General features: G+C 71.6%; 83 protein-coding genes and 1 pseudogene. 44 read left to right on the top strand and 40 right to left on the bottom strand.

Annotation, left to right across the window (positions count from 1 at the left end):
- Positions 1–293 precede the first annotated feature (293 nt).
- Positions 294–671, top strand: coding sequence for a DUF6876 family protein (locus HEQ75_RS14370; protein ID WP_168031705.1), 378 nt, complete (start codon positions 294–296; stop codon positions 669–671).
- A 459-nt stretch (positions 672–1,130) separates the two neighbouring features.
- On the opposite strand, the gene HEQ75_RS14365 is transcribed toward HEQ75_RS14370, so the two are convergent.
- Positions 1,131–1,928, bottom strand: a complete 798-nt coding sequence (locus tag HEQ75_RS14365; RefSeq protein ID WP_168031703.1) for an ATP-binding protein — start codon at positions 1,926–1,928, stop codon at positions 1,131–1,133.
- An 80-nt stretch (positions 1,929–2,008) separates the two neighbouring features.
- Complete coding sequence (locus tag HEQ75_RS14360) at positions 2,009–2,800, bottom strand: hypothetical protein (RefSeq protein ID WP_168031701.1); 792 nt, start codon at positions 2,798–2,800, stop codon at positions 2,009–2,011.
- 278 nt (positions 2,801–3,078) lie between these two features.
- Between HEQ75_RS14360 and HEQ75_RS14355 the strand changes: the two genes are divergently transcribed.
- The 3 genes from HEQ75_RS14355 to HEQ75_RS14345 all read left to right on the top strand — a co-directional run bounded on the left by HEQ75_RS14355 (position 3,079) and on the right by HEQ75_RS14345 (position 6,574).
- A complete protein-coding gene (locus HEQ75_RS14355) occupies positions 3,079–3,693 on the top strand; it encodes a hypothetical protein (protein WP_168031699.1) in 615 nt (204 codons plus the stop codon).
- Between the two features lie 684 nt (positions 3,694–4,377).
- Complete coding sequence (locus HEQ75_RS14350) at positions 4,378–4,815, top strand: DUF6641 family protein (protein WP_168031697.1); 438 nt, start codon at positions 4,378–4,380, stop codon at positions 4,813–4,815.
- A 1,189-nt stretch (positions 4,816–6,004) separates the two neighbouring features.
- Positions 6,005–6,574 (top strand): tyrosine-type recombinase/integrase, encoded by a 570-nt coding sequence (locus HEQ75_RS14345; protein WP_168031696.1) that lies wholly within the window; start codon positions 6,005–6,007, stop codon positions 6,572–6,574.
- Between the two features lie 212 nt (positions 6,575–6,786).
- Here HEQ75_RS14345 and arsK read toward each other — a convergent pair whose 3' ends face one another.
- The 4 genes from arsK to HEQ75_RS14325 form a co-directional block, all read right to left on the bottom strand.
- Complete coding sequence (arsK, locus tag HEQ75_RS14340) at positions 6,787–8,037, bottom strand: arsenite efflux MFS transporter ArsK (protein WP_168031694.1); 1,251 nt, start codon at positions 8,035–8,037, stop codon at positions 6,787–6,789.
- 127 nt (positions 8,038–8,164) lie between these two features.
- On the bottom strand, positions 8,165–8,995 hold the full coding sequence (locus tag HEQ75_RS14335) for a substrate-binding domain-containing protein (RefSeq protein WP_168031692.1): 831 nt from the start codon (positions 8,993–8,995) through the stop codon (positions 8,165–8,167).
- 23 nt (positions 8,996–9,018) lie between these two features.
- Positions 9,019–9,741 (bottom strand): ATP-binding cassette domain-containing protein, encoded by a 723-nt coding sequence (locus HEQ75_RS14330; RefSeq protein WP_168031690.1) that lies wholly within the window; start codon positions 9,739–9,741, stop codon positions 9,019–9,021.
- On the bottom strand, positions 9,741–10,445 hold the full coding sequence (locus HEQ75_RS14325; protein ID WP_168031688.1) for an ABC transporter permease: 705 nt from the start codon (positions 10,443–10,445) through the stop codon (positions 9,741–9,743). Before HEQ75_RS14325 ends, HEQ75_RS14330 begins: the two co-directional genes overlap by 1 nt.
- A gap of 87 nt (positions 10,446–10,532) precedes the next feature.
- On the opposite strand from HEQ75_RS14325, the gene HEQ75_RS14320 reads away from it, so the two are divergent.
- The gene (locus HEQ75_RS14320) at positions 10,533–11,423 is read left to right on the top strand and encodes a helix-turn-helix transcriptional regulator (RefSeq protein ID WP_168031686.1); all 891 of its coding nucleotides are present in this window, start codon (positions 10,533–10,535) and stop codon (positions 11,421–11,423) included.
- On the opposite strand, the gene HEQ75_RS14315 is transcribed toward HEQ75_RS14320, so the two are convergent.
- Positions 11,413–12,612 (bottom strand): MFS transporter, encoded by a 1,200-nt coding sequence (locus HEQ75_RS14315; protein WP_168031684.1) that lies wholly within the window; start codon positions 12,610–12,612, stop codon positions 11,413–11,415. The genes HEQ75_RS14320 and HEQ75_RS14315 overlap by 11 nt on opposite strands.
- 356 nt (positions 12,613–12,968) lie before the next feature.
- Between HEQ75_RS14315 and HEQ75_RS14310 the strand changes: the two genes are divergently transcribed.
- Positions 12,969–13,946: a YeiH family protein gene (locus HEQ75_RS14310; protein ID WP_209318552.1), complete on the top strand. Its 978-nt coding sequence runs from the start codon at positions 12,969–12,971 to the stop codon at positions 13,944–13,946.
- A 44-nt stretch (positions 13,947–13,990) separates the two neighbouring features.
- On the opposite strand, the gene HEQ75_RS14305 is transcribed toward HEQ75_RS14310, so the two are convergent.
- From HEQ75_RS14305 to HEQ75_RS14275, 7 genes are read right to left on the bottom strand one after another with little or no spacing between them, the layout of a single operon-like run.
- Entirely contained in the window at positions 13,991–14,980 is a 990-nt protein-coding gene (locus HEQ75_RS14305) for an ABC transporter substrate-binding protein (protein ID WP_168031680.1), read from the bottom strand.
- Positions 14,981–14,987: 7 nt separating this feature from the next.
- Positions 14,988–15,977, bottom strand: a complete 990-nt coding sequence (locus HEQ75_RS14300) for a tripartite tricarboxylate transporter substrate-binding protein (protein ID WP_168031678.1) — start codon at positions 15,975–15,977, stop codon at positions 14,988–14,990.
- A gap of 36 nt (positions 15,978–16,013) precedes the next feature.
- Entirely contained in the window at positions 16,014–16,760 is a 747-nt protein-coding gene (locus HEQ75_RS14295) for an SDR family NAD(P)-dependent oxidoreductase (RefSeq protein ID WP_168031676.1), read from the bottom strand.
- Entirely contained in the window at positions 16,757–17,647 is an 891-nt protein-coding gene (locus HEQ75_RS14290; RefSeq protein WP_168031674.1) for a BKACE family enzyme, read from the bottom strand. The genes HEQ75_RS14295 and HEQ75_RS14290 overlap by 4 nt, the downstream gene beginning before the upstream one ends.
- Positions 17,648–17,651: 4 nt before the next feature.
- Positions 17,652–17,987, bottom strand: a complete 336-nt coding sequence (locus HEQ75_RS14285) for a YciI family protein (protein ID WP_168031671.1) — start codon at positions 17,985–17,987, stop codon at positions 17,652–17,654.
- Entirely contained in the window at positions 17,987–18,835 is an 849-nt protein-coding gene (locus tag HEQ75_RS14280) for a dioxygenase family protein (RefSeq protein ID WP_168031669.1), read from the bottom strand. Before HEQ75_RS14280 ends, HEQ75_RS14285 begins: the two co-directional genes overlap by 1 nt.
- Before the next feature lie 17 nt (positions 18,836–18,852).
- On the bottom strand, positions 18,853–19,878 hold the full coding sequence (locus HEQ75_RS14275; RefSeq protein ID WP_168031667.1) for a quinone oxidoreductase family protein: 1,026 nt from the start codon (positions 19,876–19,878) through the stop codon (positions 18,853–18,855).
- 171 nt (positions 19,879–20,049) lie between these two features.
- Between HEQ75_RS14275 and HEQ75_RS14270 the strand changes: the two genes are divergently transcribed.
- From HEQ75_RS14270 to HEQ75_RS14260, 3 genes are all read left to right on the top strand, one after another.
- Complete coding sequence (locus HEQ75_RS14270; protein WP_168031665.1) at positions 20,050–21,129, top strand: LacI family DNA-binding transcriptional regulator; 1,080 nt, start codon at positions 20,050–20,052, stop codon at positions 21,127–21,129.
- Positions 21,120–21,965 (top strand): metallophosphoesterase family protein, encoded by an 846-nt coding sequence (locus tag HEQ75_RS14265; protein WP_168031663.1) that lies wholly within the window; start codon positions 21,120–21,122, stop codon positions 21,963–21,965. The genes HEQ75_RS14270 and HEQ75_RS14265 overlap by 10 nt, the downstream gene beginning before the upstream one ends.
- 95 nt (positions 21,966–22,060) lie before the next feature.
- A complete protein-coding gene (locus tag HEQ75_RS14260; protein ID WP_168031661.1) occupies positions 22,061–22,360 on the top strand; it encodes a hypothetical protein in 300 nt (99 codons plus the stop codon).
- Here HEQ75_RS14260 and ltnD read toward each other — a convergent pair whose 3' ends face one another.
- A complete protein-coding gene (gene ltnD / locus HEQ75_RS14255) occupies positions 22,361–23,251 on the bottom strand; it encodes an L-threonate dehydrogenase (RefSeq protein ID WP_168031659.1) in 891 nt (296 codons plus the stop codon). It abuts the gene before it with no gap.
- A 203-nt stretch (positions 23,252–23,454) separates the two neighbouring features.
- Complete coding sequence (locus HEQ75_RS14250; protein WP_209318551.1) at positions 23,455–23,874, bottom strand: MarR family winged helix-turn-helix transcriptional regulator; 420 nt, start codon at positions 23,872–23,874, stop codon at positions 23,455–23,457.
- A gap of 71 nt (positions 23,875–23,945) precedes the next feature.
- Here HEQ75_RS14250 and HEQ75_RS14245 point away from each other — a divergent pair, with 71 nt between their 5' ends.
- The 4 genes from HEQ75_RS14245 to HEQ75_RS14230 all read left to right on the top strand — a co-directional run bounded on the left by HEQ75_RS14245 (position 23,946) and on the right by HEQ75_RS14230 (position 28,552).
- Positions 23,946–24,980, top strand: a complete 1,035-nt coding sequence (locus HEQ75_RS14245) for a M29 family metallopeptidase (protein WP_168031657.1) — start codon at positions 23,946–23,948, stop codon at positions 24,978–24,980.
- Entirely contained in the window at positions 24,977–25,693 is a 717-nt protein-coding gene (locus tag HEQ75_RS14240; RefSeq protein WP_168031655.1) for an alpha/beta fold hydrolase, read from the top strand. The genes HEQ75_RS14245 and HEQ75_RS14240 overlap by 4 nt, the downstream gene beginning before the upstream one ends.
- A 2-nt stretch (positions 25,694–25,695) precedes the next feature.
- Complete coding sequence (locus HEQ75_RS14235; protein ID WP_168031653.1) at positions 25,696–26,964, top strand: acyl-CoA dehydrogenase family protein; 1,269 nt, start codon at positions 25,696–25,698, stop codon at positions 26,962–26,964.
- A 145-nt stretch (positions 26,965–27,109) separates the two neighbouring features.
- Positions 27,110–28,552 (top strand): AMP-binding protein, encoded by a 1,443-nt coding sequence (locus tag HEQ75_RS14230; RefSeq protein ID WP_168031651.1) that lies wholly within the window; start codon positions 27,110–27,112, stop codon positions 28,550–28,552.
- Here HEQ75_RS14230 and HEQ75_RS14225 read toward each other — a convergent pair.
- The 3 genes from HEQ75_RS14225 to HEQ75_RS14215 are packed head-to-tail and all read right to left on the bottom strand — an operon-like array spanning position 28,519 to position 31,477.
- The gene (locus tag HEQ75_RS14225; RefSeq protein WP_168031649.1) at positions 28,519–30,018 is read right to left on the bottom strand and encodes a tripartite tricarboxylate transporter permease; all 1,500 of its coding nucleotides are present in this window, start codon (positions 30,016–30,018) and stop codon (positions 28,519–28,521) included. The two genes, HEQ75_RS14230 and HEQ75_RS14225, sit on opposite strands and share 34 nt — an antisense overlap.
- A complete protein-coding gene (locus HEQ75_RS14220; protein WP_168031647.1) occupies positions 30,018–30,509 on the bottom strand; it encodes a tripartite tricarboxylate transporter TctB family protein in 492 nt (163 codons plus the stop codon). Before HEQ75_RS14220 ends, HEQ75_RS14225 begins: the two co-directional genes overlap by 1 nt.
- A complete protein-coding gene (locus HEQ75_RS14215; protein WP_168031645.1) occupies positions 30,509–31,477 on the bottom strand; it encodes a Bug family tripartite tricarboxylate transporter substrate binding protein in 969 nt (322 codons plus the stop codon). The genes HEQ75_RS14220 and HEQ75_RS14215 overlap by 1 nt, the downstream gene beginning before the upstream one ends.
- A gap of 142 nt (positions 31,478–31,619) precedes the next feature.
- Between HEQ75_RS14215 and HEQ75_RS14210 the strand changes: the two genes are divergently transcribed.
- The 3 genes from HEQ75_RS14210 to HEQ75_RS14200 all read left to right on the top strand — a co-directional run bounded on the left by HEQ75_RS14210 (position 31,620) and on the right by HEQ75_RS14200 (position 35,102).
- Positions 31,620–32,969: an APC family permease gene (locus HEQ75_RS14210; protein ID WP_168031643.1), complete on the top strand. Its 1,350-nt coding sequence runs from the start codon at positions 31,620–31,622 to the stop codon at positions 32,967–32,969.
- A 76-nt stretch (positions 32,970–33,045) separates the two neighbouring features.
- Entirely contained in the window at positions 33,046–34,251 is a 1,206-nt protein-coding gene (locus HEQ75_RS14205) for a hypothetical protein (RefSeq protein ID WP_168031641.1), read from the top strand.
- Positions 34,248–35,102, top strand: a complete 855-nt coding sequence (locus HEQ75_RS14200) for a hypothetical protein (RefSeq protein WP_168031639.1) — start codon at positions 34,248–34,250, stop codon at positions 35,100–35,102. The genes HEQ75_RS14205 and HEQ75_RS14200 overlap by 4 nt, the downstream gene beginning before the upstream one ends.
- A 9-nt stretch (positions 35,103–35,111) precedes the next feature.
- Here the strand turns inward: HEQ75_RS14200 and HEQ75_RS27870 are convergent, their stop codons facing one another.
- A complete protein-coding gene (locus HEQ75_RS27870) occupies positions 35,112–40,226 on the bottom strand; it encodes a two-partner secretion domain-containing protein (RefSeq protein WP_209318550.1) in 5,115 nt (1,704 codons plus the stop codon).
- 126 nt (positions 40,227–40,352) lie between these two features.
- Here HEQ75_RS27870 and HEQ75_RS14190 point away from each other — a divergent pair, with 126 nt between their 5' ends.
- The 5 genes from HEQ75_RS14190 (at position 40,353) to HEQ75_RS14170 (ending at position 43,537) form a co-directional block, all read left to right on the top strand.
- Positions 40,353–41,051 (top strand): nitroreductase, encoded by a 699-nt coding sequence (locus HEQ75_RS14190; protein ID WP_168031637.1) that lies wholly within the window; start codon positions 40,353–40,355, stop codon positions 41,049–41,051.
- Positions 41,048–42,262 (top strand): MFS transporter, encoded by a 1,215-nt coding sequence (locus HEQ75_RS14185; protein ID WP_168031635.1) that lies wholly within the window; start codon positions 41,048–41,050, stop codon positions 42,260–42,262. The genes HEQ75_RS14190 and HEQ75_RS14185 overlap by 4 nt, the downstream gene beginning before the upstream one ends.
- A gap of 159 nt (positions 42,263–42,421) precedes the next feature.
- Complete coding sequence (locus HEQ75_RS14180; RefSeq protein WP_168031633.1) at positions 42,422–42,640, top strand: YgaP family membrane protein; 219 nt, start codon at positions 42,422–42,424, stop codon at positions 42,638–42,640.
- A 1-nt stretch (position 42,641) separates the two neighbouring features.
- Positions 42,642–43,070, top strand: a complete 429-nt coding sequence (locus tag HEQ75_RS14175; protein WP_168031631.1) for a YeeE/YedE family protein — start codon at positions 42,642–42,644, stop codon at positions 43,068–43,070.
- Positions 43,071–43,078: 8 nt separating this feature from the next.
- Positions 43,079–43,537 carry a DUF6691 family protein gene (locus HEQ75_RS14170; RefSeq protein WP_168031630.1) on the top strand — a complete coding sequence of 153 codons (459 nt, stop codon included), beginning with the start codon at positions 43,079–43,081 and terminating at the stop codon, positions 43,535–43,537.
- 24 nt (positions 43,538–43,561) lie between these two features.
- Here HEQ75_RS14170 and HEQ75_RS14165 read toward each other — a convergent pair whose 3' ends face one another.
- The 3 genes from HEQ75_RS14165 to HEQ75_RS14155 form a co-directional block, all read right to left on the bottom strand.
- The gene (locus HEQ75_RS14165) at positions 43,562–44,809 is read right to left on the bottom strand and encodes an MFS transporter (RefSeq protein ID WP_168031628.1); all 1,248 of its coding nucleotides are present in this window, start codon (positions 44,807–44,809) and stop codon (positions 43,562–43,564) included.
- Between the two features lie 90 nt (positions 44,810–44,899).
- Positions 44,900–45,760 carry an isocitrate lyase/PEP mutase family protein gene (locus HEQ75_RS14160; RefSeq protein ID WP_168031626.1) on the bottom strand — a complete coding sequence of 287 codons (861 nt, stop codon included), beginning with the start codon at positions 45,758–45,760 and terminating at the stop codon, positions 44,900–44,902.
- Between the two features lie 202 nt (positions 45,761–45,962).
- Positions 45,963–47,471 (bottom strand): DegQ family serine endoprotease, encoded by a 1,509-nt coding sequence (locus HEQ75_RS14155; protein ID WP_168031624.1) that lies wholly within the window; start codon positions 47,469–47,471, stop codon positions 45,963–45,965.
- Between the two features lie 116 nt (positions 47,472–47,587).
- Between HEQ75_RS14155 and HEQ75_RS14150 the strand changes: the two genes are divergently transcribed.
- Together HEQ75_RS14150 and HEQ75_RS14145 are read left to right on the top strand one after the other, a co-directional pair.
- Positions 47,588–48,259, top strand: coding sequence for a winged helix-turn-helix domain-containing protein (locus HEQ75_RS14150; RefSeq protein WP_168031621.1), 672 nt, complete (start codon positions 47,588–47,590; stop codon positions 48,257–48,259).
- Positions 48,252–49,592, top strand: a complete 1,341-nt coding sequence (locus HEQ75_RS14145) for a sensor histidine kinase (protein ID WP_168031619.1) — start codon at positions 48,252–48,254, stop codon at positions 49,590–49,592. Before HEQ75_RS14150 ends, HEQ75_RS14145 begins: the two co-directional genes overlap by 8 nt.
- 13 nt (positions 49,593–49,605) lie before the next feature.
- On the opposite strand, the gene HEQ75_RS14140 is transcribed toward HEQ75_RS14145, so the two are convergent.
- Positions 49,606–50,475 carry a branched-chain amino acid aminotransferase gene (locus HEQ75_RS14140; protein ID WP_168031617.1) on the bottom strand — a complete coding sequence of 290 codons (870 nt, stop codon included), beginning with the start codon at positions 50,473–50,475 and terminating at the stop codon, positions 49,606–49,608.
- 130 nt (positions 50,476–50,605) lie between these two features.
- Here HEQ75_RS14140 and HEQ75_RS14135 point away from each other — a divergent pair, with 130 nt between their 5' ends.
- The 4 genes from HEQ75_RS14135 (at position 50,606) to HEQ75_RS14120 (ending at position 54,412) form a co-directional block, all read left to right on the top strand.
- On the top strand, positions 50,606–50,890 hold the full coding sequence (locus HEQ75_RS14135) for a UxaA family hydrolase (RefSeq protein WP_168031615.1): 285 nt from the start codon (positions 50,606–50,608) through the stop codon (positions 50,888–50,890).
- A 13-nt stretch (positions 50,891–50,903) separates the two neighbouring features.
- Entirely contained in the window at positions 50,904–52,079 is a 1,176-nt protein-coding gene (locus tag HEQ75_RS14130) for a UxaA family hydrolase (protein WP_168031613.1), read from the top strand.
- Positions 52,080–52,133: 54 nt separating this feature from the next.
- Positions 52,134–52,718: an HD domain-containing protein gene (locus HEQ75_RS14125; RefSeq protein ID WP_168031611.1), complete on the top strand. Its 585-nt coding sequence runs from the start codon at positions 52,134–52,136 to the stop codon at positions 52,716–52,718.
- A 71-nt stretch (positions 52,719–52,789) separates the two neighbouring features.
- Positions 52,790–54,412 (top strand): ABC-F family ATP-binding cassette domain-containing protein, encoded by a 1,623-nt coding sequence (locus HEQ75_RS14120; protein ID WP_168031609.1) that lies wholly within the window; start codon positions 52,790–52,792, stop codon positions 54,410–54,412.
- 6 nt (positions 54,413–54,418) lie between these two features.
- On the opposite strand, the gene treY is transcribed toward HEQ75_RS14120, so the two are convergent.
- Complete coding sequence (treY, locus tag HEQ75_RS14115; protein WP_168031607.1) at positions 54,419–57,070, bottom strand: malto-oligosyltrehalose synthase; 2,652 nt, start codon at positions 57,068–57,070, stop codon at positions 54,419–54,421.
- A complete protein-coding gene (gene treZ / locus HEQ75_RS14110) occupies positions 57,067–58,866 on the bottom strand; it encodes a malto-oligosyltrehalose trehalohydrolase (RefSeq protein WP_168031606.1) in 1,800 nt (599 codons plus the stop codon). The genes treY and treZ overlap by 4 nt, the downstream gene beginning before the upstream one ends.
- A gap of 197 nt (positions 58,867–59,063) precedes the next feature.
- Between treZ and glgX the strand changes: the two genes are divergently transcribed.
- The 5 genes from glgX (at position 59,064) to HEQ75_RS14085 (ending at position 64,341) form a co-directional block, all read left to right on the top strand.
- Positions 59,064–61,259 (top strand): glycogen debranching protein GlgX, encoded by a 2,196-nt coding sequence (glgX, locus tag HEQ75_RS14105; RefSeq protein WP_168031604.1) that lies wholly within the window; start codon positions 59,064–59,066, stop codon positions 61,257–61,259.
- Between the two features lie 327 nt (positions 61,260–61,586).
- Positions 61,587–62,585 carry a Bug family tripartite tricarboxylate transporter substrate binding protein gene (locus HEQ75_RS14100; protein WP_168031602.1) on the top strand — a complete coding sequence of 333 codons (999 nt, stop codon included), beginning with the start codon at positions 61,587–61,589 and terminating at the stop codon, positions 62,583–62,585.
- An 8-nt stretch (positions 62,586–62,593) separates the two neighbouring features.
- A complete protein-coding gene (locus HEQ75_RS14095) occupies positions 62,594–63,220 on the top strand; it encodes a DedA family protein (RefSeq protein ID WP_168031600.1) in 627 nt (208 codons plus the stop codon).
- 144 nt (positions 63,221–63,364) lie between these two features.
- The gene (locus tag HEQ75_RS27865) at positions 63,365–63,862 is read left to right on the top strand and encodes a hypothetical protein (protein WP_209318547.1); all 498 of its coding nucleotides are present in this window, start codon (positions 63,365–63,367) and stop codon (positions 63,860–63,862) included.
- The gene (locus tag HEQ75_RS14085; protein ID WP_168031598.1) at positions 63,862–64,341 is read left to right on the top strand and encodes a hypothetical protein; all 480 of its coding nucleotides are present in this window, start codon (positions 63,862–63,864) and stop codon (positions 64,339–64,341) included. The genes HEQ75_RS27865 and HEQ75_RS14085 overlap by 1 nt, the downstream gene beginning before the upstream one ends.
- Here HEQ75_RS14085 and HEQ75_RS14080 read toward each other — a convergent pair.
- Genes HEQ75_RS14080 through HEQ75_RS14065 form a run of 4 tightly spaced genes read right to left on the bottom strand, consistent with a single transcriptional unit; the run spans position 64,313 to position 70,639 of the window.
- The gene (locus HEQ75_RS14080) at positions 64,313–65,977 is read right to left on the bottom strand and encodes a thiamine pyrophosphate-dependent enzyme (protein WP_168031596.1); all 1,665 of its coding nucleotides are present in this window, start codon (positions 65,975–65,977) and stop codon (positions 64,313–64,315) included. The two genes, HEQ75_RS14085 and HEQ75_RS14080, sit on opposite strands and share 29 nt — an antisense overlap.
- Complete coding sequence (locus tag HEQ75_RS14075; protein WP_168031594.1) at positions 65,974–66,930, bottom strand: branched-chain amino acid transaminase; 957 nt, start codon at positions 66,928–66,930, stop codon at positions 65,974–65,976. Before HEQ75_RS14075 ends, HEQ75_RS14080 begins: the two co-directional genes overlap by 4 nt.
- A complete protein-coding gene (locus HEQ75_RS14070) occupies positions 66,927–69,005 on the bottom strand; it encodes a hydantoinase/oxoprolinase family protein (RefSeq protein WP_168031592.1) in 2,079 nt (692 codons plus the stop codon). Before HEQ75_RS14070 ends, HEQ75_RS14075 begins: the two co-directional genes overlap by 4 nt.
- Complete coding sequence (locus HEQ75_RS14065) at positions 69,002–70,639, bottom strand: hydantoinase B/oxoprolinase family protein (RefSeq protein ID WP_168031590.1); 1,638 nt, start codon at positions 70,637–70,639, stop codon at positions 69,002–69,004. The genes HEQ75_RS14070 and HEQ75_RS14065 overlap by 4 nt, the downstream gene beginning before the upstream one ends.
- Before the next feature lie 81 nt (positions 70,640–70,720).
- Here HEQ75_RS14065 and HEQ75_RS14060 point away from each other — a divergent pair, with 81 nt between their 5' ends.
- Both HEQ75_RS14060 and HEQ75_RS14055 read left to right on the top strand, forming a co-directional pair.
- Positions 70,721–71,704 (top strand): LysR substrate-binding domain-containing protein, encoded by a 984-nt coding sequence (locus tag HEQ75_RS14060; protein ID WP_168031588.1) that lies wholly within the window; start codon positions 70,721–70,723, stop codon positions 71,702–71,704.
- Positions 71,661–72,086, top strand: a complete 426-nt coding sequence (locus tag HEQ75_RS14055) for a response regulator (protein WP_168031586.1) — start codon at positions 71,661–71,663, stop codon at positions 72,084–72,086. Before HEQ75_RS14060 ends, HEQ75_RS14055 begins: the two co-directional genes overlap by 44 nt.
- Positions 72,087–72,237: 151 nt before the next feature.
- On the opposite strand, the gene HEQ75_RS14050 is transcribed toward HEQ75_RS14055, so the two are convergent.
- From HEQ75_RS14050 to hemF, 3 genes are all read right to left on the bottom strand, one after another.
- The gene (locus HEQ75_RS14050; protein WP_209318546.1) at positions 72,238–74,481 is read right to left on the bottom strand and encodes a xanthine dehydrogenase family protein molybdopterin-binding subunit; all 2,244 of its coding nucleotides are present in this window, start codon (positions 74,479–74,481) and stop codon (positions 72,238–72,240) included.
- Between the two features lie 14 nt (positions 74,482–74,495).
- Positions 74,496–74,948, bottom strand: a complete 453-nt coding sequence (locus HEQ75_RS14045) for a (2Fe-2S)-binding protein (protein ID WP_168031582.1) — start codon at positions 74,946–74,948, stop codon at positions 74,496–74,498.
- Between the two features lie 110 nt (positions 74,949–75,058).
- Positions 75,059–75,916, bottom strand: coding sequence for an oxygen-dependent coproporphyrinogen oxidase (gene hemF, locus HEQ75_RS14040; protein WP_235961637.1), 858 nt, complete (start codon positions 75,914–75,916; stop codon positions 75,059–75,061).
- Between the two features lie 434 nt (positions 75,917–76,350).
- On the opposite strand from hemF, the gene petA reads away from it, so the two are divergent.
- The 6 genes from petA (at position 76,351) to HEQ75_RS14010 (ending at position 82,193) form a co-directional block, all read left to right on the top strand.
- On the top strand, positions 76,351–76,926 hold the full coding sequence (petA, locus tag HEQ75_RS14035) for a ubiquinol-cytochrome c reductase iron-sulfur subunit (RefSeq protein ID WP_168031579.1): 576 nt from the start codon (positions 76,351–76,353) through the stop codon (positions 76,924–76,926).
- A gap of 49 nt (positions 76,927–76,975) precedes the next feature.
- Positions 76,976–78,247, top strand: a complete 1,272-nt coding sequence (locus HEQ75_RS14030; protein WP_168031577.1) for a cytochrome b — start codon at positions 76,976–76,978, stop codon at positions 78,245–78,247.
- The gene (locus tag HEQ75_RS14025; RefSeq protein ID WP_168031575.1) at positions 78,247–79,035 is read left to right on the top strand and encodes a cytochrome c1; all 789 of its coding nucleotides are present in this window, start codon (positions 78,247–78,249) and stop codon (positions 79,033–79,035) included. Before HEQ75_RS14030 ends, HEQ75_RS14025 begins: the two co-directional genes overlap by 1 nt.
- 118 nt (positions 79,036–79,153) lie before the next feature.
- On the top strand, positions 79,154–80,287 hold the full coding sequence (locus HEQ75_RS14020; RefSeq protein WP_168031574.1) for an FAD-dependent oxidoreductase: 1,134 nt from the start codon (positions 79,154–79,156) through the stop codon (positions 80,285–80,287).
- A 63-nt stretch (positions 80,288–80,350) separates the two neighbouring features.
- Complete coding sequence (locus tag HEQ75_RS14015; RefSeq protein ID WP_168031572.1) at positions 80,351–81,241, top strand: S-methyl-5'-thioadenosine phosphorylase; 891 nt, start codon at positions 80,351–80,353, stop codon at positions 81,239–81,241.
- 181 nt (positions 81,242–81,422) lie between these two features.
- Entirely contained in the window at positions 81,423–82,193 is a 771-nt protein-coding gene (locus HEQ75_RS14010) for a YoaK family protein (RefSeq protein ID WP_235961634.1), read from the top strand.
- Positions 82,194–82,247: 54 nt separating this feature from the next.
- Here HEQ75_RS14010 and HEQ75_RS14005 read toward each other — a convergent pair whose 3' ends face one another.
- A complete protein-coding gene (locus HEQ75_RS14005) occupies positions 82,248–82,466 on the bottom strand; it encodes a hypothetical protein (protein ID WP_168031570.1) in 219 nt (72 codons plus the stop codon).
- A 4-nt stretch (positions 82,467–82,470) separates the two neighbouring features.
- The gene (locus HEQ75_RS14000) at positions 82,471–83,136 is read right to left on the bottom strand and encodes a dienelactone hydrolase family protein (RefSeq protein WP_168031568.1); all 666 of its coding nucleotides are present in this window, start codon (positions 83,134–83,136) and stop codon (positions 82,471–82,473) included.
- Positions 83,137–83,175: 39 nt separating this feature from the next.
- On the opposite strand from HEQ75_RS14000, the gene HEQ75_RS13995 reads away from it, so the two are divergent.
- The 3 genes from HEQ75_RS13995 to HEQ75_RS13985 all read left to right on the top strand — a co-directional run bounded on the left by HEQ75_RS13995 (position 83,176) and on the right by HEQ75_RS13985 (position 84,614).
- Positions 83,176–83,382 (top strand): DUF4169 family protein, encoded by a 207-nt coding sequence (locus HEQ75_RS13995; protein WP_168031566.1) that lies wholly within the window; start codon positions 83,176–83,178, stop codon positions 83,380–83,382.
- 9 nt (positions 83,383–83,391) lie between these two features.
- Entirely contained in the window at positions 83,392–83,805 is a 414-nt protein-coding gene (locus tag HEQ75_RS13990; protein WP_168031564.1) for a PaaI family thioesterase, read from the top strand.
- 98 nt (positions 83,806–83,903) lie between these two features.
- On the top strand, positions 83,904–84,614 hold the full coding sequence (locus tag HEQ75_RS13985) for a metal-dependent hydrolase (protein WP_168031562.1): 711 nt from the start codon (positions 83,904–83,906) through the stop codon (positions 84,612–84,614).
- Here HEQ75_RS13985 and HEQ75_RS13980 read toward each other — a convergent pair.
- Positions 84,604–85,704 (bottom strand): NAD(P)/FAD-dependent oxidoreductase, encoded by a 1,101-nt coding sequence (locus HEQ75_RS13980; protein ID WP_168031561.1) that lies wholly within the window; start codon positions 85,702–85,704, stop codon positions 84,604–84,606. The genes HEQ75_RS13985 and HEQ75_RS13980 overlap by 11 nt on opposite strands.
- 73 nt (positions 85,705–85,777) lie before the next feature.
- Positions 85,778–85,975 carry a hypothetical protein gene (locus HEQ75_RS13975; RefSeq protein ID WP_168031559.1) on the bottom strand — a complete coding sequence of 66 codons (198 nt, stop codon included), beginning with the start codon at positions 85,973–85,975 and terminating at the stop codon, positions 85,778–85,780.
- Between the two features lie 98 nt (positions 85,976–86,073).
- Here HEQ75_RS13975 and HEQ75_RS13970 point away from each other — a divergent pair, with 98 nt between their 5' ends.
- Positions 86,074–86,736 carry a tyrosine-protein phosphatase gene (locus HEQ75_RS13970; protein ID WP_168031556.1) on the top strand — a complete coding sequence of 221 codons (663 nt, stop codon included), beginning with the start codon at positions 86,074–86,076 and terminating at the stop codon, positions 86,734–86,736.
- A 193-nt stretch (positions 86,737–86,929) separates the two neighbouring features.
- Here the strand turns inward: HEQ75_RS13970 and HEQ75_RS13965 are convergent, their stop codons facing one another.
- The 3 genes and pseudogenes from HEQ75_RS13965 to HEQ75_RS13955 all read right to left on the bottom strand — a co-directional run.
- Complete coding sequence (locus HEQ75_RS13965) at positions 86,930–87,613, bottom strand: CatB-related O-acetyltransferase (protein ID WP_235961631.1); 684 nt, start codon at positions 87,611–87,613, stop codon at positions 86,930–86,932.
- Between the two features lie 25 nt (positions 87,614–87,638).
- Positions 87,639–89,393: an ABC transporter ATP-binding protein gene (locus HEQ75_RS13960; RefSeq protein WP_168031554.1), complete on the bottom strand. Its 1,755-nt coding sequence runs from the start codon at positions 89,391–89,393 to the stop codon at positions 87,639–87,641.
- Positions 89,394–89,407: 14 nt separating this feature from the next.
- Positions 89,408–89,689 (bottom strand): annotated as a pseudogene (locus tag HEQ75_RS13955) (hypothetical protein); the annotation flags it as partial.

The raw sequence follows: 89,689 nt of genomic DNA, 5'->3' as shown, positions 1-89,689 counted from the left end.
ATCCACCCGCACTCCGGCTTGCGCATGCGCTCGCCCCGTGAGTTCATCGCCCTGCAGTCAGCCAACCATGCCGCGTGTCCGGTTTGATGGGGGCCACTCCAGATTGCGCCAGGGCAGCATAGTGGGCTTGCGATTTTGGTGTGTGGATAATTGTGGATATTTTGCGCGGCTGTCTGAGCGTTGCGTGGCTGGCTTGGTGGCTGGAGATATTTAGTTTTGTCTGATGGAAAACTGCCGACCTAATCTGCGAGGCGTGCTCGATAGTGGTGAGCCGCTGAAAGGAGGCAGCCCACATGGATGCAAACACCCTACGAGCACAGCTTGCGCAATTCACAGGCAGTGACACATTCACACACCGCCAACTGCTGCGCCGCATGATCATGACCCAGGGCGTAATCTGGCTAGCGGATCAAGCGCAAGCCCACTGGCTGACTGATGTTATCGCCAGCTATCAGCACGAACCTCACATCAGCTCTGAGCATTTCCAGACGTGGCGTCTCAATGTGGATGAGATCACACGCACAGCCGTGATCACCATGACGGACGGCAATTCAGACACCCCGCTGGTTCAGCAGGTGATCGCCTACACCGATTTCTGCCTTGACGAGATCACACTCTGGCTGATCGCGCAGGGCGATCATCTCGTGCTCATGCTGCCCAGCGAGTATTGACGGGTGTTGTACGCCTAAATAGCGGCACCATGAGAGCACACGAATTCATCCCCCACCACCTGCTGTTGGAAACACAGCTCACTGTGGACCAGGTTCGCGCACGGCAACGGGCTTGGCTGTGGGCAGAACTGCAGAACGTCATGCAACTGGCACGTAAGGGAGCGGAGCAGAGCAAACCCAAGTCCAAGACGCATAAGTGGGCATGGAAAAAGCCCGCCAAGCCCCGCAAGCCCAAAGCGACCACACCCAGGCGCCGCAAGCCCAGAAGCGGTCCCATAGCTCCCGCCAAGCCCCAGGTGTTGGCTGATCCTGCGAGAGCCCAGCGACGTGTGGCAGCGCTGTTCCGCAGATGAACCAAGTTGCTTGGTGTAACACCAACCAACTCGCAGGTCCCAGATAGCACAAAGCCGTCCAGGTCAGGGACCATGGACGGCTTGGTGTGAGGTGACGGCAGTCAGATCAGGGCGTGTTCAATCCGTTCTGCGTGACGGTGTTCGGCACCATGCTCACCACCGGTGCCACCGTGCTTGCCACAGCCGCGATGGGCATCACGGGCGTGACGGTGATCGGCACCATGCTCACCACAGGTGCCACCACAGCCTGCGCCTGCTTCTGCCGTGCGCGGATCACGATCTCTTCCAGCTTGCGCATGAGTTCGCGTGCATCCTGCGACAGACCCAGCACTGCCAGCAGCGCAGCATCAGCCACCACCACATTCTCCGCAGCCAAGATCTGCTGCGCCCTGGACAGCCAATCCTGCGCGGCAGGGGGCATCACGCTCACGCAGTCGGAACGGCTGCGCAGCCCCCCATCCACGTCATGCAGGTGATTGGTGGTGCCGATCAGCTTGACCACTGTGTAGGTGTCCAGCACCGCACGCAGCTGCTTCTGCTCCGCAGCAGTCAGCTGGTCGATCTCATCCACGACCAGATAGGGATGGTGATCAGCCCAGTTGGTAGTCAGCAACAGATTGATGTGGTTTTCCACCTGCTTCACGTTGCTCTTGATGTCCAGCGCATGAACCTGCGCCAGATTGCCGTCAGGAATGCCGCACGCGATCAGCCGCTCGCGCACGATCACCTGTGCCGTCACGCTCTTGGCAGTGCCGTAGGGACCATGCAGCAGCAGGTTCCCGTGCATCTGATACTGCGCATAGAGCGCCAACTTCTGCCTCACCGCATCATGTGCGAACACCAGATCGGTGGAGCGCTGCGGCTTGTGCTGTTCCTCGAACAACGAGGTGGTAGTCATGCTCATGTGTTGTATCCTTTATGTTTGAGCATTTGGTGTACGTGACGCGGCATACGCAGCATGCCGCGCCTCACGCTTCTGCCTGATCAGGCAGCCTGCTGCTGCGAAGGCATGTTGCCGTTCACTGCGTTCTCGATCGTCTGCTGGCTGTGTTCGAGCGCAGCCTCTGCGTCCTGCGCTGCCTTGGCGTCACCGTGCTTGGCGATCACATCCTTGCCCACAGCATCCAACACAAGGCGCACCACCGAAGCGGTGTTGCTGCCCCACACCACCTCCAGCTTCTTTGTCTTGGCATTCATGCGCACCAAAGCCACGCTGAGTTCGTGCTCCTCGCTGTTGCTGGGCACCAGCGACTGCGGCACTTCCTTGAGCACCGCTTCGGCAGTGACCTGAGCCAGCGTGTCCTGCGCCCGCTTGCCCAGCTCGCGTGCCACCTTGGCGGGGCTGGTCTTGTCCGCGCTGTGACGACGCACGGCTTCGATGCCACCCTGTGCGGTGACCCAGGCAGACAGCTTCTCAGCTTCCACCTTGTTGCTGATGGCAGCACGCAACACCCGTGCATAGGCAGTGGTGCGTGCGTTCTTCATACGGAACACGTAGTGCACGATCTTGGTGCTCAGGTGCACGCCTTCCTTGTAAGTGAGCCCTTCCTTCGCGAGCTTGGCAGTGAACGCCTTGCGCTTGCTCACACCCGCAGCGGTCAGCGCGTCATGCACAGCGTGACAGTCTGCCAGCATCGACAGCAGCCGCGCATTCGTGCCCTGGAACATCTTCTCGTTCCATTCGTCCTGCGCGACACGCACGCGGTCGATGAAGGCGAGCGGATCCAGGTTCGACTGGTTCGCCTTGGCAGCCTTGGTGATGTTGGTCTTGGTCATGGTGGTTGTTCCTTCGTTCGATGGTCATGATGTCAGGGCGACAATCGCTGCTGACAGGATGAAAAGTACCACCCAATTGCAGAAGCACGACCGAACCAGTAAAGAAGCAATTCGATTAGTGCATGAGAGGCGTAGGTCGCATGCCAAGGACAACGAGCACAACTGCCGCACTCACACAGCGGGTGTTCCTGCACACCCCACCTGTGTCACGCCGCGGTCGTGAAGAGCCCAAGCGTGTGCAGCCACCCTACCCAGGCGCGCCCAGGCATGAGTGCTCGGTGTATTTCTTCTGGTGGGAGTTTCTGCGCTGTGATCTGGGCTACCAGGAATTCTGCGCGCGGGGCGGCAAGGGACGCGGCTCCAGGAAGTATGCCAAGCTGTATGCGGACTTCGGCGATGTGCATGCCACCAGCTTTCTCACCTGGTGGCATGCACGCGGTATGGAGTTGTTCGCAGAGCCTGCGGAGCGAGTGGTGCGTCGGCTCACACCGGGCGAAGCTGGCACCTATGATCCGGACATCGCGGTGGTGGCGATCCCGCTGTCGCTTTCGCTGCGCAAGATCAACAACCGCGTGAAGCACCTGCTGCGTGAAGAGGTGCAACGTGTGAAGCAGCACAAGCGCAGCCAAGCGCGATACCCTGTGGCATCACGTCCTGTGCTCAGCTCGCTGCACAAGACGCTCAGCGTGTATCGGGCTCGCGCTCAGCATGACGATCTCTACCTGTATGAGATCGCGGAGCAGGTGGGTGTGCGCAATGCCGCCTTGCAACATGATAGGCATGCACTGCGACGTTGGCAGACCAATGAAGTGGCGCGGCACCTGCGTGTGGCTCAGCGCCTGATTGAGCATGTGGTGCAGGGCAAGTTCCCTGTGACCAAGGTGTGCAGTTGAGTGGTGTTACACCACCCAACTTCATGTCGAAGCGGGAACGAGAACTAAACCTGCCGCACTGGTGTGTTACAGCCGAGATGGATCATTGGGGCGTCTTGTTGCGGCGCCTATGCATAGCACGATGCGTGCATTCGTGGCGCAGATGCGCAATCATCACCCTCAGTCGTTCTCGCGCCAGATCATCAGTTTCCTGCGCAGCTCTTTTCTCCATGTGCCACACGAGTGCGAGAACGGCACTGGCAGGCATATTGCGTCCTTGGCATCGGGTGCTGCTGAACCAGCCAAGCGAACGACCACATAATTCGCTCACATGATATTGGCTGCGTGCTACTCCCAGTTCGCGCAGCCAGTGGTAGATGGTTTGATCGGTGATTGATGGCATTCGCTATTTAGCGTGGCAGCAGCAGCGCAGTCACGCAGCCCAAGACGAGAGCGCTACAGCGTGCTCGGTGCAGAATTTGGTATTCAGGTAGCGCAGCCCATCACAGCGTGCTGTCGCGCTCTGCGAGGGCTTTCTCGTGCACGCAGCAACCTTCTCGCTTTTGAATGCAGGATCACGCAAGAAAATTAGGTGATGCATATCGGTTTCTATCTGAGCAGATAATCAGAACCAGCGACGTGTTTCCCACTCGACCCTTTTTGGTGATCACAGCAGACGAGGTGCGCCCACAAGGAGCACAGATGATGAGCCATCTCGCCAAGCTGATGATCACGCAAATGAAGCGCCAGAGTGCGCTGAGCCCACAGGAGGCACGACGCACCAAGCTCATCACCAAGTTGGAAGAGCAGCTCAAGCTGGCGGAGGCACTTGCCAAGGGCGAGCGCTATCTGGTCATCAAGCCCAGCTGGAGCCGTGATGCAGACGGCAATCGGGTGCGGGTGCAGCGCGAGCGGCAGGTGCGCCCCTGGTGGTGGCAGGAAGGTGAGGGGGTTGCCATGCTGGTCAGGTATGGGGCTCGATCGCTGGAACTCCACAAGGGCAAGCGTGCGGTCAGCATCCCAAATGCAGCCATGCTGCCTGGTGCCATCCACACGCTGATCGCAGCTGTGCGGGCAGGTGAGCTGGACGCAGCCATGGATGCAGCCATCACGGAGACCAAGCGGAAGTCAGGCAAGGGGTAACCCTCGCGTTCTGTCCAAATTGATCCCAGGCGCTGTGTGAGTGATCGCACGGCGCCTTTCTGTCTCTGGGCGATCTGGCTGCGGATTTCTGCATGAGGTCTAGTCTAGACCTATTCCCGGCACACATGTGATCTGTGCGCGGCATTTGTGATGGATATGGCTGATTGATCTATCGGTGTGATTGCATTCGCCCTTGTCAGGCACCTGCTACGCAGGATGCCCGTTGGCATCAGACAGCTTCACGCTGTCGCGTTCGCTGTCCTCGCCAATGACTTCACATCACGCTTTGAGTTCAGCATCTGGAAGCATCATGCATGGTCATGACTGATTGGCATCAGCATGTGTGGTCTGAGGCATTCGTTAGATTTCCGCTCACACGACGACTGTCCGCACAGTCGTCGTGTGAATTGAACCCTCGGATTCGTTGAGTTTCCAACCCAGCCCGTCTATTCGCAACCCGCTCATGCGGGACAGGTGCTGTTACGATTGCCTACCTTTACGCTAAATGCCTGCTCATCTGATCGCGCAGCTCACGGAGCTTACCACCGCGCGATGTCATGGATGTGAGATTACCGTCGTCATATCTCAAGTGCCCCTTGCGGGACTTGGTGATCATTCTCCGTCCTTCTGCACCACCAACGGCTACGCTTGCGCGGCAGTATTTGCGCAGGCACGCATCTGGGCGTGCTGACGACCAACTCGGTCGAATGTTCACATCGCTATTTAACTTGATGGCATGGCAGATTGCGATATTAGTCAGGGACTTTCTGCATGGCTGCCAAATGGGAACATGAGTGCTGTGGCGTGGTTCTCGTGCGTGGCATAAATAGCGATATGAGAACTTATGATGTGCCCACCCATGCCAGCGCCCCAGAGCGACACGCAGCCATCCAAGCCATTTGCGCAGCAATCATGGTGGTGCTCGCACGCACGCAGCGCCCAGCCAGCTGATCGGGTCATATACAAACTTTGTATATGGGGATTTGAGCCAGCTCTCAGCCCAAGGGTATATTCTCTACCCTGCGCTGAATGGTCTTGATTCCAAGACAAAGACCACATGAAATACTGAAACGATTAGGTTTTGCCCGAAGCCATTGAGGTCGTTGGATTTATGTGCGTTCTGGTTCTGGTCGCGCGCCCACAACCTATTAGTTTATACGAACAGAACGAAATCATTAGGTTTTGCGCGATGAGCCAAGCCCGCACACTGAACGCCAAGGAATTGCGCAAGGCGCTGGACCATGTGGCGTCTCGTCCGCACTCAGCACGCAATCGCATCTCGCTGCTGCTCACGCACTGGGCTGGCATGCGGGTGGGGGAAGTGGCGTCACTGCGCTGGTCAGACGTGATCGCGCAGGATGGGCACGTGAAGGCAGAAATCCGGCTTTCAGCTGCGCAGACCAAGGGGCAGCAGCCACGCACCGTGTTTGTGAGCGACAGGCTCAGGAAGGAGCTCATGACGTATCAGCGCAGCCAGGGCATCATCGTCCCGGACAGACCGCTGCTGCGCACCCAAAAGCGCGATGGGTTCTCAGCCAACACCCTCGCCCAGACCATCAACACCATCTATCGCAGGGCAGGGATGGACGGAGCCAGCAGCCATTCGGGACGCAGAAGCTTCATCACCACACTGGCACACAAGGGCGTGGGCGTGAGGGTGTTGGCAAGCCTGGCTGGGCATCGCAGCATCAGCACCACCCAGCGCTACATCGACGTCAATGACGATCAGAAGCGTGCTGCTGTGGAACTCATGGGCTGATCGCGCAGATCTTATGCCTGTGAATAAATACACAGCCGCCCAGATCATTGCGCAGCACCATCAGATGCGCAGCCGTAGCGAGTTAGGCAGACGTTAGGCTTAAGCGATCAGGGCAGATGTTCATCAGCGAAAACAACGCGGTAAGTGACATGCGAACAAGTACAAGCACTGCCACGGCAAGGGCTGAGACCGTCCCCGTTCGCCGGTCCCGCTCAGCCGGAGGTTGCGGGCGTCAGGCGCGGCTGCGGCGCCGCGCTGGCGGATAGCCTGGCCAGCGCGATGAGGGCCACCACCCCGGCCAGCCCGATCAGGACAAGCCCTGATAGCGCCCAGGCCGGGCCAAGCCGGGCGAGCAGGACGGCAAGGGCAAAGGGCGCCGCCGCCGTCGTCACCACCCGGATCGCGGTCAGGCGGCCCAGCCGCGCGCCGTAATCCGCGGTGCCGAACAGCATCAGCGGCACGGTGCCGCGGACGATGCTGATCAGTCCGGAGCCCATGCCGAACAACAGGGCAAAGGCCAGCGCACCCGGCAGGGCCGGCGCGCTGACCAGCAGCAGGGCCAGGCCGCAGGGCAGCAGGGCGGTGGACAGCACCGCCAGCCAGGTTGCCGCCAGCCGGCCGCCGAACAGCATGTTCACCAGCCGCGCCACCACCTGCGCCGGGCCGAACAGGGACCCGACCAGCGCGGCCGCGGCGCCGAGGCCCAGCGTGGCCAGCATCGGCACCACATGCATCAGGACGGCCGACAGGACGAAGCCGCCACAGGAAAACCCGGCTGCCATCCACAGAAAGGCCCGCGGGCGCGCGGCCGGGCTCAGCGAACCGGCATGGTGCGTGGCCGGCGCGGATCCGCCGGCCAGGGCCAGCGCCGACGCCTTGCGCCAATCGAGGGACCGGGCCAGCAGCAGGTGCAGCGGCGCGCAGATCCCCAGATGCAGCAGGGCGAAGGCCAGGAAGATCTCCCGCCAGGTGAGGTGCTCCAGCAGCAGCGCCGTCAGGGGCCAGAAGGCGGTCGAGGCGAAGCCGCCGATCAGGGTCAACTGCGTGATCCGCTGCTTCGCGGCGGAGCCCGCCGCCTGCGCCAGCGCGGCGAAGGCGGCATCGTAGAGCACCAGGGTCGCCGCCAGCTCGATCGCGACGATGCTGAACACGAAGCCCACCCGCCCCGGCGCCATGGCCGCGCAGGCCAGGGCCAGCGCCGAGAGCAGCGAGCCGACCACCATCACCCGCCCGGCACCGAGGCGGTCCATCTGCCGCCCGGCAAGCGGCGCCGCCAGCCCGCCGAGCAGGAGGGCGGCGGAGAACACGCCGAACACCCACTCCTGCGGCCAGTCCAGGTCGTGCGCCATCGGCGCGGCCAGGATGCCGAAGGCGTAGTAAAGCGTGCCATAGCCGATGACCTGCGTGGTCCCGAGCGCCCATACCAGGATGGTCAGCCGGGATTGGGTGCTGGAGAGCGACATGGCGAGCCTCGGAAGCGGTTCTGAGGCATAGTGCTTCGATGCATAGACCGTCAATGCCTCGACATGGCCGGCGCCAGCCGCGCCGGCGCCGCCGTGCAGCCGACCCGCCGGTGTTCTCAAGCGGCTCTCAAATCCCCGGTTCGGCCTGGGCTGCGTTCGGGAAGAACAGCGGCTCGCCATTGATCTTGTAGCCGGCGATCGCCGCCTGCCCGGCCGGGGAGACCAGCCAGTCGATGAAGCGCTGGCCATCGGCGCGCTTCACATGCGCATGGCGTTCCGGATTCACCAGCATGACGCCGTACTGGTTGAACAGCCGGGCATCGCCCTCCACCAAGATCCGCAGGTCCTGGCGGTTGCGGAAACTGAGCCAGGTGGCGCGGTCCGTCAGGATGTAGCCGCCCTGGGCGGCGGCGGTGTTCAGCGCCGGGCCCATGCCCTGCCCGACCTCCCGGTACCAGGCGCCGCGGCCGGAAGCGGGGTCCACCCCGGCCTGCCGCCACAGCCGCAGCTCCGCCGCATGGGTGCCGGAACGGTCGCCGCGGGAGATGAAGGGCGCCCGCGCCTGCGCGAGGCGCGTCAGCGCCGCGGCGGTGTCCCGCAGGCCGGCGATGCCGGCGGGGTCGGCGGCGGGGCCGACGATGACGAAGTCGTTGAACATCACATGCTGGCGGCGCACGCCATGGCCTTCCTGCACGAAGCGAAGCTCCGCCATCCGATCGTGCACGAAGACCACGTCGGCATCGCCGCGGCGGCCGACATCCAGCGCCTGGCCGGTGCCGAGCGCCACCACGCGCACGGCGATCCCCGTCTCCCGCGTGAAAAGCGGCAGGATGTGGCCGAACAGGCCGGATTGCTCCGTGCTGGTGGTGCTGGCGACGGTGATGCTGCGGTCCTGCGCCAGGGCAGGCAGGGCGAGGCCGAGGGCCAGGCCGGCCGTGAGCAATAGGCGGCGGAACATGACGTTTCTCCCCTTGTCGTGGATCACCACAGCAGCGCGCCGCGCAGGAAGGCGGCGGCCTCGGCGCTGGGTGGGTGGTCGAAGAAGCGGGCGGCGGATGCCTGCGCCTGCAGCCGGCCGCGGTGCAGGAAGACGATGTCGCCGGCCAGCCGGCGGGCCTGGGCCAGGTCGTGCGTGGTCATGACGATCTTGCAGCCCCGCCCGGCCAGGGTGGCGATGATCGCCTCCACCGCCGCGGTGGCGGTGGGGTCCAGGCTGGCGCAGGGCTCGTCGAGGAACAGCACCTCCGGCCGCAGCGCCGCGGCGCGGGCCAGCGCCAGGCGCTGCTGCTCCCCGCCCGAGAGCCGCCGGGCCGGGCGGTCCGCCAGCGCCGCCAGCCCGACCAGCGCCAGCGCCTCCGCCGCCCGCCGCGCCTGTTCGGCGGCTGGCAGGCCGGCCAAGGCCAGCGGGTAGCGGCAATTCGCCAGCACGGAGCGGCGCAGCAGCACCGGGCGCTGGAACACCATGGCCTGGTGCCGCCCCGGGTGCCGCGCCGGCCCCTCCCAGGTCACGCGCCCGGCGCTGGGCGGCAGCAGCCCGTGCAGCAGGCGCAGCAGCACGCTTTTCCCGGCGCCGTTCGGCCCGATCACCAGCGTGGGCGGCCCGGCCTCCAGCGCCAGGGTCACATCCTGCAGGATGGCGACGCCATTGGCGGTGAAGCCCAGCCCCTCCGCCCGCAGCGGCAGGATGGCGTCCGGCGCGCGCATCAGCCCAGGCTCCGCTGCGCCGCATCGCGCAGCCCCTGCGCCAGGGCGTTCACCCCCAGCACGATGGCCATCAGCACCAGCCCCAGCGCCAGCGCCAGCGGCAGGTCGCCCTTGCTGGTCTCCAGCGCGATGGCGGTGGTCATCAGGCGGGTGAAGCCCTCGATGTTGCCGCCGACGATCATCACCGCGCCGACCTCCGCGCTCGCCCGGCCGAAGCCGGCCAGCAGCACGGTCAGCAGGGCGAAGCGGCCATCCCACAGCAGCGTCGGCACGGCGCGCCAGGGGCCGGCGCCGAAGCTGCGGAGCTGTTCGGCATATTCCTCCCACATCGCTTCCAGCACCTGGCGCGACAGCGCGGCCAGGATCGGGGCGATCAACAGCGCCTGGGCGATGACCATGGCCGTCGGCGTGAACAGCAGGCCGAGCGACCCCAGCGGGCCGGAGCGGGAGAGAAGGACATAGATCAGCAGCCCGGCGACCACCGGCGGCAGCCCCATCAGCGCGTTCAGCGCGACGATCACGGCGCGGCGGCCGGGAAACCGGGCGACCGCCAGCAGCGCGCCCAGCGGCAGGCCGACCAGCGCCGCCACCGCCACCGCCGCCAGGCTGACGCGCAGCGACAGCAGCACGATGCCGGCCACCGCCGGGTCCGCGGTTGCCACCAGCCCCACGGCCTGGACAAAGGCGCCTTGCAGGTCATTCATCCCGGCGGAGGCTGTGGGTGGCGGCGCTTGACGTCAACCGCGATCCGTTCCTTGCTGCCGCCATCATCTGCCGAAGGGTGCCGTTGTTTGCCTTATCTGCCGGAGGTGCTGACGCTGAAGGAGGCCGCAGCCTGGCTGCGCCTCTCCGAACGGGCGCTGTACGACCTGGCGCGCGGCCGCCGGCTGCCGGCGGCGCAGCTGGGCGGCAAGTGGCTGTTCCCGCGCCGGGCGCTGGATCGCTGGCTCGCGGCGCAGGCCGAGGCCGGGCAGGACGCGCTGCGGCCCGACCCGCCGCCGATCCTGGCCGGCAGCCACGACCCGCTGCTGGACTGGGCGGTGCGGCAATCCGGCTGCGGCCTGGCGCTGGCCGCTGGCGGCAGCCAGGACGGGCTGGCGGCACTCGCCGCCGGCCAGGCCCTGGCGGCGGCGACCCATCTGCTGGACGCCGATACCGGCGCCTTCAACGAACCCGCGGTGCGGGAGGCGCTTTCGGGCCGCGGCGTGGTGGGGCTGGTCTGGGCCTGGCGCGAGCAGGGGCTTCTGGTGCCGCCGGGCAATCCGCTGGGCATCGCCGCAATCGGCGACCTGGCGCGGCCGGGGCTGCGGGTGATCGGGCGGCAGCGCCGCGCCGGCAGCCATGTGCTGCTCATGCACCTGCTGGCCGAGGCCGGCCTGCGGCTGGAGGCGGTGGGCTTCCTGCCGGAGCCCGCCCTGGCGGAGGATGAGGTGGCCTCCGCGGTGGCGGAGCGCCGCGCCGATGCCGGCTTCGGCATCCGGGCGGAGGCGGCGACGCGCGCCCTGGACTTCGTGCCCCTGGTGCGGGAGCGGTTCGACCTGGTGATGCCGCGCCGGCACTATTTCGGCCCGCCGATGCAGGCGCTGTTCGGCTTCGCCCGCGGCCCCGCCTTCGCCGCCCGGGCGGCACGGATGGGCGGCTACGACATCGCCGCCACCGGGACGGTGGCCTTCAACCTGTAGGCTGTGGTGCTTCCCGCCGCAGCCAGGCCAGCGGCGCCAGGCCGAAGAGGGCCAGCAGCACCAGCCCGGCAACGGGGCCGCCAGTCGCGGCCAGGGCCGCGCCGAACAGCGCCGGGCCGAGGCAGGCACCGGCATAGACCATCATCATGGTGCCGGAGGTCGCCGCCGCCACGCGCCCGGGCGGCGCCAGCCGTGCCGTCTCCGCCAGGCAGATGCCGTTCCAGCCGAAGGCGGCGAAACCCAGCACCCCGGCCACCAGCAGCGCCAGCCAGGAAGGCGTCCCCGGCCCCAGCCCCATCCCGGCCAGGCAGGCCGCCGCCATCACCACGCCCAGCGCGCCCAGCACCAGGGGCGGCGCCACCCGGTCCGCCACCCAGCCCAGCACCAGCCGCGCCGCGACGGAGACCGCGAGCCCCACCGTCAGCACCAGCCCGGCGCCGGCGAGGCTCCAGCCGGCAACGCTCACCAGCAGCGTCGGCACGAAGGCGGAATAGGTGAACTGCACGCAGGCGAAGCTCAGCGCCGTGGCGCCCAGCCGCAGCGCCGGCCCGCCCTCCCGCAGCACGGCGAAGGGCAGCCACAGCGGCTGCGCCGGCCCACCCGGTTGCAGGAACCCCGCATCCAGCTTCCGGCGCCAGGGCGCGATGGCCAGCATCGCCGCCAGCAGCACGCCGCCGAGCAGCGCCAGCGCCGCCTGCCAGCCGAGGCCCGCGGCCAGCGCCGGCAGCAGCAGCCCGGCGGTGGCGCCGCCCAGCGGCACGGCGATCTGCTTGATGGAGAAGACCCGGTTGCGCAGATGCGGCGGTGAAAGCCGGGCCAGCAGGGCCGAACTCGCCGGGTTGGCCGGGCCATAGGCCAGCCCGATCAGCAGCGCGCTGGCCGCCAGCGCCGCCACATGGCCGAGCGCCAGGGCAAGGAGGCCGAGCCCGGCCAGCAGCAGCATCGCCTGGTGCAGCCGCACCGGCCCCAGCCCGGCGACGAGTTGCGGCGTCACCAGGGTGGCAGCGGCGCTGGCGACGAACAGCGCCGCCGCATACCAGCCGACCGCCGCCTTCGGCAGGCCCAGCGCCGGCAGCACCAGCGCCGCCGTCACCGACAGCGCCAGCGAGGCGAGCACCACCAGCGCCTGCGCGCCCAGCGTCACCCCCACGGCGGCAGGCAGCAAGGCGGGGGCGGGGGCAGGCGTCATGTCCGGGCGATCCTCGCGGTCTGGCAGGCCCTGCATGGCGCCGCTTCAGGCGGGAGGCAATCCGCCCCAGGGCGCGGCGGAATCCTGCCACGCGCCACCCGAATCCGAGAATGAAGCGGCTGGTTCCGCCGCCATCGCTCCCAAAACCTTCCCCGCCCGGGGCTGGCCGCGCCGGGGCGTCGGTCCTATACCGCCCGGCAAGCCGGCGCCTGCCGGACCGACGGAACCGCCCGGCCAGACCGGTGCCAGGCCGCCATCCCCCAACGACAAGGACCCCGGCGACGTCCGGGCTGGAGTGCAGCATGGAGGGCGTTTCTTCGCGCGGGCCGGGCGGCGCCCCGGGCCCGCTGACGCGCTTGCGTCGTCTGCTGCCGGGGCTGGGCCTCTGCCTGCTGCTGGCGCTGGCATCCGTGCTGCTGCGCCGCGCCTCCGGCATCGCCGCGCTGAACCCGGTGGTGATTGCGCTGCTGGCCGGGCTGGCGCTGCGCGCGGGGCTGGGTCGCCGCGCCCCGCTGGACCCCGGCATCGCCTTCGCCATCCGCCCGATGCTGCGTTTCGCCATCGTGCTGCTCGGCCTGCAGGTGACGCTGACGGAGGTGCTGGCCCTGGGCCCGGGTGCCCTGGCCCTGGCGGTGGCCGTGGTGGCGGTGACGGTGCCGGCCGCCGCCTGGCTGGGCGCGCGGATGGGGGTGCCGCAGCCCTTGGCGCTGCTGCTGGGCATGGGCACCGGCATCTGCGGCGCCTCCGCCATCGTCGCCGCCAACCAGGTGGTACGGGCGAAGGACGAGGACGTGACCTATGCCCTGGCCGTCATCACCCTGTGCGGCACGCTGGGGCTGGTGCTGCTGCCGCTGCTGGCGGCGCCGCTCGGCCTTGATGCGCAGTCCTACGGGCTGTGGGCCGGTGCCTCGTTGCACGAGGTGGTGCAAGCGGTGGGCGCCGCCGCGGCCGGCGGGCCGGAAGCCGCGCAATCCGGCACGGTGATGAAGCTGGCGCGGGTGATGCTGCTGGCGCCGGCGATCATGGCGCTGGGCTGGTGGGTGGCGCGCCAGGGCGCCGCGGGTGGCACGGCGAAGGTGCAGGTGCCGTGGTTCGCGCTGGGCTTCCTGGGGCTGGTGCTGCTGGGTTCCACCGGGCTGGTGCCGGCGGTGGCGACCGAGGCCTCCCGCCTGCTGGTGCCGCTGCTGATGGCCGCCAGTGTCGCGGCGCTCGGCCTGGCGACCGACCTGCGGGCGCTGGGGAGGCGCGGCCTCAGGCCGCTCGGGCTGGGCGTGCTGCTTAGCCTGCTGATCGCCGGCCTGGCGCTGGCCGGCGTGCTGCTGCTGGGGCTGTAGCGGCCGCCAGGCCGGCTTCAGCCCGCTCGGCGGCAGGGGCGGTCTCAGCCCAGCGCGGCGGCGCGGATCGAGGGGTCGCTGTAGCGCGCGATGTCGGTCAGTTCCCGCTGCGGCTCGGCGTATTTGCTGCGCAGGCGCAGCACCGTCCGCAGCCCGGCCTCGTCGATCCGCAGGTCGCGGAAGATGCCGCGCTCCGCATCCAGCAGCGCGGTGGCGGCACGCGCCGCGACCGGCGGCGGCATGTTGGCGCGTGCGGTGAGGATCGCCGCCGCCGCCGCCCGGTTGGCGTCCAGCCACACCAGGCTGTCGCGGAAGCCGCGGGTGAAGCCGACCAGGGCTTCGCGCTTCGCCGCCAGCGTGCCGCGCCGGGCGGCGGCGACGATGCCCTGGTAGGCGCCCACCGCGTCGCGCCCGCGTGCGAGCCGCCGGAAGCCCCGCGCCTCCGCCGCGAGGTCGAGCGGCGTGTTCAGCAGGGTGGCCGCCTGCCTGCCTTCCAGCAGCGCCGCCAGCCGCTGCGCGCCGCCGCCCACCGCGACCCATTCCACCTGCCCGGCCAGGCCGGCCTGGCCCAGCACTTCCCGCAGCACGAAGGCGAAGCCGGTGGTCATCGCGTCCACCGACACCGCCCGGCCGCGCAGCGCCGCCAGATCCGCCACATCGGCCGCCGCCATGACGGAGAGCATGCCGTCATCGACGCCGAAAAAGGCGGCGAAGTCGGATGGCCCCGGCAGCCGCGCCTCGCCCTGCCCCTCATTGTAGGCGACGATGTTGTCCACCGAGGTCAGTGCCAGGTCGTACCTGCCCGCATAGAGGTCGGTGGCCATGGCGCGGGAATTGGGGGTCAACTCCAGCGCCACCTCTACCCCGTGCCGGGCGAAATGCCCCTGGGCCTGGCCGGCCCAGATGACGAGGTTGGAGGCGCCGGCGAAGGCCACGACGTTCAGCCTCGTGGCGCCCTGCGCCAGGGCGCCGCCGGCACCCCAGGCGGCAACGGTGGCGGCGGCCATGGCGGCCCTCCGGGTCAGGTGGGTCATGGCCGGGTCAATCCGCGAACTGGCCGGCGGCCTGCAGCACCGGGCGCCAGCGCTCGATCTCGGCGGCCAGGTGGGCGCGGTGCACCTCGCCATTCTGGCGGGCGACGGGCTCCGGCGGGCTGCCCAGGCCGGTCATGCGTTCCACCACACGGGCATCGGCCAGGGCGAAGCGCAGCGCGGCGTTCAGCCTGTCCTGCACCGGCTTCGGCGTGCCGGCCGGGGCATAGAGGCCGTGCCAGATGGCGATCTCGAAGCCCGGCAGGGACTGGCTGGCGGTGGGCACGCCGGGGATGGCCGGCAGCGGCTGCGGCGTGGTGACGGCCATCGCCTTGATCTGGCGCGCCTGGATGAAGGGAATCGCGCTGGTCGTCTGGTCGCAGTAGATATCCAGCCGGTTGCCCATCAGCTCCGGATAGATCGGCCCGGACCCGGCGAAGGACACGGTGGTGAAGCGGGTGCCGAGGCTGGCCTGCAGCAGCGTGCCGCAAAGCTGGCTGGCGGAGCCGAGGCCGGCATTGCCCAGGTTGATGCGCTCCCCGCTTTCGCGGATGCGGGCCAGCATGGCGGGGAAATCCGCCACCGGGAAGTCCGGGCGGGTCAGCCAGACCATCGGCGTGGCGGTCACCAGGCCCAGCATCTCGAAGGAGGTCAGCGGGTTGTAGGGCAGGCGGCGGTACAGCGTCGGCGCGGTGGCCATGCCGATGTTGTGCAGCAGGATGGTGTTGCCGTCCGGCCGCGCCTGGGCGACGCGGTTGACACCGATGGTGCCGCCGGCGCCGCCGACATTCTGCGCCACCACGGAAACGCTGAGGTCGCGGCTCATCGCCTCCGCCAGCATGCGGCCCACCGCATCGGTCGGGCCGCCGGGGGCGAAGGGGATCACCAGGGTGATGCTCTGGCTGGGCCAGCTGGCCTGGGCATGGGCGGTGCCGGCGAGCAGCGCCGGCGCGGCGAGCGCCGCGCCGAGCAGGCGGCGGCGGGTGGTCTGGATGGTCATTGTTCTTGGTCCTCCCTCAATCGATTGCAGAGCGCGCTAACGTCCCCCGCCGATATCCACCAGCGCCCCGGTCATGTAGGCGGCGCCGGGCGAGAGCAGGAAGGCGACCAGGCTGGCCACCTCCTCCGGCTCGCCGGGCCGCCCCAGGGCGATGGCGGCGGTCATGGTCTTCAGCCGGTCCGCCCCGGCGCGGGCCTCATGGCTTTCGGTGCGGATCACGCCTGGCCGCACGCAGCAGACGCGGATGCCGAGCTTTCCCACCTCATTGGCCAGGCCGGCGGTGAAGCCGTCCACGGCGCCCTTGGCCGCGGCATACATCACCCGCCCCGGCTGACCGCCGAGGACCGAGGCGCGCGAGCCGATATTCACGATGACGCCGCCCGCCCCGCCGCGATCGGTGGCCATGCGCTGCACGGCGGCCGAGGAACAGAAGACGGTGGTGCGCAGATTGCCGTCCATCATGCGGTCGTAGTCGGCGGCGGTGATGTCGGCGATCTTCGCCTCCGCGCTGCCGCCGGCATTGTTCACCAGGCCCTTCACCGGTCCGATGGCGTCCGCCGCGGCGAACAGCGCGGCGATGCCGGCCTCGGACTGCACATCCGCCTGCACCGCCTGCGCGCGTCCCCCGGCGCCGGTGATGGCGGCGACGGTGGCCTCGGCCGAGGCTGCGTCGCGCGCAAAATTCACGACGACGTTCCAGCCATCCGCCGCGGCCGCCTTGGCGATGGCCGCGCCGATGCCGCGGCCGGCGCCGGTGACGACCAGGACGCCGCGGTCGGTCATCGGCTCCATCCGCCGACCTGCGACAGCTCCGCGCGCGCTTCCGCCGCCGTCATCGGCTCGGCGCCCAGCTCGCGCAGGATGCGGACGGCGCGTTCGACGAGGACGGTGTTGCTGACCGCGAGCTCGCCCTTGTTGAGGTAGATGTTGTCCTCGAGGCCGACGCGCACATGGCCGCCCAGCAGCCAGGCCTGCGCCAGCATCGGGAATTCCATGCGGCCGATGGCGAAGGCCGCCCAGGGGCTGCCGGCCGGCAGGATGGACTTCGCGTAGTGCAGCGTCGCCGGGTCCCAGTCGAAGCCCCAGCGGATGCCCATGCAGACCTGGAACAGGCAGGGGCCCTTCAGCACGCCATCCGCCATCAGCTTCTTCGCCAGGCCGATATCGCCGGAATCGAAGACCTCTAGCTCCGGGATGGTGCCGACGGAATAGATCAGCTCCGCCATCCTGGTCACCGACCAGGGCGCGTTGATCACGACGGCGCTGCCGGACCACATGGTGTTCAGGTCGAGCGTCGCGATCTCCGGCTTCAGCTCCACGATATGCGCCACGCGCTGGTCCGGCGGCAGCAGGGTGCTGCCGGCGGCGGCCTCGCGCGGGTTGTCCAGCGAGGGGACGAAGCGCCCGCCCGGGCCGGTGGTCAGGTTGATCACCACATCGGTGCCGGAGGCGCGGATGCGGTCCATCACCTCCCGGTACAGGTCGATGGACATGGAGGGCCTGCCCGTCGCAGGGTCCCGCACATGGATGTGCGCCACGGCGGCGCCGGCCTTCGCGGCCTCGATCGCCGCATCGGCGATCTGCGCCGGCGTGATCGGCAGATGCGGCGTCTGTTCCGGCGTGGTGATGTTGCCGGTGACGGCGCAGGTCAGGATGTATTTGCGGCGCATGCGCTTAATCCTTGGCCGGGCCGGGGGCCGGTTCTTGTACCGGAGCCCCGAAGGCCGGCCTGCCGCGGGTGATGTCGAGGAAGCGGGTGACGAGCACGCGCTCGAACAGCCCGTTGGCGGCGAAGGGATCGGCGGCGGAGAAGGCTTCCGCCGCCGCGCGGTCCGGCACGTCGACGATGAAGACGGAGCCGATCTTCGTCTCCCCGTCGTCGGAGACCATCGGGCCGGCCAGCTTGATGTCGACGGGGCTGGCGCGGAGATAGGCGCGGTGCGCCTCGTAATGCGCGTCGCGGATGGCGTCGCCGTCGGCGACCTGGGTGCAGTGGATCAGGAACAGCATCAGGCGGCGTCCTCCCTGGGGATGCGGAAATCGTAAGTGAGCGTCGCCGGCTTGCCTTCCGCCTTGGGCGCGTCCCAGTCGGTCACCAGGCTGGCCTTCACGCCGAACACCGCATCGTCGTGCAGGTAGGGGTCGCCATCCCTGAAGATGTGGGTGATCAGGTCCCGGTAGCCGGGCTTCTTGATCCAGAAATGCACATGCGTCGGCCGCATCGGCCCGCGCCCCATGGCGGACAGCAGGCGGCCCACCGGCCCGTCATGCGGCACCGGGTAGCTGGCCGGCATCACGGTGGGGAAGGCCACCAGCCCGTCCGGCCCGGAGAGGAAGCGGCCGCGCATGTTGTGCGCATCGCCCAGCTGGCTGTCGTAGAAGCCATCCGGCGAGGTGTGCCAGACATCCACCTGCGCGCCTTCCAGCGGCGCGCCGTCCTCGTCCAGGATGCGCACCGCCACGTCCAGGCGCTCGCCCTCCACGCCGGGGGACATGTTCTGGCCGTTCTGCATCACCGGGGGATTCTCCCGGTGGAAAGGGCCGAGCACGGTGGTCTCGCTGACGCTGGCATGGGTGCGGTGGGCGATGGCGTCCACCAGCATGGAGACGCCAAGGATGTCCGACAGCAGGATCACCTCCTGCCGCTTGTCGTCGCACCAGCGGCCGAGTTCGGTCAGGAAGCCGACGCCCTCTTCCCATTCCTCCGGCGTCAGCTCCACCTCGCGGACGAAGTCGTGCACGTGGTTGACCAGGGCGGTCATGACCTGGCGCATGCGCGGGCTGGCATCCGGCGCGATGCGGGCCAGCACGGCGCCGGTCAGGTTCTCGCTGGTATAGGTGATGTGGCCTTCGGGCATGGTCGGGGTTCCCTCTCCTAGTCGCCCATGGTGAGCACGACACGGCCGCGCGTGCCACGGGCCACCGCGTCATAGGCCGCCGCCCCCTGGGCCAGCGGATGCGCCTCGGCGATGGCGGGCGGCGGGAAGGCGCCGGATTCGAAGCCCGGGCGCAGCGTTTCCATCATCGGCGCGCAGGCGCTGGCGCTGCGCTTCAGGCTGTCCACGCCCAGCAGCCGGCATTCGCGGCGGTAGAAGGGGATCAGCTCGAACTTGAGCTGCTCGCCCGGCGTGCCGGCGATGACCACCAGCCGGCCGCCGAAGCCCAGGGCCGCCAGCGCGGCTTCCGTCAGGGGCGGCTTGCCGACGCAGTCATAGACCACGTCGATGCCGCGCCCGCCGGTGGCGTCGGCGATCTGCCCGGCGAGGTCCGGCGCGGCGAGGTCCAGGAACGCCGCCGTGGCGGCGCGCGCGGCGCTGTCCGCCGGGGCCTGGCCGCGGCAGGCGGCGATCACCCGGGCGCCCCGCGCCGCGCCGATGCCGCAGGCGGCGCCGCCGACGCCGCCGGTGGCGCCCAGCACCAGCAGCGTCTCCCCGGCCTTGAGCGCGGCGTAGTCCAGGCCGATCAGCGCGGTGACGTAGTTCACCCCCACCGCGCCGGCCTGGGCGAAGCTGAGGTTGGCGGGTTTGCGCGCCAGGGCGGCGATCGGCAGGCGCAGGTATTCGGCGTGGCTGCCATCGCGGGTGAAGCCGATATCGCCGCCGGTGCCCCAGACCTCCACGCCCAGCCATTCGGCCGGACCGGCCACCACCATGCCGGCGAAATCCCGGCCCGGGGTGCGCGGCGGCACGGTCTGGCGCATCCGCCCGGCCAGGTTCTTCACGTCCGATGGATTGACCGAGGCGGCGCGCACGGCGACCAGCGCCTCCTCCGCCGCCAGGGGCGGCAGGGGCAGGGTTTCGCAGCGCAGCTGGTCCGGCCCGCCGAAGGCGGCGAAGCGAAGTGCCGAGGCCTGGCCGGGCAGGGCCGAAAGCGACCCGGCTTGGGATGGCGCATCATGCATTGCGGGCGATTTCCTCCGATGCCGGAAGGGGTAGGGGATGGCGCCGGGTGCGGTCAAGGGAAATGTGCAATCGATTGCAGAAAGCAAAACCACCCCGCCCGGGCGTCGCCGCCGCGCTGCCGGCGCATCGCCGGGCGCGCCGGCGGCGCGCTTGCGCTATAGCCGGCGGGCATGTCTTCCTCCGACTCGATCCCAGGGCTCCCGCCCGGCCCGGCGCCGCGCGCCACCATCGCCGATGTGGCGCGGGAGGCCGGGGTACACGCCTCCACCGTCTCCCGCGCCCTGAACCCCGCCACCCGGGGCATGGTGACGGAGGGCGTGGCGCAGCGCGTGGCGGAAGCGGCGGAACGGCTTGGCTGGCGCCCCTCCGCCCTGGCCGCCGGGCTGCGCACGCGGAAATCCCGCACCATCGGCATCCTGGTGCCGGACCTGGTGAACCCGATCTTCCCGCCCATCCTGCATGCGGTGGAAACCCTGCTGGCCGGGCAGGGCTACGCCACGCTGATGGCCAACACCGCCAATGACCCGGCGCGGGAGGCGCTGCTGATCGAGCGCATGGCGACGCATCTGGTGGATGGGCTGATGCTGGCCTCGGCCGCGGCCGGCACCGGGGCGCTGGACCTCTGCGCCCGCTTTGGCATCCCCGCCGTGCTGATCAACCGCCGCATGCCGGCCGGCTGCGGCGCCACCTCCGCCGTCACCAATGACGACCATGGCGGGATCGGCCTGGCGGTGGCGCATCTGTTGGCGCTCGGCCATCGTCGCATCGCGCATCTGGCGGGGCCGGAGGGCATCTCCACCGCCATGGACCGGCTTTCCGGCTTCCGCGATGCGCTGGCAGCGCAGGGGCTGGACCCCGACGCGGCGCCGATCCTGCACGCCGGTGCCTACACCGCCGCCGCCGGCCAGGCGGCAATGGCGGCGCTGCTGGCCGGGCCGCGCTTCACCGCGGTGGCGGTGGCCAACGACATGCTGTGCCTCGGCACCTATGACGCGCTGGCCGCCGCCGGGCTGCGCGTGGCGGCGGATGTCTCCGTCACCGGCTTCAACGACATGCCCTTCGTCGACCGCATCTGCCCGGCCCTGACCACGGTGCGCATCCAGCACGCCGCCATGGGCCGCCAGGCGGCGGAGATCCTGCTGGCCGAGATGGCCGACCCCGCCCTGCCGCGCCGCGACATCCGGCTGGTGCCGGAACTGGTGTGCCGTGCCTCCACCGCCCCCCCGAACCCGGACGCCCCATGCCCCTGATCGTCGCGCAGATCTCCGACGCCCATCTCGGCCCGCGCACCACCGTCTTCCAGGCCAACCTGGCGCGCATCGCCGCGGTGCTGGACGCGGCGCCGCCGGATGCGCTGGTGGCCAGCGGCGACCTGTCGCTGGACGGTGCCGGCCGCGACGCGGATCTGGCCTTCGCGGCGCAGGCGCTGCGCGGCCTGGCCGGCGCGGCGCCGCTGCTGGCCATCCCGGGCAACCACGACATCGGCAGCGATGCCCGCAGCATGCCGGACCAGCCGGTGGATGCGGCGCGGCTGGCGCGCTGGGACGCGCTGCTGGGCGCCGACCGCTTCGCCCACGACCTGGACGGGCCGGGCGGCGAGGCGTGGCGGCTGCTGGGCCTGAACACCGAGATCATGGGCACCGGCTTGGCGCGGGAGGCGGAGCAGGCGGCCTGGATCGGCCAGGCGCTGGCGGGGCTGGGGCGGCGACGCCTGGCGCTGTTCCTGCACAAGCCGGTCTTCATCCACGCGCCGGACGACCCCTTCGACTACTGGTCCGTCCCGCCGGAGGCGCGCGGCGCGCTGGCGCCGGTGCTGGACCACCCGGCGCTGCGCCTGGTCGCATCCGGCCACCTGCACCTGAACCGCCTGACCCGGCGGGGGGAGGCGAGCTATGCCTGGGCCGCCCCGGCCTCTTTCATCTGCGAGCCGGAGCTCCAGCCCGGCCTGCCCGGGGACCGCGTGACAGGCTTCCTGCGCCACACGCTGCACGCCGACCATGTGGAGACGGAACTGGTCTGCCCCGCCGGGCTGCGCGCGCCCTTCCTGGAGGAGGTGCGGGCGGAGACCTATCCAAGGCGTCGATGACGCGTGTAGAACCGCGGCTTGAGCACAACCTTCGGTTGGTTTTCTGCGAATCCAAGGAACGCTAGGTTCAACAAACTATACCTGACGGGTCGTCCATGTCGCAGGCCGATGTGTTACCAGGGCAGGCCGAACCCCCGGCCCGCCCTGGCCGTGGCGAGGGGACAAGGAACAGGGCCAACCCTGCTAAACCGAAGGGCGAGCCGGCCGAGGGCGGTTCCGAGTTCCTGGGCCTGCATGATCCCTGGGCCGATGCCCCGGCGGGCACCGAGCCCGCGCCCCGCCCCCCGGCCGGCCCGCTGGTCACCCGGGAGAAGGCCGGGGAGCTGGTGCGGGCCGGCGGGGCGCTGGCGGCGCTGTTCATCCTGATCGCGGTGGTGATCACCGCGCTGGGCTGATCATTTCCCCGGCAGCGGGATGCCGGTCAGGGCCTGCCAGACACGGATGACGAAGCCATCATCGGCGCGGCCATGGCCCATGGCGCTGGCGGCGGTGAACAATTGCTGCGCCTGGCTGGCCAGCGGCACCGGGTGGTTCAGCCCGCGCGCCATCTCCGCCACCAGGCCCAGATCCTTGACGAAGATGTCGACCGCCGAGCGCGGGGCATCGTCGCCCTCCAGCACCCGGGCCATGCGGTTCTCGAACATCCAGGAATTGCCGGCAGCGCTCGTCACCACCGCATAGAGCTGGCGCGGATCGGCGCCGGCGCGGATGCCCAGCGCCATCGCCTCCGCCGCCACGGCGATGTGCACCCCGGCCAGAAGCTGGTGCACCACCTTCACCGTGGCGCCGGCGCCCACCGCCTCCCCCAGCTCCCACACCTTGGTGGCGATGGCGTCGAGCACCGGGCGGGCCTTGGCGAAGGCGGCGGCGCTGCCGGCCGCCATCACCGTCATTGCGCCTTCCGCCGCCTTGGCGGCGCCGCCGGAGACGGGGGCATCCAGGTACAGCAGGCCCATCGCCTCCGCCCGCGCCGCCAGGCGCCGGGCATCGTCCGGGCCCATGGTGGCGGAGGCGATGATGACGGCGCCGGGTGCCAGCCGGGGCGCGCAGCCGGCGGGGCCGAACAGCGCCGCCTCCGTCTGCGCCGCGTTCACCACCAGCAGCAGCACCGCCTCCACCCCCTGCGGCAGCGCATCGGCCGCGCCGACGGCCTGGCCACCGGCCTCGATGAAGGCCTCCCGCGCAGCGGCCGCGAAATCGCAGCCCACCGTGTCCAGCCCGGCCCGCAGGCAGGACCGCGCCGCCCCCATGCCCATGGCCCCGAGGCCGATCACCGCAACCTGCATCCCGCGCATCCTTCGTTCCGTCGCCCGCAGGCTGGCCGCGCCGGCGCCGTGGCGCAAGCCGATCACCCCGGCGCGGGCGGGCGCGCGATCAGCCGAACACCAGCACCAGGATCTGCACCAGGGCGGAGACGACCAGCAGGATCAGCACGATGCGGGAAAGCTGGGAGGGCGGCGGCATTGCCGGCAGATGGGGCCTTCCTCGCTCAGCCGGAAGGGGGGATCAGCGCCCGCAGCAGCGCCTTCAGCGCCGGCGCGCCTTCCGCATGGCGGGCCAGCAGCGCCGCCTCATGCGCCCGCGCTTCCGCCACCAGCCGCGCGGCCAGGGCGGCGCCTTCCGGCGTCAGCGCGATGCGCACGGCGCGGCCCTGCCTTTCCCGCCGCACCAGCCCCTCCGCCGCCATGCGGTCCAGCAGCTTGGACATGGTGGGCTGCTGCATCAGGCAGAGCCGTGACAGCTCCCCCACCTGGCGCGGCTGGCCGCTGAGGCTGGCCAGCACCCGCCACACCGGCACCGCCACGCCCAGCGCGCGCAGCCGCGCATGGAAGCCGGCCGAGGCGGCGTGGGAGGCCCGCGCCAGCAGGGCCAGCAGGTAGTCCTCGACGAAGGCGCCCGGTTCGGTCACGGCGCCAATATATGACTTTTCATATGATCGCGTCACCACTAGGCTTCCCGCACAGGCAAGGGGGTGGGCAGGTGCGCGACGACCGGATCGAGCCGCAATGGATCGACGCCTTCGCCGAGGTGCTGCGGCTCTGCGCGCTGCAGCCCGGGGAGGCCGTGTGCCTGCTTGCCGAAAGCCAGTCCCGCCGATTGAACATCGACCTGGCGGAGCTGGCGGCGCATCGCCTGGGCGGCCGCCCCTTCCGGCTGGAGGTGCCGACGCCCCCCGCCGGGCGCCTGCCCATGCGCTCCACCGGCGCCTCCCGCGCTTTGGCCGGGCACCCGGCGGTGCTGGCGGGGCTGGGCGCCAGCGGGCTGGTGGTGGACCTGACGCTGGAAGGGCTGCTGCACGCGCCGGAGCTGAAGGGCATCCTGGCCGCCGGCGCCCGCGTGCTGATGGTCAGCGACGAGCATCCGGAGGTGCTGGAACGCCTGGTGCCGCGGGCCGGCGATGCGGCGCCGGTGAAGGCCGCGGTGAAGCGCCTGCGCGCCGCGCAGACGATGCGGGTGACGAGCGCCGCCGGCACCGACCTGACGGTGGCGATCGCCGGCGCGGCGAGTGCCGGCGTCTGGGGCTTCACGGACCGGCCCGGCACGGTGGCGCATTGGCCGGGCGGGGTGGTGGTGGCCTTCCCGCGCGCCGGCACCGTGGCCGGCACGCTGGTGCTGGCGCCGGGCGACGCCAACCTGACCTTCAAGCGCTACATCGAATCCCCCGTGCGGCTGGTGCTGCGCGACGACCATGTGGTGGCGGTGGAAGGGGAGGGGCTGGATGCGCGGATGCTGCGCGAGCACCTGGCCGCCTGGGGCGAGCCCGCGGCCTATGCCGTCAGCCATGTCGGCTGGGGCATGAACCCCCGCGCGCGGCGCGAGGCACTGCTGTTCCACGATCGCCGCGATATCAACGGCACGGAGCTGCGCGCGGCGGCGGGCAATTTCCTGTTCTCCACCGGCGCCAATGAATTCGCCGGCCGCTTCACCGAGGGGCATTTCGACATCCCCGTCTTCGGCTGCACCATCGAACTGGATGGCGAGGCCGTGGTCCGCGAAGGAGTTCTGGTGGCATGAGCATCGTCCTGCTGCACGGCATCGGCGGGCCTTCCTGGGCCCAGTCTTCCGGCGAACTCCTGGTGCCCGGCGCGCTGGACTGGCCGATGCCCGGCTTCTGCGGCACCGCGCCGCTGCCGGAAATGACCTTCCCGGCGCTGACCGCGGCGCTGTGCGCCACGCTGGATGCGCGGGGGATCGATCGCGTGACGCTGGTCGGCCATTCCATGGGCGGCATGCTGGCGCAGGACTTCGTCGCGACGCATCCCGGGCGCGTGGCGAGGCTGGTGCTGTACGGCACCACCCCGGCCTTCGGGGGCCGCGACCCGTCCTTCGCCGAGCAGTTCCTGGCCGCGCGGCTCGGCCCGCTGGAAGGCCGCAGCATGGACGAGGCGGCGCCTGACCTGCTGGACGGGATGCTGCCGGCGACGGCGCCGCCGGAGGCGATGCCGCGCGCGCTGGCCGCCATGCGCGCCATTCCGGCCGACATCTACCGCGCCACGCTGCGCTGCCTGACCACCTTCGACCGCCGCGCCGCGCTGGCGGAGATCCGCGTGCCGACGCTGCTGATCGCCGGCGAGCGCGACCAGGCGGCGCCGCTGAAGACCATGCAGCGCATGGCGGCGATGATCCCCGGCGCGCAGCTGGCCGTGATCCCCGGCGCCGGCCATCTGATCCACCTGGAAGCGCCGGACGCCTTCCGCGCCGCGCTGCTGCCCTTCCTGGAGGCGTGAGCATGGATGCGCTGCCCGCTGGCCTCGTCGCCGATGCGCCGATCTTCGAGGCACGGGCCTTCCGGCTTTCGCCCTTCGAGGCGGCGCTCACCGCCCGCGCCCGCCATTTCGGACAGCGCGTGCTGGCGCCGCGCGCCGCGCGCTGGGACCGGGAGGCGAGCTTCCCGATCGACAACTACCGCGACATGCACGCCGAGGGCCTGCTGGGCATCTGCATCCCGGCGGAGGAGGGCGGGCTCGGGGCGGATTTCCGCGCCTATTGCCTGACCGCCGCCGAACTCGGCCGCTATTGCGGCGCGACGGCGCTGACCTGGAACATGCATGTGTGCAGCACGCTGTGGACCGGCGCGCTGACCGAAGACCTGGAGATGGATTCTTCGACGCGCGCGGAACACCGCCGCCGCCGCCGGCTGCACTACGACACGATTCTGAGCCAGGGAAAAATCTTCTCGCAGCCCTTCTCGGAAGGCGGCGCGGCGGCGGCGGGTGCGGTGGCCTTCGGCACCACGGCGGAGCGCGTGGAGGGCGGCTTTCGCATCAACGGCAGGAAGATCTTTGCGAGTCTCGCCGGCCATGCCGATACCTACGGCATCCTCTGCACGGAGATGCTGCCGGGCGAGAAGGCGTCGCGGAAGAACACGCTGTATCTCGGCGTGCCGGCGGATGCGCCGGGGGTTTCCGTGACGGGGGAGTGGGACCCGCTCGGCATGCGCGGCACCGTCTCCCGCACCCTGATCTTCGAGGATGTCTTCGTGGCGGAGGATGCGGCGCTGATGCCGCCCGGCCTGTACTTCCAGGCGGCGATGCGCTGGCCGCATATGTTCCTCACGCTGAGCCCCACCTATATGGGCCTGGCGCAGGCGGCCTATGATTTCTGCGTGCGCTACCTGCGCGGCGAACAGCCGGGCACGCCGCCGGTGCAGCGCCGCATGTACCCCACCAAGCAGATCGCCGTGGCGCAGATGCGCGTGATGCTGGAACAGACCAAGGCGCTGTGGTTCCAGGCGATCACGGAAGCCGGGCCGGATCCGACCCGGGAGCAGATGCTGCGCGCCCTGGCGGCGCAACACACGGTGATGGAGAATGCACAGGCCATCGCCAGCCTCGCCATCCGCACCTGCGGTGGCCAGGCCATGCTGAAATCCCTGCCGCTGGAACGCATCTTCCGCGACAGCCGCTGCGGCGCGCTGATGCTGCCCTGGACGGCGGAGCTCTGCATCGACCGCATCGGCCGCGACGCGCTGTACGAGAAGGGCGAGACGGACCAGTGATTCGTGGCGCACAAGGGCCCGGGCTGCGGCCCGAAGGGCCGAGCGCGCGAAGGCGCGCCGCGGCCAGTGCCGCGAAGCCAAGGGCCGCGGAGGCGGCCCGCCCGGCGTCTGAGGGGCACGAAGGTGAAGCCTTCGTGCGCGGGGTATGAGGCACTGGCTTGCCGCGCATCCGCCGGATCGCCCAGCGCTGCGCTTCGGCGAGGCGGCGCTGACCTACGGCGCCCTGCACGCGCAGGCCGCGGCGATGGCCGCGGCGCTGGCGGCACAGGGCGTGGCGCGGGGCGACCGCGTCGGCTTCCTCGGCCAGAACCACCCGGCGCAGATCGTCGCGCTGTTCGCCTGCGCCCGGCTCGGCGCAATGCTGCTGCCGCTCAATTGGCGCCTGGCGCCGCCGGAGTGGCGCTTCATCCTGGAGGATTCCGGCGCCAGGCTGCTTTTGGCAACGCCGGAGATGCTTTCCGCCGCGCAATCCGTGCATGAACGGGCGCTGGACGCGACCACCCTGGCCGCGCCGGGCGAGGCACCGGATGATGGCACGCCGGACGACCCGGTGCTGCTGGTCTATACCAGCGGCACCACCGGCCGGCCGAAAGGCGCGGTGCTGGACCAGCGCGCGCTGCACGCCAATGCGCGGAACGCCCTCGCCGGCTTCGGGATCACCGAGGCCGACCGCGTGCTGACGCTGCTGCCGCTGTTCCATGTCGGCGGCCTGAACATCCAGACCACGCCGGCGCTGCTGGCCGGCGCCGAGGTGGTGCTGCTGCCGCGCTTCGACCCGGACGGCTTCTTCGACGCCGTCGCCCAGCTCCGCCCGACGCTGACGCTGCTGGTGCCGGCCATCATGCAGGCGCTGGTCGCGCATCCGCGCTGGGCCGCCGCCGACCTGTCCGGCCTGCGCGCCATCGGTGCCGGCTCCTCCGACGTGCCGGTGCCGCTGATCGAAGCCTTCCACGCGCGCGGCATCCCGGTGCAGCAGGTCTATGGCGCGACGGAAACCTGCCCCATCGCCATCCTGCAAAGCCGGGCGGAGGCGCTCGCCGCCCCGGGCTCCATCGGCCATCCGGCGCGCCATGCCGAGGCCCGGCTGGTGGATGCCGAAGGCCGCCCCGCGACGCAGGGCGAGATCCAGATCCGCGGCCCCGCCACGCTGCGCCGCTACTGGCCGGACCGGCCGGCGCTGGATGCCGAGGGCTGGTTCGCCACCGGCGATGTGGGGCGCATCGACGCCGAGGGTCGCTGGTGGTTCAGCGACCGGCTCAAGCACGTCATCATCTCGGGCGGGGAGAACATCTACCCGGCGGAGCTGGAGCGCCTGCTGCGCGGCGCCCCCGGCATCATCGAAGGTGCCATCATCGGCCGCCCCGATCCGCGCTGGGGGGAGGTGCCGGTGGCCGTGGTGGTGCCGGCAGCGGACTTCGACGCGGCGCGGCTGCTGGCGCATTTCGAAGGCCAGGTCGCCCGCTTCAAGCTGCCCCGCGCCGTGCTCACCCTGCCCGCCCTGCCGCGCACCGCGCTTGGCAAGGTGGAGGTGGCGCGGCTGCGGGCGATGCTGGATCAGGCCGAGGCGCGGCGCGCCCACACCCCATAGAGCCGCGGCCCCGCCAGGGCGGCCAGCGCCAGCAGCAGGATCACCAGGCTGATCGGCCGCGTCACGAAGACGCTCCAGTCGCCCTGGCTGATGGTCAGCGCCTGGCGCATCGCATTCTCCGCCATCGGGCCGAGGATCATGCCGATCACCACCGGCGCCACGGGGAAGTCGAAGCGGCGCATGAACATGGCGATGATGCCGATGCCGTACAGCAGCACCAGATCCACCACGGAATTGCTGATGCCGTAGGTGCCGATGGTCGCGAAGACCAGGATGCCGGCATAGAGCTGCGGCTGCGGGATCTTCAGGATGCGCGCCCACAGCCCGACCAGCGGCAGGTTCAGCACCACCAGCATGACATTGGCGATGAACAGGCTGGCGATCAGCGTCCACACCAGGTCCGCCTGGGTGGTGAACAGCAGCGGCCCGGGCTGGATGCCGTAGGATTGGAAGGCGGAAAGCATGATGGCCGCGGTCGCGCTGGTCGGCAGGCCGAGCGTCAGCATCGGCACCAGCACGCCGGCGGCCGCCGCATTGTTCGCCGCCTCCGGCCCCGCCACGCCCTCGATCGCGCCGCTGGTGCCGAATTCCTCGGCATGCTCCGGCCGCACCAGCTTCCGCTCCATGTAGTAGCTCAGCATCGTCGGCATCTCGGTGCCGCCGGCCGGCAGCACGCCGAAGGGAAAGCCGAGCCCCGCGCCGCGCATCCAGGGCCAGAAGGACCGGCGCCAATCCTGCCGCGTCATCATGATGCTGCCCACCGGCCGCACCACCGCCGGCCCTTCCACATGGCGCCAGGCGAGGTACAGCGTCTCCCCCACCGCGAACAGCGCGACGGCGACCAGCACCACATTCACCCCGTCCAGCAATTCCGGCACGCCGAAGGTCAGGCGCGGCTGGCCGGTCTGCAGATCCACCCCCACCAGCCCCAGCAGCAGGCCGAAGCCCAGGCTGGTCAGCCCGCGCAGCGCGGAGCCGCCGAGCACGGCGGAGACGGTGACGAAGCACAGCACCATCAGCATGAAGTACTCGGCCGGGCCGAGTTGGAGTGCCAGCTCCACCACGATCGGCCCGAGGAAGGCGATGCCCAGCGTGCCCACCGTGCCGGCGACGAAGCTGCCGATGGCGGACGTGGCCAGTGCCGGCCCCGCCCGGCCGCTGCGGGCCATCTTCGCCCCTTCCAGCGCGGTGATGATGGACCCTGATTCGCCCGGCGTGTTCAGCAGGATGGAGGTGGTCGAGCCGCCATACATGGCGCCGTAGAAGACGCCGCAGAACAGGATGAAGGCGCCGGTGGCGGAGACCGAGAAGGTGATGGGCAGCAGCAGCGCGATGGTCAGCGCCGGGCCGATGCCGGGCAGCACGCCGATCGCCGTGCCGAGGAAGCAGCCGAGCAGCGCCCAGCCGAGGTTGGACAGGCTCAGCGCATGGCCGAACCCGAGCATCAGCCCGTCGATCGCATTCATCACCCGGGCTCTCCGAAGACCAGCGCCTCGACCACCCCGGCGCCGATGTTGACGCCAAGGCCCTTCACGAAAAGCCCATAGGCGGACAGCGCGACGATGAAGGCGATGACCAGGTTGCGCAGCAGGGCGCGCGACCCGAAGGCCGCCGCCACCAGCACGAATTGCGCGGACGCCGCGACGGTGAAGCCCAGCGGCACGATCAGCACGAGGTTGGCCAGCAGCCCGGCCAGCAGCAGCGCCAGCGCCCGCCGGTTCAGCGGCGGCGCCTCGGCCAGTTCCTCGATGTCCTGCGACCAGCCACCGCGCAGCGCGGTGGCGGTCAGCCCGACGCCGAGCGCCAGCAGCACCGCCGTCACCAGCCAGGGCACCAGCGTCGGCCCCACCTGCGCGTAGATCGGCGAAGGCGGGATCACATGGCTCTGCCAGGCGGCCATCAGGCCGAGCCCCAGCACGAAAAGCGCCGCGCCGAGGTCGGCCCTGGCCGTGCGCATCAGCTGGCGAGGCCGATGTCGCGCAGCACCTGCTCGGTATCCGCATGGTCGCGCTGCATGAACTGCGCGAAGGCGTCGCCCACCAGGAAGGCATCGTCCCAGCCGCGCGTGGTCACGATCTCGCGCCAGGCGGGGGTGGCATGCACGGCGGTGACATAGGCCACCAGCGCCTGGCGCTGGGCGGCGCTGATGCCCGGCGCGCCGAACAGGCCGCGCCAATTGCCCATGACGATGTCGATGCCGCTTTCCTTCAGCGTCGGCACGCCCTCCAGGCTGCGGGTCTCGCCGGTGGTGGCCAGCGCGCGCATGCGGCCGGCCTTCACCTGCTCGCTGAATTCCGAGACGCCGGAAATGCCGGCCTTCACCTGCGCGCCCAGGATCGCCGCCTGGGCCGGCCCGCCGCCGGCGAACGCCACGTAGCTGGCCTCCCGCGCATTGCGGCCAAGCTGCTTCAGCATCAGGCCGAGGATGATGTGGTCGATGCCGCCGGCGCTGCCGCCGGCCACCGAGGTGGCGCCCGGATTGGCCTTCAGCGCATTGGTGAAGTCCGCCAGGGTGCGCAGGTCGCTGCTGGCCGGCACCACGATGATGCCGGGCTCGGACGTCATGCGCGCGATCGGCACCACGTCGCGGATGCTGACGGGGGTGCGGTTGGTGATGCCGGCGCCGACCATCACCGCGCCGCCGACCAGCAGCGCATTGCCGCGCCCGCGGCGCTGGCTGATGAAGCGGGGCAGGCCGACCATGCCGCCGGCGCCGCCGACATTCTCGAACTGGAAGCTGCCGACCAGGCCGGCGGTGCGCGACGCCTGCTCGATGGCGCGGCCCAGCCCGTCCCAGCCGCCGCCGGGGCCGGCGGGGACGAAGATGAACATGCTGTCGAACAATTGCTGGGCCATCGCGCGGCGGGACAGGCCCATCGCGGCGAGGCCGGCGCTGGCGGCGATCAGGGTGCGGCGGCTTGTCATGTTTCCTCCAATGGGCGCGGATGAGGCGCCACCTTAATCATGCGGCCGGCCGGCCGGAAGGCGGGGATTCGGCGCGTGCAGCGGCCGTGATGCAACCTTGCGCATTCGTCACGCGTCGAGGTGGGAAGGGGGAGTTTCGGGCATGGGCACCACGGCGCAGGAGGCGGCGGCGGAGAAGGCCGGAGAGCCGACGCTGATCCGCAGCATCGGGCCGGTGCAGCTGTTCGCCTATACGCTGGGCGGCATGCTGGGGGCGGGCATCTATGGCCTGGTCGGCCGCGCCGCCGGGCAGCTCGGCTCCGCCATCTGGCTCGGCTTCCTGGTGGCGATGGTCGCCGCCCTGCTCACCGGCCTGTCCTATGCCTCGCTCGGCAGCCGCTACCCGCAGGCCGGCGGCGCCGCCAACATCGCCCAGCGCGCCTTCGCCCGGCCGCTGCTGACCTGGGTGGTGGGGCTGGCCGTGATGGCTTCCGGCCTGTCCTCCGTCGCCACCCAGTCCCGCGTGGTGGCGGAGAACCTGCTGCGCCTGGCGGGGCTGGAGGAGGTGCCGGCCATCGCGATCTCGCTCGGCTTCCTGCTGCTGGTGGCCGGCGTGGTGGCGCGCGGCATCCGGGAAAGCATGTGGATGAACATCGTCTGCACCGCGGTGGAGGCCGCGGGCCTGCTGCTGGTGATCGCGGTGGGCATCCCCTATTGGGGCGGGGCGGACCTGCTGGAGACCCCGGGCGGGGAAGGCATCGGCCTGTCCTTCCTGATGACCGGCGCCATCCTGACCTTCTTCGCCTTCATCGGGTTCGAGGACACGATCAACGTGGCGGAGGAAGCGCGCGACCCGCGCCGGACCCTGCCCTTCGGCATCATCGCCGCCATGCTGGCGGCCACCGCGCTGTACATCGCCGTCGCCGTCACCGCCGTCTCCGTCGTGCCGTGGCAGGAGCTGGCGGCGGCGCCGGGGCCGCTGGCGGAGGTGATGGCCCGCGCCGCGCCCTGGCTGCCGGGCTGGTCCTATGTGGCCATCACCGTCTTCGCGGTGGCGAACACCGCGCTGCTGAACTACGTCACGGCCTCCCGCCTGCTGTATGGCATGGCGCGGCAGGGGCTGATGCCGGCGGCGCTGGCGCGCGTTCATCCCGGGCGGCGCACCCCGCATATCGCCGTGCTGGCGCTGCTGCCGGTGCTGGCGGCGCTGGTCCTGGCCGGCGACATCGGCCAGCTGGCCTCGGCCACCGTGCTGCTGCTGCTGGCGGTCTTCACCGTGGTGAACGTGGCGCTGCTGGTGCTGCAGCGCCGGCCGGGGGAAAAGCCGGGCGGCTTCGAGGTGCCCTGGCCGGTGCCGGCCGCCGGCGCGCTGGTCTGCGGCGCATTGCTGCTGAACCGCCTGGCCAGCGACGACTGGCGCGCCCCCGCCCTGGCCGGCGGGCTGGTGGCGGCGATCCTGCTTGCCTATGCGCTGCTGCGGCCGAAGGTGAGCCAGGCCACGTTGCCCGGGTGAAACAGCCGACATCGCGGCGCGCTTGCGCGGCGTGCGCGGTCTCAGCATGCTCCCCCCCGATCCGGGGAACCATGCCATGCGTCATCAACCGGCCCGCCCCTGGCGGGCGGTCCTGCCTGTCCTGCTCGCCCTGCTGCTGGCGCTGGCCGGCGGCGGGGCCATGGCGCAGCAATCCACCCATCGCCAGGTCACGGTGCAGAACGAGACCGACCTGGTGCTGAACTTCCTGTACCTCTTCGCCCCCGGCACCGAGGATCGCGGCCCGGACCGCCTGGGCAATGAGGTGGTCAGCCCCTCCACCACCTTCCGCTTCCGCATGCCGCGCAGCCTGGGCTGCAATTTCGACGTGGTGGCGATCTGGCAGGATGGGACGGAGGAGGCGCGCAGCGGCGTGAACATCTGCCGCACCCCGCGCCTGGTCTTCGGCGACCCGGCCATGCCGACGCTGGAAGCGGCCATCGCCAACCGGTCGGACGTCGTGCTGCGGGAACTCTATGCCTCCACCAACGGGGCGGAGAATTGGGGGCCGGACCGGCTGGGCAGCGAGGTGGTGGAGGCCGGTGGCGGCTTCCGCCTGCGCCTGCGCACCCGCGACTGCACCTTCGACCTGCGCGCCGTCTATGCCGATGACCGGGAGGAGGTGAAGACCCGCCTCGATCTCTGCGCCGAGCGGGGCGTGGCCTTCGACCGCAGCGGCATCGCCCGCCCGCCGTCGCGGACCCTGGTGCTGCTGAACCGCCACATGGCGACGGTGCAGGAGGTGTATGTCTCCGCCAGCACCGATGACGACTGGGGGCCGGAACGCCTGGGGCCGGAGACGCGGCTGGCGGTGGGGGCGGAGACGACGCTGGAGCTGGAGATCGCCTGCCAGGCGGATATCCGCATCGTCTTCCCGAATGGTGGCGCCGAGGAACGGCGCGAGGTCGACATCTGCGAGACGCCGCGCCTTGCCATCGCCCCCGGCTGGGTGCTGGGCGCCACCGCCGATGCCGCGGCGCCGACGCCGGAAGCGGCGCCCGAACGGGCGCCGGAGCCCGGCGCGCTGAAGCTGCGCAATGCCGGCCCGCTGCCGATCGTCGAGATCTATGCCGCCCCGCCGGGCGAGCCGCGCGGCGCCGACCGCCTGGGGGCGGATGTGCTGGGGGTGGACGAGGTGCTGGAGCTGGAGGCGCCCGATGCCGGCGCCTGCGCCGCCGACCTGGTCGTGGTGTTCCGTGACGGGCGGGAGGTGAGCCGCCCCGGCGTCGATCTCTGCCAGGGCGAGGAGATCGAGATCCAATGAGCCGCTTCCGCATGCGCATCGCCGCCGCCCTGCTGCTGGCCGCCGGCACCTGGCCCGCCCTGGCGCAATCCTCCCAGCCGGGGGTGCCGGAGGCGCTGCGCGGCGCCTGGTTCGCCGGCGGCTGCGCCGATCCGGAGGCGATGCTGGCGGTGACCGCCCGCGCCGCCGCGCGGCTGGAGACGGGCGGGCCCTCCCGCCTGTTCCGCTTCCGCGCCACCGCCGAGCACGGCGCCTGGACGCTGGGCACCGCCGGCGGGGCGGAAGCGCCCCGGCTGCTGCTGCGCGCGGCCGACGCCGGGCTCGAGACCGCCGAGCCCGATGCCAAGCTGCGCGACGACCGGCTGCCGGGCGACAGCATGGTGACGGCCTGGCAGCGCTGCCCGGCACCGCCGGTGGCGCTGGCCGCCCTGCATGGGGAGGGCGTGGCCTTCCTGGCGGCGCTGGAGCACCTGGAGGCCGGCTGCGGCAGCGGCACGCCCGGCGCCTGCGCCGCCGCCATCGTGGCGCAGGCCGATGTCAGCGGCGACAATGCCCTGTCCCCGGCCGAGCTGGCGCGGCTGGCGCGTGGCGCCGCCTGGGTGGCGGCGGTGCAGGAAGGTGCCACGGCGGAGGTGGTCGGCGGCGTGGCCGGCATCGGCACGCTGGGCGGCATCCTCTCCGCCCGGCTGCTGCTGGAAAGCCTGGACTATGACGGGGATGGCCGCCTGTCCCCGGCGGAGCTGGCGCAGGACCGGGTCGGCTTCGCCACGGCCGCAGGCACCACGGCGGGCAGCCCGCTGCGCATGGACGGGGTCTCGGAAGGGGCGGCGGCGCTGCGCGCGCTGATGGAGGGGCTGGCGACCCTGCGCTGAGGCGCCGGGCTATTCCGCCGCCTCCTCCTCGCGCCGCCCGGCGCGCGGGGCGGGTGCACCGAGCCGCAGATCCCATTCGGCCAGCAGCGGCGCGGCGGCCGCCGCCGGTACCAGCGCCGGCGGCGCGAGGATCGGCGGCGCCACCAGGATGGGCGGGTCCACCACTGGCGGCTCGTCGACCGGGGGCGGGACGATGGGCGGGTCCACCACGGGAGGATCCACGACCGGTGGATCCACGACCGGAGGATCCACGACCGGAGGATCCACGACCGGTGGGTCCACCACCACGCCGGAACAGGTGGTGGCGGCGATGACGCAGGTGTTGAACAGGTAGCCCGGCGCACCCGCGGCAGCGACGCTGACCGCCTGGGCCGCGGCTTCCCCGCCGACGCCGCCCAGCGTGCCAAGGATGAAGGCGGACCCACCCTGGCCGAGCAGGCCGAGCCGCCCGGCCTCCAGCGTGCCCAGCGCGGCGCCACCATCCAGCAGCAGGAAGATCGGCGACTCCCCGGCCAGCAGGTCGAAGGCCACCGGCCCGCCGGCCTGCGCCCGCACCGGGCCGAAATCCGCCAGCTGCACCGGCTGCTGCGCCGGCGCGCGGCCGGGGATGTCGGCCGCCAGCCCGGCCGGGACCGCGGCCAGCCCCCCCTGCCGGCTGTCCAGGATCAGCAGCGGCAGCGCCCCGGGATCCCGCGCCAGAAGCCGGCTGGTGGCGCCGGCGGTGATGCCGTCGGGGGCGGCCAGCAGCACGGCGCGGTCGGCTTCCAGCATGGCGCCGTCCAGCCGCAGCGCGGCCGCGCGCAGCACCACATCCTGCCCGCTGGCAGCGCCGGCCAGCGTCAGCGCGCCGTCGCTGGCCAGCAGCAGCGTGCCGCCGGCCTCGGCCGAGCGGACCAGCCCGGGCGCATTGCCCGCACCCTCCAGCGCGATGGCGCCGCTGGCGGCAAGCCGCAGCCCGCCGGCGCCCAGCGCCAGCCCGGCGCCGGATGCCGCCTGGGTGATGTCCCCCGCCCGCGCCGTCAGCGTCGCGCCGCCGGCCCGGAGCGGCGCGGCCAGGTGCAGGCTGGCGGCGGAGAGCGCCAGGCTGCCGGCAACGTCCAGCGCCTCCGGCACCGCCAGCGCGCCCTGCGCCGCCAGTGTCAGCGCCCCGAGCTGGCCGCCGAGGCGCGCCACCGCATGGCCCTCCGCCAGGCTGGCCGAACCGGGCGAGGACAGGCGCAGCAGCCCGGCGCTGAGCACCGCGCCGGGGCTGTCGGCGATGCCACCGGCGGCGCCGAGGAACAGGCTCTCCGCCGCGATGGGCGCCGTCAGGCGCAGCACGCCGGCGGCTTCCGAGGCCAGGGCGAAGGCGCCGCCGGCCTGGCCGGCGCCCAGCGCCGCCACCTGGTTGCCCTGGCCGTCCAGCAGCACCTGCCCCGTGGCGTTCGCGTGCAGCAGGCTGGCGGTGAGCCCGGCGCCGCGCAGCGTCTGGGTGATGTCGCCGCTGCTGGCGGACAGCACGGCCGCCCCGGCCGAGACCGGCGCCAGCACGCCGATGGAGGCGGCGGCAAGGTCGAGGCTGCCGGCGGACAGCGCCTCCGTCACCAGAAGCCCCTCCGCCTGGGCCAGCGCCAGGCTCCCCGCCTGGCCGGCGATTGCCGCCAGGGCATGCGCCCCGGCCTGCAGCCGCACCGGCCCGGCAGTGTCCAGCCGCAGCAGCCCGGCCCGCAGCGCGCCACCGCCGGCATCGTCCAGCCCGGATTCGGTGCGGAGGGCGAGGCTGGGCGCGGCGACGGGGCCTTCCAGCCGCAGCGCCGCGGCGCCTTGCTGCGCCAGGGCGAAGTCGCCGGCCGCGCCGCTGGCCCCCAGCGCCGCCACCGCATTGCCCGCACCCGCCAGCGCCAGGTTGCCGGCAAGCGACCGCGCCAGCAGCAGCGGGGCGGTGAGGCCCGCGCCGGTGGCCGCCTGGGTGAGGTCGCCCGCCGCCAGCAGGGTCAGGGTGCCGCCGGCCGCGACGGGGCCGAGGATCGCCAGCGCCCCGCCGGTGGTCAGGGCGAAGTGCCCGGCCGCCTGGCTGGCGCCGAGCCCGGCCACGTCATTGGCGGGCGAGTCCAGCACCACGGCCCCGGCCGTGGCGGTGGCGTGCAGCCGCGCGGTGGCCAGCCCGGCGCCGAGATCCTGGTCAATGCCGCCGGCGGCGGACAGGGCGATGTCGGGCGCCGCCAGCGGCTCGGTCAGCCGCAGGGCCGCGGTGCTGGCCAGGGTGAAGCCGCCGGGTGCCGCCACCAGCCCCAGTTCCCTCACCGCATTGGCTGCGGCCGGCAGCACCACGGCGCCGCCCGCCTGCACCGCAAGCCGCGTCGCGGACAGCCCGGCGGCGGCCTCCGCCTGGGTCAGGCTGCCGCCCACCGCCAGCGTCGCCGCCTGGGCGGCGAGCCCCGCCACCGGGTCCAGCGCCAGATCGCCGAGGCCGGTCCAGAGGAAATCCCCCTGCGCCAGCCCGCCCAGCAGGCCGGCGCGGTTGCCGGCATGGTCCAGCCGCACGGCACCGCCCGGCGCCTCCGCCCGCAGCGCCGCGGTGGTGAGCGCGGCGGATTGGGTCAGGTCGCCCAGGGTGGCGCGCAGCGTGGCGCTGCCGGCGGCGACCGGGGCGGCCAGGGCCAAGGCGGGGGCTTCAAGCCAAAGTGCGCCGCCCACCGTCAGCGCCCCCGCCAGCCGCAGGTCCAGGCTGCCGGCGAAGCGGAAATCGCCGGTGGCGCCGCCGGCTTCCAACACCGCCACGGCGCCGTCGGCCGCCACGCTGGCGCCGGACAGGGCAAGCCGTTCCGCGGTGATGCCCGGCGCGGTCAGCGCCCCGCCGGCGGCGAGGCTGACGGAGGTCGCCGAAAGCGGCCCCGTGACAGCCAGCGTGCCCGATGTCGCCAGGCTGAAGACGCTGGCGCTGCTGCCGGCTTCCAGCGCGGCCACGGCATTGTCGGCCGCGTCGAGCACCACGCTGCCGGCGGCGACCCGCAGCGCCAGCGTGGTCAGCCGCGCGCCCTGGTCCTGGGTCAGCGCGCCGCCCGCGTGCAACGCCACCGCCGGGGCGCCGAGCGGCGCGGCGAGCGACAGGTCGCCCGCCGTCACCACCACCAGGCTGGTGCCGGCCTGGCCAAAGAGCCCGGCGATGGCGTTGCCGGCGCCATCCAGCCGCACCGCGCCCTGGCTGGCCTGCACCCGCAGCGCCTCCGCCACCAGGCGCGCGCCCGCCGCCTGGGTCAGGTCGCCCTGCGCCACCTCCAGCGCCACCACGCCGCCCAGCAGCCCGCCGGCCAGCACCAGCCCGCCCTGGTTCAGCAGCGACAGGCCCTGCGGCACGAAGGCGTCGCCGAGCCGCGCAACCTGGTTTCCCGCGCCGTCCAGCCGCACCGCACCCAGCGCCGAATCCAGCCGCAGCAGCCCGGCCGAGACACCGGCGCCGGCGGGTTGCTGAACCACCCCGCGCAGTGCTTCGAGGAACAGCGTGCCGTCGGCGGAAACCGGCGCGAAGAGGTCGATGGTCCGCGGCGTGGCCAGGGCGATGTCGGCGGCGGCAAGCGGCGCATCGACGGAAAACGCCACCACGCTCGCCAGGTCGAACCGCCCGCCGGCGCTGCCGCCGGCCAGCGCCCGGATGGTGTTGCCGGCGCCGTCCAGCCGCACGAGCCCGCCGGCATGCGCCTCCAGCGTGCCGACATTCAGCCCGGCGCCGGTGGCGGATTGCGTGATGTCGCCGGCGCTGCGCAGTGCCAGGTCGCCGGCCACCGTCACCCGCCGCAGCAGGGTGATGCCGGTGGCGTCCGCCGCCGTCGTCTCCAGCGTCAGCGGGCCGGTCGGCTTGCTGATCGCGGCCTCCACCCGGATGGCGCGCTCCGCCTGCAGGGTCAGGGCGCCGGTGGTGGCGGCGATGGTCGCGGCGGTGATCTCGGCCGGTTCCGTCGCGCCGCTCAGCGTCGTCACCACGCGCAGCGTCACCGGGTCCACCAGGATGGTGCCGGCTTCCAGCCTCCCGTCCAGCGCCAGACCGCCGCGGGAGGAAACCTCAATCCGCCCGCCCGGCGCGGCAAGGCTGCCGTGCATCGCCACCTGGTCCGCGCCATGCACCAGGATGTCGCCGGCCGCCACCGTCGCGCCGCGCGCCACCACCGTGCGCCGGGCCAGCCGGGTGGGGGCGCCCGGCCGGCTGTCCGCGCCGGCGCCGAGCGTGGCGCGGCCGGCGGCGATGCGGCTGCCGGCCTCCAGCCGCAGCGTGCCGCTGGCGGTGGCTTCCAGCGTGCCGGTGGCGGCCAGGCTGCCCGTCACCCGCACCCCGCCGCCCCCTGCCGCAACCGCCACCTGTCGCGACGCCAGGCTGCCGCCGGCCAGGACCAGATCCTCCAGCACGCCGGAGGCCGCCTGGGCGCTGAGCACCACGCTGCCGCCCTCCGCCTCGATCAGCCCGGTCTGGGTGACCAGCGCGGTGGCGCCGGCGGGGGTGGCGGCGACCTGGCGGGTGACATCGAGCGCCAGCAGCCCATCGCCGGCGAGGTCGAGCGTGAAGGCCTCCCCGGCCGCCAGGGCGACGCGGCCGAGCCGGGCGCGGATGCTGCCGGCGTTCGCCACCTGGGGCGCCACCAGCGCCGCCAGCCCGCGATCGGCGACGCGGATGGTGCCGCGATTCGCCACCCGCGCGCCGGGGGCGGGGGCGCCGTCGAAGACCAGCCTTCCTTCGGTGAAGGCGCGGTTCGTGGTGTCCGAGGCCGTGGCGATCAGCGCCGCCACATCCACCTGCGCCCCCTGGTGGAACACCACCCCCGCCCGGTTCACCAGCGCCACCCCGCCATTGGAGGTGACGCGCCCGGCAATGGCGGAGGGATCGCCGCCGACCACCCGCTGCAGGGACCAGGAGGTGGCGGCCGGCTGGCGGATATCCACCTGGTGCGCCGCCCCGACATCGAAGCGCTGCCATTCCAAAATGGCGCGGTCGCTGCCCTGGGTGATCTGGGTGCGCGCCGCGGTCTGGGCGATGCGGGCCTGGCCGGCCACCACCACGCCGCCCTGCGGCCGCGCCTCCGCCGCAGGCTGCGCCCAGGCAGGGGCGGTGGCGGCGGTGGCCAGGGCGGAGGCGAGGAGCAAGGCGCGGCGCATGCTGCCGCATCCTGCGGCAAAGCCTTCCCAACCGTAAGTGGAATTATTCGCCCACCACACACGCGGCCTGACCCACCGCCGCCGCGTTGCGCCGGGCGCCGGGCTTCGCCAGGATGCGCCGCAAGAATGAGGACGCTCCAGACCATGCCGCAGGGCATTGACGTGTTCGAGGCCCTGGCCACGCGCCACAGCACGCGCGGCTTCCTGCCGGACCCGGTGCCGCGCGCGGCGATCGAGACCATCCTGGCCGCCGCCGCCCGCGCTCCCTCCGGCTCCAACATCCAGCCCTGGCGGGTGCGGGTGACGCAGGGGGCGGAGAAGGGGCGGCTTTCCGCCGCCCTGCGCGCGGCGCACGATGCCGGTGCCGCCCCGGCGCGCGAATACCATTACTACCCGCGGCAATGGCGCGAGCCCTACCTTTCGCGGCGCCGCCGATCCGGCTGGGCGCTTTACGAACTGGCCGGGGTGGCGCGTGGCGACACCGCGGCCGGCCACGCCCAGCGCGCCCGCAACTTCGACTTCTTCGGCGCCCCGGTGGGCCTGTTCTTCACCATCGACCGGGATCTGGAACAGGGCTCCTGGCTGGATTTCGGGATGTTCCTGCAATCCATCATGCTCGCGGCGCGCGGCTTCGGCCTGCACAGCTGTGCCCAGGCCGCCTTCTGCGAGCATCACGACGTGGTCCGCGCCATGCTCGCCCTGCCGGCGGACCAGACCCTGGTCTGCGGCATGTCGCTCGGGTTCGAGGACCCGGCGGAGCCAGCCAACCGGCTGCGCACGGAACGCGCCCCGCTGGCCGACTTCGTCACCTTCGGCCCGGCGTGACCCCGGCCGCGGAGGCGGTGCTGGACAGCCGGCAGGCCTGGACCCGGCTGGCCGCGATCGTCGCCCTGGCGACGCTGGGCGGCGCCGGCATGTGGTCCGTGGTGGTGGCGCTGCCGCATGTGCAGGCGGAATTCGGCGCCACACGAGGCGAGGCCTCGCTACCCTATACCCTGACCATGATCGGCTTCGCCGGCGGCGGCATCCTGATGGGCCGGCTGGCGGACCGCTTCGGCATCATGGTGCCGCTGCTGGGCGGCACGGTCATGCTGGGCGGCGGCTACATCCTGGCCGCCTTCGCCCCCAGCCTGACGGTCTTCGCGCTGGTGCAGGGCGTGCTGATCGGCGCGCTGGGCTCTTCCGCCGCCTTCGGGCCGCTGATGGCCGATGCCTCGCTGTGGTTCCGCCGGCGGCGCGGCATCGCCGTGGCGCTGGCCGCCTCCGGCAACTACCTGGCCGGCACGGTCTGGCCGCCGGTGGTGCAGGCGCTGATCACGGCGCAGGGCTGGCGCACCGCCCACCTGGTGGTGGGCGTGGTGCTGCTGGTCACCATGCTGCCGCTGGCCCTGCTGCTGCGTGCCCGGCCACCGCGCGCCGCGCCGCGGCCGGCCGGCAGCCCGGCGCCGCCGGCCAGCCGCCCGCTGGGGCTGACGCCGAACGGCCTGACCGCGCTGCTCGGCCTGGCCGGGGTGGGCTGCTGCGTCGCCATGGCCATGCCGCAGGTGCACATCGTCGCCTATTGCGGCGACCTGGGCTACGGCGTGGCGCGGGGGACGGAGATGCTGTCCCTGATGCTGGCCTGCGGCATCGTCTCCCGCATCGCGTCCGGCTTCATCGCCGATCGCATCGGCGGGCTGGGCACGCTGATGCTGGGTGCCACCCTGCAGGCGGTGGCGCTGGCCTTCTACCTGTTCTTCGACAGCCTGGTGTCGCTGTACCTGATCTCCGCCCTGTTCGGCCTGTTTCAGGGCGGCATCGTGCCGAGCTACGCGGTGATCGTGCGGGAGTATTTTCCCGCCAGCCAGGCCGGCACCCGGGTGGGCATCGTGCTGATGGCGACGCTGCTGGGCATGGCGCTGGGCGGCTGGCTTTCCGGCGTGGTGTTCGACTGGACCGGGTCCTACGCCATGGCCTTCCTGAACGGCATGGCGTGGAACGCCGCCAATCTGGCGATCGTCGGCTGGCTGCTGCTGCGGGCGCGGCGGCTGCGCTAGAACCGTTCACCGCAAGCGAAGACGGTGAAACGGCTCCAGCATATTGCCCTGGCCGCCATCAGCACCGCGGGGGGTCGTCTTCATCGCCCTCGTTCATGTTGACATATTAGAAGATACGAAGATATAAATCTATTACCCATCCGCTGAAGGAATCAGATCATGGCCAATGTCGGTTCGCTCGATCGCACCCTGCGCTTTCTCCTCGGCGCCGTGCTGGTCCTTGCCCCTTTCCTGCTGGCGGAGGCCTTCGCGCCGCTGGGCGCCTGGCGCTACGCGGTGGTGGCCTGGGGCGTGGTGATGATTGGCACCGCCGCCTTCCGGTTCTGCCCGGCCTACACGCTGCTGGGTATCCGCACCTGCCCGGCCGGCAAGGCCTGACATGATCGCCACCGCCTTCACGCCAGCCGCTTCGCTGCTCGGCGGCGCCCTGATCGGCGCCGCCGCGGTGGCGCTGATGGCCGCCACCGGGCGCATCGCCGGCATCAGCGGCATCGCCGCCCGCCTGCTGCCGCCCTATGCCGATGCCGGCCTGGGCGGACGGCTCGCCTTCGTGCTCGGCATCGTCCTGGCACCGCTGGTGGCGGGGCTGGTGACGGGCACGGTGCCGGTGCCGCGGATCGAGGCCTCCCTGCCCCTCCTGGCGCTGGCCGGCCTGCTGGTGGGCTTCGGCGCGGTGTGGGGCAATGGCTGCACGTCCGGCCACGGGGTCTGTGGCCTGGCGCGGCTGTCGCGGCGCTCCCTGGTCGCCACGGCGGTGTTCATGGCGACGGCCTTCGCCACCGTCCTCGCAACCCGCCATCTGCTCTGAGGCGCACCATGCTGATCCTGCTGCACTTCGCCATCGGCCTGGTCCTCGGCCTCGGGCTCGTGATCGCCGGCATGGCGGACCCGGCGAAGGTGCTGAACTTCCTCGACCTCGCCGCCATTCCGGCCGGCGGCTGGGATCCCAGCCTGGCCTTCGTCCTGGCCGGCGCCGTTGCCGTGACCGCGCTGGGCTACCGCCTGGTGCTGCGCCGGCCGCGGCCGCTGTTCGACACGCGCTTCCACCTGCCCACAGCCACCGACCTCGACACTCGTATCCTCCTCGGGCCGGCAATCTTCGGTATCGGCTGGGGCCTGGCCGGCTTCTGCCCCGGCCCGGCGCTGACCGCGCTGACCACCGGCGGCGCCCCGGCCTGGCTGTTCCTGGCCGCCATGTTCGCCGGCATGGCCGGCGCCCGCTGGCTAGCGGCGCGCCCGGCCGCCAGCCTCGCCCCGGTTTCGCCAGGGCGCTGACGGGCGGATGAAGCGTCCGGGCCGTCACCCCGGTCGCGGCGTGTTGGCGATGGCCGTGCGCGGCCACAGGTGGCGCCGGAAAGCCAGCCCGATCGCCACCGTGCAGCCCAGGCCCAGCGCCGCATACAGCGTGGTGGCGGCGGCGAAGCCCAGCCCGGCGATGGCCGGGCCGGACAGCAGCAGGCCGATCGGCAGCCCATAGACCGCCAGCATCCGCAGCCCCATGACGCGGCCGCGGAACGGCTCCGCCGCGCAGCGCAGCAGGATGACGGACATCGGCACCATGGCGAAGGACTGCGTGAAGCCGATCAGCGCCATCAGCACCATGCCCGGCGCCGGGTCGCGGATCCAGGCGAAGACCATCAGCATGGGAAACCAAGCGAGGCAGGACAGCACCATGCTGCGCGCCGGCGCCAGCGCCGCCCCGCGGGCGATCACCACCAGCGTGCCGGCCAGTGCGCCGCCGGCGAAACAGGCGACCAGCGTGCCCAGGCCGCTGCGGTCCAGCCCGTAGATCTCCCGCGCCACGAAGGGCAGCAGGCCGCCGGTGGTGGGGAAGGCCGCCAGGTTCACCAGGAAGGCCAGCAGCATCGTGGCCAGCAGCGGCGGGTTGCCGCGCACATGGGCGATGCCGTCGCGCAATTCCCGCCAGGGGGAGGCACGGGCGAGGCGCGGCCGCGCCGGCACCGCCATGCTCAGCGTGCAGGCGAGCGAGAACAGGTACAGCCCCGTCACCACCAGGTAGGCCGCGCCCAGGCCCAGCGTCGCCACCAGCCCGGCCCCGGCCAGTGCCCCGGCGATGCGCGCGGAATCCGCCGTGCTGCGGGAGATGCCCATGGCCTGCGTCATCTGCGCCGGCGGCATGCTGGCCGCGATCAGCGCGCTGCGCAGGCCGAGGTCGGAAGGCCGCACCAGCCCCATCAGCGCCGCCACCGCCACCACCTGCCACGGCCCCAGCGTGCCGCCCAGCGCCATGGCGGCGATGGCGGCCGCCTGGCAGGCGTAGAAGCCGCGCATGGCGGCCAGCAGCCGGCGATGGCCGATGCGATCGCCCACCACGCCGAACATCGGTGCCACCAGCGTGCCCAGGAACTGCAGCGCCGCGAAGGCGGTCAGCCAGACGACGGAGCCGGTTTCGACCAGCACGAACCAGCCGAGCACCAGCGTCTCGATCTCGAAGGCCCAGGAGGTGGCGAGGTCGGCCGGGAATTGCCGGCGGAAGGCCGCCTGGCGAAACGGCGCCAGGCTCGCCAGGCGCAGCAGGGGCGTCACGCGCAGGAAGCCTCCCGCATCGTCACCTGGACCATTTCCTCCGTCGTCGCGGGCAGTATGGGCCAAGGCCCGCGCGACGGAAGGGGGGCTTCAGCCGCCCAGGAAGTCGCGGATCGCCGCGTCGTAGTGTTCCTCGCGCTGCCAGCGCTTCGTGCTGGCCGCATCCGGCAGGCCCTTGAGGTCCTTCGGGGCCGTGCCTTCCCGCAGCGCCTTCAGCGTCTCGTGCACCGCCTGCATGGCGGCGGGGAAGGTGGCGTGGCCCTGCAGCGCCACCCGCGCGCCGTGCTGCGCCAGGGTGGCGGCGCCGCCCAGCCCGGCCTTGGCGCTGCCCACCAGGATCGGCAGGCCGGTTGCCGCCCGCAGGGCATCGAGCTGGGCGGGATCCGCCAGCCCGGTGACGAAGATGCCGTCCGCCCCCGCCTGCGCATAGGCGGTGGCGCGCGCCACCGCATCCTCCACCCCCGTGACGGCCAGGGCGGAGGTGCGGGCGACGATGACCAGCGACGGGTCGGTGCGGGCGGCGAGCGCCGCGCGGATCTTGCCCAAGCCTTCCGCCAGCGGCAGCAGCGCCGTGGCCTCCGGGCCATAGGGGCGGGGCAGCAGCGTGTCCTCGATGGTCAGGGCGGCGACGCCGGCGGCCTCCAGCTCCTCCACCGTGCGCATCACGGACAGCGCATTGCCGTAGCCATGATCGGCATCGACCAGCAGCGGCGGCGCCCCGCCGCGGGTGATGCGGCGGATGAGGTCGGCGAATTCGGTCAGCGTCAGCACGATGTGGTCCGGCGCGCCGAGCACGGCCAGCGAAGCGACGGAGCCGCCCAGGATCGCCGTCTCGAAGCCGAGATCGGCGGCGATGCGGCCGGAGACGGCATCGAAGACGGAGGCGGGGTGCACGCAGCCCGGGCCGGCGAGCACGGCGCGGAAGGCCTGGCGGCGTTCGGTGGCGGTCATTCTGGGGGACGTTCCTTCGCAGGTTGGCGCGAAGGGTAGAGCATTTCCAGGTCGGGCGGAATCGCCCGGCGACTCGGGAAATGCGCAAAAACAAGAAGCTGGCACGCCGCCGGGCGGCTGAAAGCCCACCCGGCGGCGCCAGGGTCCACGCCGCCCGCCCCGCCCCCCGCAGGGGCACGAAGCCGGGCGGCGTGATGCCGCCTCAGCCCTGCTCGCGCAGCGGCACGGCGACGAAGGCGCGGCCACCCTCGCGGTCGATCTGGAAGGCCACCGCCTCCCGCCCCGCGCGGCGTGCGGCGCCCAGCGCCTCCGTCACGTCGCGCGGGTTGCGCACCTCCTGCCCGCCGATGCGCAGGATCACGTCGCCGGGGCGCAGGCCGCGGCTGGCGGCCAGGCTGCCCGGCTGCACCTCCGCCACCTGCACGCCGGCGCCTTCGCCCTTGCGCGGCATCAGCCGCAGGCCGAGCGTGGCCGGGGCGGCCTCCGCCCCAGCCTGGCCCGACCCGCCCTGCCGGGCGCCGGCCTGCTGCTGCGGCTGTTCCCGCAGGCCGATCGTCACCTGGCGCTGCACGCGTTCCCCATCCCGCAGCACGGTGATGGCGGCTTCGCTCTGCGGCTGCTGTTCGGCCACGGCGATGGCGAGGTCGCGCGGGCTGGCGATCTCCCTGTCGCCCAGGCGCACCACCACGTCGCCGGAACGCAGGCCGGCGCGGGCGGCGGGGCTGCGCGGCTCCACCCCGGCGACCAGCGCGCCCTGCTGGTTCGGCAGGTTCAGGGCGGAGGCCAGTTCGCTGTCGATCGGCTGCATCGACACGCCAAGCCAGCCGCGCGCCACCACGCCATCCCGCTGCAGATCGGCGATCACGTTGCGCGCCATGCGGGCGGGCACCGCGAAGCCGATGCCGACATTGCCGCCGGAGGGCGCGTAGATGGCGGTGTTGATGCCCACCACCTCGCCATTCGCGTTGAACAGCGGGCCGCCGGAATTGCCCGGGTTGATCGGCGCATCGGTCTGGATGAAGTCGTCATAGGGCCCGGCGCCGATCTGCCGCCCGCGGGCGGAGACGATGCCGGCGGTCACCGACCCACCAAGGCCGAAGGGGTTGCCCATGGCCACCACCCAGTCGCCGACGCGCAGCGCATCGCTGTCGCCCCAGCTGAGGCTGGGCAGGGTTCCGCCGGCTTCCACCTTCAGCACGGCGAGGTCGGTCTGCGGGTCGCGGCCGACCACCCGGGCCTCCAGCTCCCGCCCATCGGCGAGTTCGACGCGGACGGTGCTGGCTTCCCCCACCACATGGTTGTTGGTGACGATGTAGCCGGCCGGGTCGATGATGAAGCCGCTGCCCTGGCCCATGCTGCGCCGGCCCTGGGGGGGGCGCGGGCCGGGGCGCTGCTGGCCTTCGAAGCGGCGGAAGAAGTCCTCCAGCGGCGTGCCGCGCAGCTGCGGCGGCACTTCGGTCGCCGCCGCGGCCTGCGCCCGGCCGGTCACCGTCACCCGCACCACGGCGGGGGCGACGCGGGCGGCGAGGTCGCCGAAGCCCTCCGGGCCGGCCTGACGCGGCAGGGTGATGGCGGCGCCAGGGGTCGGGGAGGGCTGGGCGTTGCCGGCGAAAGGCAGGGTGGTGAGCGCGCTGGTGCCGAGCGCGAAGGCAAGCAGGCCGGCGGCGAGCAGGCCGCGGCGGCGCGGGGCGGGGGTGGGGGAGTTGCTCATGGCGTCGTCCTTCTGCTGGATGCCATCCTGGATGGCCCGACCTGCCATCTCGGGTGGCCCTCTCACCGGGGCCTCGCGGCTGTCCTACGAATTGGTAAGGTTGGAGGAGGCGGTCCTTGCGCATCCTGCTGGTGGAGGACGATGCCGGCACGGCGGCGGAGGTCTCCCGCGGCCTGACCGGGGCGGGCCACTTGGTGCACCATGTGGCGGATGGCAGGGCCGGGCTGATGGAGGCGATCGGCGGCGGCTACGACCTGCTGGTGGTGGACCGGATGCTGCCGGCGCTGGATGGCCTCGGCCTGGTCCGCGCGCTGCGCGCCGCCGGCGTGGCGACCCCCGCCCTGATGCTGACCGCCCGCGCCGGGCTGGGCGACCGGGTGGAGGGGCTGGATTCCGGCGCGGATGACTATCTCGCCAAGCCCTTCGCCTTTGCCGAGCTGCTGGCCCGGGTGCATGCGCTGGGCCGCCGCCCGGCGCTGAACGCGGAGCCCAGCACGCTGCGGGTGGCCGATCTGGAGATGGACCTGCTGCGCCGCAGCGTGAGCCGGGCGGGGCAGCGGATCGACCTGCAGCCGCGGGAGTTCCGGCTGCTGGAGGTGCTGCTGCGCCATGCCGGGCGGGTGGTGACGCGCAACATGCTGCTGGAACAGGTGTGGGAGATCCATTTCGACCCGAAGACCAGCGTGGTGGAGACGCATATCAGCCGGCTGCGCGCCAAGCTGGGGGAGCCGAGCCTGATCCACACCCTGCGCGGCGCCGGCTACGTGGCGCGCCCGTCCGATGCCTGAGATCCAGGAGGACCGGACCCAGGAGGATCGGCCGACCCGCTGGTACGCCACCACCGGCTTCCGCATCACCCTGCTGCACCTGGCGCTGACCCTGCTGGGCACGCTGCTGCTGGCCGGGATCGGCTTCTGGGCCTCCTCCCGCTTCGCGGCGCAGCAGATCCAGGCGGAGATCGAGCGCGATGTCGGCGTGCTGCTGAACGCGGCGCGGCTGGGGGGCGCGCCCTCGCTCGCCTTGTCCATCGAGGCGCGCATCGCCTCCGACCGCAGCGGCACGCAGTATTTCTTCCTGTCCGGGCCGGATGGAGGGCGGGTGGCCGGCAACCTGGCGGTGGCGCCGCGGCCGGATGGCTGGGCCACCATGCGGCTCGATTCCGCGGCGGCGGACAGCGTGCTGCTGGCCTATGGCACGGCGCTGCGCGGCGGATTCTTCCTGCTGGTCGGCCGCGACCTGGCCCCGGTGCGGGAGCTGGAGGCGCGGTTGCTGGGCGCCGCCGGCTGGGTGGGGGGTGCGGCGCTGCTGCTGGCGCTGGGCGGCGGGCTGGTGGTGGGGCGCAGCGTGGTGCGCCGCGCCGCGCAGATGGAGCGCGCCCTGGCGGAGGTGGAGGCCGGGCGGCTGGAGACGCGGCTGCCGGCGCGGCCGGGCGGCGACGAATTCGACCGGCTGGCCCGCCGCCTGAACGCCACGCTGGACCGCCTGCAGGCCACCATGGCCGCGCTGCGCCAGGTGACGGACGACATCGCGCATGACCTGCGCACGCCCCTGACCCGCCTGCGCCAGCGCCTGGAGACCCTGGAGGGGGAGGAGGCGGAGGCGGCGGTGGCCGAATGCGACCGCATCCTGGAGATCTTCGCCGCCCTGCTGCGCATCGCCCAGGTGGAAAGCGGCGCCCGCCGCGCCGGATTCCGGGCCGTGGCGCTGGCCGAGGTGGCGGAGACGGTGGCGGAACTCTACGCCGGCGCCGCCGCGGAACGTGGCCAGACCCTGGCGCTGGACCTCGCCCCCGACGTCACCCTGCAGGGGGATCGCGACCTGTTGGCGCAGATGCTGGCGAACCTGGTGGAGAACGCCATCCGGCATGGGCGGGAAGGCGGGCGGGTGACGCTGGCGCTGCGCCCGGGGCCGGAGATCACCGTGGTGGATGACGGCCCCGGCATCCCCGCCGAGGCCCGCGCCCTGGTGCTGCGCCGCTTCCACCGCCTGGATGCCAGCCGCAGCAGCGCCGGCACGGGTCTCGGCTTGGCGCTGGTCGCCGCGGTGGCGGAACTGCACGGGCTGGCCCTGGCGCTGGAGGATGCGGCGCCGGGGCTGCGCGTGCGGCTGACCGCCGCCTGATCGGCACCTCGTCTCAGGCCGCGACCTTCGGCAGCACCCGCCAGGTGGCTTCCGCCCAGTCGAAATACAGCGTCCGCGCCTTCTGCCCCAGCGGCCCCGGCTGCATGTGCCGGCCCTGCCAGTTGGAGACGGGCAGCACCTTGCCGTAATTGCCGGTGGAGAAGATCTCGTCCGCCGCGTCCAGCTCCTCCGGCCGCACGGCGCGTTCCTCCACCACCACGCCGGCTTCCCGCAGCAGGGCGATGACGCGGCCGCGGGTGATGCCGGCCAGGAAGGTGCCGTTCAGCGCCGGGGTGATGACCTTGCCATCCTTGGCCAGCATCAGGTTGGCATGGGCGAATTCCGCCACATTGCCGATCGGGTCCAGCACCACCGCCGCGTCGAAGCCGCGTTCTGCCGCGAAGGATGCGGCGCGGGAGCCGTTGGGATAGAGGCAGGCGGCCTTGGCATTGGTCGGCGCCTGGTCCGGCGCCGGGCGGCGCTGGGGCGCCAGGCAGGCGGAGAAGCCCTTGTACGCGGGCAGCGGGCTGTCGTAGATCGCCAGGACGAAATCCGTGCTGTCCGGGTCCGGCCGCGCGGCGCCGAGGCCGCGGCGGATGAAGAACATCGGGCGGATATACAATTCCGCCTCCGGCCCCATGCGGGCGATGCCTTCCCGGCACAGCGCCTCGATCTCGGCCGGCGTCAGGGTCGGCTTCATCAGCATGTTCAGGGCGGATTGCACGGCGCGGGCGCAATGCAGGTCGAGGTCCGGCGCGACGCCGCCGAAGGACCGGCCACCGTCGAAGATCACGCTGCCCAGCCAGAAGGCGTGGTCCATGGGGCCGATGATCTTCGGCTCCTCGGTCGACCAGGTGCCGGCATACCAGTAGACGCCCGCCATGGTGGCAGCCCCCTCTTGCGCTGTTGTCCCGCCCCCTGAATGGCACGTCCCCGGGGAGGGTTGAAGGGGCGGTTGAAGGGGGCGGGAAGCGGGCCTAGGGTGCGCCTCCAAGCGTTTCCGGGGGGAACAGATGACGATCCATTTCGTCGTCCATGATGAGGGCGACAGCGTGGGCGTGGTGGTGGTGGAAGGCCTGAAGGCCGGCACCAGCCTGAATGGCTGGATCATGGACCAGGACAGGATGATGGCCTTCGACGCGAAGTCGGACATTCCCATCGGCCACAAGCTGGCCATCCGGCCCATCGCCAAGGGCGACACCATCATGAAGTACGGGGTGGATATCGGCCGCGCGGTGGCCGATATCGGCGCCGGCGAGCATCTGCACGTGCACAACGTCAAGACCAAGCGCTGGTAAGGGGACGCATCCGATGGGCCTGAACCTCAGGGACGCCTCCTTCGAAGGCTGGCGGCGCGAGAACGGCCGGATGGGCGTGCGCAACCACGTCATCATCCTGCCGGTGGACGACCTCTCCAACGCCGCGGCGGAAGCCGTCGCCAACAACATCAAGGGCGCGCTGGCGATTCCGCACGCCTATGGCCGGCTGCAATTCGGCGCCGACCTGGAGCTGCACTTCCGCACGCTGATCGGCACCGGCACCAACCCGAACGTCGCCGGCGTCATCGTCATCGGCATCGAGCCGGGCTGGACCGGCCGGATCGTCGAGGGCATCGCCAAGTCGGGCAAGCCGGTCGAGGGCTTCGCCATCGAGCAGAATGGCGACATCAACACCATCGCCAGCGCGTCGCGCGCCGCCTACCGGCTGGTGAAGCATGCCTCGAAGCTGAAGAAGACCAGGGCGCCGCTGGTGGAGCTGTGGGTTTCCACGAAGTGCGGCGAGAGCGACACCACCTCCGGCCTCGCCTCCTGCCCCACCGTGGGCAATTCCTATGACAAGCTCTGGGCCAACGGCAACACGCTGGTCTTCGGCGAGACGACGGAGCTGACCGGCGGCGAGCACCTGGTGGCCGCGCGCTGCAAGACGCCGGAGATCCGGGCGCAGTTCCAGGCGATGTTCGACCGCTACCAGCGCGTGGTTGAAGCGAACAAGACCAACGACCTGTCCGACAGCCAGCCGACCAAGGGCAATATCGAGGGTGGCCTGACCACCATCGAGGAGAAGGCGCTCGGCAACATCACCAAGATCGGCAAGAAGTGCACGGTCGATGGCGTGCTGGACAAGGCCGAGGTGCCGACGCATTCCGGCCTCTGGTTCATGGACAGCTCCTCCGCCGCGGCGGAGATGGTGACGCTCTGCGCCGCCTCGGGCTTCGCGGTGCACACCTTCCCGACCGGCCAGGGCAACGTCATCGGCAACCCGATCCTGCCGGTGATCAAGCTGACGGCGAATCCGCGCACCCAGCGCACCATGTCCGAGCACATCGACGTCGATGTGACCGGCCTGCTGCAGAAGCAGATGAACATGGACGAGGCCGGGGAGGCGCTGCTGGATTGCATCCTGCGCACCGCGGAGGGGGAGCTGACGGCGGCGGAACTGCTCGGCCATCGCGAGTTCAGCCTGACGCGCCTTTACGAGAGTGCCTGACAGGGGCCGCGCCGGCGCGGCCAGCCCGCCCGGCGCTTCTCCGGACCGCCTGCCTTGACCCCCGTCATCTTCGCCGAATTGCAGCGGCGCCATGCCGAACCGCACCGCGCCCATCACGACTGGGCGCGGATCGCGGGGATGCTGGCGATGACGGAGGACATCGCCCACGCCCTGGCGGACAGGCCGGCCTTCATCCTGGCCGTGCTGTTCCACACCGCCGTCTTCGACCGCACCCGCCCGGACAGCGAGGCGCGCAGCATCGCCGTGATGCGCGACATGCTGGACCGGACCCTGCCGCGGCCGATGCTGGACCGCGCCACCGTGCTGATCCATGCCGTGCTGCGCCAGGAATTGCCGGAGACGGACGACCCCGGCCTGCGCGCCGATGCCGCGCTGATCTGCGACATGGACCATGCCGTGCTGGGTGAGCCGGCCGCGCGCTTCATGGCCTATGAGGCAGCGAACCGCCGCGAATACGCGCATCTGCCGGATGAACGCTACCGCGCCGGCCGCATCGCCGCCTACCAGATGCTGCTGTGGCGCGACCGACTCTACCTGACCGACCGCTTCCATCTGGAGCGGGAGAAGCGTGCCCGCCGCAACATCGACGCGGCGCTGGACCGACTGGAGGAGGCGTAGCCATGCCGGCCCTTGAACCGGGCCGCCCCGTGCCTTAACCCCCCGGCAAACCGCAGCCGGCCCCTTCGCACATGATCCGCCTGGACAACATCAGCAAGCAGAACGGGCGCCAGCTCCTGTTCATCGAGGCGTCCGCCGCGCTGCAGCGGGGGGAGAAGATCGGCCTGGTCGGGCCGAACGGCGCCGGCAAGACCACGCTGTTCCGCATGATCACGGGCCAGGAACCGCCGGATGAGGGCCTGGTGCTGGTGGACCGCGGCGTGACCATCGGCTTCTTCAGCCAGGATGTGGGCGAGATGTCCGGCCGCAGCGCGGTGGCGGAGGTGATGGACGGCGCCGGCGATGTCAGCACCGTGGCGGCGGAGCTGCGCGAGCTGGAATCGGCCCTCGCCGACCCCGACCGGGCGGATGAGATGGAGGCGCTGATCGAACGCTTCGGCGAGGTGCAGGCCCGCTTCGAGGAGCTGGGCGGCTATGCGCTGGACGGCCGCGCGCGGGAGGTGCTGGCCGGCCTGTCCTTCAGCCCGGAGATGATGGATGGCGATGTCGGCGCGCTGTCCGGCGGTTGGAAGATGCGCGTGGCGCTGGCGCGCATCCTGCTGATGCGCCCGGATGTCATGCTGCTGGACGAGCCGAGCAACCACCTGGACCTGGAAAGCCTGATCTGGCTGGAGAACTTCCTGCGCGGCTATGACGGCGCGCTGCTGATGACCTCCCACGACCGGGAATTCATGAACCGCATCGTGCGCAAGATCATCGAGATCGATGGCGGCGCGCTGACCAGCTATTCCGGCGACTACGGCTTCTACGAACGCCAGCGCGCCTTGGCGGAACAGCAGCAGCAGGCGCAGTTCGAGCGCCAGCAGGCGATGCTGGCGAAGGAGATCGCCTTCATCGAGCGCTTCAAGGCCCGCGCCAGCCACGCGGCCCAGGTGCAGAGCCGGGTGAAGAAGCTGGACAAGATCGACCGCGTGGAACCGCCGCGCCGCCGCCAGGTGACCAGCTTCGAATTCCTGCCGGCGCCGCGGTCCGGCGACGACGTGGCCAAGCTGCGCCAGGTGCACAAGCGCTATGGCAGCCGCGTGATCTATGAGGGGCTGGACCTGCTGGTGCGGCGGCGCGAACGCTGCTGCGTGCTGGGTGTGAACGGCGCCGGCAAATCCACCCTGCTGAAGCTGGTCACCGGCAGCACGGAACCGGACGAGGGCACGGTGACGCTCGGCGGCAGCGTGAAGCTCGGCTATTTCGCGCAGCATGCGATGGAGCTGCTGGACGGCGACCGCACCGTGTTCCAGGCGCTGGAGGATGACTTCCCGCGCGCCCCGCAGGGCTCGCTGCGCGCGCTGGCCGGCTGCTTCGGCTTCACCGGCGACGATGTGGAAAAGCGCTGCCGCGTGCTGTCGGGTGGCGAGAAGGCGCGGCTGGTGATGGCGAAGATGCTGTACGATCCGCCGAACTTCCTGGTGCTGGACGAACCGACAAACCATTTGGACATCGCGACGAAGGAGATGCTGATCGCCGCCCTGGCGCAGTATGAGGGCACCATGCTGTTCGTCTCGCATGACCGCCACTTCCTCGCCGCCCTGTCCAACCGCGTGCTGGAACTGACGCCGGAGGGGCTGCACGATTATGATGGCGGCTACACCGAATACGTGGCGCGCACCGGGCAGGAGGCACCGGGCCTGCACGCATGAACCGCGTCAGGCTGCCCGCACGAACACCGCCACCGGCAGGTCGCGCAGCGCTTCCGCCACGTCCAGCCCGCCCCGGCTCCGCAGCACCCGACCGGTCAGCAGATCCTGCCAGGCGGCGTCGGGCCAGTCGAGGCGCGTGCCGCCCCAGTCGGCCTCGCCGGGGAAGCGTGCGGCGACCACGCGCAGCGCCTGCCCGCCCCGGGCGCGGGCGAAGGCGACAAGCCGCTCCGGCGCCGCCAGCGGCGTGTAGTCGCCCTCGGCATACAGCGCCGGCTGCGCCGCACGGTGCGCCAGCAGCGTCGTCGTCAGGGCGAGTTTCAGGCGGCCATCCCGCCAATCCTCCCGCAGCGCCCGGATCGCGGCACCGCGGTCCTGCGCCATGGCGGTGGTGATGTCGGCCAGCGCCGCCTCCCGCCGCGCGTAATCCACCGGGCGGCGGTTGTCCGGATCGACCAGGCTGAATTCCCACAGCTCGGCGCCCTGGTAGGTGTCCGGCATCCCCGGCAGGGTGAGCTTCAGCGCCGTCTGCACCAGGCTGGTGTCCAGCCCCAGCCTTGCGATGCGCGCCTGGAAGGGCAGGAAGGCGCCGAGGAAGTCGCGCGAGTCCAGCGCACGATGCAGGAAGGCCAGACTCGCCTCCTCATAGGCCGCATCGGGCGCGGCCCAGTTGGAATGGCGCTTGGCTTCGCGCAGGGATTTGGTCAGCGTGCCTTCCAGCCGCGGCAGCATGGCCGCCGCATCGCCCTCCCACGCCCCGAGCATCAGCTGGTACAGCAGGTATTCGTCGTTGCGGTCCGGCGCGCCGGCGCCGTGCGTGGCGCGCAGGAGGCGTGACCACCCCTGCACCTGCGCCGCCCATTCCGCCGGCAGCGTCGCCAGCGCCGCCAGCCGCGCGCGCATGTCCTCGCCGCGCTTGGTGTCGTGGGTGCTGGTGGTGAGCATGGCGAGCGGCCAGTCGCGCGCCCTTGCGGCATTGGCCGCGTGGAATTCCGCCAGGCTGACGCCGAAATGGTCGGGATGGCCGCCCACCTCGTTCAGTGCCACCAGCCGGTTGTAGCGGTAGAAGGCGGTGTCCTCGAGGCCCTTGGCCATGATCGGGCCGCTGTATTGCTGCAGCTTCATCGCCAGGCGCTGCACCGCGTGGCGCGCGAAGCCACTGCGCGGCTGTGCCACCAGATCCGCGGTCAGCAGCCGGTGCAGGAAGTCGAAGACGCTGGGGTCGAGATCCGGTTCCTGCCGCCGCGCCGCGGCGACCGCGGTGGCGATCTCCGCCCGGTCGGCTTCGGCGGGCGGGCCGGCGGCATCGACATAGCTGCGATAGACATCGAAGCCGGCGACGATGGCGGCCAGGCCGCGGGAGAGGATGTTGCGCGTGAAATCCGCGCTGCGGGGCGTCTGCTGCGCGATGTGGGCGGCCTCACGCGCCAGCATCGCCAACTCGCCCGCCATCTCGTTGCGCATGATGCGGCGCTTGCAGTCCTGCACGATGGCGGCGAAGCCCTGCCGCTCGCCGGTGAAATCGGCATAGAGCCGCGTCAGCGGCGCCTCGCCCGCCGGGTCCAGCAGCACGCCCATCACGAGGTTGGCGAATTCATAGCCGGTGGTGCCCTGCACGGGCCAATCCGAACGCAGCGCCTCATGCCGCGCCAGGATCTTCTCCACCACCAGGTAGAAGGGCCGCGGCGCGGCCTCCCGCAACGTCAGCAGGTAGCCCTTCGGGTCCAGCAGGCCGTCCACATGGTCGATCCGCAGCCCGTCCAGCGATCCATCCGCCAGCAGCGCGAAGACCAGGCGGTGCGCATGCTCGAACAGCTCCGGCAGTTCCATCCGCAGGCCGGCGAGTTCGTTGATGTTGAAGAAGCGGCGGTAGTTGATGTCGTCCGCGGCGACGCGGAAATGCGCGGCGCGCCAGTGCTGGTCGCGGATCAGCGCATCCAGCGCCGTCTTGTCCGCATTCAGCGCCGCCACCGCGCGGTCCACGGCGGCGCGCCGCGCGGCATCGGCGGCGACGCGCGCGGCGAGCCCCGCCTGCAGATCCCGCGCCCGGGCGGCGATGCGCGGCCGCCAGTCCGGCAGGCCGGCGAAGGCATCGCCCAGGCGTTCCAGCACCGGGTCGTCCTCCCCCAGCACGCGGCCGTAATGCAGCGGGCAGATCGGCAGCCTGTGCGTGCCATAGGCCCAGATCGCGAAGCGGCCCTCCGCCGCATCGAAGCGCAGTTCAAGCTGCCCGGCTTCCAGCACCGCGCCGTACTGGTCGCCCAGGAAGGGCACCAGCAGCCGCCCGGCCTGCCAGCCGATGTCGAACCAGCCGGCGAAGTCGGACGCCTCGCCCCATTCCAGCACGTCCAGCCACCAGGGGTTGTCGGCCCCGCCGACGCCCATGTGGTTCGGCACGAAATCCAGGATCTGGCCGAGCCCGTGCGCCTTGAAGGCGGCGACCATGGCGCGGAAATCCGCCTCCGTCCCCAGTTCCGGGTTCAGCGCCGCGTGGTCGACGATGTCGTAGCCATGCGTGCTGCCCGGCCGCGCCTTCAGCCAGGGCGAGGCATAGACATGGCTGATGCCGAGCCGGGCGAGGTAGGGCGCCAGCCGCGCCGCATCGGCGAAGCGGAAGCCGGCGTGGAATTGCAGGCGGTAGGTGGCGCGCGGGGCGGTCATGCCGGCTCCTCGATCGACCAGCCTGTGCTCCAGGGGCCGAAGCCTTCGCCTTCCTGCCAGATCGTCCGGCCAGGCACCGGGAAGGCGGCGATGGGCTGGTCGGACAGGTTGGCGACCAGGTGCAGCGTGCCGCCGCCTTGCAGCGCCCAGCCCACGGCGACCGCGCCCGGCGCGAGCAGATGGAAGCGTCCACCCTGGCGGATGCCCCCCAGGCGCGGGACGATCTCCGCCCGGCGCACCGCCAGGATGGCGCGGTGCCAGGCGAGCCATTCGGCGTGCGGCGGCTGCCCGGCCTCCTCCCACCGCAGCTTCGCGGCCTGGAAGGTCGCCGGCGCCATCGGGTCCGGGATGCGGTCGCGGCTGGCCGGGTCGGCGAATTCGGGAAAGCGGGCGAATTCGGCACGGCGGCCCTGCCGCACCGCCTCCGCCAGGTCGGGGCCGAAGTCGCAGAAGAAGGGGAAGGGCTGCGCGGCGGCCCATTCCTCGCCCATGAACAGCATCGGCACCTGCGGCAGCAGCAGCAGGGTCGCGGCCGCGGCGCGCAGCGCGGCCGGCGGCGCAAGCTGCGACAGGCGCTCGCCGAAGGCGCGGTTGCCCACCTGGTCGTGGTTCTGCAGGAAGGCGATGAAGGCGGTGGGCGGCAGGCCGGCGCTGGGCTCGCCGCGCGGATGGCCGCGATAGGGCATCGCCTGGCCCTGGAAGGCGAAGCCTTCTGCCAAGGCGCGGCCCAGCGCTTCCGTGTCGCCCTGGTAGTCGGCGTAGTAGCCTTGGCGCTCCCCGGTCACCGCCACATGCAGCACATGGTGCGCGTCGTCGTTCCACTGCGCGGTGTAGCGCTGCGGCCGGCCCTGCGCATCGCGCGCCAGGCGGCGCGCCTGGTTCTCCTCATTCTCCAGCACCAGGTGCACCGGGCGGCCGGGCACCGCCGCGCGGACCCGGGCTGCCAGCTCATCCAGGAAATGGCGCGGGCTGTCGTCCAGGATCGCGTGCACGGCGTCCAGCCGCAGCCCGTCCAGGTGGAATTCCTCCAGCCAGTACAGCGCGTTGTGCAGGAAGAAGTCGCGCACCGGCCCGGAGTCCGCCCCGTCGAAATTCAGCGCGGCGCCCCAAGGCGTGCGGTGGCGGTCGGTGAAGGCTTCGGGCGCGATGGGGTGCAGCCAGGCGCCCTCGGGGCCGAAATGATTGTAGACCACATCCAGCAGCACCATCAGCCCGTGGCCATGGGCGGCCTGCACCAGCGCCTTCAGATCCTCCGGCCGGCCGTAGCTGGCATCGGGGGCGAAGGGCAGGACGCCGTCATAGCCCCAGTTCCGCGCCCCCGGGAAATCCGCCACCGGCATGATCTGCAGCGCGGTGACGCCCAGCGCCGCGAGATGCGGCAGGCGCTCGATCGCCGCACGGAAGCTGCCCTCCGGCGTGAAGGCGCCGATGTGCAGTTCATACAGCACGGCCTCGGCCCAGGGGCGGCCGTGCCAGGCGGCGTCGGTCCAGCGATGCGCCGCGGGGTCCACCACCTCGCTCGGCCCGTGCACGTCCTGCGGCTGGTGGCGCGAAGCCGGGTCCGGCACCAGCAGGCCGTCCGGCAGCCGGAAGCGATACCGCGTGCCGGCGCCGGCCGCCTCGGCCACCAGCTCATGCCAGCCCCCGGCGTCGCGCCGCATGGCCAGCGTCGGGCCGCCTTCCAGCACCAGGGCGACCTGGGCGTGGGAAGGGGCCCAGAGGCGGAAACGCACGCCGCCCCCCGGCAGCAGGGTGGCACCGAAGGGCAGGGCGTGGGCACGGGCGACAGCATCCATGCGCGGAGAACCGGGCACCGCCGGCATCGTTCCATCGCCAGGCGAAAAATTGCCGCTCCGGGCCGAAAGCGCCGTCGGCCGGGGAACGGGCGGCCGTGTCGGATGTTGCTGCGGCAGCCGGCCCGCATCTGGGCCGGCGCTGCGAGGAAAAAGAGGTCTGGATGCGGATACGGCCCGTGCTTGAATCACCGCGCGTGATGCGGCGCACCCGCATCCGCGAGGGCCTGCCCTTTCCGCTCGGCGCCAGCTGGGACGGGCTGGGGGTGAACTTCGCCCTGTTCTCCGCCCATGCCACCCGCGTGGAGCTCTGCCTCTATGACGATGCCGGCGAGACGGAGCTGGAGCGGATCGAGCTGCCCGAATACACGGACGAGGTCTGGCACGGCTACCTGCCGGATGCGCGCCCCGGCACCATCTACGGCTACCGCGTGCACGGCCCGCACGCGCCGGAAGCGGGGCACCGGTTCAACCCGCACAAGCTGCTGCTGGACCCCTATGCGCGCGCCATCGTCGGCGACCTGACCTGGGGCCCGGCCTGCTTCGGCTACCAGCTGGAGACCGGCGACGACCTGACCTTCGACACGCGCGACAGCGGCCCGCTGGTGCCGAAATGCCGCGTCATCGACCCGGCCTTCACCTGGGGGCGGGAACGCAGCCCTTCCGTCGCCTGGGACCGCACGGTGATCTACGAGACGCATGTGAAGGGCATGACCCGGCTGCACCCGGCCCTGCCGGAGGAACTGCGCGGGACCTATGCCGGCCTCGCCTCGGCCGAGGTGGTGGACTATCTGCGCGGCCTGGGCGTGACGGCGGTGGAGCTGCTGCCGGTGCACACCTTCCTCAACGACCAGTTCCTGCTGGACAAGGGGCTCAGCAACTACTGGGGCTACAACACCATCGCCTTCTTCGCGCCGGGCCGACGCTACGCCCACAACCCGGCCTTCGCCTTCTCCGAGTTCAAGCAGATGGTCGCCCGGCTGCACGATGGCGGGCTCGAGGTCATTCTCGACGTCGTCTACAACCACACGGCGGAGGGCAATGAGCGCGGGCCGATGCTGTCCTTCAAGGGCATCGACAATGCCAGCTACTACCGCCTGCTGCCGGACCAGCCGCGCTACTACATCAACGACACCGGCACCGGGAACACGCTGAACCTGTCGCACCCCCGCGTGCTGCAGATGGTCACCGACAGCCTGCGCTACTGGGCGACCGAGATGCGCGTGGACGGCTTCCGCTTCGACCTGGCGACGATATTGGGGCGCGAGGATCACGGCTTCGACGAGGGCGGCGGCTTCCTGGACAGCTGCCGGCAGGACCCGGTGCTGTCGCGCGTGAAGCTGATCGCGGAGCCCTGGGATTGCGGCCCCGGCGGCTACCAAGTGGGCGGCTTCCCGCCCGGCTGGGCGGAATGGAACGACCGCTTCCGCGACACGGTGCGCGCCTTCTGGAAGGGCGACGAGGGCCAGGCCAGCGACCTCGCCTGCCGGCTGGCGGCGTCCGGCGACATGTTCGACCGGCGCGGCCGCAAGCCCTGGTCCAGCGTGAACTTCATCACCGCGCATGACGGTTTCACGCTGCACGACCTGGTCAGCTACAACGACAAGCACAACGAGGCGAATGGCGAGGGCGGGCAGGACGGCCACGACCACAACCTGTCCTGGAACCACGGCGCGGAGGGGCCGACCGATGACCCGGCGATCATCGCGCTGCGCGAACGCCAGAAGCGCAACATGCTGGCCACCCTGCTGCTGTCCCAGGGCACGCCGATGCTGCTGGGCGGCGACGAGTTCGGCCGCAGCCAGGCCGGCAACAACAATGTCTACTGCCAGGACAACGAGACCAGCTGGGTGGACTGGGCCGGAATCAACGCGGAAGGCCGCGGGCTTGCCGCCTTCACCCGCAAGCTGATCGCGCTGCGCCAGAACTTCCCCGTGCTGCGCCGCGCCCGCTTCCTGAACGGCGCGCTGGACGAGGAGCTGGGCATCCGCGACGTGAGCTGGCTGACGCCCTCCGGCACCGAGATGGAGAACGGCCATTGGGACGACCCCAATGCGCGCTGCTTCGGCATGCTGCTGGATGGCCGCGCGCGGGCCACGCGCATCCGCCGGCCGGCCGGCGACGCGACGCTGCTGCTGGTGCTGAACGCGCATCACGACGTGGTGGAATTCGCCCTGCCGGAACCGCCCGCCGGCCAGCGCTGGCTGCTGCTGGTGGACACCAACACGCCGGAGCTGGACGAGCCGGAGCCCTTCGAATTCGGCCACCCCTATCTGGTGACGGGGCGGTCCCTGCTGCTGCTGGTGCTGCACCCCGAAGCCGGCGGCCGCGCCATCCTGACCGCGGCGCGCACCGCCCTGCTGGCCGGTACCGCGCCGCCGCCCTTCCCGGCGTGATCCCGGGCCTGGGAGCCGCCCCGCGGTCTTTCCGGCCCCGCTCTCCTCGCTGTCGCGCCAGCATGGCACCAACGCCATCCAGGGGCCGGGCCGCGCATGGTCGGATGCGGAACACGACGCGCTGGCGCCGGGGCCGAGACACCGTTCGAGACCGCCGGCGGCTGAGGGGCGGCAGGCGATTTTTCGGCCCGGCAAGGAAGCAGGGGCGGAAAGGCCGGCGCCTGAGCGATGCTCCCCGCGCCCGGGCAGGATCGCATGCGGGCGGTGGCGCAAACCGGCCGCCGCCCCTATCTTCCGGCCAAGACCAACCGGAGGACCTGTTCCACAATGACCGTTTCCCGCCGCGCCCTGCTGGGCACGACACTCGGCGCGCCCTTCGCCGCCACCCTGCCGCCGCTGGTGGCGCCCGCCCTGGCGCAGACCCCCTGGCCCGGCCGCCCGGTGCGCGTGGTGGTGCCGTGGCCGCCCGGCGGCTCCACCGACGTGCTGTGCCGGCTGCTCTGCGAGCAGCTCTCGCAGAAGACCGGCCAGCCCTTCGTGGTGGAAAACCGGCCCGGTGCCGGCGGCAACATCGGCGCCGACCAGATCGCGAAGAGCACGCCGGATGGCTACACCATGGGCCCGGTCACGGTGGGGGGCTGGTCGATCAACCAGTACCTCTATGCCCGCCTGCCCTATGACCCGGCGAAGGACATCACGCCGATCTCCATGCACTGGGAACTGCCGAACGTGCTCGCCGTGCCGGCGGCGCATGTGCCGGCGACCAACCTGCGGGACTTCGTCACCTGGGCCAAGGCGAAGCGCGGCGGGGTCAACTACGGCTCCCCGGGCGTCGGCACCACGCCGCACCTCTCGGGCGCCATGTTCACCAACCGGCTGGGGATCGAGGGCGTGCACGTGCCGTTCCGCGGCGCGGCGCAGACCATCCCGGCGCTGCTGGGCGGCGACGTGGATTTCGCCCTGGACAATCTGGCCTCCTACGTCCCGGTCATCGCCTCGGGCAGCATGCGCGCCCTGGCGGTGACCAGCGCGACGCGCTGGCCCACCCTGCCGGATGTGCCGACCATGGCAGAAGCCGGGGTGCCGGACTTCGTCGTCACCTCCTGGTGCGCCATGGCCTTCCCGGCCGGCGTGCCGGCGGCCATCATCCAGCGCGCCGCCGCCCTCATCAAGGAGGTGTCGGAGACGCAGGCGATGCAGGACCGCTTCCTGCGCACCGGCGCCCGTGCCCTGTACGGCACGCCGGAGGAAGCCGCCGCCCGCGCGTCGCGGGAGCGGCCGATGTGGCAGGAGGTGGTGCGCATCTCCGGCGCCCGCCTGGAATAGCCGGCGCCGTGGAGGCCCTCGGCGCGTCGCTGCTGGACTGGGCGCATGCCCATGCCGGCTGGGCGCCGCTGGTGGCCTTCGCCGTCGCCTTCATCGAATCCGTGCCGCTGCTGGGCATCCTGCTGCCCGGCTCGGCGCTGCTGATCGGCCTCGGCCTGCTGGCCGGGGCCGGCGCCTTTCCGCCCGGGCCGGTGCTGCTGGCCGCCATTGCCGGGGCGGTGCTGGGCGATGCGCTGGGCTTCTGGTTCGCGCGCGCGGTCGGCCCGCGCCTCGTGCGGCGTCATCTGCCGCGCGGGCAGCGACGCTTCTATGCCCGGATCGTGGTGCTCTCGCGCCGCTGGGGCGGCTGGACCATCTTCGTCGCCCGCTTCGTCAGCCCGATGCGCGCCGTGGCCCCGCTGGTGGCCGGCGCGACGCGCATGCCGCAATGGCATTTCCAGGCCGCCAATATCGGCTCCGCCCTGATCTGGGCGCCAGTGCTGCTGGTGCCCGGCGCCATCGCCGGCCACCTCGCCGCCCTGCTGGATGGCCGACCCTGGATGGTGCTGCCGCTGGGGCTTGCGCTGCTGGCCGTCTGGTTCGGGCTGCGCGCCGCCCTGCGCCGCTTCAGGCCCGGATTCGCCGCCAGGCCGTGACCCGAGGCGGCCGCAGGGCCCGGCCGCCGGCGTGAGGGCCTTGCATCGCGCATCTGCCAGGGCATAGCGTCAAGCGTTCATTCCGCCATCGTCCCGCGAAGCCATTCCCGAAGCCATTCGCCCACCAAAGAAGGTCAGCCGGCCATGACAGGCACCGCTGCGACGCACGCCGCCACCATCCTGGCGGCCTGCGAATCCGAATGGGAGGCGAACAAGGCCGATTGCAGCGGCTTCGTGCGCGCCGTCGCCCGGGTTTGCGGCCTGAGCCTGACCGGCCAGGCCAATGCGATGATCCAGCATGTGCGTGCCAACTGGCACGAGGTGACCGATGGCGCGGATGCCTGCGCCAAGGCGACGGCAGGGAATTTCGTCATCGGCGGGCTGGAGGCGACGCCGAATGGCCATGTGGTCATCGTCGTTCCAGGCCCGCTCAACCGCGGAAAATACCCCACCGCCTATTGGGGCAGCATCGCCGGCGTCGGCAAGAAGAACACCACCATCAACTGGAGCTGGGGCGCGACCGACCGCGACAAGGTGGAATACCGCTCCATCGCGCTCGCCGCCGATGGGGTCGCCGGCCGGCTGCCGATGCGGATCATCGGCTGGCGTGCGCCGAAACTGCCGAATATCGGATTTCGCTGATGCTGCGGGCCGTCGTCCCGGCCATCCTGCTGGCAGGCCTGCTGGCCGTGGCGGCCGAGGCACGGAGCGAAGCCTGCCAAGCGCTGCCGATCCGCCCGACCGCCGACCCCTCCACCTTCGCCGCGGGCGACCATCGGGTGCGGCTCGACCAGCCCGACCAGCCGACCGCCCCGACCGTGTGGGAGGGGCCGGTCATCGTCACCGGGCCGAACGCCGGGCCAGCCTGCCGGATCGACCCGCAAAGCCTGCTGCTGGCCCCGCTGGCGGCCTTCACGGGCGCGCTGCTGGTGTTGCCGAGCTTCAGCGGCAGCACCCTGCGCATCCTGACCCTGGACCTTGACTCCTGCACCATCCGCCACGCCAGCGCGCCGATGAGCGGACCGGTGACCTGGCAGGATGGCGCGATCCGCGCCGCCGGCCGCCCGGTGCCGGGGCTGCCCTGTGGCGGCGCTACCCCTTCAGGCGCCGCCAGGCCGTGACCTGCAGGGCGGAGGCGTGCACATGCACCACCGCCGGCACCTGCCGCGGCGCCAGCGCCGCATCCAGCACCGGCGCGATGTCCGCCTCGCTGCGGATGGTGAAGCCCTCGGCCCCGAAGGCCCGGCCCCAGGCCGCGAAATCCGGGTTCACCAGATCCGCCGCATCGGCATAGTTGCGGCCGGGGTAACGGTTGGCATGGTGCATGCCGATCGAGCCATAGGTCCGGTTGTCCGAGACCAGCAGCACCGGCGCGGCGCCGTGGCGCATGGCGGTGGCGAGCTCGTTGCCCGTCATCAGCGCGCCGCCATCGCCGACCACGGCGATCACCTGCCGCCCCGGATGGCGGATGCTGGCGGCCACCGCCATCGGCATCCCCGCCCCCATGCCGCCCACGGCGGAGCCCAGGAAGATCTGGCCCGGCCGGAAGGGAATGTGCCGGTGCACGAAGCTGGTGAAATTGCCGGCATCCGTGGTCAGCACCGCATCCGCTGCCAGGCGTTCCGCCACGCCGATGCAGACGGCGGAGAAATTCACCCCATCCGGCGCCGGGTCCCAGCGGGGGGCCGTCAGGTCCCGGTGCAGCCCGTGCAGCCGGGCGATCCAGCCGGCGCGCCCGGCGGGGTTGGGCGGCGGCTTGCGCGCCAGCAGGGCGGCCACCAGCTGGGCCGGGTCGCAGGCCATGGGCAGATCGGCGCGGAACACGCGGTTGAGCTCCGACGGGTCCGGCCAGACATGCACCAGCGGCATCTGCGGGTCCGGCGCGCTGGGCCAGGTGTAGGATTGGCTGACCACATCGGTCATCCGTTCCCCCAGCGCCACCAGCAGATCGGCCTCCCGCAGGGCCGACATCAGCGTCGGCTGCACGCGGTTGCCGATGTAGCCGGCGTAGTTGGGGTGGTGGCTGTCGAACAGGTGCGGGCGGCGATGGGTGGGCGCCACGGGCAGCGACCATTCCTCCGCCAGGCGCCGGAGGTCGGCCAGCCCCTGTGGCGGGCCATCCATGGCGCCGCCCACCAGCACCACAGGGCGCTGCGCGCTGGCCAGGCGCCGGGCCAGGTCCTCCACCTGCGCCGGCGCCGGGCCGGGCACGGCGCGCGGGCGCGGCTTCGCCAGAGCGATGCCGGTGGCATCCTCGTCCAGCACATCCTCCGGCAGCACCACGGCGACCGGGCCGGGCGTGCCGGATTCGGCGAGGTGGAAGGCGCGCGCGATGGCCTCGCTGGCCTGGTGCGGCATGTCCACCGGGATCACCGCCTTCACCGTATCCGCCAGGTATTTTTCGTAGACCTGCTCCTGCAGGGCGCCGCGGCCGCGGTCGCGGCGTTCCACCTGGCCGATCAGCAGCACCATCGGGATGGCGTCGTGGAAGGCCGTGTGCAGGCCGATCATGGCGTTGGACACGCCGGGGCCGCGGGAGACCATGCACACCCCCGCGCGCCCGGTCCGCATGCGGCCATCCGCCGCGGCCATGTAGGCGGCGCCGCCCTCGTGCCGGCAGACCACAAGCTTCAGCGCCGGCACATCGCCCAGCGCATCCGTCAGCCCGAGGAAGCTTTCCCCCGGCACGCAGAACAGCAGGTCCGCGCCCTGCGCGGCGAGGCTTTCCGCCACCAGCCTTCCGACGCTGCGGGTCATGCCGCCGCATCCTTCACCGCATTGCCGCGCCAGACCGGCGTGAGCCAGTGGCGATACTTCTCCAGCCGCCCGCGCACCGCATCGTTGTAGAGGCCCTGCAGCTTGCGGGTGACCTCGCCCGGCGTGCCGTCGCCGATCTCGTAATGGTCGATCGAGACCATCGGCAGCACCTCCGCGCCGCTGCCGCAGAAGAAGGCCTCGTCGGCGACATAGAGCTCGGAGCGATCGACATCGCGCTCCACCACCTCCAGGCCCAGCTCGTTGCGCGCCAGCTCCATCAGCGTTTCGCGCGTGATGGATTCGAGGATGTCGGCGGTGACCGGCGGCGTGATCAGCTTGCCGTGGCGCAGGATCATCACGCAGGCGCCGGGGCCTTCCGCCACCTTGCCGGCGGCGTTCAGCATCACCGGCGGCCCCATGCCGTTCATCCGCGCCTCGATATAGGCAAGCCGCGAGTTGTGATAGTTCGCGCCGGACTTGATGCGGGATGGCGAGGCCAGGTCGCTGTTGCGGCGCCAGGTGCTGATGGCGCTCTTCACGCCGGTCTCCTGCACCGTCTTCGACGGCATGGCGAAGGCCAGGATGAAGAAGCCGGTTCGGATTTCGCTCGGCAGGTAATGCGTCAGCTCGCCTTCCGCGAAATAGACCACGGGGCGGTAGTGGATCGTCTCCCGGTAGTTGCAGGCGCGGATCAGCTCCAGGCTCGCCGCCTCGATCTCCGCATCCGAATACGGAATCGCCATGCGCATGATTCGCGCCCCCTGGCGCAGCCGCGCGATGTGGTCGGCGTGGCGAAACGTGAAAAGCTCCTGCTGTTCCTCGTTCCAATAGGCGCGGATGCCCTCGAACACATTCTCCCCGCGCAGGACGCATTCGGTGGAGATGTGCATGGTGGCATTGGCCCAGGGCACCAGCTTGCCGTCGAGCCAGGCGTAGTCCGCCGTCTTGCTCATGGGGTTGTCTCCTCAGTTATGTCGATCAGCAGATTGCCGTGGATGTCGCGGGTGATGTGGGCGTCGGGGCCGATGACGACGGTGGATTCGCGTTCCTCCACCACCGCGGGGCCGGCGATGCGCTGGCCCACGGGCAGGCGGTAGCGGTCATAGACGGCGCAGGGGGCGAGGCCCGTGGAGGCGAACCAGACGTCGCGGTGGCCCTTCAGCGCAGGGCCTTCGCCGGGCGGCGGGGTGAAGCTGTGCGGCACCTCCGGCCGGCTGGCGCTGGCATGCAGGCGCCAGGAGAGCACCTCCATCGCCACGCCGGTGATTCGGCGGTCGAAGAGCTGGAAGTAGGTTTCGCGGAAGGCGTCTTCCACCGCCGCGGCATCGGCGACGTCCGGGATCGGCACGCTGATGTCGAAGCCCTGGCCGGCGTAGCGCATATCCGCGCTGCGGCGGAACTGCACGTCGCCGGGTGCCGCGCCGGCATCCAGCAGCATCGCCTTTGCCTCCGCCTCCATCGCCGCGAATTTCGCGGCCACGCCGTCCCAATCCACCGCCGTCAACCGCTGCACGCCGGAGCGCACCAGGTCGATGGCCGGGGCGGCGACGAGAAAGCCCAGCGCGGAGGCAACGCCCGCCCCCTGCGGCACGATGATGCGGGACAGCTTCAGCAGTTTCGCCAGGCCATAGGCATGCACAGGCCCCGCGCCGCCGAAGGCGAGCATGGCGTAGCGGCGCGGATCACGGCCCTTCTCTGCCACATACATGCGCGTCGCGGCGGCCATGTTCTCGTTGACGATGCTGTGGATGCCGGCGGCGACCTGCAGCGCCGTCATGCCCAGCTTCTCGCCCAGATGCGCCTGCATCGCGCCTTCCACCGCCGCGCGGTCCAGCGCCATCTCGCCGCCCAGGAAATACTCGGGCGAGAGATAGCCCAGCAGCAGGTCCGCATCCGTCACCGTGGGCCGCGTGCCGCCGCGCCCGTAGCAGACCGGCCCGGGCACGGAGCCCGCCGATTCCGGGCCGACATTCAGCAGCCCCATCGCATTGACATGCGCGATGGACCCGCCGCCCGCGCCGATCTCGATCAGGTCGATCACCGGCACCTTCAGCGGCAGCCCCGACCCCTTGCGGAAGCGCCGCACCCGCGCCGCCTCGAAGGTCGAGGCATGCTCCGCCTCCCCCTTCTCGATCAGGCACATCTTGGCGGTGGTGCCGCCCATGTCGAAGGAGATCATGTCCGACACGCCGGCGATGCGGCCGTAATGCATCGCGGCGGTGGCGCCGGCCGCCGGCCCGCTCTCGATCAATTGCACGGGGTTGGCGCGCGCGTAACCCACGGAGGCGATGCCGCCCGCGGAGAGCATCAGATGCAGCTTCCCACCCAGCCCGCGCCGCTGCAGCTCCGCCTCGAGGCTCGCCAGGTAGCGGTCCATCAGCGGCAGCACATAGGCATTCACGCAGGCGGTATTCGCGCGCTCATATTCGCGGATCTCCGGCGCCACGTCGGAGGAGAGCGTGACGGGCACGCCCGGCAATTCCTCCGCCAGGATGGCGCCGATACGGCGTTCATGCGCGGGGTCGAGGTAGCTGTGCAGCAGGCACACCGCCACCGCCTCCACCGCATCCGCACGCAGGGCGCGCGCGGCGTCGCGCACCTCGGATTCGACAAGCGCCACCAGCTCGCGGCCCCGCGCATCGTGCCGCTGCGTCACCGCATGGCGGCGCGGGCGCGGCACCAGCGGCTCCGGCTTGTCGAGGAACAGGTCGTAGAGGTCGTAGCGCATCTCCCGCCCCATCTCGAGGCTGTCGCGGAAGCCGCGCGTGGTGATCAGGCCGATGCGCGCGCCCTTGCGCTCGATCACCGTGTTTGTCACCAGCGTCGTGCCATGCACCACCTGGCGCACATCGCCGATGGCCGCACCCGCCTCGGACAGAATGCGGGATATGCCGTCGAGGATGGCGCGGCCGGGATCATCCGGCGTGGTCAGCCGCTTTCCGGTCAGCACGCGGCCGGTCGCGTCATCCACCAGCACGAAATCGGTGAAGGTGCCGCCGACGTCTACGCCGATGCGAAGGGGCTTCATGGCGTCACCCCATAGTCGCGTTGCGCCCCTTCGGGCGTGACGTAGCCATCCGCGATGTCGCGCTGCACCGCCGCCGGATCGCGCGCCGCCGGGTCGCCATAGCCGCCGCCCCCGCCGAGATGCATGGTCAGCCGATCCCCCGGCGCCAGCATGGTGCGCGACTTCGGATGCGGCTTGCGGCCATCCTGCAGCTGCACCAGCGCCGGCGCCCCCGCCCCCGCGCCATCCAGCCCACCCGCCGGATGCTTCATGCGGTCCGAGATCAGCGACAGGCGCACCGGCTGGTCCGTCATCACCTCCAGCTCGATCTCCTGGCCCAACCCGCCGCGGAACTGACCGGGCCCGCCGCTATCCGGCAGCAGGTCCTTGCGCCAGACCAGGATCGGCGCGGAGGCCTCGAAAGCCTCGATGGAGCCGGAGCCCGAATTGGTCGGGAAGGCCGTGGTGTTCAGCCCGTCGCGCGCCTGGGTCGCGCCCATGCCGCCGCTGCCGAACAGCACCTGGCTGAAGCGGTCGCCACGGTCATCCTGCCCCGTATAGACCGGCCGCGGCGCCGGGGAGGCGCTGTCCGCCACCACCAGCCCCGGCGCGATCTGCGCCAGGCATTTGTACAAGGCACCCGAGAGGAACAGCCCCGTCAGATGCCGCGCATTCACCGCCGCCGGCCAGCGCGGATTGAGAATGCTGCCCTCCGGCGCCGTCACGCCGATGGCGCGGTAGCTGCCCTCGTTGCGCGGGGTCAGCGGGTCCAGCGCGCATTTCAGCGGGTACACCGTGTAGGCGTAGGTGTAGTTCATCACGCTGTTCAGCCCGCGCGCGATCTGCGGCGAGGTGCCTGCGTAGTCCACGCTGAGGCTGTCGCCCGCGATGGTCAGCGCGCATTGGATGCGCGTCTCGGCTTCCTCGTAGCCATCCGCGAAGACCGTGCCATGCCAGGTGCCATCGGGCAGCGCCGCGATCGCCTGGCGCATGGCGCCATCGGCGCGCGCCTGCAGCGTGGCGGAGAGCGCGGTGAGGTCGGCCAGGCCGGTATCGGCCAGGAATTCCACCACCCGCCGCGCGCAGACGGAAATCGCCGTGATCTGCGCCTGGATGTCGCCCATCACCTGGTCCGGCACGCGGACATTGCCGCGGATGAAGCGCACCACCTCCCGGTTCTCGCGGCCTTCCACGAGGAACTTCGTCGGCGGAATCCGCAGGCCTTCCTCGAAAACCTCCGTGCAATCGGCCGACCACAGCGTGCCGCCGATATCCGGCATGTGCGAGGTGGCGCCGGCGAAGGCCACCAGCCTGCCGCCATGGAACACCGGCATCGCCGTGGTGATGTCCAGCAGATGCCCCGTCCCCATCCAGGGATCGTTGGTCATCAGCACATCGCCCGGCCGCAGCTCCTCCAGCGGATATTCCGCCAGCATGTGCTTCAGGGTGCGCGGCAGCAGGCCGACAAAACTCGGGATGCCGATGGAATTCTCCGCCAGGCTGTTGCCCTCCGCATCCATCAGCACGGTCGCGAAATCGTTGGATTCGCGGACGATGGTGGAGAAGGAGGTGCGCAGCAGCGCGGCCGCCGCCTCATCGGCGATGGAGATCAGCCGGCTCCAGAGGATCTGCAGGGTGACGGGGTCGAAATGCATCTTGATGCGCAATCTCCGGCAGGTCAGCCAGTCTGGCCTCCGCTTGGCAGCCCGGGTAGCGACCCTTTAGGCTGCCGCGCCATGAGCCTGCCTCAAGGCGTCTCCGCCCTTCCCCTCCAGGCGCTGCGCGCCTTCGATGCCGCCGCCCGCCACCTCAACATGGCCCGCGCGGCGGAGGAGCTGGGCGTGACGCAGGGCGCCATCAGCCGCCAGGTGAAATCCCTGGAAGCGCAGCTGGCGGAAACCCTGTTCCTGCGCGGCCCGCGCGGCCTGAAGCTGACCGAGGCCGGGGATCTGCTGGCGGACTACGTCCGGCGTGGCCTGGAACAGCTGGAGGCCGGGCTGTTCCGCATCGGCCAGCCGCGCAGCCGCACCACCCTGGTGGTGAATGCCGCCCGCACCTTCGCCATGCGCGTGCTGGCGCCCCGCATCGCCGGCTTCGCGCGGGAACACCCCTGGATCGCCATGCGTCTGGAGACGCATCGCTATTTCGCGCAGCTGCACGGCGCCGATGTGGATGTCGCCATCCGCGCCGGCAATGGCGACTGGCCGGGCCATGTGGTGCGCCCGCTGACGCGGGAGGTGCTGTTCCCCGTCTGCGCCCCCACCCATGCGGCGGTGGACTTGCCGGCCGAGGACGCCATCCGCCGCGGGCCGCTGCTGCACTACGCCGAACGCCCGCATTGGCGCGACTGGCTGCTGGCCGCCGGGCTCGACCCGGCGCTGGCCAGCCCCGGCCCACGCTTCGACGAGACCGCCCTGACGCTGGCCGCCGCCGAGGCCGGCCAGGGCCTGGCGGTGGGCTGGGGCGTGCTGGTGGCCGATGCGATCGCTGCCGGCCGCCTGGTGCGGCCCTTCCGCCAGGTGCTGGACGATGGCACCGGCTACCATCTGGTGATGACGGAAATGGCCGCCCGCCGGTCCACCGTTCAGGCCTTCTGCACCTGGCTGCACGGCGCGCTGGCCACGCAACCATCTGCCCCGCCCGCCGTTGAGCCAACGTCACGCGGAGGGAGCGAGGATGCAAGCCGGCCGGCCACGCAGCGTCCTGCTGGTGGAGGATGAGGATCTGGTCGCCCTGGCGGCCGAGGAAGCCTTGCAGGACCATGGTTTTCGGGTCTGCGGCACCGCTGCCACGGAAGGCGCGGCGCTGGAACTGGCGGCGCGGCATGCGCCGGATTTCGCCGTGGTGGATCTGCATCTCGGCCAGGGCGGCAGCGGGCTGAAGGTGGGGCGGGCGCTGGCGGCGGTGGGCGTGCAGGTGCTCTATGCCACCGGCCATGGCCTCGCCTGGCGGCAGGAGATGGAGGACACCGGCGCCCGCGGCTGCCTCACCAAGCCCTATCAGCCGGATGAGGTGCCAAGGGCGCTGGAGGCGCTGGGCCGGCTGCAGGATGGCGGCGCCCCCCGGCACCTGCCGCGGGAGATGCACCTGTTCGTGGATTGATCGTCAGTCCACCCGGCGCTCCCCCCGCGCGAATCGCGCAGTCACCCGGCGCCGTCCGGCGGCGCCGCCTCCGCGGGCCCCATCTTCACGGCACCGGCCGCGCGTGCGCCCGGCCCTTCGGACCGCAGGTCGGAGCCTGGTGCGCCAGGAATCAGGCTTCGCCCAGCCGGTTGCGGGCGAAGGGCAGGCTGCGCACCCGGCGGCCGGTCAGCACGGCGATGGCGTTCGCCACCGCCGGCGGCACGCCCGGCGTCCCCGGCTCCCCCACCCCGCCCATTGGCGCACCGGACTGCACGATGCGCACATGCACCTTCGGCATCTCCGCCCGGGTCAGGATGCGGTAGGTGTCGAAGTTGCGCTGCTGCGGGCGCCCGCCCTCGAAGACCACCTCCTCGAAGGCGGCGGAGGACAGGCCGATGCAGGCGGCGCTCTCCACCTGGGCGGCGATGATCGCGGGGTTGACGATGCTGCCCGGGTCGATCGCCACGAACAGGTCGTGCACCACCGCCTCCCCATCCCGCAGCGAGACCTCCGCGATGGTCGCGACCTCGGTCCCGAAGGGGGAGGCCATGGCCAGGCCGCGGGCGCGGCGCGTGCCGTCCGCTGCCGCGAAGGGCCCGCGCCGCCAGCCGCCCGCCAGGTCCACCACCGCGTCCAGCAGGGCCTGGTGCCGGGGCGAGGCTTCGAGATGCGCGCGGCGGAAGGCCAGGGGGTCCGCGCCCGCGGCTTCCGCCACCTCGTCCAGGAAGGCTTCGTAGAAGAAGTCGTTCATGGAATGGCCGACGGAGCGCCAGAAGCCGACATTCACCGGATGCGGCACATGCGCCCAGTCCACCCGCCGGTTGGGGATGGCGTAGGGCTTGAAGGCCACGCCCTCCACCGCCGAGGTATCGAGCGGCGGGTTGCCCAGCCGCGCCCCGCCGAAATGCTTGGCGACCGGGCCTTCCCCCGGCACCGTCGCATGCAGCGCCACCAGCCGGCCTTCCGAATCCAGCCCGGCGCGCAGCCGGGCGAAGCCCATGGGGCGATAGGCGTCGCGGGCGAATTCCTCTTCCCGGCTCCAGATCACCTTCACCGGCCGGTCCACCGCCCGCGCCAGGCGGATGGCCTGGTTCATCGGGTGGTACTGGCCGTAGGTGAAATGCCGGCCGAAGAAGCCGCCCATCAGCGGGGAATGGATGCGCACCCTGCCCGCATCCAGCGCCGCCTCCCGCGCCGCGATCGCCTGGAAGGCTTCCGGCGCCTGGTTCGGCGTCCAGACATCCAGCGTGCCGTCGGCGTTGAAGCGGACGGTGGCGGAAGGCGGCTCCAGCTGCGCATGGGCCAGGTAGGGCGCGTCGTAGTCCGCGGTGATGACCTTGGCGGCGCTGCGCAGCGCCGCGGGGGCGTCGCCCTGCGCGTCGCGGGCCGGGTTGCCGGGCGCATCCGCCTGGGCGCGCAGCGCCTCGCGCATCCCGTCCGAGGAGAAGTCCTCCGGCACCACCGGCTGGCCCGAAAGCGCGGTCCAGGCCACTTCCGCCGCTTCCACCGCGCGGCGGGCGCGCCAGAAGCTGTCGGCCAGCACGGCGACGGCGCCGGGCAGGCGGTGCACGGAATGCACGCCGGGCATGGCCTTCAGCGCCGCCTCGTTCAGCACCTCCCCCGGCTCCGCCCCGGCGCGGGGGGCGTGCAGGATGGCGCCCTGCAGCATGCCCTCCACCCGCATGTCGATGCCGTATTGCGCGGCGCCGGTGCTCTTCGCGCGCGTGTCGAGGCGCCTGGCCGGCGTGCCGATCAGGCGGAAGCGGGCGGGCGACTTCGGCTCGGCGTCACCGGGCACCGGCAGGGCGGCCGCGGCGGCCGCCAGGTCGCCATAGGGGATGCGCCGGGCGGAGGCGGCGTGCAGCACGAAGCCCGGCTCCGTGGTGATGTCCGCCGCCGGCACGCCGAGGCGCGCCGCCCCGGCCGTTACCAGCATGGCCCGCGCCGTGGCGCCCAGCACCCGGAAGTGCTGGAAGCTGTTGCGGATGGAGAAGCTGCCGCCGGTGACGCGGCGGGTGCCGTTGAACAGCACCTGGTAGTCCGCCCCGGCCGGCGCCGTGGTCACCTCGAAGGCGGCGAGGTCGGCGTCCAGCTCCTCCGCCACGATCTGCGCGACCGCGGTATGGATGCCCTGGCCACCCTCGGCGAAGGGGTTCAGCAGCCGGATGCGGCCATCCGGCTGGATGGTGAGGTAGGCGGAGACCTTGCGCGCATGGGCGATGCCGCCCATGGCCTGGGCGCGGGCCGGTTGCGGCGGCACGCCGATGGCCAGCAGCAGCCCGCCGCCGAAGCCGGCCAGCAGGCCGGCGCGGCGCGAGAGGTTGCGCGGGGCGATCGGCCCGAGGGTGGCGAGCGCGTCGTCGAGGCGGGTCATGGCCGGCTGCCCCCTCATGCCGCGTCCGCCGCCTGGCGGATGCCGGCGGCGATCATGTTGTAGGTGCCGCAGCGGCAGAGATTGGTCATCGCCGCGGCGATGTCGGCCTCGGCCGGCTGCGGGGTTTCCTTCAGCAGGGCGGTGGCGGCCATCAGCTGGCCGGATTGGCAGTAGCCGCATTGCGGCACGTCCAGCGCCACCCAGGCGGCGACCAGCCGGGCGCCCACCGGGTCGGCCTCGATCGCCTCGATGGTGGTGATGCGCTGGCCGGCCACGCTCTCCACCGGCAGCTGGCAGGACCGCATGGCGGCGCCTTCGATGAGCACGGTGCAGGCGCCGCATTGCGCCACGCCGCAGCCATACTTGGTCCCGGTCAGGCCCAGCGTGTCGCGCAGCACCCACAGAAGGGGGGTATCCCCCTCCACATCCACCCGGCGCGTCGCGCCATTGACGCTGATCTCAACCATCAGGGGGCCTCCTGGACGGGGCCTCCTGGTGGCCCTTCTGCGGCCGCGAGATTGCCGCCCCGGCGGCGCCCATGTCGAGCCACCGATTGCAACCTGCGGCCCGGAAACGGTTACGGCCAGCCGGTCTCCGGCGGCAGGGACATCAGGATGGCCTCCACATTGCCGCCGGTCTTCAGGCCGAAGATGGTGCCGCGGTCGTAGAGCAGGTTGAACTCCACGTAGCGGCCGCGGCGCATCAGCTGGTGCGTGCGCTCCGCCTCCGTCCAGGGCTCGTGCATGCGGCGGCGGACGATGGCGGGGTAGGCCTCCAGGAAGGCAAGGCCGACATCCCTGGTGAAGGCGAAATCCTTCTCGATGCCCTGGCCCGGCGTGCGGTCGCCAAGCCAGTCGTAGAAGATGCCGCCCAGGCCGCGCGGCTCGTTGCGGTGCGGCAGGAAGAAGTACTCGTCGCACCACTGCTTGAAGCGCGGGTAGTAGGTGGGGTCGTGGCGGTCGCAGGCGGCCTTGAAGGCGGCGTGGAAATCGGCCGCGTCGGCCAGGGAATGCGGCGCCGCATGGTCCATCGGCGTGATGTCGCCACCGCCGCCGAACCAGGCCTTGGTGGTCAGGATGAAGCGGGTGTTCATGTGCACCGCCGGCACGCGCGGGCTGCGCAGGTGCGCCACCAGGGAAATGCCGGTGGCAAGAAAGCGCGGATCCTCCGCCGCCCCGGGAATCTGCTTGCGGAAATCGGGGGAGAATTCGCCGAAGACGGTGGAGACGTTGACGCCCACCTTCTCGAACACCCGTCCCTTCATCACCGACATCACGCCGCCGCCGCCTTCCGGCCGGTCCCATGCCGTGCGCTGGAAGCGGCCGGCGGGCAGGCCGGCGTGCGGTCCTCCGGCCAGCTCGTCCTCGCAGGCCTCGAAGGCGGCGCAGATCCGGTCGCGCAGGCTCTCGAACCAGGCGCGGGCCGGGGCGACCATGGGGTGGTCCAGGGGCACGCCCTTCGCCTCGGCGCTGGCGGGGGGCTGCGGGGCGGGCGTCTCGGACATGGTGGCGGCTTCCTCCTGGATGAAACGGAGATTGGCAGCGGGTTAAGCCGAAGGCGACCCTTCCTGCGATGGCATGGCAACAGACCGCTTCCGCCGAGATTTCCGGCGCTGCAGCGGATGGACACCTGTGCAACCCACCCTTTATATGCGCCGCAGCGCCACGGCCGCGCGCCAGGATTTCGCACCCGCCCTTGCGGCGGCACGACCCTCCGGGCGACGGGACTGGCGCCGAGGTTTCGCGGCGATGCGGGTCGCCTTGCAGGCAGGGGCCGACCGGACGAACCAGGGATCGGGTTCGGCCGGTGGGCCTGCCGGGGGCGCTCCCCGGGCGGTCACGCAAGCGGCGGGCGGAAAAGGACGACGAGATGGCCGAGACAATGGTGCCTGCCGGGGCACCGCATGGCGCCGCCCACGGGCCGACGCCGGATGGCGGGACGCGGCGCGACTTCCTGGTGCTGACGACGGGCGCCTTCGCCGCGGTTGGCGTGGGCGCCGTGGTGTGGCCCTTCATCAGCTCGATGAATCCGGCGCGCGACGTGCTGGCGCTGGCCTCCACCGAGGTCGACCTGACGCCGATCGCGGTCGGCCAGGCGGTGACCGTGGTCTGGCGCGGCAAGCCGGTCTTCGTGCGGCACCGCACGGCGGAGGAAATCCAGGTGGCGCGCGCCACGCCGCTGTCCGAGCTGAAGGACCCGCAGCCGGACCAGGCGCGGGTGCAGAAGGACCAGTGGCTGGTGGTGCTGGGCGTCTGCACGCATCTGGGCTGCGTGCCGCTGGGCCAGAAGCCGACCGATGCCAAGGGCAACTACAATGGCTGGTTCTGCCCCTGCCACGGCAGCCACTACGACACCTCCGGTCGCATCCGCCAGGGGCCGGCGCCGCTGAACCTTGCGGTTCCGGCGTACAGCTTCATGTCGGATACGCAGATCCGTATCGGCTGACCCAGCCCACTCGGCGCGCCACATCCAAACCCCCCGGGGAGCCAGGCAGATGGCCATCGGCCTTCACGACAGCAGCATCAAGAACCCCGTCATCCGCTGGGTCGACCAGCGGCTGCCCGTGTTCACCATGATGCAAAAGGAATACGGGACGTTCCCGACGCCGCGGAATTTCAACTACTTCTGGAATTTCGGCGCCCTCGCCATGGTCACGCTGATGATCATGATCGCCACCGGCATCTTCCTGGCGATGAACTACACCCCGCACACCACCTACGCCTTCGACAGCGTCGAGCGCATCATGCGCGACGTGAACTATGGCTGGCTGATCCGCTACGTTCACATGAACGGCGCCAGCATGTTCTTCATCGTCGTCTACATCCACATCTGGCGCGGGCTCTACTACGGGTCCTACAAGGCGCCGCGCGAATTGCTGTGGATCCTCGGCGTCGTCATCTTCCTGCTGATGATGGCCACCGCCTTCATGGGCTACGTGCTGCCCTGGGGCCAGATGTCCTTCTGGGGCGCCACCGTCATCACCAACCTGTTCTCCGCCTTCCCGATCGTGGGCGAGCACATCGTGACCTGGCTGTGGGGCGGCTTCAGCGTGGACAACCCCACGCTCAACCGCTTCTTCAGCCTGCACTACCTGCTCCCCTTCGTGATCGCCGGCGTGGTCTTCCTGCATGTTGCGGCGCTGCACATCACGGGCTCCAACAACCCGCTGGGCATCGACCCGAAGGGCCCGCAGGACACGCTGCCCTTCCACCCCTACTACACGGCCAAGGACAGCGTCGGGCTGATCGTCTACTTCATCGTCTTCGCCTCGCTGGTGTTCTTCGCGCCGAACTACCTCGGCCACCCGGACAACTACATTCCGGCGAACCCGCTGGTGACGCCCGCGCACATCGTGCCGGAATGGTACTTCCTGCCCTTCTACGCCATCCTGCGCGCGGTGCCGGACAAGCTCGGCGGCGTGCTGCTGATGTTCGGCTCGATCGCGGTGCTGTTCATCCTGCCCTGGCTGGATACCTCCCCGGTGCGGTCGATGCGCTTCCGGCCGATCGCGAAGTGGACGCTGTTCCTGTGGCTGATCGCCTTCTTCGTCCTGATGTGGGCGGGCGGAAAGCCGGCGGAGGAGCCGTATGTGACGATCTCCCGCATCGCCACCGCCTACTACTTCGCCTACTTCCTGGTGATCCTGCCCCTGCTCGGCCGCCTGGAGCGGCCCCTGTCGCTGCCCGAGAGCATTGCCCTGCCCGTCCTGCGCGGCGGCGGACCGATGCCTGCCGGGGCCGTGGCGAAGCCGATGGAGAAGGCCTGATGCGCGACCTCAAGCGGGGCTTCCGCAACCTCGTCGGGGCGATGGCGCTTGGCGCCGCCGCCCTCGGCATGGCCACGCCGGCGCAGGCGGCCGGGGAGGCGATCGCCATCCCCAACGCCAATTTCAGCTTCGCCGGCTTCTTCGGCACCTATGACCGCGGCTCGGCGCAGCGTGGCTTGCAGGTGTACAAGGAGGTCTGCTCGGCCTGCCACGCCATGCACCTGCTCTCCTACCGCAACCTGCTGGAGATCGGGCTGAGCGAGGACCAGGTCCGCGCCCTCGCCGCCAGCTTCACGGTGACGGACGGCCCGAATGATCTGGGCGAGATGTTCGAGCGCCCGGCCCGCCTGTCCGACCGCTTCCGCCGCCCCTTCCCGAACGAACTGGCGGCGCGGGCGGCCAACAACGGCGCCTATCCGGTTGATCTGTCGGTCATCACCAAGGCCCGGGCGGACGGCGCCAACTATGTCCGCGCCCTGCTGACCGGCTATGTCGAGCCGCCGGAGGGCTTCGTGGTGGCGGAGGGCATGAACTACAACGCCTATTTCCCCGGCCACCAGATCGCCATGCCGGCGGTGCTGAACCCGGACCAGGTGGAATACGCCGACGGCACGGCCGCGACGGTGGACCAGATGGCCCGCGACGTTGCCACCTTCCTTGCCTGGGCGGCGGAGCCGGAGGCCGAGCAGCGCAAGGCCATGGGCGTGCGCATCATCCTGTTCCTGATCGTCCTCGGCGGCCTGACCTATGCGGTGAAGCGCAAGATCTGGGCCGACGTGGCGCACTGATCCCAGCGCCTCAGCACCAGGCCAGGCGAGGGCCGCCCCGGCAAGGGGCGGCCCTTTGTTTTTGCCTTCCCTGCAACCGCGCCTGTGCCAGGATCGGCGGCGGGATGGAGGTGCGGCGATGCGCGTGCTGATCGTGGGGGCCGGGCCGGCCGGCCTGGCGCTGGCGCTGGCCCTGAGCCGGCAGGGGCTGGGCTTCCGTCAGGTGGACCGCGCCGCGGCCCCGGCCGCTTATTCCCGCGCCCTTGGCATCCAGGCCCGCACGCTGGAGACGCTGGCCCCGCTGGGCGTGGCGGCGCCGATCGCGGCCGTGGCGCTGCGGCCGCTGGGCGTGGTGTTCGGCCTGGGCCCGGCGGCGCCCACCATCCGCCTGTCGCATCGCGCGCATCCCGGCTTCCCCAGCATGCTGCTGCTGCCGCAGACCGAGACGGAGCGGCTGCTGGCCGAGGCCCTGGCCGCTACCGGCGCCCCACCGCCGGAACGCGGGGTGGCGCTGGTGGCGCTGGACGCCACCACCGGCACCGCCACGCTGCGCCACCCTGACGGGCGCGAGGAGGTGGCGCAGTTCGACCATGTGATCGGCTGCGACGGCGCCCACAGCAGCGTCCGCAAGGCCGCCGGGATAGGCTTCGAGGGCGCGGCCTATGAGGAGCAATGCGTGCTGGCGGATGGGCTGATCGAGGGGCTGGAGCCCGCCCATCTGCACATCATGCCGGGGCGCGATTCCGGCAGCTTCTACTTTCCCCTGCCGGGCGGGCGCTGGCGCGGCGTCTCCATGCGCCCGCCCGGCGGTGCCCCGCCAGCGGAAGGCGACCTCGCCACGCTGCAGCATCCCGGGCTGCGCTTCGTGGCGGCGGATTGGTGGAGCGCCTTTCGCATCAGCCACCGGATCGCCACCCGCTTCCGCCAGGGCCGCGTGCTGCTGGCCGGCGATGCCGCGCATATCCACTCCCCGGCGGGCGGGCAGGGGATGAACCTCGGCATCCAGGATGCCTGCGCCCTGGCCCGGGCGCTGCCGGGCGGGGAGGCGGCGCTGGAGGCCTGGGCGGCGGAACGCCGGCGCATCGCCGCGCTCGTGGTGGGGCGGACGGATCGGCTGACCGCGCTGGTGCTGGGCCGCCGCCCCGCGATGCGGGCGTTGCGCGCCGTGGCGCTGCGCCTGCTGCCGCACCTGCCGCCGGCGCGGCAGCGCCTGGAACGCGCCCTGGCGGGCATGGATTACCCGGCGGTCGCGGTGGCGGATCAGGGCCGATAGGCGCCTGCTTCAAGTGCGGCGGCTGCCATTGTAGAAGCCGCCCGCAGCCAGGAGCCCCACCGCATGCCCGAAACCGTCACCCCCGTCATCGGCCTGATCGGCGGCTCCGGCCTCTATGACATCCCGGGGCTCGAGGATCGGCGCTGGCTGCGGGTGGAAAGCCCGTGGGGCGCGGCCTCGGACGAGATCCTGCATGGCAGCCTGGCGGGGGTGCAGGTGCGCTTCCTGCCGCGCCACGGCCGCGGCCACCCGACGCCGCCCTCCGCGCTGAACTACCGCGCCAATATCGACGCGATGAAGCGCGCCGGCTGCACCGAGATCATCTCCCTCTCCGCCGTGGGCTCGCTGAAGGAGGAACTGCCGCCGGGCCACTTCGTCATCGTCGACCAGTTCATCGACCGCACCTTTGCGCGCCAGAAGTCGTTCTTCGAGACCGGCTGCGTCGGCCATGTCTCCGTGGCCCACCCGGTCTGCCCGCGGCTGGGCGATGCGCTGCAGGCCTCGGCCGAGAAGCTCGGCCTGCCGGTGACGCGCGGCGGCACCTATCTGGTGATGGAGGGGCCGCAATTCTCCACCAAGGCGGAAAGCCTGCTGTACCGGAGCTGGGGCTGCAGCGTGATCGGCATGACCAACATGCCGGAGGCGAAACTGGCGCGGGAGGCGGAGCTTTGCTACGCGACCGTCGCCATGGTGACGGATTTCGACTGCTGGCACCCGGACCATGACGCGGTGACGGTGGACCAGGTGGTGAAGGTGCTGTTCGGCAATGCCGACAAGGCCCGCGCGCTGGTGGCCGATGTGGTGCCGGGCCTCGGCGCCCCGCGCGGCCCCTGCCCGGCGGGCTGCGACCGGGCGCTGGACCACGCGCTGATCACGGCGCCGGAGATGCGCGACCCCGCGCTGCTGGCCAAGCTGGACGCGGTGGCCGGGCGGGTGCTGAAGCCGGCCGGCTGATCGCCGCGTTGCCGCGGCCCCGACCGGGCGCTATCGTCGCGGCAGGCGAGGGGAGCACGCTGCGTTCATCGGAACGCCCAGGTCTCCAGCCCGCAGAGGCGGATCATGGCTCCGGCGTCCGATCACCCCAGCCTGTGGCTGGCCGCAAGCTGCCCCGCCCGCGACCCGGTGGCCTGACCCGTTGCGCACCCGGCTGCTGCGCCCGCTGGCGCCGACCATCATCTACGCCCACAGCCTGGTCACCGACCAGCGCAGCGAGGCCGGGGACCGCCACCTGGCCTATGCGCTGGCCTTCATCGCCGGCGCCATCAATGCCGGCGGCTTCTTCGCCGTCGGGCACTATACCTCCCACATGTCGGGCATCGTCTCCGCCGTCGCGGACAATGCGGCGCTGGGGCAATGGGCACTGGTCGCGGCGGGGCTGGCGGCGCTGCTGTGCTTCATCCTGGGGGCGGCGACCTCCGCCTGGCTGATCAACTGGGGGCGGCGGCACGACCGCGGCACGCAATACGCGCTGCCGCTGCTGCTGGAAGGCGTGCTGCTGGCCGGGCTGGGCCTGGCCGGCATGGTGTTCGGCGGTGGCCCGCTGGCGGTGGCCGTGGCGGTGCCGCTGCTGTGCTTCATCATGGGGCTGCAGAACGCCACCATCACCAAGGTGTCGGGCGCCCGGCTGCGCACCACCCACGTCACGGGGATCGTGACGGATATCGGCATCGAGCTCGGCAAGCTGGCCTATTGGAACCGCAGCCCGGGCGCGCAGGTGGTGGCGGACCGGCCGAAGCTGCGGCTGCTGGGCCGCATGCTGGCGGCCTTCGTCGGCGGCGGCACGCTCGGCGCCATCGGCTTCAGCCAGTTCGGCGCCGGCGCGGCCCTGCCGCTGGCGCTGCTGCTGGCGCTGCTCGGCACCGCGCCCGCCGCGGCGGGCGCGGTGCTGCGGCGACGGGAAGCCTGAGGGCGCCTGAGGGCCTGCGGATAAGCCGACCGCCGCGGAGGCGGCCGTTGCTCCTCAGTCCTTCACTTCCTCCAGGCGCACCGCCAGTTCGCCGGTCTGGGCGGCACCCTCCCGCTTGCGGCGCTTGAGCACCATCGGCACGACGATGACGATCACCGCCAGCAGCAGGATGACCCAGAAGGGATAGACCGGCTGGTCGCTGCCCGGGCTCCAGATCGGGATCAGCACCAGCAGCGCCAGGCAGCTGCCGGCGGTGATGTAGTAGCCGAGCATCGGCTCAGCCCCCCAGATGCTTGGCCAGGAAGGCCAGGGTGCGGCCCTGCGCCACCTCGGCATCCGCCGGCTTGTAGGAGCCACGCTCCTCGCAGCCGAAGCCGTGGCCGGCGCCGGCATAGACGAAGATCTCGACATCCGGCTGTGCCGCGCGGATCAGCTCCACATCCGCCATGGGGATGGAGGCATCCACCTCGCCGAAATGCAGCTGCACGGGACAGTTCGGCCCTTCGGTGCGGGTGCCGGCGATGCCGCCGCCATACCAGCCGCAGGCGGCCTTGAAGCTGGTGCTGCGGGTGGCGCCCCACCAGGCGATGGTGCCGCCCCAGCAATAGCCGACGATGCCGCGGGCCAGGCCCTGCGGCAGGGCGGCGGCCGCGGCCTCGATGTCCAGCATCGTGCCCGTCTCGTTCACCCGGCTGCGCAGGTCGCGGCCGCGGGCCACATCCTCCGCGGCGTAGCCCAGCTCCACCCCGCGCTCCACGCGGTCGAACAGGGCCGGCGCGATCACCGCGTAGCCTTCCGCGGCGAAGGCGTCGCAGACATGGCGCATGTGGCGGTTCACGCCGAAGATCTCCTGCACCACGACCAGCCCGCGCGTCGCATCCGCGGGTCCGGCACGGTAGGCGGCAAGGCGGTGGCCGTCGGCGGCGGTCAGCTCGGTCTGCATGGCGTTTCCCGCTGAGGATTGCGGGTCTAGTGTCCCGGCATGGGCAAGCTCGTCAACCTCAACCATGCGCGCAAGGCGCGGGATCGCCAGGCGGCGGCTGAAACGGCCGCGGCCAACCGGGTGAAGCACGGCCGCACCCGGGCGGAGAAACAGGCGGACCAGGCGGCGGAGGCGCGGCGCAACGCGCTGCTGGACGGCGCAAGGCGCCCGGAACCCCCCCTGGACGAGGGCGGCGGGAAAGGCTGATCTGCCGCCATGGACGACACCGCCCCCTACGACCCCGCCGCCGATGGCTGGCGCCTCCTCGACCCCTCCGGTCTGCCGCGGGTGGCGGACCCGCTGTGGCAGCGCGGGGAGGCCTTCGGCTTCCAGGCGCGGGAGGATCATGCCAATGCGCGCGGCGTGGTGCATGGCGGCATCCTGGCCACCTTCATGGACCACACGCTGGGGCTGATCGTGCGCCGGGCCATTGGCGGCGGGCTGAACCTCGCGACCATCCAGCTCGACCTGCACTACCTGGCCGCCGCCATGCCCGGCCAGTTCCTGATCGGCGAGGGGGAGATCACGCGCCAGACGCGCAGCGTGGTGTTCATCCGCGGCACGCTGCGCCATGGCGACACCCCGGTGATCGCGGCGACCGGCATCTGGAAGCTGCTCGCCCCCCGGTGAGGCGCCCCCGGTGACGCCGGGCCTGCGGAACAGCCCGCGGTGACGCGCGGGCGAAGCCCGGGCTAAAAGGCGCCTCCCGCACTCGGAGAGGCAAGCCCATGAAGATCACCTGGTTCGGTCATTCCGCCTATCGCCTGGAATTCGGCAGCGCCGTCGTCATGGTCGACCCCTTCCTGACCGGCAACCCGGTGTTTTCCGGCGATGCCGAGGCGGCCAGCGCCGGCGCCACCCATGTGCTGCTGACGCATGGCCACAGCGACCATGTCGGCGATGCGTTGGCGATCCACCAGCGCACCGGCGCCAAGGTGGTGGCGAATTTCGAGATCTGCATGTGGCTGGCCCGCCAGGGGCTGAAGGCCATGGACCCGATGAACACCGGCGGCACCACCGACCAGGGCGAATTCAGCGTCACCCTGACCATCGCCTTCCACTCCTCCGCCCAGATGGACGAGAACGGCGTAACGCAGGATCTGGGCCTGCCCGGCGGGCTGGTTATCACGCCCAAGGCGGCGGGCGAGCCCACGGTCTACCACATGGGCGATACGGAGGTTTTCTCCGACATGGCGCTGATCGACGAGCTGCACCGGCCGAGCGTGGCCATCGTGCCGGTCGGCGACCGCTTCACCATGGATGGAAGGCGCGGGGCCCTGGCGGTGAAGCGCTTCCTGCCCTCCGTCACCACCGCCATCCCCTGCCATTTCGGCACCTTCGGCCTGCTGGCCGCCACGCCCGCGCTGTTCGTGGCGGAGATGGAAGGCGCCAAGGCCAAGGTCCTGGTGCCGGAGAAGGGCGTGCCCTTCAGCCTGTAGCCTTCAGCACCTCCTCCGCCAAAGCGAGGGAGGCGGTCAGGCCGGGGCTCTCGATACCGAACAGGTTGACCAGCCCCGGCACGCCATGGTCAGCCGGCCCCTGGATGACGAAATCCTGCGCCGGCGCACCCTGCGGCACCGTCTTCGGGCGGATGCCGGAATAGCCCGGCGCCAGGGCGCCCTCGGGCAGGTCCGGCCACCAGCGGCGGATCGAGGCGTAGAACAGGTCGCCGCGGCGCGGATCCACATTGTAGTCGATGCGGTCGATCCACTCGACATCCGGCCCGAACCGCGCCTGGCCGCCGAGGTCGATGGTCAGGTGCGTGCCGAGCCCGCCCGGCACCGGCACCGGGTAGATCAGCCGGCCGAAGGGGTTGCGGCTGGTCAGGCTGAAATAATTGCCCTTGGCGAAGAAGGCCGGCGGCACCAGCGCCTCCGGCATCCCGGCGAGCGACCGCGCGAGGCGCGGCGCGTGCAGGCCGGCGGCATTGACCAGCAGGCGGCAGGACAGCGCCATCGGCTCCGCCCCGCCGACCTCGATCTCCACCCCCGTGCCGGTGACGGCGCCGCGCAGCACCGGGGCGTGGAAGGCGAACAGGGCCCCCGCATCCTCGGCATCGCCCTGCAGGGCCAGCATGTAGGCGTGGCTGTCGATGATGCCGGTGGAGGGGGAGACCAGCGCCGCGGTGCAATGCAGCGCCGGCTCGATGGCGCGCGCCTCCGCGCCGGTGATGAAGCGGAGGTCGTCCACGCCATTGGCCGCCGCCCGCTGGCGGATGCCCTCCAGCTGCGCGGCCTCCGCCTCGCTGGTCGCGACGATCAGCTTGCCGCAGTTGCGCGCCGGCACGCCGTGGCTGGCGCAGTATTCGTAGAGCTTCCATTTGCCGTCGACGCAGCTGCGCGCCATCAGGCTGCCGGCGCGGTAGTAGATGCCGGCGTGGATGACCTCCGAATTGCGGGAGGAGGTCTCGGTGCCGATGCCCTCCGCGGCATCGAGCACCAGAACCTCCCGCCCCGCCTGGGCCAGGGCGCGGGCCACCGCCAGCCCGACGACGCCCGCCCCCACCACCACGCAATCGACCTGGTCCATGCGCTCCCCCATTCCCTGCCCCATGGGTATGGCAAAACGGCGCCAAGCGGGAGGGGGGCGGGCGGCGGCGGGTTCAGCGGTCCTGCTGGTGGCCCTGGTGGTGGGTGTTCTGCCAGGTGTTGCCCTGGCGACCCTGCTGTTCCGGGTCCCGGCTTCGGGATTCAATGTTCTCCTGCGCCGCCGGCTTGCTGATCGGGCTGCCGCCGGGGTTGGACTGGCCGGCCGGGCTCTGGTTGGCGGGCGGCACGGGGGGAAGCTTGGCCTTGGACATGCGCTTGCTCCTTCGCGGTCTGCCATGCCAACGCCCCGGGCGCGCGGGCGTTCGCCGGTGGCTGGCCATCGGCGTTCGGGCGGGCCATATCGAGGGCCGTGAACCTTTCCTCCCCCGCCGGCCGCCGGGCCGCCTGGCTGAACAGCCTGCTGGTCGACCACGCCGCGCTGCGCATTTCCTGGCGCAACTGGGGGGTGGTGGAATCCGGGCGGCTGTACCGCTCCAACCACCCGCTGCCCTGGCAATTGGCCACGGCGCAGCGGCGCTTCGGCCTGCGCAGCGTGATCAACCTGCGCGGCCACCGGCAGGATTGCGGGTCCGATGCGCTGGGCCGGGCGCGGGCCGAGGTGCTGGGGCTGGTGCATGTGGATGCGCCCTTCGAAAGCCGTGGTGCGCCGCACAAGGACCGCATCCTGCGCCTGGTGGGGCTGCTGGCGGAGCTGCCGGAGCCGATCCTGATCCACTGCAAATCCGGCGCCGACCGCACCGGGCTGATCGCCGGCGTGTGGCTGCTGCTGCAGGGCCGCCCGGTGGAGGCGGCGCTGGACCAGCTGCACTGGCGCTTCGGCCATGTTGCTGCGAGCCGCACCGGCATCCTGGACGCGTTCTTCCGCGACTATGCCGGCTTCCAGGCGCAGTACGGCGCGAAGCCGTTCCTGGACTGGCTGCGCCAGGATTACGACGAGGCCGCGCTGCGCGCCGCCTTCCGCAGCCGGCCCTGGGCCGACCGGCTGGTGGATGGGGTGCTGCGGCGGGAGTAGCGCCTTACCGAATCCCGGTGATCGTGACCGATCACCGCCTCGATCGCCGGCTTGGCTTCGCGCCATTTGGCGCGGCGGCCGTTCGGCCGCTCGCCCGCCTCAGGCGGGCGCAGGTTCCGATCAAGGGGATCTGGTGTTTGCTCGGTGGCGCCGATCCGCCTCATCCAGCTCTCGGCTCTTGATGCACCGGCTCTCACGCCCCGGCCGCGGCAAAATCCTCCAGCGCCTTGACGCCGCCCTTGGCGAGGATCGGGATCGCGCGGGCCACCCGTGCCGCCGGCCAGTCCCACCAGGCCAGCGCCACCAGCCGCGCCGCATCCTCCTCCGCATAGCGGCGGCGCACCACGCGGGCGGGGTTGCCGGCGACCACGGCGTAGTCCGGCACATCCCGCGTCACCACCGCCCGCGCACCGATCACGGCGCCATGGCCGATGCGCACGCCCGGCATCACCAGCGCCTCCATCCCCACCCAGATGTCGTGGCCCAGCACCGTGTCCCCGGAGGACCGCCAGGGGTAGTCCGCCAGCGGCAGGGCGCTGGCGAAGGCGCCGCCCAGGATGCCGAAGGGGTAGGTGCTGGGGCCGGCCATGGCGTGCATGGCATCCGGCATCATGAAGCGCGCCGCGGTGGCGATGGCGCAGAACTTGCCGATCTCCAGCCGCGCGCCGGAAGCCTGGAAATTGTAGAGCACGTTGCGGCGGAAGAAGTCCTTCGCGTGCAGTGGGTCGTCGTAATAGGTGAAGTCGCCGACCGTGCAATTGGCAACACCGGGCACGCTGGCCAGCAGCGGCTTCAGGAAGACGATGCGCGGCTTGTTCGGCACCGGGTGCAGCGCCTCCGGGTCCGGCAGCATCGCGGCTTCGGCGTGCGACCTCATGCGGCGAAGGCAGCTTGCGGGATACTCATTCCGCGAAGGCCTGGGTCCGCACCAGCCGGGCATAGAGCCCGTCCTGCTGCATCAGCGCGGCGTGGCTGCCCTGTTCCACGGCGCGGCCGCCTTCCATCACCACGATCCAGTCGGCATCGCGCACGGTGGACAGGCGATGCGCGATCACCAGCGTGGTGCGGCCCTGGCGCAGCCGGGCCAGGGCCTGCTGCACCAGCGCCTCGTTCTCCGCATCCAGGGCGCTGGTCGCCTCGTCCAGCAGCAGCACGCGCGGGTCGCGCAGCAGCGCGCGGGCCAGCGAGACGCGCTGGCGCTGGCCGCCCGACAGCCGCGATCCCTGGGTGCCGAGCGGCGTCGCATAGCCCTGCGGCAGCGCCGCCAGGAAGTCATGCGCGGCGGCGGCGCGGGCGGCGTCCTCCACCTGCGCCACGGTGGCGCCAGGGCGGCCGCAGGCGATGTTGGCGAAGGCGGTGTCGTCGAACAGCGTCGCGTCCTGGCCGACATAGGCGATCGCATCGCGCAGGCTGGCCAGCGTCACCTGCCGGATGTCCTGGCCGTCCAGCAGGATCGCCCCCGCCGTCACGTCGTACAGCCGCGGCACCAGCGACAGCGCGGTGGATTTCCCGGCGCCCGAAGGCCCGACCAGCGCCACGGTGCAGCCCGGCCGGGCGATGAGGCTGAGATCCGCCAGCGCCGCGTCGGGCACGCCTTCATAGGCGAAGCCGACGCCCTGGAATTCCACCCGCCCCGGGCCGGGCGGCAGCGGCACGGCGCCCGGCGCATCGACGATGCGCGGCGGCTCGTCCATGCCGGAGAACACCCGGGCGAGGCCCGCCAGGCCCTCCTGCAACGCGGCGTTCAGGCTGCCGAGTGCGCGCACCGGCTGGGCCGCCATCAGCAGGGCGGCGACGAAGCCGGTGAAGTCGCCGATGGTGCCGAGCCCGGCGGAGACGCGCCAGCCGACGAAGCCGAGCACGGCCGCCACCGCCACGCCGCCCAGCGCCTCCAGCACCGGGTCCAGCCGGGCGCGGGACCGGGCGATGGACAATTGGCTGTCGCGCAGACGGCCGAAGGCGGCTTCCGCCCGCGCCTCCTCCGCCGCTTCCAGCCGGTAGGCGCGCACCACGCGCGCCGCGGCGAAGCTTTCCACCAGCAGGGCGGAGGTCTCCCCCACCCGGTCCTGCATGCCGGAAGACGCCCGGCGGATGCGCTTGCCGATGCGCAGGATCGGCACGGCGGCGAAGGGGTAGAGCAGGAAGGACAGCAGCGCCATCTGCCAGTCGATCCACAGCATGGACCCCACCAGGCCCAGCACGGTCATCGCATCCGCCACGCCGCCGAGTGCCTTGGACAGCGCCTCCCGGATCAGCGCCGCATCGGTGGTGAAGCGCGCGGCGTGGCGCGCCGGTGCATCCCGCGCCACGGCGGCGAGGTCGGCGCGGGTCAGCGCGATGAACAAATCCTGCTGCAGCCGGGCGATGACGCCGAGCACCACGGATTGCGTGGCCAGCGCCTTGCCATACAGCGTCAGCGCGCGCAGCCCCGTCACCAGCACGATCAGCGGCGGCAGCACCCAGACCACGCCGGCATCGCCGGCGGCGAAGCGGTCGAAGGCCTGCTGGATCACCAGCGGGTAGAGCGCCGCGGTGGCGGCGACGCCGATGGTGCACAGCGTGGCCAGCAGCAGCCCGCGCGGATGCTGGCGGACATAATGCCGCCAGAGCCGGCGGATCAGCGGCAGGGAGGCTGCGTCGAGGGCAGGGCGGGCCATCCGCGCCGTTTAGATCAACCACAAGCGCCCGGCGAGGGTGCCGGCGAGCCGTCCTTCGTCGCCAGCCGCCGGCGCAGCTCCGCCAGGCAGGCTTCATGGTCGGCGACGCAGCCGCCTTCCAGCCACCAGGCGCGCAGCGCGGCGAGCCAGGCGCCGACGGCGCGGCCCGGCGGCAGGCCGAGCGCCATCAGGTCGCGGCCGAGCAGCGGGAAGACCGGCGGCGGCGTGGCGACCAGCCGCGCCCGCAGCGCGCCGCGGTCCTGCCCGTCCCGCGCCTCCGCCAGCCAGGCGCGCGC

Source organism: Falsiroseomonas selenitidurans (assembly GCF_012103215.1).
GTDB lineage: Bacteria > Pseudomonadota > Alphaproteobacteria > Acetobacterales > Acetobacteraceae > Falsiroseomonas > Falsiroseomonas selenitidurans.
Note: the sequence above shows the minus strand (reverse complement) of the source record. Positions and strands in the feature narration are given on the sequence as shown.

Excerpts from the sequence above, each read along its gene's own strand:
- HEQ75_RS14265 (WP_168031663.1), top strand. The coding sequence starts at position 21,120 with ATGCCCCTGATCGTCGCGCAGATCTCCGACGCCCATCTCGGCCCGCGC.
- HEQ75_RS14225 (WP_168031649.1), bottom strand. The coding sequence starts at position 30,018 with ATGAATGCGATCGACGGGCTGATGCTCGGGTTCGGCCATGCGCTGAGC.
- HEQ75_RS14025 (WP_168031575.1), top strand. The coding sequence starts at position 78,247 with ATGCGCGACCTCAAGCGGGGCTTCCGCAACCTCGTCGGGGCGATGGCG.
- HEQ75_RS13990 (WP_168031564.1), top strand. The coding sequence starts at position 83,392 with ATGGACGACACCGCCCCCTACGACCCCGCCGCCGATGGCTGGCGCCTC.
- HEQ75_RS13960 (WP_168031554.1), bottom strand. The coding sequence starts at position 89,393 with ATGGCCCGCCCTGCCCTCGACGCAGCCTCCCTGCCGCTGATCCGCCGG.
- HEQ75_RS14100 (WP_168031602.1), top strand. The coding sequence starts at position 61,587 with ATGACCGTTTCCCGCCGCGCCCTGCTGGGCACGACACTCGGCGCGCCC.
- HEQ75_RS14030 (WP_168031577.1), top strand. The coding sequence starts at position 76,976 with ATGGCCATCGGCCTTCACGACAGCAGCATCAAGAACCCCGTCATCCGC.
- HEQ75_RS14120 (WP_168031609.1), top strand. The coding sequence starts at position 52,790 with ATGATCCGCCTGGACAACATCAGCAAGCAGAACGGGCGCCAGCTCCTG.
- HEQ75_RS14140 (WP_168031617.1), bottom strand. The coding sequence starts at position 50,475 with ATGGCGGGCGTCTACTGGTATGCCGGCACCTGGTCGACCGAGGAGCCG.
- HEQ75_RS14305 (WP_168031680.1), bottom strand. The coding sequence starts at position 14,980 with ATGACCCACCTGACCCGGAGGGCCGCCATGGCCGCCGCCACCGTTGCC.
- HEQ75_RS14350 (WP_168031697.1), top strand. The coding sequence starts at position 4,378 with ATGAGCCATCTCGCCAAGCTGATGATCACGCAAATGAAGCGCCAGAGT.
- HEQ75_RS14005 (WP_168031570.1), bottom strand. The coding sequence starts at position 82,466 with ATGCTCGGCTACTACATCACCGCCGGCAGCTGCCTGGCGCTGCTGGTG.
- ltnD (WP_168031659.1), bottom strand. The coding sequence starts at position 23,251 with ATGCAGGTTGCGGTGATCGGCCTCGGGGCCATGGGCATGGGGGCGGCG.
- HEQ75_RS14240 (WP_168031655.1), top strand. The coding sequence starts at position 24,977 with ATGAGCATCGTCCTGCTGCACGGCATCGGCGGGCCTTCCTGGGCCCAG.
- HEQ75_RS14200 (WP_168031639.1), top strand. The coding sequence starts at position 34,248 with ATGAGCCGCTTCCGCATGCGCATCGCCGCCGCCCTGCTGCTGGCCGCC.
- HEQ75_RS14085 (WP_168031598.1), top strand. The coding sequence starts at position 63,862 with ATGCTGCGGGCCGTCGTCCCGGCCATCCTGCTGGCAGGCCTGCTGGCC.
- HEQ75_RS14235 (WP_168031653.1), top strand. The coding sequence starts at position 25,696 with ATGGATGCGCTGCCCGCTGGCCTCGTCGCCGATGCGCCGATCTTCGAG.
- HEQ75_RS14370 (WP_168031705.1), top strand. The coding sequence starts at position 294 with ATGGATGCAAACACCCTACGAGCACAGCTTGCGCAATTCACAGGCAGT.
- HEQ75_RS13985 (WP_168031562.1), top strand. The coding sequence starts at position 83,904 with ATGAAGATCACCTGGTTCGGTCATTCCGCCTATCGCCTGGAATTCGGC.
- HEQ75_RS14180 (WP_168031633.1), top strand. The coding sequence starts at position 42,422 with ATGGCCAATGTCGGTTCGCTCGATCGCACCCTGCGCTTTCTCCTCGGC.
- HEQ75_RS14295 (WP_168031676.1), bottom strand. The coding sequence starts at position 16,760 with ATGACCGACCGCGGCGTCCTGGTCGTCACCGGCGCCGGCCGCGGCATC.
- treY (WP_168031607.1), bottom strand. The coding sequence starts at position 57,070 with ATGACCGCCCCGCGCGCCACCTACCGCCTGCAATTCCACGCCGGCTTC.
- HEQ75_RS14365 (WP_168031703.1), bottom strand. The coding sequence starts at position 1,928 with ATGAGCATGACTACCACCTCGTTGTTCGAGGAACAGCACAAGCCGCAG.
- HEQ75_RS27865 (WP_209318547.1), top strand. The coding sequence starts at position 63,365 with ATGACAGGCACCGCTGCGACGCACGCCGCCACCATCCTGGCGGCCTGC.
- HEQ75_RS14280 (WP_168031669.1), bottom strand. The coding sequence starts at position 18,835 with ATGCCCGAAGGCCACATCACCTATACCAGCGAGAACCTGACCGGCGCC.
- HEQ75_RS13965 (WP_235961631.1), bottom strand. The coding sequence starts at position 87,613 with ATGAGGTCGCACGCCGAAGCCGCGATGCTGCCGGACCCGGAGGCGCTG.
- HEQ75_RS14015 (WP_168031572.1), top strand. The coding sequence starts at position 80,351 with ATGCCCGAAACCGTCACCCCCGTCATCGGCCTGATCGGCGGCTCCGGC.
- HEQ75_RS13980 (WP_168031561.1), bottom strand. The coding sequence starts at position 85,704 with ATGGACCAGGTCGATTGCGTGGTGGTGGGGGCGGGCGTCGTCGGGCTG.
- HEQ75_RS14020 (WP_168031574.1), top strand. The coding sequence starts at position 79,154 with ATGCGCGTGCTGATCGTGGGGGCCGGGCCGGCCGGCCTGGCGCTGGCG.
- arsK (WP_168031694.1), bottom strand. The coding sequence starts at position 8,037 with ATGTCGCTCTCCAGCACCCAATCCCGGCTGACCATCCTGGTATGGGCG.
- HEQ75_RS14275 (WP_168031667.1), bottom strand. The coding sequence starts at position 19,878 with ATGCATGATGCGCCATCCCAAGCCGGGTCGCTTTCGGCCCTGCCCGGC.
- HEQ75_RS14260 (WP_168031661.1), top strand. The coding sequence starts at position 22,061 with ATGTCGCAGGCCGATGTGTTACCAGGGCAGGCCGAACCCCCGGCCCGC.
- HEQ75_RS14000 (WP_168031568.1), bottom strand. The coding sequence starts at position 83,136 with ATGCAGACCGAGCTGACCGCCGCCGACGGCCACCGCCTTGCCGCCTAC.
- HEQ75_RS14145 (WP_168031619.1), top strand. The coding sequence starts at position 48,252 with ATGCCTGAGATCCAGGAGGACCGGACCCAGGAGGATCGGCCGACCCGC.
- HEQ75_RS14290 (WP_168031674.1), bottom strand. The coding sequence starts at position 17,647 with ATGCGCCGCAAATACATCCTGACCTGCGCCGTCACCGGCAACATCACC.
- HEQ75_RS14055 (WP_168031586.1), top strand. The coding sequence starts at position 71,661 with ATGCAAGCCGGCCGGCCACGCAGCGTCCTGCTGGTGGAGGATGAGGAT.
- HEQ75_RS14065 (WP_168031590.1), bottom strand. The coding sequence starts at position 70,639 with ATGCATTTCGACCCCGTCACCCTGCAGATCCTCTGGAGCCGGCTGATC.
- HEQ75_RS14070 (WP_168031592.1), bottom strand. The coding sequence starts at position 69,005 with ATGAAGCCCCTTCGCATCGGCGTAGACGTCGGCGGCACCTTCACCGAT.
- HEQ75_RS14075 (WP_168031594.1), bottom strand. The coding sequence starts at position 66,930 with ATGAGCAAGACGGCGGACTACGCCTGGCTCGACGGCAAGCTGGTGCCC.
- HEQ75_RS14315 (WP_168031684.1), bottom strand. The coding sequence starts at position 12,612 with ATGACGCCTGCCCCCGCCCCCGCCTTGCTGCCTGCCGCCGTGGGGGTG.
- HEQ75_RS14080 (WP_168031596.1), bottom strand. The coding sequence starts at position 65,977 with ATGACCCGCAGCGTCGGAAGGCTGGTGGCGGAAAGCCTCGCCGCGCAG.
- HEQ75_RS14210 (WP_168031643.1), top strand. The coding sequence starts at position 31,620 with ATGGGCACCACGGCGCAGGAGGCGGCGGCGGAGAAGGCCGGAGAGCCG.
- HEQ75_RS14060 (WP_168031588.1), top strand. The coding sequence starts at position 70,721 with ATGAGCCTGCCTCAAGGCGTCTCCGCCCTTCCCCTCCAGGCGCTGCGC.
- HEQ75_RS14170 (WP_168031630.1), top strand. The coding sequence starts at position 43,079 with ATGCTGATCCTGCTGCACTTCGCCATCGGCCTGGTCCTCGGCCTCGGG.
- HEQ75_RS14050 (WP_209318546.1), bottom strand. The coding sequence starts at position 74,481 with ATGACCCGCCTCGACGACGCGCTCGCCACCCTCGGGCCGATCGCCCCG.
- HEQ75_RS14205 (WP_168031641.1), top strand. The coding sequence starts at position 33,046 with ATGCGTCATCAACCGGCCCGCCCCTGGCGGGCGGTCCTGCCTGTCCTG.
- HEQ75_RS14360 (WP_168031701.1), bottom strand. The coding sequence starts at position 2,800 with ATGACCAAGACCAACATCACCAAGGCTGCCAAGGCGAACCAGTCGAAC.
- HEQ75_RS14300 (WP_168031678.1), bottom strand. The coding sequence starts at position 15,977 with ATGACCATCCAGACCACCCGCCGCCGCCTGCTCGGCGCGGCGCTCGCC.
- HEQ75_RS14215 (WP_168031645.1), bottom strand. The coding sequence starts at position 31,477 with ATGACAAGCCGCCGCACCCTGATCGCCGCCAGCGCCGGCCTCGCCGCG.
- HEQ75_RS14135 (WP_168031615.1), top strand. The coding sequence starts at position 50,606 with ATGACGATCCATTTCGTCGTCCATGATGAGGGCGACAGCGTGGGCGTG.
- HEQ75_RS14230 (WP_168031651.1), top strand. The coding sequence starts at position 27,110 with ATGAGGCACTGGCTTGCCGCGCATCCGCCGGATCGCCCAGCGCTGCGC.
- HEQ75_RS14270 (WP_168031665.1), top strand. The coding sequence starts at position 20,050 with ATGTCTTCCTCCGACTCGATCCCAGGGCTCCCGCCCGGCCCGGCGCCG.
- HEQ75_RS14160 (WP_168031626.1), bottom strand. The coding sequence starts at position 45,760 with ATGACCGCCACCGAACGCCGCCAGGCCTTCCGCGCCGTGCTCGCCGGC.
- HEQ75_RS14190 (WP_168031637.1), top strand. The coding sequence starts at position 40,353 with ATGAGGACGCTCCAGACCATGCCGCAGGGCATTGACGTGTTCGAGGCC.
- petA (WP_168031579.1), top strand. The coding sequence starts at position 76,351 with ATGGCCGAGACAATGGTGCCTGCCGGGGCACCGCATGGCGCCGCCCAC.
- HEQ75_RS14155 (WP_168031624.1), bottom strand. The coding sequence starts at position 47,471 with ATGAGCAACTCCCCCACCCCCGCCCCGCGCCGCCGCGGCCTGCTCGCC.
- HEQ75_RS14220 (WP_168031647.1), bottom strand. The coding sequence starts at position 30,509 with ATGCGCACGGCCAGGGCCGACCTCGGCGCGGCGCTTTTCGTGCTGGGG.
- HEQ75_RS14175 (WP_168031631.1), top strand. The coding sequence starts at position 42,642 with ATGATCGCCACCGCCTTCACGCCAGCCGCTTCGCTGCTCGGCGGCGCC.
- HEQ75_RS27870 (WP_209318550.1), bottom strand. The coding sequence starts at position 40,226 with ATGCGCCGCGCCTTGCTCCTCGCCTCCGCCCTGGCCACCGCCGCCACC.
- HEQ75_RS14045 (WP_168031582.1), bottom strand. The coding sequence starts at position 74,948 with ATGGTTGAGATCAGCGTCAATGGCGCGACGCGCCGGGTGGATGTGGAG.
- HEQ75_RS14325 (WP_168031688.1), bottom strand. The coding sequence starts at position 10,445 with ATGAATGACCTGCAAGGCGCCTTTGTCCAGGCCGTGGGGCTGGTGGCA.
- glgX (WP_168031604.1), top strand. The coding sequence starts at position 59,064 with ATGCGGCGCACCCGCATCCGCGAGGGCCTGCCCTTTCCGCTCGGCGCC.
- HEQ75_RS14330 (WP_168031690.1), bottom strand. The coding sequence starts at position 9,741 with ATGCGCGCGCCGGACGCCATCCTGCCGCTGCGGGCGGAGGGGCTGGGC.
- HEQ75_RS14285 (WP_168031671.1), bottom strand. The coding sequence starts at position 17,987 with ATGCTGTTCCTGATCCACTGCACCCAGGTCGCCGACGGCGACGCCATC.
- HEQ75_RS14130 (WP_168031613.1), top strand. The coding sequence starts at position 50,904 with ATGGGCCTGAACCTCAGGGACGCCTCCTTCGAAGGCTGGCGGCGCGAG.
- HEQ75_RS13995 (WP_168031566.1), top strand. The coding sequence starts at position 83,176 with ATGGGCAAGCTCGTCAACCTCAACCATGCGCGCAAGGCGCGGGATCGC.
- treZ (WP_168031606.1), bottom strand. The coding sequence starts at position 58,866 with ATGGATGCTGTCGCCCGTGCCCACGCCCTGCCCTTCGGTGCCACCCTG.
- HEQ75_RS13975 (WP_168031559.1), bottom strand. The coding sequence starts at position 85,975 with ATGTCCAAGGCCAAGCTTCCCCCCGTGCCGCCCGCCAACCAGAGCCCG.
- HEQ75_RS14335 (WP_168031692.1), bottom strand. The coding sequence starts at position 8,995 with ATGTTCCGCCGCCTATTGCTCACGGCCGGCCTGGCCCTCGGCCTCGCC.
- hemF (WP_235961637.1), bottom strand. The coding sequence starts at position 75,916 with ATGGTCGCCCCGGCCCGCGCCTGGTTCGAGAGCCTGCGCGACCGGATC.
- HEQ75_RS14345 (WP_168031696.1), top strand. The coding sequence starts at position 6,005 with ATGAGCCAAGCCCGCACACTGAACGCCAAGGAATTGCGCAAGGCGCTG.